We start from the raw sequence: 98,191 nt of genomic DNA on the forward strand, positions 1-98,191 counted from the left end.
CAGGTTGGGGGTCCTCCCGCATTTAACCAACAAAACCCATCACCTGAGACATCACACACCCCGCGACCCACCCCCACCACCGGCACACCCCCGGGACGTGAGCGAGGAGCGCGCCGGCACTGCAGGACGTGCGGGAGCACCGCAGCGATCCCTGTCAGACGTGCGAGAGCGTCGGAATGGGAACAAGGCCCGCAGACTGCCCGGATACCGGCCTGGCCGTGCCACCAGGGGTTGGCAAGTCCGGCAGCACGGACGGCGACGGACTGCGGTGAAAACGGCACTGATGGAGGGGCGTCCGCTCTCGGCGCAATTTGACCGCGATCGGCGTCGAATCCAGTGATTTTCCCCAAAAAACGCCGAAAACACGCGGAATTTGCCACCTCGGCGGCGCCAAGCTGGTAAGTTTTCGAACAGTGGTTTGTACGCATGCCGTGTGCAGGCTCCAGAAATCATGACCGTCCAGGAGGACATAAATGGCTAAGAACCGTAGTGAACTTGTTGCAGAGGTAGCGGGCAAGGCCGGCACCAGCCAGGCAGCAGTCAACTCCGTGCTCGACGCACTGTTCGAGGTCTTCGAGACCTCTGTCGCCGCGGGCGAGAAGATCACCATCCCGGGCTGGCTCGCAGTCGAGCGTACCGACCGTGCAGCTCGCACCGGCCGCAACCCGCAGACCGGCGAGACCATCCAGATTGCCGCTGGCCACAGCGTCAAGCTGACCGCCGGCTCCAAGCTGAAGGCTGCAGTCGCCAAGAAGAAGTAGTCTTCTTCTTGCGCTTGAAAGGAGCGGCAACCCTCGGGTTGCCGCTCCTTTTGCGTCCGCACCCGGTTCGCCAGATTTGTTTAGCCGGTTCAGCCGTTCGAGGGGTCGGGACCGATTCGCTGAGCCGGGCGGCGTAGCGGACAATGGAAGGGTGCCTTCCGCAGTAAATCCCACTCCCACAACCGCAGCGCCCGTCCCCGGGGACGCGCGCGGCCCCGGCCAAGGCTCCGACGGGATTTCCCGGCCGTGGCTGATTGCCGGCCTCGCCGCGTTGTTCGTGGGCCTGGCCGCGGCACTCATCTTCTCCGGCGCTGCAGCCGCACGCGAAGTCTCTGATCCCGGGGCACTGGTGCGCTGGGGTCTGCCGGTGAGCAAAGCAATCCACAACGTCGCCGTGGCCACCGTGATCGGTGGCCTGATCTTCGCCGTCGGCATTCTCCCGCGGGACAGGACCGGCTCCCGGTCCAAGCAACGGGACGCCCCGGAACATCCGGCCTTCACCCGGGCACTGGCCGTGGCCGCGGCCGCAGGCGCCGTCTGGACGCTCTCCGCGATCGCCGTGCTGGTCCTGGGCTATGCCGACATTGCAGGGCAGGGCATTTCCGGGGATCCGGAATTCACGCGGTCCCTCGTGTACTTCATGACGGATATCGAAACGGGACGCGCCTGGCTGACCGTGGTGATCATCGCCGCCGTCGTTACTACCGTCCTGTTCGGGGTGCGCTCCCGCGGCGGGCTGGCACTGACGCTGATCCTGTCCTTGATCGGGTTGGTCCCGGCCGCCCTGATCGGACACTCGTCGAGCTCCAGCGACCATGAGGGTGCCATCAACTCGCTCGGCCTGCACCTGGTAGGCGTATCTGCCTGGGTGGGGGGCATCATCATGCTGGCGCTCCTCTCCGGCGTGCTGGGCGGCGCAGGTGCCGGCGGCCGCAACAAGGGCGCGTCGGCGGGGACACCAGACATCACCGAGCCGACACTCCGCCGGTTCTCATCACTCGCAGGTTTCGCTTTCGCCCTGGTCTTTGCCTCAGGCGTGATCAATGCCAGCATCCGCCTCACCACGTGGAGCGACCTCTTCGGCTCGGCCTACGGACAACTGATCCTCGCCAAGACGGCAGCGGTCCTGGTGCTGGGCGGTATCGGGCTCATGCACCGCCGCTGGGTCATCCCGCAGCTGGGCAACCGCGCAATGGGCCGGTCCGCCCGCCGGGTGCTGTGGCAGCTCGTGATCGTGGAACTGATCATCATGGGGGCGACGTCGGGGATTGCCGTGGCGCTGGGGCGGTCTGCCCCGCCACAGCCCACCACCTTTGCCCCCGATGCGTCGCCGGCCTTCCTTCTCTCCGGCTACGAACTGCCGCCGGAGCTGACACCGGAACGGTGGCTGACGGAATGGCGGCCGGACTGGCTCTGGATCGCCGTCGTGGTCTTTGCCCTCGTCGCCTACGTCCTCGGTGTCTGGAAGATCCTGCGACGGGGCGACTCGTGGCCCTGGTTCCGGACGGTCAACTGGGCGGTCGGACTCGTAGTCCTCACGTACGTGACCTCGGGTCCGCCCTCGGTCTACGGCCGCGTACTCTTCTCCGCCCACATGGTGGACCACATGGCCCTGACCATGGTGGCCCCTATCTTCCTGGTTCTCGGCGCTCCCATGACACTGGCGCTCCGGGCGCTGACGCCGCGGCGCGACAGCTCCCGCGGACCGCGTGAGTGGCTGCTGATCATCATTCACTCCAAGTTCTCGCAGCTGGTGACCCACCCGCTGTTCGCGGCGGCCAACTTCGCCGGCTCGATCGTGCTCTTCTATTACTCGGACGCGTTCGGTTACGCGATGCGGGACCACGTGGGCCACGAACTCATGAACCTGCACTTCGCCCTCACCGGCTACATCTTTGTGCTCACCATGATCGGCACCGACCCGCTGCCGCGCCGCGCCCCATACCCCATGCGCCTACTGCTCCTGTTGGCCACCATGGGCTTCCACGCGTTCTTCGGAGTCGCCATCATGGGCGGCACCGGGCTGCTGGCCGCAGACTACTTCGGCAACCTCGGCCGCCCGTGGGGGCCCTCCGCGCTGCTGGACCAGCAAATGGGCGGTGCGGTGGCCTGGGGCATCGGCGAAGTGCCCACGCTTCTCGTTGCGATCGGCGTCGCCATCATGTGGTCCCGTTCCGACGCCCGCGAGTCCAAACGCACCGACCGTGCGGCGGACAGGAATAACGACGCCGATCTCACCGCTTACAACGACATGTTTGCCAAGCTGGCAGAACGCGATGCCAAGCTCGCCGAACGCAATTCAAAGCTGGAAGGACGCTGATGACCGACACCGTACGCACCCACCTCCGGGTCCGGGCCTCCGAACTCGTGGGCCGTAACTGGCTCAACACCGGCGGCAAGTCCCTGGACCTCGAATCCCTGCGCGGCAAGATCGTCCTGCTGGACTTCTGGACGTTCTGCTGCATTAACTGCCTGCACGTCCTGGACGAACTCCGCCCGCTCGAGCAGCAGTACTCCGACGTCCTCGTGACCGTGGGCGTGCATTCGCCCAAGTTCGAGCACGAGGCTGACCCCGTGGCGCTGGCGGCCGCCGTCGAACGCTACGAGATCCGTCACCCGGTCCTTGACGACCCGGAGCTGGAGACCTGGAAGGCCTACACGGCCCGCGCCTGGCCGACTCTGGTGGTCATCGACCCCGAGGGCTACATCGTGGCGCACCTCTCCGGCGAGGGCCACGCCGACGGCCTCGCCGTGCTGATCCCCGAGCTGATCGCCGAGCACGAGGCCAAAGGCACGCTGCACCGCGGCTCCGGCCCCTACGTGGCGCCGGAGCCGACGTCGGGAACGCTTCGCTTCCCCGGTAAGGCCCTGTACCTCCCGGCCGGCCGAGGCGTCGGAAGCGCCACGGAAGCCGGCTCCTGGCTCGTCACCGACACCGGGCACCACCGCCTCGTGGAGCTCTCCACCGACTTCCAGACCGTCCTGGCAACCTACGGTTCCGGCGAAAAAGGCCACACTGACGGTACGGCCGCCGCGGCCCGGTTCAATGAACCGCAGGGCCTCGTGCTGCTGCCCGCGGAGGTCGCCGCGGAGACCGGCTACGACGTCGTGATTGCCGACTCCGTGAACCACCGGCTCCGAGGGCTGTCCCTGGCGGACGGAACCGTCCGGACCCTGGCCGGCAACGGCGTGCAGCGGCTCCTGGAGACGGGTCCTGCCCGCGTGGACGAGGAAGGCGCCGCCTACGGTGCCCGGCTGGAGCCGGATCCGCTTGCGGTGTCCCTGAGCTCCCCGTGGGATGTGGTCTGGTCCGCCAAACTCCAAGCCGTGGTGGTGGCGATGGCCGGCGTGCACCAGATCTTCAGCTTCGAGCCGACGTCCGGTGCCGTGAAGATCATCGCCGGCAACGGCCTCGAGGGGCTCCTCGACGGCCCGGCAGCCGAAGCCTGGTTCGCCCAGTCCTCCGGCCTCGCCGAGGACGCCGACGGCAACATCTGGGTGGCCGACTCGGAGACTTCTGCCTTGCGCAAACTGGTGATTGACGACGCCGGCAGCATCATCGTCGAGTCCGCCGTCGGCAAGGGCCTGTTCGATTTCGGCTTCCGCGACGGCCCTGCCCCAGAGGCACGGCTGCAGCACCCCCTGGGCGTGACGGTGCTTCCGGACGGCTCCGTAGCGATCGCCGACACCTACAACGGCGCCGTCCGCCGCTTCGACCCCGCGACGGGGACCGTCTCCACGCTGGCCCGCGGGCTGTCCGAGCCCTCGGACGTCATTGTGGACCACACCCAGGTGGCCGGGACCGAGCCGTTGCTGGTGGTGGTCGAGGCCAACAAGCACCAGCTGGTCTACGTGCCCATCCCGAAGGAAGCGCAGCAGGTGGATGAGGGTGCGGCACAGACCCACCGGCCCAAGAGCCCTGTGGCGCCCGGGCTGCTTGAACTCGCAGTCCGCTTCACGGCGCCCACCGGGCAAAAGCTGGATGACCGCTGGGGCGATCCCACCCAGCTGAAGATCTCGTCCACGCCGCCCGAACTGCTGGTCTCCGGCGGCGGGACCTCCGTGGGCCTGCAGCGCACCCTGGAGCTGTCCTCTGACGTTCCCGAGGGCGTCCTGCACATCACCGCCCGCGCGGCGGCGTGCGATGGCCCCGAAGACGCCGACGGCGAGATCCCGGACCACGCGGCCTGCCACCTGTACCAGCAGGACTGGGGCATCCCGGTGCTCCTGCAGGCCGACGGCGACACCGAGCTGGTCCTGGACCTGCGCGGAATGGACTGAGCCGGCGAGTCTGTGCCCTGAGTCGATTGCGCCGCTGAGCCGAGCCTGAAAAGGCTGCTGTCCGTGACCTGCCGTCACGGACAGCAGCCTTTTGGCTTAATCCCGGCCGGGCGGCCCCGGATTCCGGGAGTTCTGAATCCTGGACCGGGCAAGAACCTGCTTGGTGTGACACGAGACTATCCACACCCGTTCCGGGAGTCCCTGATCATGGTCGAGTCTGCCGTCGGGAGGGGCGACACGACGTTGGATTTCTTAGGCGGCGGCTTCCCGGGACGCGCAATGGCCGGGCCCGGGGTGTCCTCACACGGGCATGACGGGAGGGGCCGCCCGGCGGGCCCGCACCTGTGGTTCTAGTAGTTGAGCTGCGGCGTGATCTTCACGGTGTCGCCGTCGATATCCAGACGGGTCGTGAAGCTGAAATCATGGACGGTGTTGATGTCGGTCACGGCGCCGGTGAACAGATCCACCTGGCGGGCTTTGATCCGGGCCTTGCCGTCCAGGGGTGCCACCACCCAGCGGCCGCCAAACGGCTCGATGCTGACGGTGGGGTAGTCCGTGATGCTCCAGTCAATGGTCCCGTCAAGCACGCGGTTGTTGGTGGCGTGGTAGAACGGGCAGTCGGGTTGCAGCTTCTGCTGTTTGTCGGCCTCGTCGGCGCAGGAATCCAGGAACTCCTTGACCTTGCCGCTCACGGCGGCCTTCAGGGCGTCTGTTGCCTCGGTCAGCAGATTCAGCGGAGCCGGGTGCGAGTCCCCCGCGGTCACGGTGGCCCGGGTGGGCGAGGCGGAGAAGTACTGGCCGTTCAGGGCGGCCTCGTACTCGCCAGGGTAGAAGACGGCGAAGGAGTTGCGGCCGTTGGGCATGTTCACCGGTACACCATTCAGGGTGGCCTCGCTGGAGTTGACTACGGTCACGTCCAGGACGGGCAGCGCCGCGGGCACGAAGGACCATTTGTGGAAGAACAACCACTCGGTGCCGGACCGCTCCAGCAGGAACTCGGTCCGCGACTGGCTGCCGTCGATGGTGTAGTTGACAGGCACCATGACCTGGTCCGCGCCGCGCTCTTCAGCGTCGCCGACCTTGACGTCGGAGAGACGTGCGGCTGCGGTCTGCAGGGCGGATCCGTCGAGCATTGCAGGATTGCTTTGCGGCACGGAGGCGTGCAACAGGCCTAGCGCCTTTTCGCCTTCGCCCTTTTGCAGGGCACTGAGATACTCCCGGACGGGCTGCTGGGGACCGGCAATGGAGTTGTTCACCAGATTGATCGTCACGATGGCTCCGGCCACGGCAAGCATCAGTCCCAGCAGCCACACTGCTGCGATTTTGACCAACGCCTGACTCATTTGCACGATTCTTACGTTACCTGCACGCCGCAGGAAACCCGGTGTCACGGTCCGCGTCTGTGACGCGGAGCATTGCCGCCCGCGGCCCGGACACCGTGGCCCAGGTTCGCCGGCGCCGGGATCCTAGCGGCGGCGGCGTTTCGAGGACGTGCCGAAGACTCCGCGGAGCAGCTCCCGGCCAAGCTGGGTCCCCAGCGAGCGGGCCATGCTCTTGAGGCCTCCGCCCAAAGCCCCCGCAAGGTCATCGCCGATGCCGCCGCCGATGCCACCGCCACCTGTCGGCTGTGCCTGCCGGGGCGCCTGACGCTCGGGCGCGTCCCTGTATTCGGGCTGCTTCGGCCGCTCCGCGGGCCGGCTGCTGGGCCGGCCAAGGATTTCTTCTTCGATCCGGCGGGCCTCGGCGTCGATGGCCGTTGGATCCAGGGCGGCGCCGGGAGCTGCGCCGCCGTCGCCAGCGCCGCTCTGCCCCCTGCCGCGTGAGCCGCCCGGATGCGCGGCGCCGGCCGCCGGCCCGGTGGGGGCAGCGCCTGTGTAGTCGCCGCCCTCGGCGGTGATTTTCTCGTAGGCGGAGATGTTGTCGACGGCGGTGCCGTACTTGGGCAGGAGGGCGGAGCCGGCCACGGTGCTGGAGATCAGGGCGTCGGTGCTGGGGCCCATCACGGATTCCGGGGCGCGCAGCCGGGTGAGTGCCACGGGGGTCGGGGCGCCCTTCTCATTCAAGACCGTGATGACGGCCTCGCCGATGCCGGCCGTGGTGAGGGTCTCTGCGAGGTCGTAGTCGCTGGTCGGGAAGGTGGAGACGGTGGCCTTGAGGGCCTTGGCGTCCTCCGGGGTATAGGCGCGCAGGGCGTGTTGCACCCGGTTTGCCAGCTGGCCCAGGACATCCGCCGGGACATCCTTGGGAGTCTGCGTCACGAAGAAGATGCCGACGCCCTTGGACCGGATGAGCCGGACGGTGGTGGTAATTGCGTCAAGGAAAGCCTTCGAGGCGCCGTTGAACAGCAGGTGGGCCTCATCTAGGAAGAACACGAGCTTGGGCTTGTCGAGATCCCCGGCTTCCGGCAGGTCTTCAAAGAGGTCTGCGAGCAGCCACATCAGGAACGTTGAGAACAGCATGGGCTTGGTCTGCAGCGTGGGAAGCTCCAGGCAGCTTACGACGCCGCGGCCGTCCGGCGCAGTACGCAGCAGTTCGGCGGTGTCGAACTCGGGTTCGCCAAAGAACTTCTCCATGCCCTGCGCCTCGAGGGTGATTAGTTCTCGCAGGATCACGCCCGCGGTGGCCTTGGAGAGACCGCCCAGTTCCTCGAGCTCGTCCTTGCCCTCGGCGGAGGTTAGGAACTGGATTACGGCGCGCAGGTCCTTGAGGTCGATCAGCTCGAGGTTGTTCTTGTCCGCGAAGTGGAACACGAGCTGCAGGCTGGATTCCTGGGTCTCGTTCAGGTCCATCACACGGGAGAGCAGGATGGGGCCGAAGGAAGTGACTGTGGCGCGGACCGGTATGCCCTGGCCGTCGCCGCCGAGGGCCAGGAATTCCACCGGGAAAGTCTTGCCGGACCACGGCTGTCCGATGCTCTCGGTGCGGGCCAGGAGCTTGTCGCTGCCCGTGGCGGCGGTGGCCAAGCCGGAGAGGTCGCCCTTGATGTCGGCCAGAAACACCGGCACGCCCGCAGTGGAGAGCTGTTCGGCCATCATGTGCAGCGTGACGGTCTTGCCTGTGCCGGTTGCTCCGGCCACCAGGCCGTGCCGGTTCATCATGGCAAGCGGCAGCCGGACGGGAGCGTCCTTGTGGAGTTCGCCGTCGACGATTGCCGCTCCGAGCTCGATGGTCGGGCCCTCCAGGGTGTAGCCCTGGACGATCGTGGCGACTTTATCAGCAGTGGATTTGATGGCCATGCGGTTAGCTTAGCCGGGTCCGGGGTTCCCGGACCCGGCTAGGGCTGGCCTATTCGGCGAGGGCCTTAAGGACTTCCTTGGCCACGTCCTCGCTGGACTGCGGGTTCTGTCCGGTGATGAGGTTTCCGTCCCGCACGACGTGGGACGTCCACGCCGCACCGTTCTCGACGATCGCGCCTTTCTCCTTCAGCGCGTCCTCCACGAACCACGGTGTGTTGGGGCCGGTGCCGCCGCCCAACTCCTCCTCGTTGGTGAAGACGGTGAGGCGGCGGCCCGCGAAAGTGAACGAGCCGTCGTCGTCCGTGGCGCTCAGCAGCCCGGCAGGGCCGTGGCAGAAGGGCGCGATGATTTTGGCTGCCGCGTTGGCGCCGGTGAGAATCCTGCCGAGGTCGGCGTCCTGGTAGAGGTCGGCCATGGGGCCGTGGCCCCCCGGCATGACGACGGCGTCGTAGCCGTCGACGTCGACGTCGGCCAGCACCAGCGGCGCGGACAGCTCTGCGTCGATCGAATCCAGGTACGTCCGGAAGCTGTCCGCGCGGTCCTGGCCGCCGGCGGACTCGGCCGCGAGGCTGACCTCGTCCACGGTGGGCTTCCGGCCGCCCGGGGTGGCGATGTGCACGGTGTGCCCGGCGTCGAGGAGGGTCTGGTGCGAGACGACGAGTTCCTCGGCCCAGTAGCCGGTGGGGTGTTCGCTGCCGTCGCGCATGGTGAGGGAATTTGCGGCCGAGACGACCATCAGGATGTTAGCCATGGTGTTGTTCCTGTTCTGCCGGCAGGGCCGGCGGGTAGCGGAGGGGTTTAGCGGGCCGCGTGGAGTTCGGCGTAGGTGGCATCGTCAAGCACGACGCCGGCGGCGGCGAGGTTCTCTTCGAGATGCTGAAGGGAGCCGGTGCCCGGGATGGGCATCATGACGGGGGAGCGGCGCAGCAGCCACGCCAGAGCCACCTGGGAGGTGGTGGCGCCGAGCCGTTTGGCGGCCTCGTCCAGCGGTCCGCCCGGCCGGGCGAGCTCCCCGGCGGAAATCGGCGCCCACGGAATGAAGCCGATGCCGTTCGCCTCCGCGTAGTCGAGGACGTCCTCGGAGCTGCGGTCGGTGAGGTTGTAGCGGTTCTGCACCGTGGAAACGGTGAAGTACTTCCCGGCTTCCTCCAGCTCCTCCACGCTGACCTGGGACAGGCCGAGGGCTTTGACCTTGCCTTCCTTCTGTAGATCGCGCAGCACCGTGAACTGCTCTTCGCGGTCCACCTTGGGGTCGATCCGGTGCAGCTGCAGGAGGTCCAGGGAGTCGATCTTGAGCTTGCGCAGGCTCAGTTCCGTCTGCTGGCGCAGGTATTCGGGCCGGCCGACCGGTACCCAGGCGTTGGGTCCGGTGCGGGTGAATCCGACCTTGGTGGCGATCGTGAGGCCGTCCCGGTAGGGGTGCAGCGCCTCGGCGAGGATTTCCTCGCTGATGTTGGGGCCGTAGGAATCGGCGGTGTCAATGAAGTCGACGCCGAGCTCCACGGCGCGGCGCACGACGGCGATCGCGGCAGCACGGTCTGCCGGCTCGCCCCAGACGCCGTCACCAACAATGCGCATGGCGCCGAAGCCCAACCGGTGGACAGTTCCCAGGTCCTTTAAGTCGATCGTGGCGGATAGTTCCGGATGCTGTGGATTGTCATGGCTCATAGGGTAGGGAACATCCTCAGTCTGCTGACTATTCCATCGGGCAATTCTTTCGGGCCCGCCGGCCGGGCGCTGCGGGGCCGGCAGGAGGGGCGCATTGGCGGGCATTGCGACCCGTGCCGAATTACGCCACCGATTTGAAATTTTGCCTTAGACTGTGGCATGCCCAAATCGCTCCCTCGCATCGTACTGGCCTTTGTAGTGACGCTCGGCCTTGTCCTCCTGGGTGGAGGACCGGCCTCGGCCGCCACCGCCAGCTCCCCGGGACCGGGCATCGACGTCTCCTGGCCGCAATGCGGCACCACTTTGCCAAAACAGCCCGCCTTCGCGATCGTTGGCGTCAACCACGGCCTGGCGAACAACACGAACCCGTGCCTGGCGAGCCAACTGGCTTGGGCGAAGACGGCAAAAGCCCCCGCGACGACAGCGCAGCCGAGGGTGGCGCTGTACGTTAATACCGCCAACCCGGGCCGGCAGGGGTCCTGGTGGCCGACGTCGAACACCTACAACGGTGTAAAGGTCACCAACCCCTACGGCAGCTGCGCCGCGGGGACGTTCAAAGCCTGCTCCTACATGTACGGGTGGGCGAAAGCCTCGGACGACGCCAAACGCCGCGGTGTCAGCAACCCGCAGTCCTACCTCTGGTGGCTGGATGTGGAAGCGGAAAACACCTGGCAGACCGACAAAGCGGCCAACGTGGCTGTCCTGGAGGGCATGACTGCGTATTTCAAGAGGATCGGCGCCCGCGTGGGCCTCTACTCGACCGGCTACCAGTGGGGACAGATCGCCGGAACCGTGAAGTCGACCAGCCCGCTGGCAGGATTGCCCAGCTGGCTTGCAGGTGCGGGATCGGCCGCCAAGGCGAAGGCGAACTGCACCCTTCCCGGGTTGACCCCAGGCAGCCGCGTCTCGATGACGCAGTACATCTCCGGAGGCCTTGACTACAACTATTCGTGCGGCTGATCCGACCGCTGAAATATCCGGGGGGCCGCCGTCGTTGACCCCAGTGTGCCCGCGCCGGAAACCTGGCGCCGCCCGGACCGTGGCTCCCAACCATGGTCCGAACACTGCTCCGCTACGAAAGGCCGGCTTTTTCCGTGACTGTTCCGCTTTCCATCCTTGACCTCGCAACCATCGGCCCGGGCCAGACGGCGGCCGAGAGCTTCGCCGGAAGCGTGGCCATGGCACAGCTCGCCGAGGACCGGGGCTACCGGCGGATCTGGTACGCCGAGCACCACAACATGTCCTCGATCGCGTCCTCCGCCACGAGCGTGCTGATCGCGCACGTTGCGGCCCATACCTCCAGCATCCGGCTCGGCGCCGGCGGCGTGATGCTGCCCAACCACTCGCCGCTGACTATCGCGGAACAGTTCGGCACGCTCGAAACCCTGCACCCGGGCAGGATCGACCTCGGGCTGGGCCGGGCGCCGGGCAGCGACCAGAACACCCTGCGAGCCCTGCGTCGCGACCCGATGTCGGCAGACAGCTTCCCGCAAGACGTCCTGGAACTCCAGGGCTACTTGACCGGCCCCACCCGCATCCCGGGCGTCGAGGCCACCCCGGGCAAGGGCACCAACGTGCCGCTGTACATCCTGGGCTCCTCCTTGTTCGGGGCCAGGCTGGCCGCGCAGCTGGGCCTGCCGTACGCCTTCGCCTCGCACTTCGCGCCTGCCGCGCTGCAGGACGCGGTGGCGACCTACCGCCGCGAATTCCGGCCCTCCGCGCAGCTGGACACCCCGCACGTGATCGCCGGCGTGAACGTCATTGCCGCGGACTCGGCCTCCGAAGCCCAGGCGATGTTCCAGGCCACCAAGCGGGCCAGGGTTTCCCTGTTCTTCGGCAACGGGCGTGTGTTCAGCGACGACGAGGCGGACATGATCCTGGACTCGCCGCAGGGCCAGCACATGGCGCAGATGATGAAGTACTCCGCTGTTGGCACCCCAGATGCCGTCCTCACCTACCTCGAGGAATTCACGGACCACGCCGACGCCGACGAACTGATCGTGGCGCATCAGAGTACCGGCACCGAAGCCCGGCTGCGTTCCGTGGAACTTCTGGCCGACGCTGCCCGGCTCGTGCGGGCCTAACGGCCGGTCTTTCCTAGGGCCTCGCGGAGCCGGGCGGCGGCCGTTTCCGGCGGGATGTCCGCGATGAACGCGCCCATCGCCGCCTCCGAACCCGCCAGGTACTTGAGCTTGGTTTCCTCCCGGCGCGGGGAGGTCAGCTGCAGCATGAGCCGGATGTCGTCCCGGTGGGCGTGGACGGGGGCCTGGTGCCACGCCGAAATATACGGGGTGGGGGTGTCGTACAGGGCGTCGACGCCGCGCAGCAACCGGCCGTAGAGCCGGGAAAACTCATCGCGTTCCTCGTCCGTGGTGGCGGCGAGGTCCGGGACGTGCCGGTGCGGGAGCATGTGCACCTCCAGCGGCCAGCGCGCGGCAAACGGAACGAACGCCGTCCAGTGGTCGCCCTGGAGCAGCACCCGCTCGGATTTCTGTTCGAAGCTGAGGATGTCCTCGAACAGCGGGCCGCCGTAGTCCTCGATCGTGCGGATCAGCTGGGCCGTGCGGGGCGTGATGTACGGGTAGGCGTAGATCTGCCCGTGCGGGTGGTGCAGCGTCACCCCGATCGCCTCCCCGCGGTTCTCGAACGGAAAAACCTGTTCGACGCCGGGCAGCGCCGACAGCGCCGCCGTCCGGTCCGCCCACGCCTCCACCACCGTGCGCATCCGGGACAAGGGCAGCCCCGCGAGGGAACCGGTGTGTTCGGGGGAGAAGCACACCACTTCGCACCGGCCCACGGACTGCCGGCTGCGGCCCAGCCCCACCCGGGCGAGGTCCGCCAGGCCCTCCGGTGCGGCGGCGCCCGCCAGCTCGGGTCCGAAGGACGGGGATTTGTTTTCGAACACGGCAACGTCGTAAAGGCTCGGAATTTCCGAGGGATTCTCCGGCGAAGCCGGGGCCAGCGGGTCCAGGTGCGAGGGCGGCAGCACCACACGGTTCTGCCGGGCGGCCGCGATTGAAATCCACTCGCCGGTCAGGACGTCCTGGCGCATGGTGGCCGTGGGCGGCCGGACCGCTGGCTCGCGGAGATCGTCCCCCCGCTCCGGCGGCAGGACGGTGTCGGCGTCATCGAAATAGACGATGTCCCGGCCGTCGGAGAGCTTGTAGGCGCGTTTCGTAATCCGGCCCATGCTAGGAGCCCCTCACGGGGTGGCCGCCCGTAGCCGCGGGTCCGCCGGATGGTTCGGAGGCCGGTTCAGCAGCGGTGACGCGGCGGACGGACAGGAGCAGCCCGTGCTCGGGGTTCAGGACGGGCATCGGCAGGCCGGACTCCGCCAGGAAACGGCCGGTCGCCTCGACGCCGCCCCCGAGCCACCCCGGCGGCACCGCCTGCAGGAACGCCCGGCCATCGTCGGCCGCCGGGTAGACCGCGTCCACCCGGTACCCGGCGTCCGGCAGCAGCCCCGGCAGGCAGACCCTCCCGGGGACTTCGGCGAACGACGTCGCCACGGACACCAGCGCGTAGAGGGCCTCGCCGCCGTCATGGGACACGACGCCGTGGAGCCGGAGGGACGGATCCGGTTCGTCGGCCCGCACCATGCGCCCGCTGTGCAGCAGGGGACGGTACTTCTTGAACAGTGCGATCGCCGTGGCAAGCTCGGTGCGCTCGGAATCGGCGAGGTGCCGGACATCCCATTCGAGGCCGAAGTGGCCAAACATGGCCGTGATGGCCCGGAAGGAGAGGTCGTGCGTCCGGGCGGTGGTGTGGCTTGTGGTAGGCCCGATGTGCGATCCGACGAGCTCCGGCGGCACCACCATGCCGGTCCACCGCTGGATCGTCTGCCGTTCCAGGGCATCGTTGCAGTCCGAGCCCCAAATCCGGTCGGTGCGTTCGAGAATGCCGAGATCCACACGGGCGCCGCCGGAGGAACAGCTTTCGATCTCCACGCCCGGGTGGGCTTTGCGGAGCTCGTCGAGGAGGCGGTACACGGCCTGTGTCTGGGCATGCACCGAGGGGCGGCCGGCATGGCCCATTTCGGCCAGGTCCCGGTTCTGGTCCCATTTGAGGTAGCTGATCCGGTACTCGCTCAACAGGGCATCGAGCCGGTCGAAGATGTACTGCCAGGCCTCCGGATTGACGAGATCCAGCACCTGCTGGTGCCGCCAGCGCTCCGGAAGCCGGCCGGCCGGGCCGCCGGGAACGGGCTGGCCGCCCCCTGCCGCCGGGCTGCCGCCGGCGGCCCGCGGAGCCGGTCCGGCGATCCAGTCCGGGTGGGCCCGGGCCAGATCCGAGTCCTCGTTGACCATTTCGGGTTCGACCCAGAGCCCGAATTCCATGCCGTGGCCGGTGACCGCATCGATCAGCGGGCTCAGCCCCTCGGGCCAGAGGTCCTCGTCGACGTACCAGTCGCCGAGGCCCGCCGTGTCGTTGCGCCGGCCGCGGAACCAGCCGTCGTCGAGAACGTAGCGTTCCACACCCAGCCGGGCGGCGGATTCGGCGAGGTCGAGCAACACCGGCATCCGGTGGTCGAAATACACCGCTTCCCAGACGTTGAGCACCACGGGCCGGGCTTTGCCGGACCGCACGCCGGGGTGGTGCGGGCGCCCGCGGAACCAGGCGTAGAAGGCATCGCTGATGCCGTCCAGCCCGGCGGCGGAGTACGCCGCGAACAACCACGGGGTCTCGTAGCTGGCGTTTGCCGCCAAGGTGATCTCGCCCCCGCCGAGCAGCTCCGAAGCGCCGATAACGGTCCGGCCGTCCGCTGAGGCATCAACGAAGCTCTCGTGGTTGCCGCTCCAGCCCAGATGCACGGCCCAGACCTGCCCGTGGCGGTTGCCGAAGCAGGCGCTCCCGGCGGCCAGCAGGAGCGAGGCATCATGTCCCGTCCGGCCGTGCCGGCCCGAGCGGACCCACGTTCCCTGGCGCAGCGGCAGGCGCTGGGGGTGGGACTCGCGGCACCAGCGGCCGGTCAGGTCCAGGATCTCGGTGGCGGCGCGGCCCAGCGGCAGCACGGCAGCGAGTTCGTCGAGGCTGTAGGGATCCGCGCCGTCGTTGTGGAGCCGGTGGCGGAGCTGCAGCAGGCCGCCGTCGTTAATCCTCACTTCCGTGCGGACGGTGACACCCGCATCCGTGTCTGCCTGGGTGATGACGGCGGAGCACCCGTCCCCTTCCGCCCGTTCGACGGCGACAACCCGCAGGCAGGCTGAGAACGCCTGGCCGTTCCGGTGGCCCCGGAGGCCGGGACGCCCACGCCAGCCGGAGGACGCCTGCGGGATGAGCCCCAGCGTAACCGGGATGTCGAGGGCGGAGTGCGGCACGGCGTCGCCGAGCAGTGACAGGTCCGGCAGGGCCGGGCCGAGGTCGGCGCCAAAGTGGAGCATGGCGGGCTCGCCCGTGCTGAAGTCGACGAGCAGGGACGTTCCGGAACGGCGCAGGTAGAGCGGTTCCACATGCGGGACGCCCAAGGGGGAACGGGTCTCGGGGACAAGAGTCAGGTCCGGATTGTTCACGGTAGCTCCAGGCGTAGTGGTTTGGGGATGGGCGGGGCCGTGCCGGTCAGCCTGAGGCGGCGCTCTGGGCAATCGTTGTCGGCGCCAGGCGGAGCCGGCCGACGCGCTCGCCGAGGATCCGTCGGGCCTCACTGCCCAGGAGGTCGTCGCTGATGAGTTCGTCAGCGTCTTCGAGGGCGGCGATGGTGCTGATGCCCAGGGTGCCCCACTTCGTGTGGTCGGCCAGCACCACCACCCGGCGGGCCGCGGCGACGAAGGCGCGGTCCGTTTCGGCTTCCAGCACGTTCGGAGTGGTGAACCCGGCGTCGGCATCCACCCCGTGGACGCCGAGGAACAGTACGTCCAGGTGCAGCTGTTTGAGCGAGGAGGTGGCCAGCGGCCCGACGAGGGCATCGGAGGGGGTGCGCTCGCCGCCGGTGAGGATCACGGTGGACGGGGAGGAACTTTGGTGGAAGACGTCTGCGATCCGCACCGAGTTGGTGACCACCGTGATCCGGGGCCCGGCGGACAGCAACTGCGCCAGCGCCCAGGTGGTGGTGCCGGCGCTGAGCCCCACCGCCGTGCCCTCGCGCACCTGGGCGGCTGCTTCCTGCGCAATCGCCATCTTTTCGTCTTTGAGCTGGGTTACCTTCAGCTCGAAGCCCGGCTCGTGGGTGCTGGCCCCGCCCGGCAGCTTCGCCCCGCCGTGGATCTTCTCCACCGCGCCCGCCGCGTCGAGGGCCTCGATGTCCCGCCGCACGGTCATCAGGGAGACGCCGAGCATCTTGGCGAGGTCCGCGACACGGACGATCCGTTCACGCTGGACCTCCGCGAGGATGGCGGAATGGCGGGCTGCGGCTAACATGTGGAGTCCTTACGGGCGTGAGTGGTTTGACTGGATTGATTGGCTGGCGGACGTGCCGACCAGTTGGGCGGCACGTGAACGGACGACGGCGACACTTCCGGCGGCGAGGCCGAGCCCGCCGTCGAGCTCGGTGCCGGTGAGCACATCAACGCCCTCCAGCGGGAGCCGGACGTCGTGCGCCCCGTGGTTGATGCAGAACGTCCAGTCGGTCCCGTCCTTGCTGCGCCGGGCAACTTCGACGTCGGCCGGCAGGTCCGTAACGAGCGGCTGCACCCCGGCATCGGCGCAGACGACGGTGAGCAGTTCGCCCAGGCCCTCCGGCGCGAGCGTGGTGGCGACATAGTAGGCGCGGCCGCTTCCGGCGCGGTTGCGGGTCACGGCCGGCGAACCTGCGGCCGGTCCCTCATCCACGGCAGCGAGGACCTCGGCTGTGGTGGCCCGTCCCAGTTCGTTCCAGCAGCTGCCTGCGCCGAAGCCGCTGAGCCGGACGCTTTCCCCGGCGCGCAGCGGGAAGAACTCCTCCATGTGCACGCCGAGCAGGCCGCTGAACGCGCCCGGGTAGCTGCCAAGCCTGATGTGGTCATTTTCGTCCACGATACCGGAGAAATACGTCACCACGAGGTGGCCGCCGGCGCGCACGTACGCGTCCAGGTTCGCCGCCCCGGCATCGCTGATGAGGTACTGCATCGGCGCGACGACGAGCCGGTAGCCGGAGAGGTCGTCGGTGCTTTGGCGGAAGTCGGTGGGGATGCCGGCCCGGTAGAAGGCATCATGCCAGCGCCGGGTTTCGGCGATGTTGGAGGCGTCGACGCTCGGATGCGAGTCCAGCTCCGAGGCCCAACGGGCGTCGGTGTCGTGGAGGATGGCGACGTCCACGCGGCCGGATGCTCCCGTGACCACCGAGCCGCTGACTTCGGCCAGGCTGCGCAGCGTCTGGCCCAGCTGGACCACTTCGCGCCAGATCTTGGTGTCTGTGCCGGCGTGCGGCAGCAGCCCGGAATGGAACTTCTCGGCTCCGGCACGCGAGGCCCTCCACTGGAAGAAGAGCGCGCCGTCGGCGCCCCGGGCAACGTGCTGCAGGGAGTTGCGCAGCATCTCGCCGGGGGCTTTGGCGATGTTGCGGGGCTGCCAGTTGACGGCCGACGTCGAATGCTCCATGAGCAGCCACGGCTTGCCCTTGGCCCAGCCGCGGGTGAGATCCGCAGTGGCCGCCAGCTCCTGGAAGTTCCGCAGATCTTCGGCGATGAGATAGTGGTCGTTGGAGACCACATCCATCTCCTCGGACCAGCGCCAGTAGTCCACCGGCTGGTGCAGGCCCATGTTGAAGCCCATGAAGTTGGTGGTCACGGGATGGCCCGAGTGCGAGCGGATGATCGCTGCCTCGGCCTTGTAGCATTCGAGCAGTTCGTCGGAGGAGTAGCGGGCGAAGTCCAGCTGCTGGGTCGGGTTGACCCAGGTCCCGGAGGTCCGCGGCGGCAGGATCTCGTCCCAGGCCGAATAGCGCTGGGACCAGAACGCGGTGCCCCACGCGGCGTTGAGCGCGTCGAGGCTGCCGTAGCGGTGTTCGAGCCAGCGCCGGAAACCGGCGGCGGCGCCGTCGGAGAAGTCCGGCTGGTTGTGGCAGCCGTATTCGTTGTGGACGTGCCACATGACGACGGCGGGATGGTCCTTGTAGCGGAAGGCGATCTGCTCGGTCAGCGCCGCGGCGGCCCGGCGGTATTCGGGGCTTGAGGCGGCGAAGGCCTGCCGGGAACCGTAACTGTGCCGCACGCCGTCGGCCGTTACCGGCAGCGACTGGGGGTACTTGTGGCTGAACCAGGGCGGCGGGGACGCCGTGGCGTTCGCCAGGTCCACGCGGATCCCGTTGGCGTGCAGCAGGTCCAGGACCCGGTCCAGCCAGCCGAACTCGTAGACGCCCTCGGACGGTTCCAAGAGGGACCAGCTGAAAATGCCGACGCTGACCAGGTTGACGCCGGCCTCTCGCATCAGCCGGACGTCCTCGTCCCAGGTCTCCTCGGGCCACTGCTCCGGGTTGTAGTCGCCGCCGAAGGCCAGCATCGGGGAACCCTCGGAGCCGAGGCGGGCGGTGATGTAGTCCATGGCTGAGTTATTGGGGGTGGTGTCGTTGACGGTGTTGTCCACTTTTATCCTTTGCTGGAGCCGAGGGTCAGGCCCGCCACGAAATGGCGCTGCAGGAGCAGATAGATGACCAGGGCCGGAACCGCCGTGATCATGGCGCCGGCGGCGATCAGGTTGTAGTTGGAAAGGAACTGGCCTTGAAGGTTGTTGATCGCGGTGGTGACCGGAAGGCGGTCGCCGCTTTGGATGAACAGCAGGGGCCAGAAGAAGTCGTTGTAAATGAAGATCACTTCGAGGGTGCCCATGGCGGCCAGGGCCGGCCGGCACAGCGGCAGGATGATGTCCCAGTACTGGCGCCAGACGCCGGCACCGTCGACAAGGGCCGCCTCGGTGAGTTCGGGGGAGAGGGCCTTCATGTAGTTCGAGAGCACGAAGGTCACGAAGCCGATCTGGAAGGCGGTGTCCACGGCGATCACGCTGATGTAGGTGTTGAGCAGGTTTCCGGAGTCGCTGATGGCGTACGGCAGCTCGAAGTGCTTGAACATTTCAAAGAGCGGGGCCGCGAGCACCTGCGGGGGCAGCAGGTTTCCGGCGGTGAACATGATCAGCAGGGTGATGTTGAACTTCCAGCTCACGCGGCTGACGGCGAACGCCATCATGGAGGCGAAGAACAGGATCAGGAACACGGACGGGACGGTAATGAGCACCGAGTTCCAGAACAGCTGGCCAAAGCCGCCCTGGGTCCAGGCCTGGGTGAAGTTGTCGAAGTTGAAGGCGCCGCCGGTGCTGAAGTAGCCGTATTTGTCCGTGTCCGCCTTGGGGCGCAGAGCCGTGAAGATGGCCCAGCCCAGGGGCACCAGCCAGATCGCGGCCATGACGATGAGGAAGACGTGCGTGCCGTAGTGCCGTTTGCCCTGTTTGTTGTTGGCCGGGCGGCCGGGCCGGGGGCCGGTGCTGCCAGCGCCGGAGCTGCGGGGCCCGGCATCGGCCGGGGTGCCTGCCGCAGCGGCATCGGTTGGATGGGCGATGCTCATGCCTCTTTGTCCTTTCCGAACGCGCGGGACAGGTAGAAGGTGATGGGGATCAGGGAGATGACGAGCAGGATGACGGCCAGCGCGGAGCCGATGCCGATCACCTGTCCCTCGCCCACCAGGTTCTGGATGACGAGGGCACTGATGAGTTCCAGGCCGTTGGTGCCGCGGTTGATCACGTAGACGATGTCGAAGGCCCGGAGGGATTCGATGACGGTGATGACGATGATGATGACGTTGACCGGGCGCATGGCCGGGAAGATCACCTGGAAGAAAGTCTGGACCGAGTTGGCACCGTCAATCTGGGCCGCTTCGCGCAGGGTGGGGTCAACTCCCTTGAGCCCGGCCAAGTACAGGATCATGACGTAGCCGGCGTGCCGCCACGTGGCGGCAAAGAGGGCCGCCCAGATGTTGACGCTGGAATCCCCGAACCAGTCGACGGCCTGGGGCGTGCCTGCCGTGCCGAGGACGAAGTTCAAGAGGCCGCTGTCACGGTTGTAGAACAGCTGCCAGATAATCCCGATCAGGGCCAGGGACAGCATCACCGGGGCGAAGAAGATGCTCTGGTAGATCCTGGTGCCGCGGATGTTCTGGTCCAGCAGCACGGCCAGCAGCAGCCCCAGCGGTGTGGCGACGAAGGCCAGGAACGCCAGCCACAGCACGTTGTGCTGCATGGCGGGCCAAAACGGCGGGTAGTCCTGGGCGATGAACTGGTAGTTCTCGGCCCCGGCGGGTTTGATGTCGGTCAGCTCCAGCCCGTTCCAGCGGGTGAAAGACAGCCCGACCGACATGAGGGTGGGGATCCAGACCAGGACGAGCTGGATGAGCGTGGGGATGCCCACCATCAGGCCGAGCACCAGTTTGTCGCGGCGGGACAGCCGCCGAACCCGCCGCGCGGGGGCAACTGCTTTGCGCCCCCGCGCCGACGGATTGGTAGAGACACTCATGGAGATTCCTTGCTTTGATAACTGCTGGGGAAAAGGCGCGCAGGAAATGCGTGTCGGGACACGCCGCTACTGGGCGGCGTACAGGGACTTGGCCTGGGCTTCCAGGTTCTTGACGTCGACCGTGCCGTCCTTGATGAAGGTCTGCAGGGCCGGGATCATCACGTTGTTGGCCATGGCGGGCAGGGCATCACGGTCGAAGAACTGGCTGATGTTCTTGGCGCCGCTGATGGCATCGGCCAGTTTCTTGTTGAGCGGCGTGAACTTCGAGGTGTCCGCGCCCTTGGCGGTGGCAATGTTGGACGAGTCCACCGAGGCGTACACATCCTGGCCTTCCGGGGTGCCTACGTAGGCCAGGAAGTCCTTGGCGGCCTGGTTCTGGCCGCCCTTCTTGGAGAGGAGGAGTCCGTCGATGGGCGCCTCGATGGAATCCCGGCCCTCCACCGCGATCTCGGGGAACGGGAAGAAGTCGATGTCGTCGGCGATTGCCTTGTCCGTGTACTGCTGGGTGAGGAAGGACCCGAGGAGGTACATGCCCGACTTCTTGTCCGCGAGGGACTTAGCGGAGTCCTGCCACGTCATGCCGAGGGAGTTCGGGTTCTGGAACGGCAGCAGGGCCTTCCATGTGTCGAAGACGTCGCTGACTTTCTTCTGGTCCCAGCTTTCCTTGTGAGCGGTCAGGTCCATGTGGAACTGGTAGCCGTTCAGGCGCATGTTCAGGTAGTCGAATGTGCCCATGGCGGGCCAGCCGTCCTTGTCCGCAAACTCGATCGGGATCAGGCCGTCGCCCTTCATCTTGGTGGCCAGAGTCTTCAGTTCGTCGAACGTCGTGGGGACGGTGTAGCCCTTTTCCGTCCACAGGCTCTTGCGGTAGAAGAAGCCCCACGGGTAGTTGTAGTTCGGGATCAGGTACATCTTGCCGTCGGCGCCGGTCGACGCCTTCTTCAGGGCATCCGAGAAGTTTCCACCGACCTTCTCCCAGACGTCATCGATCGGGGCGAGCAGTCCCTTGCCGGCGTAGTACTGCATGCGGTAGCCGGCGAACCAGGTGAAAGCATCGTCCGGGCTGCCCTGGAGGTAGGTGTTGATCTTGTTCTGGAAGTCGTTGTGCGCCACAACATTGGTGGTGATCTTGATGCCGGATTTCTTCTCGAAAGCGTCCGTCACGGCCTTGTAGGCTGCCTTGGGGACCTCATCCGAGGAACCCGAACCGAACGTGGCGGTGTTGGCGCCGCTGCTGGCAGGAGCGCTGCCGCCCGTGCAGGCCGTGAGCAGGGGAATGCCTGCCATGGCCACTGCTCCGGCACCGAAGGTCTTCAGCAGCGTCCGCCGGTCCCACCCGCCTTGGCTGGAAGCCCGGAGCAGTGCGTCCTCATGCATGGTCATAATTTCTCCTTTGAAATAACGCGGGTGACGTGAAGCAGCTCACATAATTAGATATCATAATCGCACAATAAGGAACGTCAAGTGGCAAAAAAGAACATTTCGGTTCAGTCGGCCGCGGCCAGGGCCGTAACCGCCGCGGCTGGCGGTCCGCTCCGTTGACTTAGTGCTGGCGCGCTCTTAGCGTTAAGCCCCTCAGGGTGCCGATGCGGTCCGCCGACGGCGGTGGCACTCTGATCCGCGGATACATGGCGAAAACCTAGGTGCACCCATGAAGATCAAGCCCACGGCCGCCGCCACCCTGGTCATCCTGCTGTTCCTGGCTGGACTGCTCGGCGATGCATCCGCGCCGGCGTCGGCCGCTGGGGTCACGTACTACGTGAGCGCGGACGGCAGCGACACGAGCAACGGAACATCACCCGCATCCGCCTGGCAGACCCTCGACAAGGTCAACGGCGCCGCGCTGCAGCCTGGAGATTCCGTCAGCTTCCGGCGCGGAGACGTCTTCTCCGGAGGCCTTGTGGTCAGCCGGAGCGGCACAGGGCGGCTCCGGATCACCCTGAACGCCTTCGGCGACGGGGAGCCGCCCGTCATCACGGGTGGACTGACGGGCACCTGCGTCCGGCTGGACGGCAGTTTCATTGCCGTGGACGGCCTGCGGGCGGACTCGTGCGGATACGCGGGATTCAGCGTCTATGGCGACCACAGTTCCGTGCGGAACTCCGCCGCGGCAAACAACGCCGCCGGAATCAAGGTGAGCGACGGCTCCGACTTCGGCAGCTACACCAACAACACACTTACCGATAACAACATCATGAACGTCAATACGCCGGGGACAGGCTGTGGCACCGCGACGGCGCTGAACTGCAGCGACGACTCCGGCGCCTTCGGCTTCCTCATCAACGGCAGCGATAACGAGTTCTCCGGCAACACCGTCTCCGGGTCCACCGCGTTGTCCTACGACTTTGGCCATGATGGCAGCGCATTTGAGATCTTCAACGGCAACCGGAACAGAATTCACCACAATGTGGCGGTTGATAATAACGTCTTCTCCGAAATTGGGCGAGGAGGGGACGGAGCCGCGGACAACAACACGTACAGCTACAACCTCATCAGGTCCACCTGCGTCCCCGATTGCGGCCAGGCCATGGGGCTGATCGCGCGCGGCACGACGTCGTCCTTCGGCCCGACCAACGGCACCACGTTCGAACACAACACCGTGTGGCTGGACGGTCCGGATTCCCAGGCTGTGGTCTGCCACGCCTCGTGCCCCACCTCCACCGTCATCCGGGCCAATATCCTCGTGGCGGTCCGCAACTCGCTGTGGATGGATAATTCGGGATGGACCGAGGAGCAGAACGTCCTCAACGGCCCCACCAACATCGTCCCAAGCGCGACATCCACCACCGATCCTGCCGGCTTTGTGAATCCCCCCGCCGATCTCCACCTCACCGGAGCGAGCCCGGCGATCGACCGCGCGGGCGAGAGTCCGTTTCCCATGGACCTGGACGGGCGGCCGACCACCCAAAGTGCCGGCTGCCAGGGCGGCGGAGCGGCCGACGCCGGAGCGTACGAGTACAAGCCGGCCAACTGCTGAGCGCCTGCGCAACCGGGGCGGGTTCTCCGACGGCGGCGTCAGGGTGACCCTGCCAAAGGTCCGCTCGCGGGCCCTGTCCATCGGCCAGCCGTGCCAAAGGACATGTCCATTGGCACGTTTTGCGCCGAGGGGGACATACCCGGCCGCTCATTCCGCCGTGGGGCATGTCCATTCGTGGGCAGGTTTGTTGAAGGACATGCTCATTGTTGGACGCGATCAGCGGGCGTAATGGCATTCTGTCCACTGATCGTGACAGCGGCGGGGCATGTCCGTCCGCTGGCCGCGCAGCGCGCGTGCGATCTGCAGTGTGCGCCGCTGGCTGCGGCGGGTGTTGCACGCCCTGTGCCCGTGGCCCGGGCGTGTCCCGGCTCTTGCAGACGTTACACACTTGCAACAGCCGGGACACCACGGCGAAATCGGCCCGGGATGATACTTGGAATATGCCCCCCCGGGGGCAATCTCATGCAGGCATTGGGGACTACTAGAAGGACCGCGCCGATGCCCACTCCGCTGAACCAGTCGCTCGCTGACTCCGCACTACTGACCAAATCGCTCCCGCTGGGCCTGCTCCGGGCCTTTGTGCAGACTGACGCCGCCGACGACGGGCTGACCCCGCAATTACTGGCCGAGCTCAAGATCCTGGCCCGCACTCCCGGGTTGCTCGTGGCATGCAACTACGGGGGAACGCTCTGTACCGCGGAGGGCATCTCGACCGAGACCCTGCCGCTGGGCAGCGCGGCGATTGCGCTGCGGGCGCTGGCCGCCCTCCCGAATACCCATGCCGCCGTCGTCTCGGGGCGCTCCCTGCGCGATCTGGCCGCCGTCTCACGGCTACCCGCAGAGGTGCATCTGGTGGGCTCACACGGTGCCGAGTTCGACATGGGCTACGCCCACAGCCTCTCGCTGGCCACCGAGTCCGTGCTCCAGCAGACCCACCAGGCGCTCGCCGAAACGGTCGGGGCCTACCGGGGCATCACCATTGAACGCAAGCCGGTCGCCGTCTCCGTCCACACCCGGTCCGCGGCGCCGGACATCGTTGCCCTGGCTACCCGGCAGGCGTCGGACATTGCCCAGGCGCACGGGCTGCACTTCATCGTGGACGGCTCGGTGCTGGACCTTTCCGTCGTCGAACCGTCCAAGGCCACCGCCTTGGAGCACCTGCGCTCCGTGCTCGGTGTCAGTGCCGCACTCTACGCCGGCGACGCCTCCAGCGACGAGCTGGCCATGGCGACGCTGCGCGGGCCGGACATGGCGCTGCGCGTGGGGGAGGGGCCAACCGTGGCGGCCCACCGGCTCCGGGACCCGGAGTCGTTCGCCCGCGTCCTGGCGATACTGTTCGAGCTGCGGCGGGCGTGGCTTTTCGGCGAGGACGCCGTTGGCCTGGAACGGCATTCGATGATCGGGAACGGATCCTCCACCGCGCTGATCACGCCGGACGCGAAAATCTGCTGGATGAGCCACCCGCTGCCGGACTCAGGGTCGCTGTTCGCCCACCTCCTCGGCGGGGATGCGGCCGGACACTTCTCCGTGGAACCGGTGAAGTCCTCGCAGGTCCTGGGCCAGCGCTACGTGGACAGCACCATGATCGTCGAAACCCGCTGGGCCGACGTCACCGTGACGGACTACCTGGAACCGGCGCCGGCGGGCATCACCAGCCTGGTCCGGGTGCTTTCGGGCACCGGCACGGCCCGGATCGTGTTCGCCCCGCGGCCGGACTACGCGAATGCGCCGTTCAGCATGGAGGCGCGCGGGACGGAGCTGCACGTGGTGGGAACTGCGGATCCGATCATCCTGCGGGCGCCCGGCGTGAGCTTTTCCATCACGTCGGACGGCCGGCACGCCACCGCCACGGGCGACGTCGACCTGCGGGACGGCCCTGTGGTCCTCAACCTGCGCTGCGGCGATACCGAACCGCAGCCTGCGGTGGTCGAAGACGAGACGGAGCGGCGCTCCGCCGTCGCGCATCATTCCCGGCGCTGGGTCCATGAGCTGCAGATGCCGGGCGTGAAGCCGTCGCTGGTCCGCCGGTCCGCGCTGGTGCTGCGCGCCCTGGTTCACGAGCCCACCGGCGCGGTGCTGGCCGCGCCCACCACCTCGCTGCCGGAGGGAATCGGCGGAACCCGGAACTGGGACTACCGGTACTGCTGGCTGCGGGACGGGTCCATGACCGTCAACGCCCTCGTGGACCTCGGCTCCACGGCGGAGGCCGAGGGCTTCCTGGCCTGGCTGGGCCGGATCCTGGACCACGCCCCGGGCCCGGAATGGCTCCATCCGCTGTACTCGGTGACGGGGGCGCCGCTGTCCACCGAGGCCATCATCGAGAGCCTGCCAGGCTACGCGGGATCACGCCCGGTCCGGATCGGCAATGCGGCCGACCACCAGGTGCAGCTGGACGTGTTTGGCCCGATTGCCGAGCTGATCGACGCCCTCAGCGCCCGCCAGGGTGTGCTCTCCGACGACCACTGGGAGCTGATGGTTCAGATGGCCGCGGCCGTGCTGGCCCGCTGGCATGAAGCGGACCACGGCATCTGGGAGGCCAGACGGGCGCCGCGGCACCATGTCTACACGAAGGTCATGTGCTGGGTGGCACTGGACCGGGCACTGCGCACGGCCGCCCGGCACGGCCGGGAACCGCTGCCGGCCTGGGAGTCCACGGCGGCGACCATCCGCGAGGAGGTCCTCCGCGAAGGCTGGGACGAGTCGGCGTCCTCCTACACCGTGGCGTACGACAGTCCCGACCTGGACGCAGCCGTGCTGCACATCGGGCTCTCCGGCCTGCTGGACGTCAACGACCCCCGCTTCCTGGCCACGGTCACGGCGGTGGAGCGGGAACTGCGGGTGGGTCCCACCGTGTTCCGCTACAGGTACGACGACGGCCTGCCGGGCCTGGAGGGCGGCTTCCACATCTGCACGACGTGGCTGATCGAGGCCTATATCGCCGTGGGCCGGATCGAGGAGGCCTGGGACCTCTTCGACCAGCTGGTCAACCTCTTCGGGCCCACGGGGCTGCTGCCGGAGGAGTACGATCCCGGCACGGAAACCCACCTGGGCAACCATCCCCAGGCGTACTCGCACCTGGGCTTCATCCGCTGCGCCCGGCTCCTGGATGAACACCAGAAGAACTGATCAGCAGCCCAGGTCCTGACCGGAGTTACTCGCAGCCGACGCCGTCACCGTCGCGGTCCAGCTTGCTGCTGTACCCCGGCTGGCCGACGTGGATGGGTGCCGCACCGGCGGCGCGGACCGCGGTGCAGTTCGCGTAGTACACGCCGGCCGCCGGTGCTGGCGCGGGCGCGGGTGCTGGTGCGGGGGCCATCTGGACCTGCGCCGGGACCGGCTGAGGCGCCGGCTGCTGTGCCGGCTGCTGTGCTGGGGCCGGGGCGGCCTGCGCGGGAGCGGTGGCCGGCTGGTTGGTGGGCGCTAGGGCATTCGGGCAGTCGGACAGGACCCGCGCCATGGCATCGTGCTCGGCCTGAGTCACCCAGAGGCCGTAGCTGGACTTCACCGAAATTTGGCGGGCGACGTAATCGCAGCGGTAGGACTTGTTCGGCGGGAGCCAAGTGGCGGCGTCGCCGTCGCTCTTGCTTTGGTTGGCGGGGCCGTCCACCGCCAGCAGGTTCAGGGGATCATTGGCGAAGGAGAGCCGCTGCCCGGGGCTGAGTTGCTGCGCGCCCTTCTGCCAGGCGTCGCTGAGGGCCACGACGTGGTCGATCTGGACCGCGGTGCTGGTGGCGTTGCCGCGCAGGAAGTTGATGGCGGCGGCCGTGTAGGGGTCGTTCAGGACGCCTGAGAGGACCACGCAGTCCCGCGTTCCGGGCTTGAGCGCGACGGATTTGAGGTCGCGGCGGAGCACATCATTGCGGGTATCGCAGCCGTTGTGGTCGACGTCGGACCACGCCGGGCCGAACTGGTCACGGGAATAGCCCGTTTTCGGCGCACGGCCCTTGACGGGGAGCGTCGCCAGCACCGCGAGGGCCTTGCTGGCGAATGCGGGCTGCTGGTGCGGGGCGTCGACGCCGGGGGCATCGACTCCGGGGGGCGTGTCGGGATCCAGCGGTGTGCTGTCCGCGCCGGCCGTCGCGGTGGCGGAGGCCGCCGCGGTGCCGGGGCCGACGACGCCGGTCCCGGCCGCCGGGGTTAGTGTCCCGGGGCCGGCGCACGCCGACGTCGCCACGAGCAGCAGGCCCGCCACGCCGCGGGCAATCCAGTCGACAGCGCCGATCTTCCGCCCGCCTGTGGCCTGTGCCCGGCGGTCAGTTGCGGGACCGCTGCTGGCCGGGACGCTGAGTGTTCGGGTGCTGCCTGGTGTGACGCTGCCTGATTGGACGCTGTGCAATTCTTCCCCACTTCATGCTGTTGCCCCGGGTATCCGCGGGGCTGTTCAAGACCCCTCCCAGCCTACCGGCGCACAGGGCAACGCGGGGTCACATCGCGCCCATGCTGGGGCCCGGGATGGGCGCGAAGGATCCCCGCGTTGCTTCGTGCAGGGCCGGACAGAACGTCGATTCGCCCCCGCGGGAGTCAGCGCACCCGTGCCCGGGATGCCGAGAAGATGGCCGGCGCGCCGCCGTCGCCGGTGGCGAGGTCGGCCAGGATCCGGCCGACGGCCGTAGTGAACTTGAACCCGTGGCCGGAGAAGCCGGCGCCAATGACCACCGGGCCGATCCTGTCCAGGACAAAGTTCTCATCCACAGTGGTCGTGTAGGTGCAGCTGACGTCGGTGAGGGCGTCGGCGTCGACCCCGGGCAGCCACTCCCGGGCGTACCGTTGCAGGGCCGCCCGCTGTTCGGGCTCCGCCGTGAAGGACCGGTTGTCCGGGTCCACCACGGGGCCCGCCCCGTGCCAGCCGGCCTTGATGCCCTCGCCCGGCGTGTGCATGCCGTAAACCGGCGAACGCCAGTACCGGTAGGCATCCCCGTGTCCAGGCATGTGGTTGAACCCCGGCCACTGGGCGTCGGGGTCCGTGATGGCGAAATGCGCGGGCTGCTCCTGGGTGACGGTCAGCCGGGGCACGGGGGCCACACCGGCGAGCAGCTTGGTGGTCCAGCCGCCGGCGGTGACCACGGCCTGCCGCGCGGAAAGCACCTCCGTCACGCCGCCGGACTCGAGCGTGAGCCGGACGCCGTCGTCGAGCACTTTCAGCTCCAGGACCTTCACGTGATGGCGGATCTCGGCGCCGTGGCCGGCGGCGAGGCGCTGCATCGCCGGCAATGCGGCGTCCGGGTTCAGCTGGCCGCCGTCCGCCATGTGCAGGACACGCTGGTCGAACCGGATGCCCCGCCAGCGCTCTGCGGCTTCCTCGACGGCGAGGAACTCCGCGCGGAGCCCGGCGGCGAGCAGGGCGCTCCGGATCTCGGGCAGCCGCGGATCGGTGCCGTGGTTCACGACGCCGGTCAGGGCCAGCAGTCGCTCGCCGCTGTCCGCTTCGAGCTCGTTCCACAGCCGCACGGACTCGGCCAGCATGGCGACGTAGTCGGGATCCGCGTAGCCGGGGTTGAAGTTCCGGGTGGTGCCGTGGGAGGCGCCGTTGCGGTGGCCGGGCCCGAACTGCTCCAGCAAGGTCACGTCCCGGCCGCGCCGGGCCAGCGCCCAGGCGGTGGCGGAGCCCATCGCGCCGCCGCCGATGACGACCGTGTCCAGGGTTGTATTCAAGGGTCCTCCTCGGGGATTGGTGCCGGGCCGCCAAAGCGGGTCAGGCCAGCAGCAGGGCCACGCCGATCATGGCCGGCACAGCTACTACGGTAGTGATCAGCACCGTGTCTTTGGCTACTGTGACGCCGGTGCCGTACCGGCTGGCCGCGACAAACACGTTTTGTGCCGTGGGCAGGGCTGCCGTGACGACGGCGGCGAACAATGCCTGCTCCTGCATGCCGAGGGCAAAGCGGGCAAACAGGTAGGCCACCAGGGGGTGGACAACGAGCTTGAAGAAGCTCGCCAGCAGGGTGTCCAGCCGGCGCCCGGTGGCCGGATGCAGGGGCCGGGATCCGTTCAGGCTCATGCCGAACGCGATCAGCATGGCAGGGATGGCGGCCCCGCCGATCAGGTGGATGGGCTCCATGACCAGTGCCGGCACCTGCCAGCCGGTCCCGGCCACCACGAGGCCCAGCGCGGACCCCACGATCATCGGGTTCCGCAGGATCATGAGCAGGAATGTCAGCGGCGTGGTGCGGTGCGAGCTGGTGGTGGCATCCAGCGCCATGAGGAACATGGGAGTGAAAAAGGCCAGCTGGAAGATGAGCAGGGGCGCCACGTAGCTCGCGTCTCCGAGCACGAAGACGGCGATGGGAATGCCGAGGTTGGCGGAGTTGGCAAGGGACGCGCTCATGGAGGAGATGAGGGCTTCCGGGGCCGGGCGTTTGAGCGCGAAGCGCACAATGCCAAAGAACAGCACCGCCGTCGTCAGGGCTCCAACGGCAGTCACGAGCAGCGGCGCGGCAAAGACGTCATGCAGTTTCGCCTTGCTGAGCGTCTCGAAGAGCAGGGCCGGGCTCGCGACAAAGAAGGTCAGGGCGCTGAGGACGGAGCGGGCGTTCTCGCCCAGGATGTTGCGCCGGCCCACGAACATGCCGACCAGGATGATGGACCAGACGACGAAGAAGCCTGCCAGAACCCCTAGCACGCGGACCTCCGTGGCGGGGCGGAAGGGCGGCGGGCGAAGGTCACCGTTCCAGAGTAATCAGCTTTATTCGGCGGACCGCCCTATTACGCCCGGAGGCGGCGATTCTTAGTTCAGCGCTGCGTTGTTCAGCGAGTGGGGCGGGCGCAGGAGGCCCGGCGTCATGCCCTCCGCGGGGTCGTTGCCGATCTGGACAATCTTGTTGTCCTGATCCACGTGGACCACCTTGGGGTTGTACGCCTTTGCCTCGTCCGTGGTCATCTGCGCGTAAGTGATGAGGATGACGATGTCGTTCTCGTGCATCAGGTGGGCGGCGGCGCCGTTGATGCCGATCACTCCAGACCCGCGTTCGCCGGCAATCGTGTAGGTCTCGAGCCGGGCGCCGTTGGTGACGTCGACGATCGCCACGAGCTCACCGGGGAGGATGTCGGCGGCCTCCAGCAGATCCAGGTCCACGGTGACGGAACCGACATAGTGAAGGTCCGCGTGCGTGACCGTCGCGCGGTGGATCTTGGATTTGAACATTGTGCGATTCATAACGTCACCAGTCTAACGCGGGGCCGACGCCGGCGCTGTGGCCCACTGCACACCCCTCCGGTCAGCCGGGCCGGTCCGCGGGGGCCGGGCCCAGCGTGCCGGCGGCCGCCGCCGGAACGATGGATGCCGCCGTCGCCGCCAGGATTTCCCGGGCGGCGAGCAGGGCCGGCCGTTTGGCGCTGGAGCGCCGCACCGAGGTGAACACCGTGCGGTGCGGATTCCCGGGCAGGTCCAGGAGCTGCGCGCTGGTGCCGCGGCCGGTCCACACGAGGTCCGGCATCAGGGCCACCGCATTTCCGGATTCGATCAGCCGGATCTGGGCCTGCAGGTCGGCGGTTTCGAAGCGGACATCGGGCTCAAATCCGGCGCTCCGGCACGCCTGCTCGGCCCAGTGCCGGGAGGCCGCCCCGCGGGGTTCCATCACCCAGGGCAGCCCCGCGGTATCCGCCAGCGTCCTGATGGCGGTGCGCCCCGGCGAGGAGGGCGGAACGGCCAGCCGGATGGCGTCCCTGGTCAGGGCCACGCGGTCCAGTTCGGCGTAGTGCGGGGCGGCGTGGCCCGGATACTGTTCGGCGATCACGAGGTCGAAGTCGCGAGCCCACGTCTCGTGGAGGGCCGTCTCCGGTTCCCGCTGGGTCATCTCTACCCTGACCTCCGGGTAGCTGGAGGTCATCCGGGTCAGGGTGCCCGGCATGAGGGCCAGTGCGGCGGACTGGAACACGGCGATCCGCACGGTGCCGGTGACCGTGGTCAGGGACGCTGCCAGGTCCGCCTCGGCCTGCTCCAGGGTCTCCAGAAGCTGGGACGTATGGGCTACGAGGACTTCGGCTTGGGGGGTTAGCTGCACCCGGCGGCCGGTTTTCCGGAGGAGTTCCACCCCGGCCTCCTTCTCAAGGAGTGCCAGTTGCTGGGAAACTGACGATGGGCTGTACTGGAGCGCTTCGGCCACTTCGGCCAGTGTGCCCCGGATCTTCAGTTCGCGCAGCAGTCGCAAACGCCGGACGTCGAGCATCGGTAATCCTTTGGTAATTCTAATGGTTATTACTTAAGAGAATTCACTTTATCTAATGCAATCGGGCTTGCATACTGTTGTCGCTCGGTTACCCCCATCACAGGGTGGATTGATGGGCATCACACCTAAATTAGGAGGCCCTGGTGGCTACACAAGATTTGGCGCGGTCGATCATGCGGCGCAAGCCCATCGACGACATTGAAGAAGAAAACAAGCACAGCGGATTGCACAGGAGCCTGGGGCTCTGGCAGCTGACGGCCATCGGCGTCGGCGGTATTATCGGCGTCGGCATCTTCTCGCTGGCGGGCCTTGTGGCGCATGGCAGTGCGAGCGAGCCCGGCGTCGGCCCGGCGGTGCTCGTCTCGTTCCTGATCGCGGGACTGGCATCCGCTGCCGCGGCACTGTCCTACGCCGAGTTCGCCGGCATGATCCCGCGGGCCGGCTCGGCATATACGTACGGCTACGTTGCCCTCGGCGAGGTAATCGGCTGGTTCATCGGGTGGGACCTGCTGCTGGAGTACATCGCGATCGTGGCCGTGGTGGCCATCGGCATCTCGGGCTACTTCGATGCCTTCCTGTCCGGCATCGGCATCCATATGCCCGCCTGGATGACAGCGACGCCGGATGAGGGAACGGGCGGCATTATCAACCTTCCCGCCATCCTCGTCTGCCTGCTGGTGACCTGGATCCTCTCCCGCGGCACGAAGACCTTTGGGCGCTTCGAGCTGATAGCCGTAGCCATCAAGGTGGTACTGATCCTGTTCATCATCGGCCTGGGCATCTTCTACATCAACACCAAAAACTACGACCCCTTCATGCCCAGCGGTTTCGGGCCCGTGGTGGCTGGCTCCGCGACCGTGTTCTTCGCCGTGTTCGGCTACGACGCCATGAGCACCGCGGCGGAGGAGGCGACGGACGGCAAGAAGCACATGCCGAAGGCGATCATCTACTCGCTGATCATCGCCATGCTGCTCTACGTCGCCGCCACCCTGGTGCTCACCGGAATGCAGCACTACACGGAGATCGACCCCAAGGCCGGCTTCGCCTCCGCCTTCAACAGCGTCGGACTGCCGGTGATCGCAACGATCATCTCCGTGTTCGCGGTCCTGTCCATCCTGACCGTAATGCTGACCTTCCTACTCGGCGTCACCCGCGTCTGGTTCTCGATGAGCCGCGACGGCCTCCTGCCGGGCTGGTTCGCCAAGACGGACCGGCACGGCACGCCGCAGCGCGTGACCTGGATCGCCGGCGCCGCCTCCGCCATCCTGGCCGGCATCCTCCCGATCAAGGCCGTGGCGGACTTGACCAACATCGGTATTCTGGCCGCGTTCGTCGTCGTCTGCACCTCGGTGATCGTGTTCCGCTACAGGAAGCCCGAGGCCCCGCGGACCTTCCGCCTGCCGCTGATGCCCGTCGTTCCCGCGTTCGGCGTGTTCGCCTCGCTGTTCCTGATGTTCCAGCTGCACTGGGAGACCTGGCTGCGGTTCGGCGTCTGGCTCGTGGTCGGCCTGATCATCTACTTCACGTACGGCCGCAAGAACTCGCTAATGAACCCGGACAGCCCGCGGCACGAAGAAATCGTGGAGATGCACCGCCCTCTGGCATAACTACCCCACCTCCCCGTTGCGCTATCACTTATGGCTCCCATCCACAGGTCTTGGGGACCACAAGTGATAGCGCAACGTGGTTGAAAGTTCGGTTTTTCTAACTGGTATTGCTCAGAAAACATCGCTTTATCTTATGAAAATACGGTCGCATACTGATTCATAAGAGGTCCACATCTTGAGAAAGAACGAGTTTCAGCCATGACCAACATCTCCACTGAGTCCGGCGCGACCACCGGCAGCGCCGCGGGCAATGAAGCCGCGCACGCCGCGGTTTCGGAAGGCTCGACGGTCCTTGAAGCCGCAGCCCTGGCCGAGGACACCATCGCGCTGGTGCGCCACTGGCTCACCGAAGCCGCCACGGTTCCCGTCGACGCCTCGGCCGAGCAGCTCGCCGGAGTCCTGAAAGACCCGAACGGCCTGGACTTCACGGTCGGATTCGTCGACGGCGTCGTCCGTCCGGAAGACCTGCAGGTTGCCGCCCGCAACCTCGCCGCCCTGGCCCCCAAGGTCCCGGCGTTCCTGCCCTGGTACATGCGCAGCGCCGTCCGCCTCGGCGGCACCATGGCCCCGGTCCTGCCTCAGGTGGTCATCCCGGTGGCCCGCCGCGTGCTCCGTGAAATGGTCGGCCACCTCATCGTCGACGCCACTGACGCCAAGCTCGGTCCGGCCATCGCCAAGATCCGCAGGGACGGCATCAAGCTCAACGTCAACCTCCTCGGCGAAGCGGTCCTAGGCGAACACGAGGCTTCCCGCCGGCTCGAGGGCACCCATGCCCTGCTGTCCCGCCCGGACGTCGACTACGTCTCCATCAAGGTCTCCTCCACGGTGGCCCCGCACTCCGCGTGGGCGTTCGATGAGGCCGTGGAGCACGTCGTGGAGAAGCTGACCCCGCTCTTCACCCGCGCGGCGTCGTTTGCCGCCGGCGGACAGAAGGCCAAGTTCATCAACCTGGACATGGAGGAATACAAGGACCTGGACATGACCATCGCGGTCTTCACCCGGATCCTGGACAAGCCCGAGTTCAAGAACCTCGAGGCCGGCATCGTGCTCCAGGCGTACCTGCCCGACGCCGTCGCCGCCATGATCCGCCTGCAGGACTGGGCCGCGGCCCGCCGCGCCCAGGGTGGCGCCGCGATCAAGGTCCGCGTCGTCAAGGGCGCCAACCTGCCGATGGAGCAGGTGGAAGCCTCCCTGCACGACTGGCCGCTCGCCACCTGGAACACCAAGCAGGATTCGGACACCAACTACAAGCGCGTCATCAACTACTCGCTGCACCCCGACCGGATCCAAAACGTCCGGATCGGCGTCGCCGGCCACAACCTCTTCGATATCGCCTTCGCCTGGCTGCTGGCCAAGCAGCGCGGCGTGGAATCCGGTATCGAATTCGAGATGCTGCTTGGCATGGCCCAGGGCCAGGCTGAAGCCGTCAAGAAGGACGTCGGCTCCCTCCTGCTCTACACCCCGGTGGTCCACCCGGCCGAGTTCGACGTCGCGATCGCTTACCTGATCCGCCGCCTCGAAGAGGGCGCCAGCCAGGACAACTTCATGTCCGCCGTCTTCGAGCTCAGCGAGAACGAAACGCTGTTCGAGCGTGAGAAGCAGCGCTTCCTCGCCTCCCTCGCCAAGCTCGACGACGAGGTTCCGCCGCCGAACCGCCGGCAGAACCGAGCCCTCCCGGCCGCGCCGCTGCCGCACGATGCGTTCGAGAACACCCCTGACACCGATCCCTCGCTGCCCGCCAACCGCGACTGGGGCCGTGCCATCCTGGGCCGCGTGGCGAGCTCCACGCTGGGCAACGCCGCCGTCGAGGCCGCCACGATCAACGACGAGGCCACCCTGAACGCGGTCATCGCCACCGCCGTCGAAAAGGGCAAGGCCTGGGGCGCACTCTCCGGCGCCGAGCGCGCCGAAATCCTGCACCGGGCCGGCGACGTCCTCGAGGCCCGCCGCGCCGACCTCCTCGAGGTCATGGCATCCGAGACCGGCAAGACGATCGATCAGGGCGACCCCGAGGTCAGCGAGGCCGTCGACTTCGCGCACTACTACGCCGAATCGGCCCGCAAGCTCGACGACGTCGACGGCGCCACCTTCGTCCCGTCCAAGCTCACCGTCGTGACCCCGCCGTGGAATTTCCCGGTCGCCATCCCGGCCGGCTCCACCCTGGCCGCCCTCGCCGCTGGCTCCGCCGTCGTGATCAAGCCCGCCAAGCAGGCCCGCCGCAGCGGTGCCGTGATGATCGAGGCTCTCTGGGAGGCCGGTGTCCCGCGGGACGTCCTGACCATGGTGCAGCTGGGTGAGCGGGAACTCGGCCAGCAGTTGGTCTCCCACCCGGCCGTGGACCGCGTCATCCTGACCGGCGGCTACGAGACCGCCGAGCTGTTCCGGTCCTTCCGCAAGGACCTGCCGCTCCTGGCCGAGACCAGCGGCAAGAACGCCATCATCGTCACCCCGAGCGCGGACCTGGACCTTGCGGCCAAGGACGTGGCCTACTCCGCGTTCGGCCACGCCGGCCAGAAGTGCTCCGCCGCCTCGCTCGTGATCCTGGTCGGTTCCGTTGCCACGTCGAAGCGGTTCCACAACCAGCTGATCGACGCCGTCACCTCGCTGAAGGTCGGATACCCGGAGGACCCGGCGACCCAGATGGGTCCGATCATCGAGCCCGCCAGCGGCAAGCTCCTCAACGCGCTGACCACCCTCGGCGAGGGTGAAACCTGGGCCGTGGAACCGCGGAAGCTGGATGCCACCGGCAAACTCTGGAGCCCCGGCGTGCGCTCGGGCGTCCGGCGCGGATCCTACTTCCACCTCACCGAATTCTTCGGTCCCGTCCTGGGCGTCATGACGGCGGAGACCCTGGAGGAGGCCATCGCGATCCAGAACCAGATCGACTACGGCCTCACCGCGGGCCTGCACTCGCTCAACAGCGAGGAGCTCGGCCTCTGGCTGGACACCATCCAGGCCGGAAACCTCTACGTCAACCGCGGCATCACCGGAGCGATCGTCCAGCGCCAGCCGTTCGGCGGCTGGAAGAAATCCGCCGTCGGCGCCGGCACCAAGGCCGGCGGCCCGAACTACCTCGTCGGCCTCGGCGAATGGGCCAGCAAGCCCAGCACCGCCGCCGTCACCCCGGCCGCTGCCCCCGCCCACACGGGAGTACGCCGGATCGAAGACGCGGCCAAAGGCTTCCTGACAGCCGACGAGATCGCGCCGCTGCAGCGCGCCCTGGCTTCCGATGCCCGGGCCTGGGCCGAGGAATTCGGCACCGCCAAGGACGTGTCGGGCCTGAGCGCCGAACGCAACGTCTTCCGCTACCGCGCCCTGCCCGTCACGGTCCGCCTCGCCGAAGGCGAACCGCTCGCCGGCCTCGTCCGGACCGTGGCCGCCGGTGTCCTCGCCGGGTCCGCCCTCACAGTCTCGACCGCCGTCGAACTGCCCGCCCAGCTGAGCGCCGTCCTGTCCGGCCTCGGCATCGCCGTCACCGTGGAGAACGACGCCGACTGGCTGGCTTCCGCCGGCACGCTCGCCGCGGCAGGCAAGCTGTCCGGCGCCCGGATCCGGCTGATCGGCGGAAACGCCAAGGCACTGGCCGAGGCCACCGGCGGCCGCCCGGACCTGGCGGTCTACTTCCACCCGGTCACCGAAGCCGGACGCGTGGAAATGCTGCCGTTCCTGCACGAGCAGGCCATCAGCATCACAGCGCACCGATTCGGCACCCCGAACCACATCTCGGATGCCCTGATTTAGCCCGAGCGTGCCAGAACTCTAGGCCGGGCGTGCTAAAACGCCGTCGCCGCCGTGCAGCACCGTTGGGTGCGGCGCGGCGGCGATGGCGTTAAGCGCGGAGCCGCCTAGCCGAAGTACCAGCCTGGCGGCACCCACGAGGCCGGGACCGCGTGGGCCGAGAAGTCATCGCAGCCGGAGCAGAAGTAGGTGACCTCGCCGAGCTTGCTGACGGAGCCGTCCCGGCGGTGCGCGGCCGGGATGAAGGTCTCCAGGTAGATGAATTCGTCCGTGCCGCAGCGTTCGCAGAACGGGCTGGCAACAAAATCGGACTCCGCCAAGGTGGCCGGGCGAATTCCCCCGCGGCCCAGGCTGGAGTACTGGGTGGTAGCGGGGTGCTGAATCGTGGCGCCGTGACGCATCGGGGACGTTGCCGGTCGGGCGGACGTAGTCGCGTGGGCGGCGGCCGGTGCGGACAGACGGGGGTGGTTTATGGCTGGCATCATTGTCGGCCTATCCCGAACGCTCTGGCGCCAGCCACAGGGCATCAGCGACGGACAGCGTTCGTTTTTTCGAATCGTTGTCGTGGGCCTCTGCTTGACCTCGGACGATTAATCTTGAGTAGTGTCAGGATAGATGAAGTACCTGCACCGTTCAATGGTCAAGTAAGTACTCCTCGCTACCTGCGTGGTCTGTCAGGTAAGTACGCTGCCCACGTGTGCCGCAGACTAGATCCCGTGGAGTCGATGCCATGGACGGGCCGGCGGGCCGCCCGCGCCTTAGGCCGGGCGCTTCAAAGTCCGGCCCACGATCGCCTGGGTGAGCGCATCGATCACTTCGGTATTGGCCAGGGGATTGCGGATGAGGGTGAAATCGACGTCGCCCACGGGCGGCAGATCGAAGCGGCGGGTAATGATCTTCAGATCCTCCGGGACCAGCGAGAAGGGCATCACGGCCACCCCGATGCCGGCCCGGACGGCGGCCAGCACGCCGCTGATCTGCCGAGTGGTGCAGGTGATCCGCCAGGTCCGGCCGGTGGCCTCAAGGGCGTCGATCGCGAGCTTCCGGCTCAGGCTGGGGGAGGGGTACGCGATCAGCGGCACCGGATCGGCCGGATCCAGCACGGTCTGTTCCAGCCCCACCCAGGCAAAAGCGTCCTGCTGGACCACGGTCCCGTCCTTGGCCCCCGCCACCCATTTCACAAAGACCAGATCCAGTTGCCCCGCGTTGAGGCGCTTGTAGAGCTGGTCGCTCTGGCCCACCGTGAGCTCGAGGTTGATCTGCGGATAGATCTGGCGGAACTCCCGGAGAATGCGGGGCAGCCCGGTGATGGCGAGGTCGTCGGCTGTGCCGAAGCGCAGGCGCCCGCGCATGGCCGATCCGGAGAAATACCGGGCGGCGGCGTCGTGCGCGGCGAGGATGCTCCGGGCAAACCCGGCCATGGCATCGCCGTTGTCCGTCAGCCGCACGTCGCGGGTGTCCCGGGCGATCAGCACGCGCTTGGCGGACGCCTCCAGCTTGCGGACGTGCTGGCTGACGGTGGGCTGCGCCAGGCCGAGGCGTTCCGCGGCCTTCGTGAAACTCAGGGTTTCGGCCACGGCCAGGAAGGAGCGGAGCTGGGCGGGTTCGAACATGTTGGTCTCCCGGATCGGGCGGCTCGGGGCGTGCATTGCGAACGATGTATTGCGTTTTGTAATGCTAGTTATGCGCTGAATAGGCTTCCATAATCTCTTGGGGCCAGCCTAGCGTTAAGTCCATCCCGCTCGCCCGCTCTTTTGAGGACTTTGCCGTGGCACCCTCTCCGCCGCTCGAGGCTAACGCAGCCGCCCTGCCAGACACCATCACCCAACCGATCGCCGTCGTCAACGAGCGCCTGCCGTGGCGCCACACGTTCATCTCCCTGAACGTCCGTAATTTCCGCATCTTCGCGATCGGCCATTTCATCGCCGTGATCGCGCTCTGGATGCAGCGGATCGCCCAGGACTGGCTGGTGCTCCAGCTCTCCGGGTCAGTCACCGCCGTCGGGATCACTGTGGCCCTGCAGTTCCTGCCGTCCCTGTTCCTCGGCCCCTGGGCCGGCATGATGGCGGACCGCTTCGCGAAGCGGAAGATCCTCATGCTGTGCCAGTCCGTCGCCGCGCTGTTGGCGGCAACGCTCGCCGTGCTGGCCCTCAGCCAGCAGATCGAGGTCGCGCACGTGTATGGGATCGCGCTGGTCCTGGGCCTCGTGACCGTGCTGGACCAGCCGGCGCGTCAGGTGTTCGTCAACGAACTCGTGGGTCCCCGCTACCTGCGCAACGCAATCAGCGTGAATTCCACGATCTTCCAGCTCGGCGGACTGATCGGTCCTGCCATCGCCGGGATCCTGCTGACCGCCGTCGGTGCGGGCTGGGCCTTTGCCGCCAACGCCGTGGCCTGCTGCTTCACCGTGTCCATGCTGCTGAGCCTGCGGACGGACCAGCTGCATGTCAGCAGCCCCGTCGCCAAGCGGCGGGGCATGCTGAGGGAAGGGCTGAACTATGCGCTGAGCAAGCCCACCATCTACTGGCCTTGGCTGATGGCCGGGTTCATCGCGGTGTTCGCGATGAGCCTGCCGGTGCTGCTGGCCGCGTTTGCCGACCACGTGTACGACGCCGGTGCCGGCGGCTATGGCCTGCTCAACACCCTCGTGGCACTCGGGGCGCTGGCCGGGGCCATCACCTCGGCCCGGCGGCGCGAACTGCGGCTGCGCTCAGTAGTCCTGGGCGCCGGAATGTACGGCCTCATGTTGTGCCTGGCATCCCTGGCGCCGTCGATGCCCTGGTTCGGTGCGGCGATGGTGCTGGCCGGGTTCTGGTGCCTCATGTTCCTTACCGCCGCGAACCAGCTGGTCCAGGTCAGCGCCAACCTGGCAATCCGCGGGCGCGTCATGAGCCTGTACATCATGGTGCTGATCGGCGGGCAGGCGATCGGCGGCCCGATGATCGGCTGGCTCGCCGAACACGCGAACCCGCACACGGCTGTCCTCATCTCCGGAGGGGTGCCGGTGCTCGCCGCGGCAAGCGTCGCCGTCGTCCTGGCACGGCGGGGGCAGCTCATGCTCAAGGTGGATCTGAAGGACCGGCGCCGGCTGCTGCGGATCGTCCCGAGCCAGGGCCGGCGGCAGGCAGCCGCCGCGTCCTAGCTTTCCGCGCCGATACCGGACAGCCGCGGCGTGGATCCACGCCGCGGCTGTCTTTTTTCGCAGCGGAAAGCACGGAACCGTGCCGAAACCCGGGTCGAGCCGCCGGCGGTACTAACCGGCCAGCGGCAGGTGCGGGTGGTCCGGTTCCCGCTGCTGGAACTGCAGCACGTCCGGGTTCTGGACGACGCCGCCGCGGATTTCGATCGCACGGCGGATGGTCTCGTTCGCGTTCCAGGCTTCGGGGCCGGCAATCACGGTCTCCAGGAACGGCAGGAGCGCCTCGCTGATCTCCCAGCTGGAGGAATCCCAGAGGTAGGACGGGCTGTGGTCCACGGCGTAGTAGTCGATGTGGTCCCCGACCTTGAACATCGGCTTGGCGAACGTGGTGGTTTTCGCCCAGCTGAAGCCCATGCCCTCGTCGCAGGACACATCCACGATCAGGCTCCCGGGCCGGAAAGCGGCCAGGTCCTCCGTGCGCAGGTAGGTCAGGGGCGCGTTGGGGTCCTGCAGGGTGCAGTTGACCACGATGTCGCTCTCGGCGAGGAATGGTGCCAACGGCACGCGCCCGCGCTCGGTGATGACCTCGCTGAGGTACGGCGCTTCGCTGTCGTGGTCGAACTGCGCGATCCGGACCGAGTGGATGGGCGAGCCCACCGCGGCAACACCGCGGTTGGTCAGCACCTGCACGTCATGGACGCCGTGGGCGTTCAAGGCGGTTACCGCGCCGCGGGCCGTTGCGCCGAAGCCGATCACGACGGCGCTCAGCCGGCGGCCGTAGTCCCCGGTGGACCCGGTCAGCGCCAGGGAATGCAGCACGGAGCAGTAGCCGGCGAGCTCGTTGTTCTTGTGGAAGACGTGCAGGCCGAAGCCGCCGTCGCTGGCCCAGTGGTTCATGGCCTCGAAGGCGATGAGCGTGAGTTTCTTGTCGATTGCCAGCTGGGTGATGGCCCGGTCCTGGACGCAGTGCGGCCAGCCCCAAAGGACCTGACCGTCGCGGAGTTCGGCAAGGTCTTCGGGCTGAGGCTTGGGCAAGAGGACGACGTCGGCGTCCGCCAGCAGCTGCTGCCGCGGCGCTATGCGCCCCACGAGGGGCGCGAGGTGCTCGTCCGACACGCCGAAGCGCTCGCCGTAGCCTTCCTCGAGGATCAGCTGCTCCCGGATCTCCGGCGCGATGCGGTCCAGGTGCAGGGGATGGATGGGGAGGCGTCGCTCGTCCGGCTTTCGGGTGCTGGCGAGGATGCCGAGGGTGAGGCGGTTCGGGGACCCGGTCACTTCTTTTTGGGGCTCGCCGTCTTGGCAGCGGTCACTTTGTCGAGGGAGCTGGCCGGCGCTGATGCGGCCCTCTTGTCAGCGCGCTTTTCCTTGATGGATTTGCCGGATTTCTTGGATGCTGCTTGACGGGGGGACTTGTCAGCCATGATTGCTCCTGTAGCGGAACCGAAGAGGTTCCTGACTTCTGACGATACAGGTAGGAACCTAATGGCAGGCCGGAGCGGGGCGGCGTAGCGCCGGAGGCGGAGGGGAGGATTGGAGCGGCTGACGGGAATCGAACCCGCGTATCAAGCTTGGGAAGCTAGCGCTCTACCATTGAGCTACAGCCGCAGTGGGACTGTCCAAAGTGCTGGACTTCTGCCCCGGTGAAACAACGAGATTTACATTACCCCAGTCTGGCGGCGAGGTTGAACACGCCACGTCCGCGCGTTGGCGGATAGGCGGCCGGATCGCCGTCCGCCACGTCTCATAACTCTTCGGACACTCTTGGGCGAAAGCCCGTCACAGGACCCGGTGCGGTGGCCGGTGCTGTCTATCCTGAAATGGTTAGCTGCAGTTCCGGGGAAGCGGGCTACGCCCAATAACCGTCCGCCGAGCAAGGATTTCCGTGGCATTTGCAGAGTACGACGTCGTTATCCGCCGCGATGCCATGAGCGTCTATAACTACCTCATGGACCCTGGCCACCTGCCGCTGTGGCGGGACGGGGTCCGGAGCGTAGAGCTGCTTTCCGGTGCGGCCGGCGCCAAAGGCGCCGTGTACCGGCAGACCATCGCCGGACCGGGCGGACGCCCTGTGGCCGCGGATTTCGAAATCGTCGAGGCGCGGCCGGGCGCGGAAATCCAGTACCAGGTCATCGCCGGGCCGGCCCGGCCGCACGGCGGCTACTACCTGAGCACGGAGGGACCCGGCACACGCGTCCGCTTCGCCCTGAACTGCGAGCCCAAGGGATTCCTGGCCCGGCTGACCAACCCGTTGCGCCGTCGGATGAAGGCTGAGGTCGGCCAGCTCGACCGGCTCAAGTCCATCCTGGAACATATGCCCGCCGCGGAATAGACGGGCCGGGGAAGTAACACTCGGCGTCCGTGCCGGTCCGTGAAGCCGGGTCGGGCGCTGTGCGGTATTTTTGAACCTGTGCTGATCTCTGACCGCGACATTCGAACCGAAATCGACTCCCAGCGGATTGTCCTTGAACCGTTCGACCCGGCGATGGTCCAGCCGTCCTCGGTGGACGTCAGGATCGACAAGTTCTTCCGGCTGTTCGACAACCACAAGTACGCCCACATTGATCCGGCCGAGGAGCAGCCCGAGCTGACCCGCCTGGTGGAGGTGGAATCCGGCGAGCCGTTCATCCTGCACCCGGGCGAGTTCGTCCTGGGCTCCACCTACGAGACCGTGACGCTGCCGGATGACATTGCGGCCCGACTCGAGGGAAAGTCCTCGCTCGGCCGGCTCGGTCTCCTCACGCACTCGACGGCGGGATTCATCGACCCCGGGTTCTCCGGCCACGTCACGCTGGAGCTGTCCAACATGGCCACGCTCCCCATTAAGCTGTGGCCCGGCATGAAGATTGGCCAGCTGTGCTTCTTCCGGCTTTCCTCGGCCGCCGAGCACCCCTACGGTTCGGGGGAGTACGGCAACCGCTACCAGGGCCAGCGCGGCCCGACAGCCAGCCGCAGCCACCTGAATTTCCACCGCACCGACATTTAGGGCCGTTTCCGGCGCAGTCTCAGGCTTACGCTTGCCCCGATGTCCGGACAGCCGGGCGCCGGACCGGGCGGCGCAGCAGCCGGACGACTGGTTCCACGAAACGGGCGGCCAGCGGCCCCGCGATCGCCATGATCAGAACATAGGCCGTGGCGAGGGCCGCCAGATCCGCGGGCACGACACCCGAGGCAACGGCGAGGCCGGCGATGACAATGGAGAACTCGCCGCGCGCGATCAGCGCGGCCCCCGCGCGGAAGCGGCCGGGAATTCCGATGCCGGCCCGTTTGGCCGCCCAGAATCCGGTGATCATCTTGGTGGCTGCCGTCACCAGGGCCAGCAGCAGCGCCCAGCCCAGGACGGGCGGGATGGACCGTGGGTCCGTGTTGAGGCCAAAGACAACAAAGAAGATCGCCGCGAAAAGGTCCCGGAGCGGCTCCAGGATGCGGGTGGCGCTGTGGGCCGTGGCGCCGGAAATCGCGATGCCGAGCATGAACGCGCCTACCGCCGCGGAGACCTGCATGGCGGCTGCGAGCCCCGCCACCAGCAGCGCAGCACCGAGCAGATTGAGCAGGAAGACCTCGGAGTTCTCACTGTGCACGGCTTTGGACACGTGGTGGCCGTGCCGGAGGGCCACTACCAGGACCAGGGTGACGACGGCGAGGGAGATGCCCACGGTCTGCAGGCCCATCAGGAAACTGACTCCGGCCAGAGTGGCGGTCAGGATCGGGAGGTACACGGCCATGGCGAGGTCCTCGAACACCAGGATGGCGAGGACCACCGGGGTTTCCCTGTTGCCGATCCGGCCAAGATCGGTGATGACTTTCGCCGCGATCCCGGACGATGAAATGTACGTCACCCCGCCCATCACCATGGCTCCCACGACGCCCCATCCCAGTATCAGGGCGAGCCCTGCGCCGGGCAGGAAATTGAGCAGAAGGTCCAGGACGCCGGCCTGCCAGGACCGCCGCAGCCCGGTGACGAGCTCGGCCGCCGTATATTCCAGACCGAGCATAAGCAGCAGGAGGATGACGCCGATCTCGCCGGAAAGATGGGCGAACTCGTGCATCCCTTCGAGCTTGACGAGGCCTCCGGCGCCGAAGAACAGACCGCCCACCAGGTAGAGCGGAATAGGGGACATGCCGATCCGCCCGGCCAGTCTGGCCAGCAGGCCGAGACAGAAGACGACAGCCCCCAGCTCGATCAGGGTCAGCGCGAGCGGATCCATCCCGCTTATCCGTTGCGAAGAATGCTGGCCGCCGTGTCCAGGCCTTCTTGCGTTCCGACTGCGACGAGGAGGTCGCCGGGGTGGAGGACGACGTCGGGCCCCGGCGAGGGGAGGACCTCGCCCTCGCGCATGATGGCCACGATTGAGACCCCGCTGCGGGTCCGGATGCAGGCCTTTCCCATCGGCTGGTTGTGGAAGGGGGATTCGGCACTGATTGAGAACTGGCGCGTCACGATGCCCGGGACTTCCCGGTGGGCTTCCGAGAGCTGCATGGCGAGGCGCTGGCCACCCAGGAGGTTGCCCAGGGCGGCGGCCTCGTCCGCCGTCAGCGGAATGGAGGCCTGGCAGGTATCAGGATCGTCCCAGGTCGAAACGATGAGTTCCGTTTGGCCTTCACGGTATTCGACCACGCCGATCCGGCGTCCCGAGGCAGTCATGAAGTCCTTGCGCCGGCCGAGGCCGGGGAGGTCCGTCTCATCCACGTTCATATCTTCAGCCTAGTGCGCGAACCGGAAATTCGGACGCCTCAGGCCGCGGGGACGACCGCGATTTCGGTTCTGTCCGGGGCCTTGACCGGCAGGAGGACGAGCAGGCCCGCAAGCAGCACCACCATGATGCCCAGGATGCCCCAACGCTGGGCCTCGCCGGTGGCCGCGAGGGGGGTGGCGACGGTGATGCACAGGGTAAAAAGGGCCGGAGCAATGAAACTCACAGCCCGGCCTGTGGTGGCGTAGAGCCCGAAGAGCTCGCCGGATTCCCCGTGCGGGGCGAGCCGGGCGAGGTACGCGCGGGAGGACGACTGGGCCGGTCCCACGAAGAGGCACAGGAAGAGACCGAAGATCCAGAAGGTGGTGGTGCCGGCCCAGGCCAGGCCGAGGAATTCGTAGCTTCCGTTGCCGAGCACCAGGATGGCGGTGCCCGCGAGCAGCAGTCCGGCCAGGGACGCGATAATCACGGCCTTCGGCCCGATCCTGTCATCCAGGAAGCCACCGAAAACGGCCCCGACGGCCGCCACGACATTTCCGAAGATCGCGAAGAAGATGACGTCCTTGAGCTCGAAGCCAAAGGTTCCGGCCGCGATCACGCCGCCGAAGGTGAACACGGCGGCCAGACCGTCCCGGAAGATGGCGCTTGCGAGGAGGAAGTAGATGGTGTGCGGGCTGGTCCGGTAGATCGCCTTGATGCGCCGGACCAGCAGGCCGTAGGAGGCGAAGAAGCCCAGCCGCGCGCCCCGTCCGGCGCGCGGCAACTCCGGCACGGCGAAGAGCACGGGCAGGGCGAAAATGAAGAACCACAGGGCCGAAAACACTGCCACAAGCCGGATGTTGAGACTGTCCGCGGTGGAGGCGCCAATCCAGTCGAAGCTGGGCTGGACAAAGAGTTGGAGCACAATCAGCAGCGCCACAATGCCGCCGAGGTACCCCATGCCCCAGCCGAAGCCGCTGACCTTGCCGATGTTCCGCGGGGTGGAAATCTGCGCGAGCATGGCGTTGTAGTTGACGCCCGCGAATTCGAAGAAGACATTGCCCAGCGCAATCAGCGTGACGCCGAGGAGCAGGAATTCCGGCCGCGGGAAGACGAAGAAACACAGCCCGGTCAGGACCGCGACGGCGGCCGTGTTGACCCCCAGCCACAGCTTGCGCCGGCCCCCGGTGTCCGAGCGCTGCCCGGTGACGGGGGCCAGCAGGGCGATGGCCACGCCGGCAACGGCCAGCGCGGCGCCCAGGACCGCCGAGGCTTGGTCCTCGCCGCCGAAGGCCCTGGAGGTCAGGTAGACGGTGAAAACGAAGGTTGTCATGACGGCATTGAAGGCTGCCGAGCCCCAGTCCCACGACGCCCACGCGAGGATCCGACCCTTGTGCGAGACGGGACTTCCCGCTTCCAGTTCCGACGACGGTCGCATGGCCTCGGGGGCGGCGGCAGTGTTCATAGCCAGAATCGTAGCCGCCCAGGACGCCCGCGGCCTGTCCCCCGCGGGAGTCCCTGGCGGCTTTTGCTACGAATTATTCAGTGGCCGGCGTCCCTGCCAAAAGAATTTGTACACGCTTGGTAAACTGTCCGCACCGAACCTAACAAATGAACCGCCTGCTCTAACTTGCTGACAATCGAATTTCTGACGTTGCGGAGACACCAGTGATCACAGTCCTTGCCGTGCACTTTGCGGTGGCTGTCGTGGCCCCGCTGCTGTTCCGAAAGTTCGGCAGGAATTCGTTCTATGCCCTGGCCGCGGTTCCCGCGGCCTCCTTCATCTGGCTGCTCCTGCAGCACGATGCCGTTTATTCAGGGGCAGTCAATTCAGACAGCGCGATCGCCGAGGCGATCCCCTGGGTTCCCGCCCTCCAGCTGGAACTCGCGTTCCGGATGGACGCGCTGGCCTGGGTCATGTCCCTGCTGGTTCTTGGGGTCGGCGCGCTGGTGCTGGTCTACTGCGCCCGGTACTTCAAGAACAAGGACGACTACCTCGGCGGGTTCGGGGCCCAACTTCTGGCCTTCGCCGGTGCCATGTTCGGCCTCGTCACCGCTGATGACCTCCTGCTGATGTTCATCTTCTGGGAACTGACCACGGTGCTGTCCTACCTGCTGATCGGCTACGCTCGGACCAGGCTGTCCGCACGGCGCTCGGCGCTGCAGGCCCTCATGGTGACCACGGCCGGCGGACTGGCCATGCTAGTGGGGCTCATCATCCTGGGTTCGACGGCCGGAACCTACCGGATCCAGGCCATTCTGGACATGGCCCCCGCGCTCGTCACCGGCCCCGCGGCAGGCGCCGTGAGCGCCGCCGTCGTCCTGATCCTGATCGGTGCGATCACCAAATCCGCCCTGGTTCCGTTCCACTTCTGGCTCCCCGGAGCGATGGCCGCCCCCACGCCCGTGAGCGCCTACCTGCACGCCGCGGCCATGGTGAAGGCGGGGATCTACCTGGTGGCCCGGCTCGCCCCCGGGTTCGCCGGGATCCCGCCGTGGCTGCCGATCGTGCTGGGCCTGGGCCTGGCGACCATGCTGGTCGGCGGCTACCGGGCCCTCCGGCAAACCGATATCAAACTCATCCTCGCCTACGGCACCGTGAGCCAGCTGGGCTTCCTGACCATGGTGGTGGGCCTCGGCACTCCCGAGGCGGCGCTCGCCGGACTCGCCCTGCTCTTGGCGCACGGATTGTTCAAGGCCACGCTGTTCCTGGTGGTGGGCATCATCGACCACCAAGCGGGGACACGGGACATCCGCAAGCTCTCCGGCGTCTACGGCTCGGCCCGGGCACTGGCGGTCGTAGCGGCGATCGGTGCGGCCTCGATGGCGGGCGTCCCCCCGCTGGCCGGCTACGTCGCCAAGGAATCGGTGTTCGAGGCCTTCATCCAATACAGCTCGGAGTCCGGGACCGGGCCCTGGCTGCTGGGAGGCGTGGTCCTCGGCTCCGTCCTGACCTTCGCCTACAGCGCCCGCTTCATGTGGGGCGCCTTCGCCGTCAAGCCCGGCGTGGAGCCCACGGCATTCAAACCGATCAAACCCGCATTCCTGGCCGCACCGGCAATCCTGAGCCTCCTCACGATCCTGTACGGCCTGTGGCCCGCCGCCGTCGACGGCTGGATCCAGCCCTATGCGGAACTCTTTGTGGACGGCTCCGGCTCCTCGCCCGGCCACCTGGCGCTGTGGCACGGCGTCACCCCGGCCCTGGGGCTGACCGCGGTGACGTTCGCCCTGGGCCTGGCCATGTTCTACGGCCGCAACGCCGTGGCCCGGCTGCAGGCCTTCGTGCCGGGCTGGATCGACGCCGACCGCGCGTACCAGCAGACGATCGGCGCGCTGGACGACACCGCCGTCTGGGTCACCGGCCGGACCCAGCGAGGCTCGCTGTTCTTCTACCTCTCCGTCATCCTGACCGTGGCGTTCGTCCTGCCGCTGACGGCGCTGCTCGTGGCCAACAAGCCGCTCCCGCCCGGACTCTATGTCATCGATCCGGGCTCGCCGCTGCAGCTGGTGGCCGGTGCGGGAGTCGTGATCGGCGCGCTCGCCGCGGTCCGCGCCAACAAGCGGTTCCTGGCCGTCCTGATGGTGTCCGTCACCGGCTACGGCATTGCCCTGATGTTCGCGCTGCAGGGCGCCCCTGACCTCGCGCTGACCCAGATGCTGGTCGAAACGATCATTCTGGTGGCGTTCGTGCTGGCCATGCGGAGCCTCCCCGCGGGGCTGCGGGACCGCACCGGCGGGAAATACCGGGTCATCCGCGTGGTGATCGGCCTGGCGTTCGGCGCCACCATGATCTTCGTGGCCATCTATGCCCTCGGCGCCCGCGTGGCCGAACCGGTCTCCCTGCAGTTCCCGCAGCTGGCCTACGAGGGCGGCGGCGGCCTCAACGTCGTCAACGTGACCCTCGTGGATATCCGCGCCTGGGACACCTTTGGCGAGATCTCCGTCCTGGCCCTGGCCGCCACCGGCGTGGCCAGCCTCATCTTCGTCCGAGGCCGCGGCGACCGCATCCGGACGGCCGCCACAGTCGCGGAAGGGACCGTCGGCCGGTTGACCGGGGCCCGGGGCAGCACCCGGGACGATGCCGCCCTGGCCATGAACCGTCGGTTCGCTGCAGCCACCCGGGACGCCTGGCTGGTGGCCGGCCGGACTCTGGCCCCCGAACGCCGCTCGATCATCTTCGAGGTGGTCACCCGCCTGATCTTCCACTCCATGATCGTGTTCTCCATCTATCTGCTGCTCGCCGGCCACAACCTGCCCGGCGGCGGCTTCGCCGGCGGCCTCACAGCCGGACTCGCCCTGACCATCCGCTACCTCGCCGGCGGCCGCTTCGAACTGCGCGAAGCCACGCCGGTCGGCGCCGGTACCCTGCTGGGAATCGGCCTGGCCACCGCCGCGGCCGCCGGAATGACGCCGCTGCTGCTGGGCGGACAGGTGTTCCAGAGCGCCATCGTCGAACTGTGGCTGCCCGTGTTCGGCGACATCAAGTTCGTCACCTCGACCATCTTCGACATCGGCGTGTACGTCGTCGTGGTCGGCCTGGCCCTGGACGTGCTGCGCAGCCTGGGGGCCGAAATCGACGAGCACTTCGAGGAACAGCCCGAGCCATCCGACGAAGGGCCATCCGACGAAGGGCCGTCCGACGATGGGCCGTCCGATGACGATGAGGGCGGTCTCCCGGCTGAAACAGCCGACGCGGAAACGACAGCCAGGGGGAAAGCATGAGCGTCAATCTGACCCTGCTGACGGTCATGGGGGCCCTGTACGCCTGCGGCATCTACCTCATCCTTGAACGCAGCCTCACCCGGGTCCTGCTGGGCCTCATGCTGCTGGCCAACGCCACCAACCTCCTGATCCTCGCCACCGGCGGGTACGCCGGACTGGCGCCGATCTTCGACAAGACCACCCCCGCCGGGGACTACAGCGACCCCCTCCCGCAGGCCCTGATCCTGACCTCGATCGTGATCTCCTTCGCCGTCACGGCGTTCATGCTGGGTATCATCTACCGGACCTGGGTCCTGGCCCGCCAGGATGAAATCCAGGACGACGCCGAGGACCGCCGCGTCGCGGAAACCCCGAGCTTTGACGCCGAGGACGATTCCGTGATTCCGGTCGAGACCTCGGAGTTTCCGCTGGCGATGATCGGCTCCGACGGCGCCGGGCTGGTGGACACCCCTGTCGGTGGAGGTCCGGGTCCCGGATCCGGCTCCAGCCAGGGAAGCGGTGCGGCCGCGGTCATGTCCGGCGACCGCCCGGTGCGGGCCGAACAGGCCGCCTCCGAAGAACAGCCCGGCTCCCTGAATGTTGACCCCAGACCGGAAGGAGGCGGACAGTGAACATCGCCAGCTTTGCCCCGCTCGCCGTCGTACTCCCCATCCTGGGCGCCGCCCTGACGTTTCTGCTGATCCGCCACTCCCGGGCCCAGCGGGCTGTCAGCATCGCCATCCTGACCGTGACCCTGCTGCTGGAATGCTGGCTGCTGGCCTCCGTTTGGGAGGGCGGGACGGCCGCGGTGAATATCGGCGGGTGGATGCCGCCCTGGGGGATCGTGCTGGTGGTGGACCAGTTCTCCTCGCTCATGCTCGTGGTGTCCTCGGCCGTGAGCCTTGCAGTGCTGATCTACGCAACCGGACAGGGCATGGCCGACGGCGACCGCGACGCGCCGGTCTCGATCTTCCACCCGACCTACCTGATCCTCGTCGCCGGGGTGTCCAACGCCTTCCTCTCCGGAGACCTCTTCAACCTCTACGTCGGCTTTGAGATCCTGCTGACCGCCAGCTACGTGCTCATCACCCTCGGCGGCACGGGACCGCGCATCCGGGCCGGCGTGACCTACGTGGTGGTCTCCGTGGTGTCTTCGGTGCTGTTCCTGATCGCGATCGCCATGATCTACGGGGCCACCGGAACCATCAACATGGCGGACCTCGCCATCAAGCTCGGGGACCTGGACCAGGGCACCCGGACGCTGCTGCACGTCATGCTCCTGGTGGCCTTCGGCATCAAAGCCGCCGTCTTCCCCCTGTCTTTCTGGCTCCCCGACTCCTATCCCACCGCGCCGGCCCCCGTCACCGCGGTGTTTGCCGGGCTGCTGACCAAGGTGGGTGTCTACGCCATGGTCCGCACGGAGACGCTGCTCTTCCCGGGGGATGCACTCAACGCCCCGCTCATGGTCGCGGCGCTGCTGACCATGGTGGTGGGAATCCTCGGCGCCCTGGCCCAAAGCGACATCAAGCGACTCCTGTCCTTCACCCTCGTCAGCCACATCGGCTACATGGTGTTCGGCCTGGCCATGTCCACGGTGGCCGGGTTGGGCGCCGCGGTGTTCTACGTGGCCCACCACATCACCATCCAGACCAGCCTGTTCCTGGTGACCGGCCTGATTGAACGCCGGGGCGGCAGCTCGTCCATGGACCGCGTCGCCGGGCTGGCCAAGCTCTCCCCGGTCCTGGGCGTGCTGTTCTTCATTCCGGCCATGAACTTGGCCGGCATCCCGCCGTTCTCGGGCTTCCTGGGCAAACTGGGGCTCCTGCAAGCGGGCATCGAACTCGGGACGCCGCTGGCCTACGCACTGGTGATCGGGGGAGTGCTGACCAGTCTGTTGACCCTGCTGGCGATCGCCAGGGTCTGGAACCGGGCGTTCTGGCGCAAGCCCGAGGACGCGGAACACCCCGATCCGGTGCTCCTGGCCGCACCGGAGGATTCCGCGACCGGAGACCGGGCCGGCCGGACCAACGTGACCCTCCTGCCGCGCACCATGGTGGGCTCCACCCTGGGCCTGGTGCTCTTTGGCGTGGCCCTGACCGTCTTTGCCGGGCCGTTGTTCAAGGTCGCGGACCAGTCCGCCCACGAGATGCTGGACAGGTCCGCCTACATCCACGCCGTGCTTGGCGAGGACGCCCCGGTCCCGCCGGTGCCGTCGGCGGTCCGGCCCGGCCAGCAGCAGGGCGGCGGGAAATGAACCGGAAAAGGATCTCCCTGCGCCAGGAACTGCCGCTGCTGGTGTGGCTCGTGTTTGTCTGGGGTGCCCTGTGGCAGAACTTCAGCCCCGGCAACCTCCTCTTCGGCGCCCTCATCGCCGTGGTCGTGGCGCGGGTTTTCTACCTGCCCCCGGTGGAACTCGGCGGCCGCTTCAATGTGCTCCGCGCCGTCCCCTTCGCCGTCGTCTTCCTCGGAAAAGTCGTCGCGGCCAGCTTCCAGGTCCTCTACCTCGCCGTGGTCCGCGGCCCGGACGTGGTCAGCGCAATCGTCGCCGTGCCGCTGCGGAGCCATTCGGACCTCCTGGTGACGGCCACCGGGCACGTGATCTCGCTGATTCCCGGATCACTCGTGGTGGAGGTGGACAGGTCCACGTCCACCCTCTACATTCACGGCATCAACGTCCGCAACGCCCAGGACGCGGCCAAGCTGCGCAAGGAAGTCCGCGACACCGAGGCCGGGCTGATCAGGATCATGGGGACCAAAGAGGAACTGTCCGCACTTGCCCAGGAGGCCGCCGCATGATGCAGATCGTCCTGACGGTGACAGCCGTCGTACTTTCCCTGGCCGCCGCGGGGGCGATCATCCGGATCGCGCGGGGCCCGTCGCTGCTGGACCGGGTGCTGGCCGCCGACGTGCTCCTGGCCATCTTCGGTGCGGCCCTGTGCATCGACATGGCCGCTAACCGGCACCTGAACAACCTGATGCTGCTGGTGGCTATTTCCCTCATCGGGTTCGTCGGCTCGGTCACCGTGGCCAGGTTCGTGGCCGACCGGAGGGAGAACGTCCGTGAATCCTGAAACAGTGATCGACGCCGTCTCTGCCGTGTTTATGGTGGTCGGCGCCCTGATGTCCCTCGGCGCGGCCGTCGGACTGCTGCGGTTCCCGGACCTCATGAGCAGGATGCACGCCGCCACCAAACCGCAGGTCCTGGGGCTCTTCCTGCTCCTGGCCGCCCTTGGCCTGCAGATGCGCACCTGGTGGGTGTGGCCCGTCCTGGTGGTGGCGTGGCTCTTCCAACTGCTGACCGTCCCAGTTTCAGCCCACATGGTGGGGCGGGCCGGCTACCGCACCAAGCACCTGCACCCGGAACTGCTGAGCGCCGACGAACTTGAGGCCGTTGTTCAGAAGGCCGCCCGGCAGGCGGCTGCCCGCCATGGAACGGACGACGACGCCAATCGTTGAGGGTGGACCGATACGAAAATAGTGGCGGCCGCGCGGCTGCTTGCGTGCCAGAATCCTCACATGACCAAGGAACGCAGTGAACTGAAGAGCATCGGATACGAGATCTTCATCGGTATCCTTTCGATCCTGTCGATCGTGAATCTCTTGCTCTTGTATGCCGTGCAGGAGAAGTCCCTCGACACCGTACTCACCGTGATGAACTCCGTTTTCAGCGCGATCTTCGTCGCCGACTTCCTTTACCGGATCTTCACCGCGCCATCGGCGGGCGCCTATTTCTTCAAGCACTTCGGCTGGGCCGACCTCTTGGCGAGCGTGCCTGTGGCGCAATTCAAGATCCTGCGCATCTTCCGGCTGATCCGGGTGTACCGCCTGCTCCGCGATGTCGGCATCCGCACGATCGGCCGCGCGCTGAGCAAAGATCGGGCTGGCAGTTCCCTGTACATACTGCTGCTCATGGGCATATTGGTGCTGGAATTCGGAAGCCTCTCGGTGCTCCGCGTCGAGCAGGGCGCCCCGGGGGCCAATATCAGGACCGCTTCGGACGCCCTCTGGTACACGATCGTCACGATCTCGACAGTCGGATACGGAGACCAATATCCGGTCACGGATGCGGGCCGTATTATCGGGGCAGGCATCATTGTCATCGGTGTCGGCATCTTCGGTACGTTCACCGGTTACCTTGCCAACTTCTTCCTGTCGCCCAAGAAGAAGGAACCCGCGCCGCCCGTTGAGTCGGCCGACACGGGTACGGTCGAAGGACTCCGCCTGCGCCTCGAAGAGTCCGAAGCCAAGCTCACCGAGATCAGGAAGCTGCTCGTCGAGCCAAGCTAGTCAACGTCCTTGAAACGCCCTCGTTAGACGACGTCCTGGGTCTTGGCGAAGCGGGTGATCGCGCGCTGGGTGCCGCGGTTGGCGAGCACCTGGATGACGGTGCTGACCGCGGCCGAGATCAGCGCGAACGCCAATGCGTGGTGCAGCGTGGTGGGGACGTCGTCGTTGTCCGTGGGCGGCTTGCTGCCCGTGGACTTCTCCCAGACGGTGTCAACGAGCTTGGCACCGGCGTAACCGGCCAGGAGGCTGACGCCGGTGCCGAGCAGCTTGATGAAGAGGTTCATTCTTCGTAACTCCTTAGGGGAGGAAACAGGGCTGCCCCTAGCCTAGCGTTCCTTGCCCGGGCATCCGGACAGGGCCAACGCCCCTGTATTGCCTCGCCCGCCGGACGTACTTTTGAGCATGGAACAGCCCCGGACCCGCCCGCTCGGCCATGCCCGGGGCGCCGCGGCGGACAGTCAGAGCTGGCGGCAACTCTACTTCTGGGCCGGAATCTCCGCCGTCGCGTTCGTGGCGTTGTTGATCGTGGCAGTGGTTCTGGACGCCATTGCCCCGCCACCGATCCACGGCGGTGCCGAAACCCTCGAGTTCATCGCCGGGCACAAGGCGGCCTACGTCGCCGAACAACTCCTGTGGACCGTGCCCAACATTCTTCCGGTTCTGGTATTCGTGACCCTCTTCGTGGCACTCGCCCCGCTGAACAAGAGCCTGGCCCTCATGGCCACGGTGATCGGCGCCCTGCCGTGGGCGCTGTTCCTGGCCGTTCCGGTCACGAGCCGCGGATCGATGATCCTGGTCAATCTCAGTGACAGCTACGCGAACGCGATCGGCACCGCCGGGGCCGATGCCCGGCTCCGCTATGCCGCCGCGGCGGAGGCGCTGATCGCCGAGAACAACACGCCTGCCGCCGTCGGCGTCCTGTCCGCGCTCGGCATCCTGCTGATGTCGCTGACCATGCTCAAGGGCGTGCTGCCCCGTGCGGTGGCCTGGCTCGGGGTGGCCGCGGGCGCGGTTGGCGTGGTGGCGGAGGTACTCCGTTTCGCCGTTCCGGAGGTCTACCTGGTGTACGGCATCCTGATGTGGGCCTGGTTCACGGCGGTGGGGATTGCGCTGATCCGGCTGTCCCGGAGGACGCCGCGCGCGGACGGCGCCGCCGCCTAAGCTCCCGGCGTGAGGACCGTCCGTAAAGCCTCGACCACGAGGTCGTGGTCTGCCTTCTGCGGCAGCCCGGAGACAGTCACGACGGCTACGGCACCGGTGCCGCGCACGTAGATGGGGAACGCTCCGCCGTGGGCGGCGAACTCCATCTGATCGAACCAGGCGTTGTCCTCGATCCTTCCGCCGGCAGCGCGGGCCCGGAGGCCCACCAGCAGGGACGGGACCTCGTAGCGCTGGGCCGTGCGCTTCTTGGCGTTGATCCAGCGTTCGTTGTCCGGAGTGGCGCCGTCCAGCGCCGCGTGGAAGAGCACCTGCTCGCCCTTGGTGATGTCGACGGCGATGGGCAGCGAGCGTTGCCTGCCCAGTTCGACCAGGAGCAGCCCGAGGTCCAGGGCATCGTCCTTGCTGAACGATGCGAACTGGAGCGCATCCATTTCGGCCAGCACGCCGCCAATGAGCGCCGCCAGGGAACCGTGCGGTTGCGGCTCGCTCGAGTCCGGGTCGTACTCGGAGGAGGGATCTGGCGTGGCCGGTGTGTGCGTCAAAATGGTCCAGCTTTCCGTGGGCGACAAGGCCGCCCGCTCGCGGGTCCGGGGGCCGACACGTCGACTCTACCAAGCGGCTCTTCCCGGCCGCGGGGAGCGCCTGGGGCAGGCCGCGGATTGTGACAGCACTCCACTGATAACCCGGGCCGTTCGGGTGTAAACTGAGCCAGCCCACAAGGGCGAAATAATTACGACAGGGGAGCGCCGCCGTCGGGCATCGCCGGAATAGTCCGGGGAAACCAGTGGTGGGCGCTGAGAGTGCGGACAGCCGCAGACCCTCGAACCTGATCCGGTTAGTACCGGCGCAAGGGAGTCGAGTTCTCAGGGTGCGCGGAGGGCGGCGGAAGCCGAGGCCGGCCGGAGCACCCTCCCCTCCTGTTCCTCAGGAGGACGACATGACAGATATTTCAGCACAGCATGGTTCCAGCAGCCGTTCATCGGCCCGGCGCACCTACAACTGGCGTGTGGTGGACATTGTGGTTGCCGCCTTGATCGCCGTCGCCGGGGGCGTCATCTTCTGGGCCTGGGATCAGGGCGCGAACCTGATTTCCACCCCGGTCAACGCGATCTACCCGCCGCTCAGCGGACTCTACGCCGGCGGATGGATGATCCCGGCAGTGCTCGGCATGCTCATCATCCGCAAGCCTGGGGCAGCCCTCTTCTGCGAGACGGTGGCGGCCACGGGCGAGCTGATCATGGGCTCGCAGTACGGCACCACGGTCCTGATCTCCGGAGTGCTGCAGGGCCTCGGCGCGGAACTGGTGTTCGCGGCCTTCCTCTACAAGAAGTTCAACCTCCCGGTGTCCCTCCTGGCCGGAGCCGGCGCGGGCCTCTTCTGCGGCCTGAACGACTCCTTCCTGCCGTGGGGCTGGAACATTGCCTACGAAGCCGGCGACAAGCTCGCCTACATCGTCTTCACCACCATCTCCGGCGCCGTGATTGCCGGCGGACTGTCCTGGCTCGCCACCCGCGGCCTGGCCAAGACCGGCGTGCTGGGCTCCTTTGCCTCCCGCAAGGCCGCCACGGAGCCTGTCTTCTCCTGAACCACGTTCCTGCACCCACTCCGGAACGGCCCTCTTGGAATTGCACAGGCGACTCATGACATCTTCACCAGGCGTACGCCCGGCCGCCGTCACAGCCCGCGGCTGGGGCTGGCGGCACGCCGGAAGGCTCCGGCCTGCGGTCAGCGGACTTGACCTGGACATCCGGCCGGGGGAGCGCGTGCTCCTGCTGGGCCCGTCCGGCGCCGGCAAATCGACGCTGCTCCACGCCCTAGCGGGTGTGCTCGGGGACAGCACGGCGGGGGAAGCCGGCGACGCCGAAGAATCCGACGAGTCCGGCAGCCTGCTGATCGATGGCGCTGTGCCCCGGGCGCAGCGCGGCCGCGCCGGGCTCGTGCAGCAGGACCCGGAAACCCAGGTGGTGCTATCGCGCCTCGGCGACGACGTCGCCTTCGGCGCCGAAAACCTCTCTGTCCCGGCCGGGGAGATCTGGCCGCGGGTCCGCGAGGCGCTCGACGACGTCGGGCTGGGCTGGCTGCCGCTGGACCACCCGACGTCGGCGCTGTCCGGCGGCCAAAAGCAGCGCCTGGCGCTCGCCGGGATCCTCGCGATGCGGCCGGGGTTGCTGCTGCTCGACGAGCCCACCGCCAACCTGGATCCCGCCGGCGTCCTGGAAGTCCGCGATGCCGTTGGCCGCTGCCTGGACAAGACCGGCGCCACCCTGGTGGTGGTGGAGCACCGTGTGGCTGTCTGGAAGGACCTCGTGGACCGGATCGTGGTGCTGCAGCCCGGGTCCGCCACGGACTCCGCGGTCCTGATTGACGGGCCGCCGGACCAGGTCCTGGCCGAGGCGCGGGACATGCTCATCGGTGCGGGCGTCTGGGTGCCCGGCTACGTGCCCGCAACACGTACCCGGACCGCCCCGGCCTCCGGGCAGCTCCTGCTCTCATCGGACGCCCTCGCGGTCTCCCGCGAGCGGCCGCGGCGGGCTGGACTGCGCCAGGGTTTCCGCACGATTGCGCCGCGCCCCGTGCAATCCGGGGTCATGGCCCGGGTCCGCGCCGGAGAGGCCTTGACCATCACCGGGCAGAACGGTTCGGGCAAGTCGACCCTGGCACTGACGCTCGCCGGCCTCCTGCGCCCCGTGGCGGGGACGGTCTCCGCCACGACGGAACTCAGTGGTTGCGCCAATGGTCGCGTAGGCGATGGCGCCGGGACCGACCCGTACCGGTGGAAAGCCCAGCAGCTGATCGCCAGGATCGGGACCGTGTTCCAGGAACCCGAGCACCAGTTTGTCACCGGCAGGGTCCACGATGAACTCATGTTCGGGCCCCGCCACCTCGGCTACGGCGAGGACCGTGTGGACGAGCTCCTGGAGCGGCTGCGGCTGACGGAGCTCGTGGACGCCAACCCCTACACGCTCTCGGGCGGCGAGAAACGGCGCCTCTCGGTGGCCACCGTGCTGGCGGCGCACCCGCAGGTACTGGTCCTGGACGAGCCCACGTTCGGCCAGGACGCCAACACCTGGGCCGAGCTTGCCTCGTTCCTCTCTGAACTTCTCGATGCCGGCACCGCCGTCGTCTCCGTGACGCACGACGCCGAATTCAGCGCCGTCCTTGGCGGCACCGAACTGCGCCTCCACGGCCGGGACGCCGCCGGGTCGGGGGCCGTCAACGCCGCCGGCCCGGACCGGGACCTGCCGGAGGCGGCCGCATCATGAGGGACGAACTGAGCGTCCGCGGCAACCATGCGCTGCTGACCCGCGCCAACCCGCTCGCGAAGTTCACGGCGGTCACCATGGTCACCCTGGTGCTGGCTCTGTCCATCGACTGGGTCTCTGCCTCGGTGGCGCTGGCCTTCGAACTGATGCTTCTGCCGCTGGCCGGGCTGACCGTTGCCCTGCTGTGGCAGCGCGGCTGGCCGCTGATCCTCGCGGCGGCGCTCGGCGGCTGGAGCACCGCCATCCTGGCGCCCGACGCCGGAGCCGTCCTGTTCGACGCCGGGATCTGGTCCATCAGCGCCGGCTCCCTGCAGCTCGGGATCGGTTTCATGCTCCGCGGGCTCGCGATCGCCCTGCCTGCGGTGCTGCTGATGAGCTGCACCGACCCCACGGACCTGGCCGACGCCCTGGCCCAGAACGCGAAACTGCCGCACCGGTTTGTCCTGGGCACCTTGGCCGCCATGCGGCTCGTGGGAATCATGGCCGAGCAATGGCAGACCATCGGGATGGCCCGGCGCGCCCGCGGCGTGGGCTCAAGCGGCAACCCCTACCAGCGCTTCCGCGCCACCATGGGCCAAAGCTTCGGCTTGCTGGTCCAGGCGATCCGGAGCGCGTCCCGGCTCGCGGTGACCATGGAGGCCCGCGGGTTCGGCGGCGCGGCGCGGACCTGGGCCAGGCCGTCCACGTTCAGCGGACTCGACGCCTGGGTGCTTTTGGGCGGGCTGGGCATTGCGGCAGCCGCCGTCGCGGCAGCCCTCGGCGCGGGCACCTGGAACCTCGTCTTCCTCACCCGCCAGTAGCCGCGGCAGCGTCCGGCGCGCCTGCGCGCTGCCGCTTGTCACAGCGCCGCCGCGCCGGTTATCGCATGATGCGGGTAGGCGTGTGAGATTGGCGCCATTCCGGCGGCAAATACCGGGTGCGGTAGATCATGCGTGATATTTTCGGGACATGACTCAACAGACTGCTGAACATGTCGGCCTCCTGCTCCGCGAGGCCCGCGGGGACAAGGGCTGGACGCAGGGACAACTCGCGGCCGAGCTCGGCACCAGCCAGAGCGCCATCGCCCGGATGGAGCAGGGCAAGCAGAACCTGAGCCTGAAGATGATCCAGCGGCTGGAGACTATCGTCGGGCACAGCATCGTCAAAGTGGGCCGGCCCCAGATGACCCACCTCCGGGTCGAGGGCGGTCGCACGCTTTCCGGCGCGGTGGACGTCAACAGCAGCAAGAACGCCGGCGTCGCCCTTTTGTGCGCCAGCCTCATCAACCGCGGCACCACCACCCTGCGCCGGCTGGCCCGGATCGAGGAAGTCAACCGGATCGTCGAGGTGCTGACCAGCATCGGCGTCGAATGCACCTGGCTCAACGCGAACGACCTCCAGATCCGCCGCCCCGCTGTCCTGGACCTCGCATCCATGGATGTGGAGGCGGCCCGCCGGACCCGCAGCGTCATCATGCTCCTGGGCCCGCTGCTGGACGAGGCCGACACCTACCGGCTGCCCTACGCCGGCGGCTGTGACCTCGGCACCCGCACCGTGCAGCCGCACATGCAGGCGCTAAGCCAGTTCGGGCTCAGCGTGGACGCGAAGTCCGGGTTCTACGCGGTCCAGGCACCGCCGTCGGACAGCCACGACCGCTCCTTCGTGCTCAGCGAACGCGGTGACACCGTCACCGAGAACGCCATCATGGCCGCCGCGCACCGCCGCGGCACCACCATCATCCGCAACGCCAGCCCCAACTACATGGTGCAGGACCTCTGCTTCTACCTGCAGATGCTCGGGGTGGAGATCGACGGCGTCGGCACCACCACGTTGAAGATCACCGGCCGCCCGTCGATCGACGTCGACATCGAATACTTCCCCTCCGAGGACCCGATCGAGGCGATGAGCCTCATCACCGCCGGCATCGTGACGAACTCGGAAGTCACCATCCGCCGCGTCCCGATCGAGTTCATGGAAATCGAGCTGGCGACCCTGGAACAGATGGGCCAGCGGCTCGAAGTGTCCGGGGAGTACTTTGCCCGCAACGGCCGCACCCGCCTGGTGGACGTCACCACCAAGCCTTCGGAACTGCGGGCGCCGGAAGACAAGATCCACCCCATGCCCTTCCCGGGCCTGAACATCGACAACCTGCCCTTCTTCGCCGTGATCGCGGCCAACGCCCACGGCCAGACGATGATCCACGACTGGGTCTACGAGAACCGGGCCATCTACCTGACCGAGCTGAACAAGCTGGGCGCCCAGGTGCAGCTGCTCGACCCGCACCGGATCTACGTCAACGGGCCCACCAAGTGGCGTGCCGCCGAGGTGGGCTGCCCGCCGGCCCTGCGCCCCGCGGCCTGCCTGCTGCTGGCCATGCTCGCGGCTCGCGGCGTCTCGGAACTGCGGAACATCTACGTCATTGAGCGCGGCTACGAAGATCTGGCCGAACGGCTCAACACCATTGGCGCGAAGATCGAGTATTTCCAAGACTGATCCCAAGCAACGCGAGGTCTGATCGCGCCCGTCCGCAGGGGGATGGGCGCGAAGTGACCCGGCGTTGACGTAGGGCGTGTCGGCGGTTCCTGACGCACAATAGATTTATGCGCACCTTCGGCGTGGAGGAAGAACTGCTGATAGTCGACCCGGAATCGGGCCGGCTGCTTGCCCTCGCCGACCTCATGCTGGCCAGCCTGCTCCCGCCGAAGCAGGACGCCGCCCAGGTTCTCCCGGGGCAGCAACCGGTCCACGAGGGCGGCGCCGACTTCAGCTACGAGCTCAAGCTCGAACAGATTGAGACCCAGACCCGGCCGTGCCTGGACTATAGGGAACTTCTTCGGCAGCTCAGGCAGGGCCGGGCCTTGGCAGACCAGGCCGCCCGCGTGCACGGCGGCCGAGTCGCGGCCTTGGCCACCTCGCCCCAAGGCGCCGCCACGCACCTCACCCAGAATCAGCGGTACATGACCATGCAGGAACGCTTCGGGCTCACGGTCCGGAACCAGCTGACCTGCGGCCTCCACGTCCACACCTTTGTGGAATCGCCGGAGGAGGGCGTGGCCGTGATGGACCGGATCCGCGACAAGCTTGCCGTCCTGATCGCCCTCAGCGCGAATTCCCCGTACTGGAACGGCGCAGAGACAGGGTTCGAAAGCTACCGCACCCAGGCCTGGAACCGCTGGCCGGGCTCGGGCCCCACGATGATCTTCGGCAGCCTGCCCGTCTACCGGCGGCTGGTGACCCGGCTGGTGGAAAGCAATGTCCTGATGGATGAAGGGATGATCTATTTCGATGCCCGGCTGGCCCGGCTGCATCCCACCGTGGAGGTCAGGGTCGCCGATGTCTGCCTGCGGGCCGAGGATGCGGCGCTGATCGCCGTGCTGGTGCGCGCCCTCGTGGAATCGGCGTCGCGGGAATGGAACGACGGCGTCGAGCCCGCCCCGGTACCCACGTTACTGCTGCGGATGGCCGCATGGCAGGCCAGCAACTGCGGACTGCGCGGGCAGCTCCTGGACTTTGGAACTTTCACCCCTGCCCCGGCCGCCGACGTCGTCCGGGCACTCGTGGACTTCGTTGCCCCGGTCCTTGAGGAACAGGGCGAGCTGGACCTGGTGCGCGCGGGCGTCGAGCGGATCCTGGCGGAGGGCACGGGCTCGCAGCTGCAGCGGGAGCCGTTCCGCGCCGGCGGGCTGGCCGCCGTCGTCGAACGGGCCGTCGAAGTGACGACGCAAGGGGACGCCGGCGGAGAGCCAGCCGGGCACGAGCCATCCCTGGGCCGGGTGCGCCGGGGCTAGACCTGCTTGAGCGCCTGGCCGAGGTCGCGGATCAGGTCCTCGACGTCCTCCAGGCCGACTGAAAGCCGCACCACGCCGTCGCTGAGCCCGATTGCCGCGCGGCCTTCCGGGCCCATGGCGCGGTGCGTCGTGGTGGCCGGGTGCGTGATGAGGGACTTCGAATCACCGAGGTTGTTGGAGATATCGATGATCCGCAGCGCATCCAGGAGCGCGAAGGCGGCCTCCTTGGCGGTGCGGCCCGGGGACGGCGAGAGTTCCAGCGTGAGCACGGTGCCGCCGGCCTTCATCTGCTTCGCCGCGAGATCGTACTGCGGGTGGGAGGGCAGCAGCGGGTACTTGACCCAGCTGACCGCGGGCTGCTGCTCAAGCCAGCCGGCCAGCCGCAGGGCGGAGGCGGAGGAATGGTTGACGCGCAGGGCCATGGTCTCCAGGCCCTTGGTCAGGACCCAGGCGTTGAACGCGGAGAGCGAGGGGCCGGTGTGCCGCATGAGCTGCTTGACGGGCCCGTCGATGAATTCCTTGGTCCCCAGGATTGCCCCGCCGAGCACGCGTCCCTGTCCATCGATGTGCTTGGTGCCGGAGTAGACGATCACGTCGGCCCCGAGGTCTCCGCAGCGCTGCAGCAGCGGGGTGGCGAAGACGTTGTCGACCACCACCGTGGCGCCGGCCGCGTGTGCCAGTTCGCTCACGGCGGCGATGTCCACGATCTCCTGCATCGGGTTCGACGGCGATTCGAAGAAGACCGCCGTCGTCGGCTCGGACAGCGCAGACTTCCACTGCTCGAGGTCCGGACCGTCCACGAAGACTGTCTCGACGCCCCAGCGCGGCAGGATCTCGTTGAGGATCACAAAGCACGAGCCAAACAGCGAGCGGGCGGCGACCACCCGGTCGCCGGCCCCCAGCAGCGCGCCGAGGGCGGTGAAGACGGCGGACATGCCGGACGCCGTCGCAAAGCATGCCTCGGTGCCCTCGAGCAACCGCAGCCGCTCCTGGAAGGTTGCGACGGACGGGTTGCCGTAGCGGGAGTAGACGAAGCGCTCGTCCTCCCCGGTGAAGGCGCGCTCGGCGGCGGCCGCGGACTCGTAGACGAATCCTGAGTTGAGGAAGATCGGCTCGGCGGTTTCCTGGAAGCCTGTACGGTCAAGGCCTCCGCGGACGGCCTGGGTGTCGGCCGCCCATTCGGCGGCGTCGGGATTGAAAGTCACTTAAATCTTTCCGAGGTTGGTGGGCAGGCCGCGGTTCTTCCAGCCGTTGACGGTGCGTTCGCCAAAGCGGTCGGTCTCGCCTTCGAAGCCCTCAAGGACGTTGTAGGAGGTGTAGCCGGCCTGCGTCGCGGTCGTCGCTGCGGCGATCGACCGGGCGCCGGAGCGGCACAGGAATACGAGCTCGACGGCGGTGTCCTCGGGCGCCTGGCGCTGGAGCTGTTCCACGAAGTGCGGGTTGGGCACCCCGCCGGCGAGGGTCCACTGGATGAAGAGAGGATCGTTGTCCGTGGCCTTCGTATCCGGGATGCCGATGTGGGCCCATTCGGCCTCGGTCCGGACGTCCACCAGGATGGCGCCGGCCTCCAGCTTGGCCCACGCCTCGTGCGGGCTGAGGTCTCCGGCGTAGCTCATGCGTGGCCCTCGAAGGCGTCTTCGGCACCAAACTCGTCACTGTCGAGTTCATCCACGGCGTTGGCCACGGCGGCGTCTGCGCTCGCAATTGCGGCCGGCAGGACCAGGGCCTGCGCCACGATCACCGTGCTGCCGTTGAAGGTGGCGGCGGGGCTTCCGTGCAGGACATAGCCCTCGGCCAGGGCGGCCGACACGCGCTCACAGAAGGCGCGGTCGTCGGCGCCGGTGAACAGGCGGTAGGCCAGTTTGTCCTCGCCGGCGGGAGCTGCGGCGGGGGCTGTGCCGGGGGCGGCTGCTGTACCGGGTACAGCGGGTATGGATGTGTCGGGCACGACGGATCTCCTCTTTCACGCTTGCAGCTCGAATGGTCGATATGCCGAGTATTCACCTGAGGCACCCCGCCGCGAAAGGGAGGGTTGCCGACCGGCCAGTCAGGGCTTGGCACCGGTTCTCATTACTCCCCAAAAACGTAACACTTACGACGCCGGCCCGCACCGCCGCCGTCGTCATGTTCCGTAACCGGACCGCGTTTCCGCGGGGTGACACACGCGGCGGACTGAGAAATCAGAGTTGCGGGGTGAGAACCGGGTGCGGCGCCAAGGCGAGTAGTAGCGGGCTCCAGTTTCGGGTACTGCCCACTCGTGTCCGCCGGGAGTTTGCGCAGTCTACTGAGGGGATCGGACTGACACGTCGGCCCGTCCCACGTTTTCTGTGGATCAAGTTATCTCTGCGTGCAGTTGTCTGTCCCTCAATTTTTGTCTGAATCGGTGGCCCGAACCGCCGGAGCCGCAGCCGCGGCCCTGCGGGTGACGGCGGAATGGAGCAACCGTGGGCCCGCGCATACTGGTTACTGGCATTGCAGGCGCCGCCGGCCGGGCCGTCGCGGCCCAGCTAGCAGCCCGCGGCATCCCGTGCCTCGGCTCCGACGCCCGCGACGTCACCCGGCAGGGCGAGGACGCCACCACCGCAGCGGCAGTCAGGCTCCTGCCGGCGACGGACCCGGACATGGTCCTGGACCTGCGCCGGCTGGTGGACCGGGAAGCCATCAACGTCATCATTCCGACCCTCACCGTGGAACTCCCGGTCCTGGCTGCGGCCCGCGCCGGATTCGGCCGGGACGTGCGGATCATCGTCGGCGACCCTGCCGCGGTGGCCCTCGCCAACGACCACCTGTTCACCGCATGGGCGTTGCAGGCAGCCGGCATTCCCGTCCCGCGTTTCGGGGTTCCGGGCGACCTCGCCGCCGCGCCGGCGTCCCTGGCCGACCTCAACGGTCCCGTCGTCGTCAAGCCGCGAACTTTCAAAGGCACCCACGCCGTCCACCTGCTGGCCGGGACCGGCTCCGTCAGCTGGAAGAACCTGCCGGCCGGGCAGCTGGTCCAGGAGTTCATCCCGGGCGCCGACTACGTGGCCCTGGTGTTCGGCACGCCGCCCCGCAACGCGATGGCGCCGGTGGCCGTGGTCCTTGAGAAGACAAGAACTCCGTACGGTCGGGCCGGCAGCGACGAAGTCAGCCGCAGGGTGCCGGCGGCCGAGGCCAACGATGTGCGGAAGCTGGGCCTGGCCGCCGTCCGCACGCTCGGGCTGACCGGCCCGGTCCAGGTCCAGATCCGCCGCCGCGCGGACGGAACCCCCGTGGTGCTGGGCGTCTGCCCGACACTCGGGGCGAACAGCACGTGGGCGCCCGAACTGCTCGACGCCGTCCTGGCAACGTTCATGCTCCCGGCATTCAACCCGGCGTCCTTCCGGCGATGCCCGGCGATTCCCGCCGATGCCCTGGGGTGAGGCGCCGGTGCCGGTCGGCCCGGCACAGGAACTCGTCCTGGTGTTCATCGGATTGCCCGTCCTGGCGGCGGCGGTGATGGCGGCTGTTGTTCTGGCGCTGGCCGTCTCTTTTGAGGTGCGGTCCGCGCGGTGTCGGCGCCGCCACGCGCCTACTCTCTGGCAGCAGTGGCCCACCGTGTCCATCATTGTGGCGGCGCACAATGGGGGCGGGCTTCTGGCGGACTGCATCCGGTCAGTCCAGGGGAGCCGGTATGAGCGGTACGAGCTGATCCTGGTGGATGCCGGCTCCACGGACGACACCCCGGAGCTCATGGCGGGGTTCGCCGCCGAGGACGGACGGATTGTGTTTGCGGGAAGGTCACCCGCCGCGGCGGCGGGATACGGGGCGGCACTGAACCTGGGCGTGGGCCGTGCCGCGGGGGAGGTGCTCATGTTCCTTCCCGCGGACGCCGTCCTCACCCGGCGGACCGTGGACCGGATGCTGCAAGCCTTCGACGTCGGGAGTGGCGGTCCCGACGGAGTCGGCGCCGTGTGGGGCGGCGAACGGACCCTCACTGCCGGTCCTGCCGCGCGGATCGTAGACCTGATAGGCCGCGGCTGCGGCGGGATGGCCCGGCGGGCGCAAGCGGCCTCCGGTTTCCTGCCCGTCTTCGCGGCAGGTATGGGCGCGGTGCGGCGTGACGTCCTGACGGAGATCGGCGGCTTCAGGGAGGACACTGGTGCCGCGCAGCTTGAGTTGGGCTGGCGGGTGCGAAGCGCAGGCTACCGGGTGGGATTCGCCCCGCGGGCCGTTATCACGGGCCAACACCCGGTGCGCGTCGGTGAGCTGTGGAGGCGGCGGGTGGCGCGCGAACGGTCGCTGCTTCAGTGCCTGGGGATCCACAAGTCAGCCGTTGGTGACCTCCGTCGGCGTCCGATGGGCGACTGCCTGGCGGCCATCACGGTTGCCGCCATCATCCTGCCAGCGGTCCGGACCGCCGGCGTGCTCGCGCTGGCCTGCCTCGCTCCGGCGAACCTCCTGTCCGGAGCCCGTCCCGGAGCCGAACCGCTTCCGGACATCTGGGCACAACCGGAGGCCTGGGGGCTCGGCGGCGCAGTCGTCCTGGTGGTGTTATGCGCCGGGGCTCTCGCACTTGCCGTCGACGGCCCGATCAGCAACCTGCGTCACTTGTGGGCACTTCCGGCGCTGCCGCTCTATGCGGTGTTCTCGGGGTTCGCCGTGCTGGCTGCCATCGGTGCGGAGTTCCGTGCCGCCGGCTATTCGATCGTGGCGAAGAGGGCGTTGAGCTCGGCCGTGAGCTGCCGGCGCAGTTCCGGGGTGCCGATTTCCTGGCCGTCGATGTGGTTTACCGGCGCCAGGAGCCGGATGCTGGAGATCAACCAGACGGCGTCGGCGTCCAGCAGGTCCTTGGGCTCCAACGGGCCGTAGCCCAGCTCCCAGCCGGCAGCCTTGGCGGCCGTGAACAGGGCGCCCTGCGAGGTGCCCGGGAGGATGCCGCTGTCCAGCTGCGGGGTGATGAGCCGCCGGATCGTGCGAACGCCGCCGGCGCCGTCGTCCGTCGTTTCCAGGTGCGCCAACAGAACTGTCGACGTCGGTCCCTCCAGGACCCGGCCGTCCGCGGATGTGAAGATGACATCGTCCGCGCCGTGCTCGTGGGCGTAGCGCAGCGCCGCCATGTTCACGGCGTAGGAGAGGGTCTTGGCGCCGAGCAGCAGCCAGGGCGCGCGCTCGCCGACTTCGCTGTCGTAGCCGCGGTCCAGCAGGATGACGTCGATTCCGGTCTCGCGCTGCCGGCGGCCCGCCGCCCCGGGGGCGGACGCCTGGACCCAGCAGGTGGGGGCGGCGGCGCCTTCCGGCCCGCGGGTGACCAGCAGCTTCACCACTACTTCGTCATCGTCCGTGCCGCCGGCTGCGGTCACGGCAGGATCCTGGCGCCGGTACTCGCCGATGGCGGTCTCCACCGCGCGCCTCCAGGCGTCCTCGGCGGGGATATCCAACTCCAGCAGGCGGGCAGAGCCGGCCAGCCGGGTCAGGTGCGCCTGGATCTTGCGGGGCCGGCCGCCCACGGCCAGCAGTGATTCGAAAACGCCATCGCCGCGGGTGGCGCCCAGGTCCGTGGCCATCAGTTGCGGCTTCGATGCGTCAGCAACGCGGCCGCCCTCGAACGCCGGATCGAGGAAGACCAGCACGGTCGCGGGCGCGGGCATAGTGGCAGGAGAGGTCATGGCTACAGCTTAGTCTCGGTAGTCCCGGGATAGGATTTGCTCGTTGCCCGTTCCGGAACTGTTCCGCGGGCCTGAAGCTTGAGGGGTTCGCCTGTGCTGTGGCCATTTCCGCTGGCGGAGACTTTACCGTCCTGGGCGGTCCTGATCCTGACCCTGGTCGACTTCGCCATCCGGGTGCTGGCCCTGGGCATCATCCCCGGGAACCGGCGGCCCACCACCGCGATGGCGTGGCTCCTGGGCATCTTCATTGTGCCCACTCTGGGCCTGGCCTTGTTCCTGCTGTTCGGCAACTTCCGGCTTTCCCGCCGCCGCCGTGCCCAGCAGGAGGCCGTCAACACCCGGGTCCGGGCGGGGACATCGGCGCTGCAGGCCGTCGAAAGCCGCTACAGCGGACCCGAATGGGTGGCGTCCGCCTCTGAACTGAACAAGACGCTGGGATCGCTGCCGATGGTGGACGGCAACAGCGTGGAGCTGCTGCCCGGCTACCCCGATTCCATCAAGGCGATGACGGAGGCGGTCCGCGGCGCCAAATCCTTTGTCAATGCCGAGTTCTACATCATGAGTTCGGACCACGTCACGGACGATCTGTTGACCGCGATGGAGGAGGCGGCGGAGCGCGGTGTCGAGGTTCGCGTCCTGTTCGACCACCTAGGCACACTCCGTATCAAGGGTTACCGCAAGCTGAAGGACCGGCTCAAGGCCAGCAAGATCCGCTGGCGGCCCATGCTGCCGCTCAGCCCGGTGCACGGCCAGTGGCGCCGGCCGGATCTTCGCAACCACCGCAAGATCATGGTGATCGACGGCGAGATCGCCTTCACCGGATCCCAGAACCTGATCGAGCCGTCCTACAACAATCCCAAGCACCGCAAGGTGGGCCGCGAATGGGTGGAGCTCATGGCCTGCCTGCGCGGGCCGATTGTCACCACCCTGAATGTGGTTTTCGCGACGGACTGGCTCAGCGAAACCGACGAATCCCTCGAAGCACAGTTGGCGCACCAGCCGGAGTCCCACCCCGGAAACATCACGGCACAGGTGGTTCCCAGCGGCCCCGGGTTCATCACCGAGAACAACCTGCGACTCTTCAATACCCTCATCTACTCAGCTCAGCACAAGATCTCCCTCTGCAGCCCGTACTTCGTCCCGGACGACTCGTTGCTCTATGCGGTGACGACGGCGGCGCAGCGCGGCGTCGAGGTGGAACTCTTCGTCTCGGAAAAGGGTGACCAGTTCTTGGTCCACCACGCGCAGCAGTCCTACTATGAGGCGCTGCTCGAGGCAGGGGTACGGATATTCCTCTACAAGGCGCCGTATGTACTGCACGCCAAGCACTTCACGATCGACAACGAGGTTGCCGTGCTGGGTTCCAGCAACATGGACATGCGCTCCTTCTCGCTGAACCTCGAGGTCTCCGTGATGCTCCTTGGCGAGGACATCGTCCAGCGGATCCGTGCGGTCGAGGACACCTACCGCAGCATTTCGCACGAACTCGTGCTGGACGACTGGATCAAACGGCCCATGAAGGTCAAGTACGTGGACAACGTGGCGAGGCTGACGGCAACGCTGCAATAGCGCCGGCGTTGCTGGAACTGCTGTGTGGTGCCGTCAGCGTCCAGGGACGTCAGATCTGGCGGAACTCAGCTTCGGGGAAACTCGGTCCTCGCAGAACTCAGCTTCGGGGAAACTCGGTGCCGAGCGCCGAGAGGACCCCGAATGCTTTGGTCCGGATTTCCTCGTATTCCTCCTGCGGGGACGAATCTGCGGTGACGGCACCGCCGACGCCGAGACTCAGTTCCGCCGTTCCGTCGCCGAGGGCCCGGACCACCAGGGTCCGGATCGCCACGGCGAGGTCGGCGGCCCCGTTTAGGGAGAAATAGCCGATCGCCCCGGAGTACACGCCGCGCGGGGCGGCCTCCAGCCGGTCCAGGATGGCCATGGTGCTGACTTTCGGGGCGCCGGTCATCGAACCGGCAGGGAAGCAGGCGGCGACAGCCTCGGCCCGCGGCATTCCGGGCCGGAGCTGAGCGTCGATGGTGCTCACCATCTGGTGCACCGTGGCGTAGCTTTCGATCGCGCACAGCCGGCTGACGGCCACCGAACCCGGGACGGCGAAATGGCTCAAGTCATTGCGCAGCAGGTCCACGATCATGATGTTTTCCGCGCGGTCCTTCGCCGAGGTCTCCAGTTCCTGCCGCAGGGCCGCGTCCGCACCCGGGTCCGCATCCCGGCCGCGCGTCCCCTTGATCGGCTCGGCCCGCATCCTGCCGTCCGCGGCAATCTGCAGGAAACGCTCCGGAGATGTGCTCGCCACGGCGAGGCCGTCGAACCGCAGATAGCTGGCGAAGGGAGCCGGGTTACGGCGCCGCAGCTCCAGATAGGTCTGCCACGGATCCAGGCCGTCCGGGCCTACGCGGTGCGGGACCGCGGATGTGGCCGCGGTGAGCGCGGTGGTCAGGCAGACCTCGTAGGTATTGCCTTCCGCGATCTCCCGCTGGGCCTCGGCGACCTTGGCCTTGTAGCCGGCTTCCGCGTCTCGGGCCGTGAACTGCGGCGAGGCGAGCTGAGGCGCGGTCGAACGAAGTGCCGCGGATCCACTGGAGCCGGACACTCTGGAACCGGGCGCCGCTGCGGCGGCCACAGCCCCGCGGGCGGTCCTCAGCCAGTCGTCGGCGTCGGGCGTGTCCAGGGCCAGCAGCCAGGCCGTGCCCTCGGCATGGTCCAGGACTACGGCGCGGCCGGCGAAGATCAGGCAGGCGTCCGGGGTGGGGGACGCGACGTCGGTGCCGCCGGTTTCGCGCTTGAGTTCGTAGCCCAGGTACCCGAGCCAGCCCAAGGTGAACCCGCACGGATAGTCTTCGGGGGCGCGGAGCGCCCGGCGACCCCAGACGCCGTCGAGCCAGCGGAAGAACGGGCCGTCGGTGGTCGCCGTGGCCTGGCCCGCGCTGACGCGGGTCAGGCCGGAACTGTGCCGGACCGCCTGGCCGAAGCGGCCGCCGTCGTCGGCCAGGATGCTGAAGCGGCTCCGTTCCGCAGCCTCCGGGGCGAGGCCCGCCGGATCCAGCGAGGAGTCGAGCCACACGGCGTTGGCTGAGCCGCCGAAGAGCGCATCGAACAGTTGCGCGGCGTCGGGCTCGGTGTCGATCCGTTCAGCCCGCAACTGCAGGGCGCGTCGGATGGCGAGTTCGGGCAGCAGCGCGGGCGCGACGGCCGGAAGGTATTGAAAGGCCTGCAGGACGTCGTCGGGGGCGGCGCCGTCCGCACGGTTCAGCACGTGCACATCGGCGCGGGCCGGGACGTCGTCAGCCGCCAGCCACTGATCTTCCTGGGCTGCCCACTGGTCCCAGAACGGTTCATAGGTCTCGCCGTCCCGGGCCAGCGCGCGGGCCCGGCGGTCGGAGTCGGAAGAATCGGCCCAGATCACCGCGTCCAGCAGCGGGCGCGCCGCTGCGGCGCCGGCGCCGACGCCCTCCACCAGGACAATTTCGGCCGGGCGCGTGGTGCGGACTTCGCCGTCGTAGTGCCGCTCCCAGTCCCAGCTGACCCACTCCGCGGCCTCCCCGTGACGCAAGGGCGACAGCACTGTGGTGACGTAACGTTCAATGCCGGCCGCCAGCCCGTTCCAGCCGGGGTAGATGTCCTCCAGGTGGAAGAGCGAGACTTTGTGGTGTTCCCGGAGGCGCGCCGCCAGCTCGATGGCCAGGGTGGTCTTGCCGGAGCCGGACCGCCCGTCGATTGCGATGATGACGGGTGCGGGGCTCATGAAATAGAGCGTACCCGCTGCTGTGCATTGGGTTGATCACTGCCGTGATGGTGCCCGTCCCGGCGCTGAAGCTCGGTGCGGACGTGCTCCACGATCCCCGGAACGGAGGCCCGGATGAGGTTCCAGGTGGTGTCGAAGTCGGTGTGGCCGCCGTACCACGGGTCCTCGATGCCCTGCTCCAGCGGGTCCTTGTCCGCCACCGCGGGGTCAAAGCTGCGCAGCATGCGGATTTTGGCCAGGGACTCGCGGTCCGGTGCCGCCTGCCGGAGCCAGCCGTAGTGGTCGACGTCGAGGGCCAGGATCAGCTCGCGGCTGACGAACCATTCAGGGCGCCATTCGCGCGCCACGTGGCGGTCCGAGGCTATGTTCTGGGAGGTGAGTTTGCGCGCGGCCCGGGGATCGATGGGCCGGCCGGCCTCATACGCGGTGGTTCCTGCCGAATCGACCACCGCCCGGGTGAGGCGCTCGGCACGGAATGCCTCCGCCAGCATGAGCTCTGCCATCGGGGACCGGCAGATGTTTCCGGTGCATACCGCGATGATCCGGTACTGGCTCGGCATTGAGGTCATAGCTAAGCATGAACGATCCCGGCCCTCTTGGCTAGCAGAGGCCCTCGTCGTGTTACAGAAATTGTCAATTACCTATCGGCTTCTGTCATGCTCCCGTCCTTCGGAAGCTGTCCTCAGGATCGTACGTGCCCGCTGCTCCGCCAGCAGCGAAAAACAACGGGGGACGGGGGACTGGCCGGTCACCTGAGCCGCCTCCGGTCACGGAATCCTCAGCAAAGGACACAAGAACCCATGAGGGTGCGGTCGAAGAGACCTAAATGCGGGTGCCTTCGGAGTTTTGGCGTGCTGTCACGAAGGGACCGAGCAGCGTGCTGAGGTGGGAGTGGACTTGTTCCAGCGTTTGCCCGGATTCGAGCATGCGGGTGCCGGCGTGGACGACGGAGTTGATCATCTCTGCCAGCGACTCGGGGTCCGGAACCCCGAGTTCTGTGAGCGTCTCGATGAGCGGTTCCTGAAGCTGGCGATGCATGCGGGTGGCTTGCTCGTCGAGTTCGGCCCCCGGGGCCAGCGCGGCCAGCGCCGAACCCACGGCGTGGGCTCCTTCGGCGACAAGGTCCACGTTGGCTGTGGCGTAGGCCAGTATGCGGTCGGCTTTGGTGGGGGCATCGGCCATGGCGCCGGTGACGCGCTCGGTCCAGCGCGGAAAGATGTCGCGGACCAGCGCCTGGAGGAGGTCCTGGCGGGAGCCGAAGTACTGGTAGACACTGGGACGTGAGAGTCCGGCCCGCAAGGCCACGTCGGCCATGGTGGGCGCTTCGGAGGTTTCTTGTAGGAGTTCGTGGGCAGCGTCCAGTAGTGCGCGTTCTTGTGCGGCGCGGTGTTCCGCGACGGTGGCGGCACTGATTCTGGGCATTGCGGGGATCCTTTGACGCTGGCTGACGTACGCATCAAGAGTACGGCGCGAGACGGCGGCGTGCTGAGCGGGTCGCCGTCTCGCGCCCGGGGTCGGGTGTGTTAGCGGACCGGGGCCGGGGCCCCTAAGCGGCCGTCCACCATTTCGACGATGCGGTCGCAGTACCCGAGGACGTCGTGGTCGTGGGTGACCATGACGGTTGCGACGCCGTGCTCGTGGCTTTGACGTGCGAGGAGTTCCACGACTTCGCGGCTGCGCGCCCGGTCCAGGGACGCGGTCGGTTCGTCCACGAGAAGGAGTTTCGCCCCGGAGACGAGTGCCCGTGCGATGCCGACGCGCTGGCGTTCGCCGCCGGAGAGCTGGCCGGGACGGTTGGTCGCACGGTGGGCCATGCCGACGGATTCCAGTAGGGGAACCGGGTCGAAGGTCTTCGGGCCGCCCGCGAGCCGGTTGACCAGGCGGAGCTGGTCCGCCGCGGTCAGTGCGGGGATGAGGTTGCCGGACTGGAAGACGAAGCCAATATTGGACAGCCGGAACGCAGCGCGTTTGCCCTGGCTCAGTTGGGAAAGGTCCTGGCCGTTGACCGTGACCGTTCCGGAATCCGGGGATGCCAGGGCGCCGGCGACGGCGAGGAGTGAAGACTTGCCGGAACCGGACGGCCCGACGATGGCGAGGAACTCGCCTGGGGCAACATCGAGGCTGACGTCATCGAGGGCTGTCACCCGGGTGTCGCCGTCGCCGAGTTCCATCACCGCGTGGCGGATGGACAGGCCGGCGGCCTGCGGTGCGTCGGCACGGCTTGCCCCGGCTGCGGGAAAGGTGGAGCTGGTCATCGCTGTCCTCCGAGGGCGTTGAGCGGGTCGATCCGGGAAATGCGCACCACGGCCACGGTGGCACCGATCAGGCCCAGCCCGATGGTGAGAGCCGTGGCGATGGCGATCGGTGCGGCCTCGAGAGCGAACGGCATAGCGTCCGGCATGGCGGCGCCGAGTCCCAGGCCGGCGGCCACGCCCAGCGCGGTGAATCCCACTAACAGGATGGCGGCCTGGGCCAGTCCATCCCGCAGCAGGTACCCCGTTGAGGCTCCGATGGCCCGCAGGACCGAAATTTCGTGCTTGCGCTGGATCGTCCACACGGTGAAGAACGCGCCGACCACCAGAGCGCAGATCGCGTAGAGGAAGACCTGGATCATGCTCAGGGTCATGGTCTCGGCCTCATAGCCGGGAGATGCGTTGAAGGCGGCGGACAGGGATTTGCTGGTCGTTCCGGCGGCAGTGTCGCCGGCGGCAAGGTCCAGCTTGGCGCCGGGCTTGGCCTGGACGGCAACAACGCTGGCGGTATCAAAGGACACTGCGGACAAGCGCTCGGCGCTCGGGGCTCCGGCGGCGGCCTGGCCGGAGGTGATCAGCTGCCAGGTTTTCAGGGGCAGGTAGGCCACCTCGACGTGTCCGAACGTGGCCTGCCCATCGGTGAAGCCAACAACTCTAAGTTTCGTGCCGATCCGGTCCAGCGTCACGACCGTGCCGAGGTCGATGCCTTCAGCCTTCGCGGTCGAGGACACGACAATGCCGTCAGGATCTCCGAGGCCGGTGCCTGCGGAGCGGGACGGTTCCAGGAAGGATCCAGGCTCGATGCCGAAGAGCGTGAGGTCAATCTGCTTGCCGGAATCGGTCGTGGCATTGGCCATACCGACGCCCATCTTCTCAGCGGCGGCCACGCCCTCGACGCCGCGCCAGGCGCTGAGCTGCTGGTCATCGATCACGGAGCGGGAGAAGGCGTTGTCGGTCTTGGTGCCCTGGTCGAAGGCGATAGTGGTCACGGGCATCGACTTGAGGCCTGACACGCCATCGTTGACGAGGCCCGAGGAAAGGCCGGAGAGCATCACCATCAGTACGGCGATGAGTGCAATGACACCGCCCATCAGGCTGAAGCGGCCACGCGCGAAGATCAATTCGCGGAGTGCAAGGAACATTGGCAGTCCTAGGTTGGGGGCGGAAAGTATGAAGTTGCTGACACGATGTCGGCATCTTTCCGACAGCTTGTCAGGAAAATGCATCTGTTTCAAATCTGGGACCCGGTCGCGTGGCGCGACAACGCGGTTACGGTGCGGACCCACATCCAACGAGGTAAATGGTTTAGCGGCCAACTCGACAATGCGAAGGTCAAGCTTCTGAAAGGTAGGGCAGCAGCAGTGCGGAGGGCTCCACCTGTCCGCCAGTGGGCACAACCCGGACAACGCGGCTTAGGCGGCTGTCGCTACCCGGTCAGCGCTGCAGGCACAGCAGGGGATTGTCCCCGCCCCGGGTATGGCGTACGTGGTCCCATGCCAGAAGGCATCCGGGACGCCGGAGCGGCACACCAATATCCGTTGACAACATCATTGAGATTCCGTCGGGTTTAGCTCCCCGGCTGGTGCCACGCCGAGTCCGAGGTGCAGGAGGAGCGCGTCGAGGATCGGCAGTTGGCCCTTCACCAGCCGGTCCCTGGCTTGTTCTTCCGTGGCCCATTCGGCGTGGTCGATCTCGGGGAAGCTGCGGAGGGCGCCGGATCCCTTGGGCCACTCCAGGGTGAAGGTGTTGCTCACGATGCGGTCGGGCTGAAAGTCCGATTCGGCCGCGTAGACCGTGATGACCTTGCCGGAAGGCTGCCGGAAGTCGCCGAGCCGGTGGTAGTCGGCCGGGGGTGCAGGGGTGCCTATTTCCTCCGCGAACTCCCGGTGCGCGGCCTCCAGCGGGTCCTCGCCGGCGGGGTATTCGCCCTTGGGGACGGACCAGGCGCGGGCGTCCTTGCCGGCCCAGAACGGTCCGCCCATGTGGGCGATCCAGACCTCCAGCGGGGAAGCGCTGCCGGGTCCGGGCGTGCTGCCCAGCCGGTAGAGCAGAATGCCGGCGCTCCGAACGGTCATGGCTCCTCCTGTCCCAACGCTATCTCAACCGGCATAGTCAAAGCGCGTGGCGGGCTGTGGCCTCCCCCCGAAGGCTGGGTCAATCAGGCGGGCCGGCCCCGGTGGAGGAAGAACTACGCGGCCGGGGCCCGGTCCTCAGAGGTAATGGTGGTGGTCCTGAACCGGCGCGGCATTCCGGGACCGCCAGCGCCCGGCCTCAGCTGATCCTGCGACGGTAGATGGCGATCGCGAAGGCGTAGGCGACAACGAGAATGCCGACGAGCCAGGCGAGGGCGATCCAGATGTCGCTGCCACTGGGTTCCTGGGCGAGCAAGGCTCGGATGGTGTTCACGATGGAGGTCACCGGCTGGTTCTCGGCGAACCAGGCGACCGGGCCGGGCATCGAGTCGGTGGGTACGAACGCCGAGCTGATGAACGGCAGAAAGATCAGCGGGTAGCTGAACGCGCTCGCGCCGTCGACGCTCTTCGCGGACAGCCCTGCGATGACGGCGATCCAGGTCAGTGCGAGGGTGAACAGGATCAGGATGCCAGCGACGGCGAGCCAGTTGGCCACGGAGGCGCCGGTCCGAAACCCCATGATCAGCGCGACGCCGATGACGATCGCGACCGCGACAAGGTTGGCTGCCAGGGATGTGAGCACGTGCGCCCAGAGCACGCTTGACCTCGCGATCGGCATGGACTGAAAGCGTTCGAAGATACCGCCCTGCATATCGAGGAACAACCGGTAGGCGGTGTACGCGACGCCGGACGCGATCGTGATGAGCAGGATGCCGGGGAGCATGTAGTTGACGTACGACTCGCCGGATCCGGTGTTAATCGCGCCGCCGAATACGTACACGAACAGCAGCATCAGCGCGATCGGGGTGACGGCGGTGGTCATGATGGTGTCCGGGCTGCGGAGGATGTGGCGCAGCGAGCGGCCGGTCAGGACGCCGGTGTCGCCAAGGACGCGGGTGGTCATCGGGGTGTCTTTCGTGCCGGGACCGGGTCGTTGGTGCGATCGTCGTCGGTGCGGTCGCCGCCGGTGGCGCCGACGAGGGCGAGGAAGACGTCCTCGAGGGAGGGCTGCTTCTCGACGTACTCGACCGTGGCGGGCGGGAGGAGTTGCTTGAGTTCGCTGAGGGTCCCGTTCTGGATGATCCTGCCTTCATGCAGGATCGCGATGCGGTCGGCGAGCTTTTCGGCCTCGTCGAGGTACTGCGTGGTGAGCAGTACCGTCGTGCCCTGACCGGCAAGTTGCTTGACGGTCTGCCACACCTCGATGCGTGCCTGGGGGTCGAGCCCGGTCGTCGGTTCGTCGAGGAAGACGACCGGCGGGTTCCCGATCAGGCTCATCGCAATGTCGAGTCGGCGTCGCATGCCGCCGGAGTATGTCGACGCCTTGCGGTGTCCTGCTTCGGTAAGTGCGAAGCGGTCGAGCAGTGTGTCAGCGATCGCACCCGGGTTTGTCAGATGACGCAACTTGGCGATCAGCACGAGGTTTTCCCGACCGGTGAGCACTTCATCGACCGCGGCGAACTGGCCGGTCAGGCTGATCGACTCGCGCACGTCGCCGGGCTTCGCGGCGACGTCGAAGCCGTGAACCGTCGCGGTGCCGGCGTCGGCGTTCAGCAGCGTTGACAGGATCCGCACCAGCGTGGTCTTGCCCGCACCGTTCGAACCGAGCAACGCGAAGATGCTCCCCGCACTCACGGTGAAGTCGACGCCCCGCAGAACGTGCAGGTCCTTGAATGATTTCTCGATGCCCTGCACCCGGATCGCGGGTTCGAGGGCCTGCCCGGTGGTCATATCCGGTTCTCCGTTCCCGGTGCGTTCACACGCCGTCGGCGGCGGCCTGATCGATGGCGTCGGTCAGGCGCTTGCGCTCCTTGTTGATCCACTGGCCGTCGGAGTAGTTCTGGATGAAGGTGTCTGCGAACTCCACCGGGTCATCCCCGACGATGTCGCGGATGGGGGTGCCGTCGACGGCGGCCCGCTCGATCAGGTCTGCGAGGTCCTCGAGCATCTGCATGAGCACATCGCCCTTGACGATGGACCCGGCGTACATGAAGTAGCGCTCGAGTCCGTCGATTGCGGTTCGATAGCTGGCGGGGAGTTGTTCTTTTCGATCCTTGTACCGGCGCCAGCGCTTCTTGTCCTCGAATGATCCCGTGATCTTTTCGATCCATCCTGCGGCCATGGTTACTCCCCTTCGCTTTGTGGGTGTTCTATGTCGTGGTGGAGCTGTTCGATCCGCATTTGGAGGAAGCTCCAAGTCCTCCAGAACTCTTCGAGGTACTCGCCGCCCAGTGCGTTGAGGGAATAGACCTTGCGCGGCGGCCCTTTCTCGGACGGGACCTTCGCCACGTCCACGAAGCCGCGCTGCTCGATCCTGACCAGCAGCGCATAGACGGTGCCCTCGACGATGTCGGAGAAGCCCTGCTCGCGCAGCCGCGCCGTGATCTCGTAGCCGTATGCCGGCTGCGCGGCCAGGATCGCGAGGACGATGCCCTCGAGCGTGCCCTTGAGCATTTCGGTCATCTGCTTGCCCATGGAACCCTCCCCACAGCTACTCGGTGATACTGACTACCACTAGATAGTAACACTCAATAGCGACCTGACAAGGGGCGGCAGGGGGTGGATTCAGCGCATCCGATTGCGGTTTCCGGCGCCCGGGCGAATGGGCGTGCTCCGTGCGGGGCGGATCAGGCCGCCGGCCCCCACAAAGCCTTGCGCAGCAGCCCCTTGAGGGCCGCGATCTCGGTGTCGCTGAGGCCGGCCAGGGCTGCGGATTCCGCCTCCCGCGCCGCAGCCTCGGCTTGCCGGAAGACCGCCGCGCCTTCCACGGTCGCGGAGACGATTTTGGCGCGCCGGTCCTGTTTTCCGGGCGCGCGGATCACCAGGCCGCGCTTCTCCAGCTCATCAATCAACGCGACGATCTGGCTGGGATCCAGGCTGAGGAATTCGGCCATCTCCCGCTGGGTGGGCTCCAGCTCGCTGGTGGCCAGGGCCAGCACCGAATAGGAGCGCTCCTTGAGGCCGAATCCGGCCAGCGCACGGTTGTTCAGGACCGAGCCCGCGGCATGCAGTTTGGCCAGGAGGAAGCCCGCATCCCGGCTGATGGTTGCCGCCATGAGCTTCTCTGCCGGGACGGTGCCCGGCGCGTCGTCAACTTCTGTCGGCATGCCAACTCCAATGGTCCAAAAAATAAATCATTGACTTTTTCAACTATCCATATTTACATGGATGCAGACCAGCATCCCACGCCGCAGGGTCGGATGCACGCGGCAGCTAGCAAAGGAGCGGCAATGAGCCTGTCAGGAAAAGTAGCAATCGTCACCGGAAGCGGACGGGGCCTCGGCCTGGCCTACGCCCGGGAGTTGGCCCGCCAGGGCGCCGCCGTCGTTATCAATGATGTCGACGCTGCGGTGGCTGCCGAAGCGGTCCGGGTTATTGAGTCCGACGGCGGCCGGGCCGCCGCCGTCGTTGCCCCGGTGGGCAGTTCCGAGGTGGCCAAACAGCTCGTGCAGGCAGCCGTTACGGAGTTCGGCCGGCTGGACATCCTGGTCACCAACGCCGGCATCCTGCGGGACAAGAGCCTGCTGAAGATGACGGACGAGGACTTCGACGCCGTGATCAACGTCCACCTCAAGGGCACCTTCACCTCCGCCCGGGAAGCCTTCGGCTACTTCAAGGAGAACGGCATTGCCGGCCGCATCATCACCATCGGTTCACCGACCGGCCAGCGCGGCAACTTCGGCCAGACCAACTACGCCGCCGCCAAGGCCGGCATCGTGGGCATGGTCCGCACGTGGGCCCTGGAAATGAAGAAAGCCGGCGTCACGGCCAACGCCGTCATCCCCGTGGCCGCCACCGCCATGACCAAAACCGTCCCGTACTTCCAGAAGGCCGTCGAGGCCGACGAGCGCGGCGAGGCCATGCCGGCGTTCTTCCGCCACGACCTCGGGTTCGGCACGGCCGACGACGTCGCCGGCCTCGTGGCGTTCCTCGCCTCCGACGCGGCCGCGGGAATCACCGGCCAGGCGATCGGCGCCGGCGGCGACCGGCTGCAGCTCTGGACCCACCCCGAGGCCGCCGCCACCGAATACCGCGAGGGCGGCTGGGGCTACCAGGATCTCGTGGAAAACTTCGGGAAGCTCTTCGGCGACAAGCTGCAGAGCGTCGGCGAAGAGTTCCTGCCGCTGCCGGAGGAACTGCAGCCAGCAACGGCTCAGCCCGAGCCCGCTGCGCCGGCGAAGGTCGGCTAGCCATGTCCGCGCAGCGCTATGAACTGGGCATCGACGCCGCCTCGCTGGATGCGATCGACATGCACGTCCATCTCGAAGTGGACGGCCATGGCCACGAATCCCTGCCGCCGGCACTCACGGAAGCCTCCGCCAAGTACTTCAAGGCCGAGGACCGGACCCCGTCGCTGGACCGGATCGCCGAGGTCTACCGCGAACTGAACATGGCCGCCGTCGTCTTCACCGTCGACGCCCGGACCCAGCTCAAGCACGAGCCCAACAGCATCCCGGAGCTTATTGCAGGGGCGGCACGGAACAACGACGTCCTGATCCCGTTCGGCAGCGTGGACCCGCGCACCGGCGCCGAGGCCATCCAGGGCGCCAAGCACCAGGCAATCGACCTCGGCGCGCGCGGGTTCAAGTTCCACCCGAGCCTGCAGGGCTTCGACCCCTCCAACGAGCAGTTCTACCCGCTCTGGGAAACCCTGCAGGAACTGCGCCTCCCCGCGATCTTCCACACGGGCCAGAACGGCATGGGCGCCGGGCTCCCCGGCGGGTACGGCATCAAGCTGGCCTACTCCAACCCGCTCCTGCTCGACGCCGTGGCCGCGGACTTCCCGGAACTGCAGATCATCATGGCCCACCCCTCGGTGCCATGGCAGGACGAGGCCAACTCGATCGCCACGCACAAGTCCAACGTGTTCATCGACCTCTCCGGCTGGTCCCCGAAGTACTTCCCGGAGTCCCTGGTCCGGATGGCCAACTCGGTCCTGCAAGACAAGGTCCTGTTCGGCACGGACTTCCCGCTGATCACGCCGCAGAAATGGCTGGGCGCCTTCGCCGACCTTCCGCTCAAGGACGAGGTGCGGCCCAAGATCCTCAAGGACAACGCCGTCCGCCTGCTCGGGCTGGGAGGCTGAGATGTCAGTGACGACCGAAAACCAGACCAGGCTCTACGGCGTCTGCGACTACTACGATGCCGAGTCCCTCCTCACCGCGGACGAGCGCCGCGTGCTCGGCAGGCTGCGGGCCTTCCTCGATGAGAAGGCGAAGCCGCTGCTGGCCGACTACTGGGAACGCGGCGAGTTTCCGGACCAGCTGGCGCGGCCGCTTATCGAACTGGACCTCATGGAACCCGCCGAGCTCACGACCGACAGACCCGCCCGGGGGATCTACCAGGGTTTCCGGATCTTCGAACTCGCCCGGACGGACGCCTCGCTGGCCACCTTTTACACCGCCCAGGCCGGGTTGTTCCGGACCGCCATCAGGGTCGGCGCCTCCGCGGAACAGCAGGCCGAGTGGATGCCCAAGGTCATCGACTTCTCGCTCAAGGGCGTCTTCTCGCTGACCGAGCCGGAATCCGGCTCGGACATCGCCGGCGGTCTAGCGACCACCGCCCGCCGGGAGACCGGTCCGGACGGCGACACCTGGGTCCTGGACGGCGCCAAGCGCTGGATCGGCGGCGCCGCCACGGCCGACGTTCTGGCGGTGTTCGCCCGCGACACGGCCGACGGGCAGGTCAAGGCCTTCCTCGTGGACCGCGACGCGGCCGGCGTGACCCTGGAGAAGATCCACCGCAAGACGGCGCTGCGGATGATGCAGAATGCCCACATCACGCTCGACGCCGTGCGGGTTCCCGAGGCCAGGCGGCTGCACAACGTGAACTCCTTCAAGGACGTGGCCGCGATGCTGCGGGCCATGCGCTCGGACGTCGCGTGGATCGCCACGGGCATCCAGGCCGGAGCCTTCGAAGCCGCGCTCGGATACGTCACCCAGCGGCAGCAGTTCGGCCGTCCGGTGGGCTCCTTCCAGCTGGTCCAGGAAAAGCTCGCCCGGATGCTCGGCAACCTCACGTCCTCGCTCTCCCTGGTGGTCCGGCTGACCGAACAGCAGGACAAGGGCATCTACCGCGACCAGGACTCCGCCCTGGCCAAGATGCAGACGTCCCTGCTGATGCGCGAGACCGTGGCGCTCGCCCGCGAAGTGGTGGGCGGCAACGGCATCACGCTGGACACCGACGTCGCCAGGTTCCATGCCGACGCCGAGGCCGTCTACTCCTACGAAGGCACCCACGAAATCAACGCCCTGATCGTCGGCCGCGCCCTCACCGGCGAAAGCGCCTTTACACGCTGACCGCGCCGCCTTCATCCATCAACCCATCCCCATCAGCACAGGAGCCAAAGATGCCCAACCTCGTCGTCGACTTCGACAAACTGCTCACCCTCGCCGGCACCGACCTCGGTGTCACCGACTACCGCGAAATCACCCAGGAACAGGTCAACAAGTTCGCCGATGCCACCGGTGATGACCAGTGGATCCACGTGGATCCGGACCGCGCCAAGGACGGCCCCTTCGGCGCCCCGATCGCCCACGGCTTCCTCACCCTCTCGCTTATCATCCCGTTCTGGGGCGAGCTGTTCGACGTCGAGGGCGTCACCACCAAGGTCAACTACGGACTCGACAAGGTCCGGTTCACCTCCCCGGTCAAGGTGGGCTCGCGCATCCGCATGCGGGCCACCATCGCCGAGGTCACCGAAGTCAAGGGGGGCGCCCAGATCAAGGTCGCCAACACGATCGAGATCGAAGGCCAGGAACGCCCCGCCGTCGTCGCGGAGTTCCTCGCCCGCTTCTACAAGTAAGCCGCTACGGGCGCCACACCACTCTCCGTCCCATTCCTCTGCACCCCATTCCTCTGCACTTAAAGGAACAACGATGTCCCAAATTTCGCAGTTGCAGGCCCTGGACGCGGGTACGCGTCGCCGTGAAGCACGGACCGTTATCGCCTCCAGCTATCTCGGCAGCACCATTGAGTATTACGACTTCCTGCTCTACGCCACGGCCGCCGCCGTGGTCTTCCCGAAGGTGTTCTTCACCGGCATGGACGAGTGGGTGGGGGTGGTGGCCGCCTACGGCACCTTCGCCGCAGGCTACGTGGCGCGGCCCCTCGGCGGCATCATCTTCGGCCACTTCGGCGACCGGCTGGGCCGCAAAAACATGCTGATCATCTCGATGCTGGTCATGGGCATCGCCTCCACCCTGATCGGGCTGGTGCCCGGCGCCGCGGTGGCCGGAGCCTGGGGCGCCGTGATGCTCGTGTTCCTCCGCGTCTGCCAGGGCATTGCCGTGGGCGGGGAGTGGGGCGGCGCCGCGCTCATGGCGCTTGAGCACTCGGAGTCGGGCAAGCGCGGCTTCGCGGCCTCGTTCGTCAACGCCGGCGCCCCCACCGGCGCGGTCCTGGGCACCCTTGTCATGGGTGCCTTCGCGGCCCTGCCCAATGACCAGTTCCTGGCCTGGGGATGGCGCGTGCCGTTCCTGCTGTCCTTCGTCCTGCTGGGCGTCGGCATGTTTGTCCGGCTCAAGGTCACCGAAAGCCCAATTTTCAAGGCGGCACTGGAGCAGGAGCAGGCCGAACGGGCAAAGGCCGAGACGGCGCCGGGCACAGTCCCGGGCGGTGCGCCGGTGCGCCGCGAGATTCCGCTCCTGCAGGTCCTGCGCCGGCCCAAGACGCTGATCTTCACCATGCTGGCCGGCGCCGCGGGGTTCGCACTCCAAGTGGTGCTGGCGACGTTCTCCGTGACCTATGCCGTGTCCAAGGGCGCGGACCGGCAGGGCGTGCTCTATGCCTTTGCCGCAGCTTCCTTCGTGTCCATCGCGTTCGTGATCATGGGCGGCCGGCTCTCCGACAAGCTGGGCCGGCGGCCCGTGATGATCGGCGGCCTGGTGCTCTTCATCCTCTACCTCACGCCGATGTTCCAGCTCCTGTCCTCGAACAACATCGGGCTGATCTTCGTGGCCTTCGCAATCGGCCTCATGATCCACTCCACCCTGTTCGGCCCGCTCGCGGCCTTCGTGTCCGAGCAGTTCGGCACCACCTCGCGCTACACCGGCGCCTCGCTGGGCTACCAGCTCGCCACCCTCCTCGGGGCCGGATTCACGCCGGGCATCGTGGCGCAGATATTCAAGGATTCCGGCCAGAACACCGCCGCCGTGGTCTGGTACCTGGCCATCATGTCCGTCGTGTCGATCGTCTTCATCCTGCTGACCCGCGAGCCGAAGAACAACGATCTGCAGACTGTCCGGTCCTAACCCGGTCCCCGCGTACTACCGTCTAACTAGAAAGGATTTGCCGTGGAGAATTTTGGCATCGGCTCGTGGCTGCAACGGCGCCGCCCGAAGTCGGGCACCAAGACCGCCGTCATCACCGGGGACAGGGAGCTCAGCTACGTCGAACTCGCGGACCGGTCCGCCCGGCTCGCCAACGCCCTCCGGGACCGCGGCGTGGCCAAGGGCGACCGCGTGGCCTACCTCGGCGAAAACGATCCCTCCTTCCTGGAGACTCTGTTCGCCGCCGGCCTGGCCGGGGCGGTCTTCGTCCCGCTGAACACCCGGCTCGCGCCGCCCGAAATCCAGTTCCAGCTCCGGGACAGCGGCGCCGTCCTGCTGGTCCACTCGGCGGCGCTCGCGGAACTCGCGGAACGCGGCTCGGCGGGAACCGCGGTGGGCGGGCGGATCGTCGTCGACGATTCAGCGGTGCCCGGCACGACAGTTCCCGGGAAGACAGGGCCCGACGGCGGAACCGTCGTGGAAGCCTTTGAGGCCGTGATCGCGTCCGGCGCGGCGCTGCCGCCGGACGAGCCCGTGGGTCTCGAGGACGCCGCCATGATCCTCTACACCTCCGGAACCACCGGAAACCCCAAGGGTGCGCTCCTGACGCACGGCAACATCACGTGGAACTGCGTCAATGTGCTGGTCGACTTCGACTTTGCCTCCACGGATGTGGCCCTCATGATCTCCCCGATGTTCCACGTCGCCTCCCTCGATATGGGCGTCCTGCCCACGCTCCTCAAGGGCGGCACGGTGGTCCTGGAAGCCAAATTCGATCCCCGCCGGACGCTGGAGCTGATCGAGCGGCACCGCGCGACGACCATCAGCGGGGTGCCCACCACGTATCAGATGCTGTGCGAGCACCCGGACTGGGACACCACGGACCTCAGCTCGCTGAACAAACTGACGTGTGGCGGGTCCGCTGTGCCCCTGCGGGTCCTGGAAGCCTACGAACGGCGGGGGCTGCGCTTCTCCAACGGCTACGGCATGACCGAGACGGCGCCGGGCGCCACCACGTTGCCGGCGGCCAGGTCCCGGGACAAGGCGGGGTCCTCGGGCCTGCCGCATTTCTTCACCGAGGTCCGGGTGTCCGATCCTCTGGATCCGGGGGCCGGCCCGGCCGCGCCCGGAACAGTGGGGGAGATCCAGATCAAGGGTCCCAACGTCATCCACCAGTACTGGAACCGACCCGGGGCCTCCGCGGATTCCTACACCGCCGACGGCTGGTTCAAGTCCGGCGACATGGGCTACAAGGACCCTGACGGCTTCGTGTTCATCTCCGACCGGCTCAAGGACATGATCATCTCCGGCGGGGAGAACATCTACCCGGCCGAGGTGGAGCAGGCGATCGCCGAGCTGGACGCCGTCGGAAGCGTCGCGGTGATCGGCGTGCCGGACGAGAAGTGGGGCGAGGTGCCGCGGGCCGTAGTGCTGCTGCGGGAGGGCGCACGGCTCACGGAAGAGCAGCTGCGCTCGCATCTGGAGGGCAGGCTCGCGCGGTACAAAATCCCCAAGTCGGTGGTGTTCGTGGCGGAAATGCCGAGGACGGCGAGCGGCAAAATCCGGAAGGCCGATCTGCGGAAACTGACGCCCGGCCACGTTTGACAGAGAGCAGGGCTCCCGGCGGACAGCACGAAGCCGGAGGCTGCGGTGACGCAGCCTCCGGCTTTCCTTGTGCCCGGCGAGGCCGGCGGCCGCTAATCGCCGCGGTCCATTAGTCGACAGTGAAGATGCTGATGACCACCTGGCCGGGCTGCCGGACGCCCGTCCCGAGCGTAAGGCGCGTGTTCAGCCAGTCCAGGGCGGGGGAGGCGGTGGTGAGCCGCGGCCAGCAGCGGAAGTAGATCAGGGACGGGTCGACGGCGACGCCGGAGTTCAGCAGTTCGATGTCCCGGGCCGAGCCGTGCCGGAGGGCCGTGTTGTGCACGAAGATCCGGTGGCCGTCGTCGGTTTCCAGCACGTACCGGGCGTCGAGTTCCGTCAGGGTGGGGCCGCGGAGGAACTGGTAGTCGGCGCCGCCGGGCAGGACGCGCCCGTTGAGGGAAGGCCCTCGGACGGTTCCGCCGGTGATAGGAACCATTCGGCGGTGGCCCTCCGGCGTGGGCCCGACCTCCACCGGCTCCCCGACGCTCACGGACACCTCCGTCAGGAAGGAAAGTCCGGGAGGGAAGGGCAGTCCCGGCGGTGCCGGAGGAGGGGCCGTCACAGGATGCCGGCCGTCAACCGGCTCGGGTGGCCCTCGCCGAACAGAACGGACTGCCGGGCAACGATTGTCTCGGCGGAGTCGTAGGCGAGCTTGCCCGTGTTGAGGTTCCGGTCCCAGCGCGGATGGCAGCTGGACGTGATCTGCACGCGGAGCCGCTCGCCGGGCGCAAAGGTGTACGCCGTCTGCCAGAGACTGACAGTGTATTCATACGGCTTACCGGGTGCGATCGGGGAGGGCTCGTGGCCGGGCTCCCAGAGCCCGTTGCCTGCGTAGCTGTCCCGCCAGGACGCACGGATGATCCCATCGGCCAGGCCCAGGGACGTGCCGTCCGGGGTGACCCGGCAGAGGCGCACCACGAAATCGGTGTCGACGGCGGAGGACGCGGCGAAGAAGGTGGCGCTGACCTCGCCGAAGATGGTCACGGGTGCGTCGAACGGCGCCGTCGTGAAGGTCAGGACGTCGTCGCGCGCCTCGACGGCCTGCTGGTGCGCCGGCCCTGCCGGGACGGAGCCGTGGATCATGGTGGCCCCGCCCGCCGTCGGGACGGGGTCGAGGGGATCGTAGGCGTAGCTTTCCTGCCCGGCGGCGCCCGGCACATCCCCGAGGGACCCGCCGGCGCCCAGGAACCACGAGCGCTGCCGGGACGGGGCCGGAAGTTCCTCGAAGCCGTACCACCGGTTTTCCCCCATGACGTACAGCAGGACCGGCGGCACCTGGCGCAGCCCGTCGGGATCGCCCTTGAGGACGGCATCGAACCAGGCCGTCTGGAGTCCGGACAGATCGCCGAGGCCGTTCATCACGCCGGCGGCCGCGTTGAGCCCGAAGCTGACTTCCGGGTAGACCCCGGAGAAGTTGGTGTGGGTCCACGGGCCGATGATGAGCCGCGGCGCGGCCGCGGGATTGGCGCGGCTGTGCTCGAGCTGCATCCGGTACTGCGCGAGCGTGCTCGGGGCAAAGATGTCGAACCAGCCGCCGATGTGCAGGGTGGGCATGTCCACCGGCGCGGCCGACGCGGCGTCCCACACGCGCGTGAAGCCGCTCCCCGGGGTTTCTCCGGCCGAGGGCAGGACGTGGCGCCTCATGAAGGTGCCGAGCCTTGGGGACAGGTCCCGGAGCGGCAGTGTGCCGAAGGCCGTGGCGTCGGAAAACGAGCGGTCGAGGTCCAGCCACGATTCCATTTCCTTGGCCCGGAGCTCGGGGTCATCGGGGAAGTCCCGGAGCAGCTCATTGGCGGCGATGGAGGCATGGCCCCACGTGAGGCGGCTGCCGAGCTCGAACGCGCCGCCGCGGTAGAGGGAGCCGTTGTTTGCGTTGGCTCCTGCGGAGATGCCGGGGGCCAACGCGGCCAGCCCGGCGGGCCGGCGCGAGGCCGCGCGCCACTGGGTTTCGGCGAAGTATGACCGCCCCCACATGCCCACCACGCCGTTGGAGTACGGCAGCCGCGCTGCCCACTCGACTGTGTTGGCGCCGTCGGACGCCTCGTTGACGGAGGGGTCGAACGTTCCGCCGGAACCGAAGCGCCCGCGGCAGTCCTGCAGGATCACCACGTAGCCCGCGGCGGCGACCGTCGCCGGGTTCAGGTAGGCGGAATTGACGGCAAGGTCCCTGCCGTACGGCGTCCTGGTCAGCAGGACCGGGCAGGGTTCCCCGTCCGCGGGTCGGTACACGGTGGAGCGCAGGATGGTGCCGTCGGGCAGCGGTGTCTCGACGTCATGGTCAATAAGCACGGGGCGGGGTGTCACGGAAGGGTCCTAACGTGGAACGGAGATGCGGATAGACATGCCGGGAGGGGCCGGGGCGCGGTGCACGCGTCCCGGCCCCTTCGGGTGAGTGGCGGGTGAGTGGCGGGTTTTAGGCAGAGGTGCCGGCCGATGCCTTGGCGCCGAGGGCCTCGGTGGGCACCTGGTAGGTTTCCTTGACCCAGATCGCGGTGACGGCCGCGGAGACCAGGCAGCAGGCTGCCGTGAAGGCCGCCACCGGGACCCAGCCGACGGGGCCGGGCTGGACAATGGCGGCCGCAATTGCCGGGGCGAAGCCGGTGACGACGAGTCCCAGCTGCGAGGCCGTGGCGGCGCCCGTGTAGCGGATCCGGGTGGGGAACATTTCGGCCGTCATGGCCGGTCCCAGCGGGTTGACCATTCCGTAGCCCACGGTCATGAAGAGGATGCCGCTGGCGAAGATCAGCGGTACGACCGCGGTGCTGATGGACCAGAAGTAGGCGAAGGCGGCCACGGCACAGATGATGTTGCCGGTGATGAAGACCGGCTTGCGGCCGATCCGGTCGGCCAGAATACCGGCGTAGGGCTGGGCGATGATGCCCAGGGCGGCCGTGGCAATGGTGACCCCGAGCATGGCGGCGGAGGGGACGCCGAATTTTCCGGTCGCATACGCCAGTCCGAAGGCCGCGAAGACCGAGGACACCACGCTCCAGAGCCCGAAGAAGATGACTTTGACGATGGTGCGCCAGTGATCGCGCAGGACCACCTTGAGGGGCAGTTCCTGGCTGGCGCCTTCCTCCTTCGCGGCTTCGAAGACCTCGGATTCGGGCAGCCGCAGGCGGATGTAGAGGCCGACGGCGACCACCAGGATGCTGGCGAGGAACGGCAGCCGCCATCCCCAGCTGAGCAGGTCTTCCTGCGGGAGGAGAGACACTGCGAGGAAGGCCAGGGAGGCGAGCATGATCCCGGCCACGGCGCCGGTGTTGACCCAGCTGCTGTAGAAGGCCCGCTTGTTGCTGGGCGCATGCTCCATGGTCATAGTGACAGCGCCGACGGACTCTCCGGCCGCGGAGGCGCCCTGAAGTGCGCGCAGAACCACCAGGAGGACTGGGGCGGCGGCGCCGATGGCGGCCGCCGGCGGCAGGCAGCCGATGAGGAAGGTGGCCACGCCCATGACGACGAGCGTCAGGACCAGCATCTGGCGCCGACCGAGGCGGTCGCCAAAGTGGCCGATCACGCTGGCCGCGAGGGGCCGGACGACGTAGCCGATGCCGATGGTGGCCATGGACAGGATGGTGCCGAGGGCGGGATCGATGCCGGGGAAGAAGATCTTGTTGAAGATCAGGGCCGACGCCGAACCGTAGATGAAGAAGTCGTAGTACTCCAGGGTGCTGCCGATGAAGCTGGCGGCGGCGGCACGGCGGGCATGGGTGGTTCCCTCGCGGGAATCGGGGGCCTGTTCCGCGGGCGGCGTCAACGGCGACGGCGGAACGATGGGACCAGCGGTCATTGCGGATCTCCTAGATGGGCAGGCAAATAGCACCTGAAACGGTGAGGCTGGGAAAGATCTGTGGCTCGCATGCTGAGCAGGGCGGCGGGGTCGGCTGTGGCCTCCGTCACCCTGAAAGCAATGTTATGCACTTGGTTCTACGTCCGTCAATCTAAGTGCAAAATAAGAATGACAGTGGATGCGGCTGGCATGATGGAGGCGTGATGAGCGAGCGGCCGGCCTCCGTGCCCGGCATGGACCCGGACCTGGCCATCGACTTTCCGCGGCCGTTGAAGGGGCCGTCCACCCAGCACCAGTTGGTCACCCTGCTAGTCGATTACTGGTTCACCAGCGAGGAATGGCTGCCGTCCCGGCTTATCGCCGCACTGGCCGCCGGCCTCGGGATCACGGGCTCGGCGACGGCGACGGCGCTAAGCCGCCTGGCGTCCCGCGGGGTGCTGGAACAGTCGAGTGCCGGGCGGACCTCGCGCTACCGCATCACCCAGGGCGCACGGAACCGGCTGCGCCAAGGTTTCGCGCAGGTCTCCGCCTTCGGCGAGGAGTCCCGCCACTGGGACGGCAACTGGACCGTCATCGCGTTTTCCATTCCGGAGACGTCGCGGGATGTCCGCGAAATGTTCCGCTCACGCTTGCGTTGGCGCGGATTCGCACCGCTGTTCGGGGCGCTGTGGGTCTCGCCGCGCGACCACTCCGAGGAGCTCGAAAACACCTGCATGGGCTATGGCGTGGACGACTACGTCATCTTCCGCACGGCGGAATCCAGCCTCCGCGGCAAACGGCTCGTCGAGGCCTGGTCGCCGCAGGAGTTCAAGGAACAGTACCGTCCGTTTACCGAGAAATTCACGCCTTGGGCGGAGCGCCTCGACGCCGGTACGGTCAGCCCGGCGGAGGCCTTCAGGGTCAGGACCGAGCTGATGGACGCGTGGCGGGCCTTCCCGTGGAGTGACCCTGACCTTCCCGCCGAACTTCTGCCGGAAGCCTGGCCCCGGACTGAGGCCCGGGACCTGCTGGTGCTCCTCTACGACGGGCTCGCGGACGCTGCCACCGCCTACATTGAGGAAGTCGTGGCCCGGGAAGCGCCCGAACTGGCGGGCACCGCGCGGGCGCTGTCGGTGGCTTCGGGGCTCTAAGCCCGTCCGCGGTGACGGTGTCTAGTGGATCGAGGCCAGCAGGACGCCGACGCCGACGAAGAGCACCCCGAACGTCCGGTTCAGGACTTTCTGTCCGCGGGCGTCATGGGTGAAGCGCTGGAAGGACCTGGCCGCCGCCGCGAAGAAGAACCACATGACCAGGATGTCGATCACGATCACGGTGGCGGACAGGACCGCGTACTGCGGCAGCAGCGGCTGCTCCGGCCGGATGAACTGGGGCATGAAGGCCAGGAAGAACACCACGGCCTTGGGGTTGAGCAGGTTGACCCAGAGGCCGCGGCGGAACATGGAGAAGGCCGGCTCATTGCGCAGGGCTGCGGCCTTCTCCTGATCCAGATCCGGTTTGTGCAGGAACTGACGGATGCCCAGATAGACCAGGTAGGCGGCGCCGGCGTAGCGGATCACGTTGAAGGCGAGCGGCGAGCTCGCCACAAGCACTCCGACGCCGAGGGCCACGATCAGGATATGCACCACGAGGGCGGCCTGCTGGCCCAGGATGCCCCAGATGGAACGGCGGAACCCTGAGTTCAGGGAGTTGCTCATGGTGTTGATGGCGCCCGCGCCGGGAGTAAAGCTGATCAGGACGCCGGCGCCGGCCAGGGCCAGCCAAAGGGAGGGTTGCACCAGCCAAGTTTACGGTCCCGGCCGTGACCGGCCGGAACGGACGACGCAGCCGGCCCCGCTAGTTGGCCGGCCCCATTGGCCGGACTGCTTGTCCGCCCCGATGTCCAGCGGGAAGTCAGTCCCCGCGGACACCGTAGCTGAGGATCATGTTTCCTTTGCTGGTCTCCTGAGACTGCTGCAGCACCAGCCGGGTGAGGGGGTCGCCGTCGTTGAAGAGCCGCCGCCCGCTGCCCGCGACCACGGGATGGACGATCAGCATCAAGGTGTCGAGCAACCCGGCGAACAGCAGCTGGCGGACCAGCGAAATGCTGCTAAAGACCCCTATTTCACCGCCGTCGCTGTTCTTCAGGCCCGCCACAAAGTCCTCCAGCTGACCTTCGATGAGCCGCGAGTTTTGCCACTCAAGCTCGCCGGTCAGGGTCCGGGAGGCCACAAATTTGGGCAACTTGTTGATGAAGCCGCCAAAGTCGGCGTCGCTTTCGGCGTTCGGCCAGTAGCTCGCCCACTGCTGGTAACCGACGCGGCCCAGGAGCCCGGTGTCGATCCGGCCCATCATCTCGCTCATCCCGGCGCCCAACTCCGCGTCGAAACTGTCGAATTGCCACAGGAACGGGTCTTCAACCACCCCGTCCACGGAACAGAAAAGGCCGGCCGTCACTTTGCGCATGGGTTCTCCTTACCGATGTGTGTTTCAGTGCACCCTATCCGCAGATCAGGGAGCAGGGAATGGCTGTCAGCAACCTCGTTCGCGACTGCTCCGGACAACGGCGGTGCCGCCGCCCGGAGCAGCGCTTGCCTGCGGTGAGGTGCTGGCTGGCGGGACCGTCCCGTCAGAACCGCCAGCGCGTCGCCCGCCAGGGGTTAGCCGTTGGAAGTGGAGCCGCCCGTGGCGGCATCGTCCGCATCCCCGTCATTTGGGCCTCCATGGCCGCCGGCGCCGGGGCCACCCTGGCCTTGGTCCTGGGTCTCGGTCACGGTGAAGTTCGCATCCAGCAGGACGGTGGCGCGGCTGCCGTCCGCCTTCGTGATGTGGGCTTCGTAGGTGGCGCCGTCGGCGTCGGTCTCCATCCGTTCGATCGTCGCATTTGGCTGGGCAGCCTTCACCGCCGCCTCGACCTTCGTGGCGGTGTCACCGGTGAGGACCTCCTCCGTCTTGCCGTTGGCCTGGTGCGGGCCGCCTTGGCCTCCCGTGCCGCCGGGCATGCCGTAGCCGCTGTTGCCGTCAGGGGCCGCGGTGCTCGACGAGGAGGACGTGCCGGTGCCGTCGTCGGCCACTGCGGGGATGGCCGCCGCGCCGATGGCGCCGCCGCCGATCACCGCGGCAAGCATGATGCCGGCCGTCGTCTTGTTGATCTGTGCCATGGTGAAACTCCTTTGCTGGGGCCCGGGCATCCGGGCCGGCCGGGGATCCGGCCTGTCCCCAGCCTCTGCGTGGCAGGTATGGCCGCACTTTGGCGGCGCTGTGCCCGTGCTGTGAGTGCAGGTCGCGGACGCGCTACCGAATGTGCATGGTGTCAGAGCACTTGACTGAAGCCCGTGTCTCGCACGAGCCCGCGGGGTAGCCGCCGCGGCGGCTGGCCATGATGATCGCGAGGGCTGCCGCCGTCGGGATCGCAGCTGCGAACGGCACGAACCGGGCACCGGCGGTGCTGAGGGCCAGAGCGCCGTACCCGGCGCCGACGGCGATGCCCAGTTGAATGGTGACCACCGTCAGGCCGTTGGCCGCATCCTTGTGTTCTCCACCGGCCCGGAGGATCGCTGCCTGGTTGTAGATGCCGATGGCCCCAAACGCGGCTCCCCATACGGTCAGCAGTACGAGTTCGCCCACCCACGTGCCGCCCAGTACGGGCAACAGGGCGAAGGCGCCCGCGAGCAAGGCCACCGCGGACAGCAAGGAGCGCCGTGGATGGGAATCCGCCGTCAGTCCCGCGATCCAGATTCCCACGAGGCCTGCGCCCCCCACCACGGAGAGGGAAATGCCCGTGAAGCTATCCGGTAGCCCGGAGGTCTGGAGGAACGGGGCGATGTACGTAAAGAGCGTGAAGTGCCCAAGGAGCAGGAGCGGCCAGGCCGTGGCCACGGCGATCACGCCTGGCAACTTCAGTGCTCCGCGGAGGGACGGTGCTGCATTGCTGCCCCCGTCCGGAGCAGCGGGGAGCATCCAGACGGCCAGCAAGGCCAAGACACCTCCGACTCCTGCCAGGATAAGGAAGGAGGCACGCCACGTCAGCACCGAGCCCATGAGCGTGCCGATCGGAGCACCGACAGCCAGGGCGATGCTGGTGCCGCTGAAAACTATCGCCATTGCTTTCCCGACCGCGTGCGCTGGAACGATCCGCGCCACGTACGGAGCCATGCCGGACCACAGCATCCCGTGGGCCACTCCGCCGAGAAGTCTTGCGCCGATGGCCAGGCCCAAGCCGGGGCTGGAGGCCAGCAGCACGTTGCTGACCGCGAAAGCAACCACTGTCGCGATCAACAACGTTTTGCGGCGGATCCGTCCGCCCAGAAGCCTCGACAGGGGAATTGCTGTGAAGACGATGACAGCCGCGTAGGCGGCTGTCAGGGATCCTACGGCCGATTCCTCTACCCCCAGGTCGCGGCTGATCTGCGGCAGCAGCCCGGACGGCAGGAGTTCAGTCGTGACGGCGGTGAAACCCGCTGCGGCCAGAATCAGAAGACCTCCCCACGGCAACCTCGGTGCAGGAGACGATCCCTCAGACACGGCGGGTATCGAACCTGGCTGCGTCGGCGGGGACTGCGGTGATGCGGCAGGCGCGGGTGTTTCGGCGACGAAAGAGTCTGGCGTCAAGGGGTTTCCTCATAGGTCGTGTCCGGCAGGGTGCGGCCGACGGGGGTTAGGCGTCGTCGCGGGCAAGGTTCTTGGAGAGCTCACGGTGGGCATCGGCCTGGGCGAGCAGCTCCTTGGCCCGGGCCTCGAAGACCCCGACGGCGTCGGCACCGGCGGCAAACCGGAGCGGCGGCTCGTCCAGTTCGGCGAGATGGGTCAGGGCGTCGGCGAGCTTGGCCGGGTCGCCGCCCTGCTGTCCGTCCATGCCCTTCCATGCGGTGACCGTCTGCTCGGTCCTTTCGGCGTAGTCCTCGATGGCAGATACGGCATAGCTGGTGGATTCCGGACTGAGCAGCTCCGTGCGGAAGAACCCCGGCTCCACGAGCATGGTGCGGATGCCGAACGGGGCGACTTCGGGAGCCAGCGACTCCGCCCAGCCCTCGAGACCGAACTTCGCCGCCGCGTAGGCAGTCAGGAACTCTCCGCCTGTGATTCCGGCGGTCGAGGAAATGGTGATGAGCAGCCCCGAATGCCGGGCCCGCATGACGGGCAAGACAGCGCGGGTGACGTTCATAGGCCCGAACATGGTGGTTTCGACCTGTGCCCGGAAGTCCTCCGGGGTGATTTCCTCGAAGAACCCGGCGTAGAAATTGCCGGCGTTGTTGACCAAAACGTCGATCTGGCCAAACCGGTCCACGGCAGCCTGCACGGCCGCTTCGGCAGCTGCAGGGTCGGTGACATCGAGCTTTACCGTCAGCAGGTCCTGGTTCTCGCCGACGGCGTGCGTGACCTTTTCTGGGTTGCGGCCGGTCGCGACCACCGCGTGGCCGGCGGCCAGGGCCGCCTTGGCGATGTCGGTTCCCATGCCGCGGCCGGCGCCGGTGATGAACCAGACTTTCTTGGCGGGCACGTTTTCCTTCTCTCCGGTCATGTAGTCCTGCTCAGTCATGTGATCGTTCTGTCTTTCTTGGGTTGGCTGTTTCTGGCTGCGCGTGGGATCGCATCCCAGGGACGGTGGATCCGCCGGCAGGATCGCCGGCAGCAGCTGTATCGGGAGGCGTTGCCGCCCAGCTGGCGAGGAACGCCAGCGCGTGTTCGGACGCGGAGCCTGGCTCCGCCGTAAAGGTGAAGAGGGTCTGTCCTTCATCGCCGGGTAGGTGCAAAGTCTCGTACTGCAGGGACAAATCTCCGGCGACCGGGTGATGGAAGCGTTTGGTCCCTGTGGTGTGGATTCGCACGTCGTGTCCGGCCCAGAGCGCGGCGAACAGATTACTGCGTGTGGTTAGTCCCCCCACCAGCTCGTTCAGAGCCCGGTCGTGCGGGTTCCGCCCTGTTTCCAGGCGGAGCATCGCGACCGTAGTGGCCGCGATCGCTCGCCAATCGGGGTAGAAGTCACCTGCGTTCGGATCGAGGAAAAGGTACCGCGCCTGGTTCGGCAGCGGGCCCGGAGTGCCCGGCCCCGACCGCGCGGCGGAGTTGAACACCTCCGCATACAACGCACGGCCCAGCACGTTGGCGGCCAGCACGTCCGAACGGCCGTTCTGCACGAGCGCAACTACGCCGGTCATGGCATCCAGGAGACGCACCACCCCGGGACGGACCCGTTGTTGCGGTGGCCGGCGTGGCGCCCGACGAGCCGGGGTGTTGGCCGTCCGAGCCAGGTCCATCAGGTGCGTCCGCTCGGCCTCGTCCAGCTGAAGGGCAGCGGCCACGGCCTCGAGCACCGCGCTGGAGACGCCGCGCAGGCTGCCGCGCTCCAGCCGCGTGTAGTAGTCCGTGCTCACCCCGGCGAGCTGCGCCACTTCCTCACGCCGCAGACCCGGCACCCGGCGCAGCTCCCCGTAGCTGGGGATCGCGGCCTGCTCCGGGCTGATCTTCGCGCGGCGCGAAATCAGGAACTCACGGATTTCGTCTCTGTCCACACCCAACACGCTACGCAGCCCGGGCGGCCGGTGGCAGTGTCTATCAGACACCCCCAAACTGCTGCCGCGTCAGATTCGGAGTGGGAGCGGCTCGGGCGCGGCGGCCACCCCGGACGGGAAAACCCAGGCCTTCCACCACTAGCCGGGAGTCCGGACCAAGGGACCCGCGCCTCAGGCCCGGGCGATGACCTCGCCGTTGGGAATCAGGAACCAGCCGTCCTCAGTGGAGCCCCACCGGTGCCACCCGGCGGAAATCCGGGCCAGGTCAGCCTCGCTGGCAAAGCCGTACTCGAGCGCCTGGTCGGCAAAGGACGAATGCAGCACCCGCTCACCCCACACCCGTGCCTGCCACCGCCGCTGCTGCCCGGTGGCGTAGAGCCAGTTGCTGCTCGACGGCGCCACGTCGGTGAACCCGGCGGCCTGTGCCCAGGACACGAGCCGGCGGCCGGCATCGGGTTCGGCGCCGTTACGGCGCGCGATCCGCTGATACAAGTCCATCCAGTCGTCGAGTTCGGCGATGGCCGGGTACCAGCTCATGCCGTGGAAATCGGCGTCGCGCACCGCCACAATGCCGCCGGCTTTGGCCACCCGGCGCATCTCGCGGAGGGCCGCGACGGGGTCCGTGAGGTGCTGCAGGACCTGATGAGCGTGGACGACGTCGAACGACTCGTCCGGGAAATCGAGGTCGTAGACGTTGCCGGTGGCGAAGTCGACGTTGTCCACACCGCGCTCGGCGGCGAGGGCCGCTGCCTGGGCGATGATGTCGGGGGAACGGTCCAGGCCCGCGACCCTGCCCGGTGCCACCATCTCCGCGAAGTCGCAGGTGATGCTGCCCGGCCCGCAGCCGACGTCCAGGACGGAGACCCCGGGTGTGAGATGCGGGATCACGAACGCGGCCGAGTTCTCCGCCGTGCGGGAGGCGTGGGCGCGGACCACCGACTCGTGGTGGCCGTGCGTGTACACATCGTCAGGCTGCTGCGCACTCATAATGGAACGCTACCCTCCCGGGATCGGAAATGGGTGGACCCACCCAACTAGCTCGCAGCAGGGGCCGTTATGAGCCCTCAAAACGGCCCCTGCTGCGAGCTAGTTGGGGGAGGAGTGGAAATGAGCAACAGCAATAAGGGACTGGGCCTGTTCCGGGCCACTGGGATCTACGTCGGGGCGATCCTCGGTTCGGGTGCCCTGGTGCTCCCGGCCATGGCGGCCGACGTGGCCGGCCCGGCATCACGGGTCCCCGTAGGCCTTGGTAGCCCTTGACACGGTGAGATGTCTAACCGAGGCGAGGCGTAGGAGCCGCAAATCGTGCCGGCTCCTACGCCCTAAATCGCACCTACCGGCGGGAGAACTGACCTTCATATAGGCCGGCCGGATCGATCTTGGACCGTCAAACGACTGCTGCTGTGGCGGCGGAGGTCTTCGCGGTGGTGGTGTAGCCGGTCTTGGTTCCGGTGACGGTGATGGTGAGGGTCTTGCCGGTATCGGCCGCGGCGACCTTGTAGGTCGCGGCGGTCGCGCCGAGGATGGCGACGCCGTTGGCTTTCCACTGGTACGTCAGGGTCACCGGTGCCGGTCCCCAGGTTCCGGGGACTGCGGTCAGGGTGGAGCCGACCTTGGCGGTGCCCGTGATGGTCGGCACCGGCGCCGTCAGGGAGCCTTTCGCGACTATTGCTGTGGCGGTGGAGGTTTTCGCGGCGGTGGTGTAGCCGGTCTTGGTTCCGGTGACGGTGACGGTGAGGGTCTTGCCGGCGTCGGCCGCGGCGGGCTTGTAGGTCGCGGCGGTCGCGCCGATGATGGCGACGCCGTTGGCTTTCCACTGATACGACAGGGTCACCGGTGACGGTCCCCAGGTCCCCGGGACCGCGGTCAGGGTCGAGCCGACCTTGGCCGTGCCCGTGATGGTCGGCACCGGCGCCGTCAGGGAACCTTTCGCGACTACTGCTGTGGCAGCGGAGGTCTTGGTAATGGAGGGGTACCCGGCCTTGCTGGCCGTTACTTTCAGAGTGATGGTCTTGCCGTAGTCGGCGGCAAGCAACGCGTAGGTTTTCCCTGTTGCCCCGGTGATGGCCGTTCCGGAGCGGAACCACTGGAAACCCAGTACATCTGGCGTCGGCGACCAAGTTCCAGTGACCGCTGTCAGGGTCCGCCCCACTTGGGGAGTCCCGGAGATGCTTGGTACGGCCGTTGTGGACCAAATCCAACCCGCGTTGAGGGTGTAGGTCTTGCCCCAGCTTGCCCAGCTGTTGTAGCCGTCGATTCTGATGTAGGCGCGGCCAACAGGGAGGCTGATTTGTTGGCTGGCGAGCCAGGTGCCGTCAGCGGCGGAGCCGTCGAGGTTGAAGCTGTAGAGGTTGGTGCCGTTGGCGTTGTAGATGTTGAGCGTGTAGGTGGAACCGGTT

At 67.5% G+C, this 98,191-nt stretch carries 85 protein-coding genes, 1 tRNA gene, 2 pseudogenes and 2 riboswitches; of the genes and pseudogenes, 36 read left to right on the forward strand and 52 right to left on the reverse strand.

From position 1 onward, the window contains the following. Positions 1-473 precede the first annotated feature (473 nt). From ABD243_RS00005 to ABD243_RS00015, 3 genes are all read left to right on the forward strand, one after another. Positions 474-761 (forward strand): HU family DNA-binding protein, encoded by a 288-nt coding sequence (locus ABD243_RS00005; protein WP_011776355.1) that lies wholly within the window; start codon positions 474-476, stop codon positions 759-761. Between the two features lie 151 nt (positions 762-912). Then, on the forward strand, positions 913-3,081 hold the full coding sequence (locus ABD243_RS00010; RefSeq protein ID WP_425547088.1) for a bifunctional copper resistance protein CopD/cytochrome c oxidase assembly protein: 2,169 nt from the start codon (positions 913-915) through the stop codon (positions 3,079-3,081). Continuing rightward, the gene (locus ABD243_RS00015; protein WP_344360612.1) at positions 3,081-5,042 is read left to right on the forward strand and encodes an NHL domain-containing thioredoxin family protein; all 1,962 of its coding nucleotides are present in this window, start codon (positions 3,081-3,083) and stop codon (positions 5,040-5,042) included. Before ABD243_RS00010 ends, ABD243_RS00015 begins: the two co-directional genes overlap by 1 nt. Positions 5,043-5,392: 350 nt before the next feature. Here the strand turns inward: ABD243_RS00015 and ABD243_RS00020 are convergent, their stop codons facing one another. The 4 genes from ABD243_RS00020 to ABD243_RS00035 all read right to left on the reverse strand — a co-directional run bounded on the left by ABD243_RS00020 (position 5,393) and on the right by ABD243_RS00035 (position 9,946). After that, positions 5,393-6,385 carry a hypothetical protein gene (locus ABD243_RS00020; RefSeq protein WP_344360615.1) on the reverse strand — a complete coding sequence of 331 codons (993 nt, stop codon included), beginning with the start codon at positions 6,383-6,385 and terminating at the stop codon, positions 5,393-5,395. Between the two features lie 123 nt (positions 6,386-6,508). After that, the gene (locus ABD243_RS00025) at positions 6,509-8,278 is read right to left on the reverse strand and encodes a helicase HerA-like domain-containing protein (RefSeq protein WP_344360617.1); all 1,770 of its coding nucleotides are present in this window, start codon (positions 8,276-8,278) and stop codon (positions 6,509-6,511) included. Between the two features lie 49 nt (positions 8,279-8,327). Beyond that, the gene (locus ABD243_RS00030; RefSeq protein ID WP_344360620.1) at positions 8,328-9,029 is read right to left on the reverse strand and encodes a type 1 glutamine amidotransferase domain-containing protein; all 702 of its coding nucleotides are present in this window, start codon (positions 9,027-9,029) and stop codon (positions 8,328-8,330) included. A gap of 47 nt (positions 9,030-9,076) precedes the next feature. Further along, a complete protein-coding gene (locus ABD243_RS00035; RefSeq protein ID WP_344360622.1) occupies positions 9,077-9,946 on the reverse strand; it encodes an aldo/keto reductase in 870 nt (289 codons plus the stop codon). Between the two features lie 159 nt (positions 9,947-10,105). On the opposite strand from ABD243_RS00035, the gene ABD243_RS00040 reads away from it, so the two are divergent. Further along, positions 10,106-10,906 carry a glycoside hydrolase family 25 domain-containing protein gene (locus ABD243_RS00040; RefSeq protein ID WP_344360625.1) on the forward strand — a complete coding sequence of 267 codons (801 nt, stop codon included), beginning with the start codon at positions 10,106-10,108 and terminating at the stop codon, positions 10,904-10,906. A 134-nt stretch (positions 10,907-11,040) separates the two neighbouring features. Further along, a complete protein-coding gene (locus tag ABD243_RS00045; protein WP_344360628.1) occupies positions 11,041-12,030 on the forward strand; it encodes an LLM class flavin-dependent oxidoreductase in 990 nt (329 codons plus the stop codon). Here the strand turns inward: ABD243_RS00045 and galT are convergent. From galT to ABD243_RS00080, 7 genes are all read right to left on the reverse strand, one after another. Beyond that, positions 12,027-13,136 (reverse strand): galactose-1-phosphate uridylyltransferase, encoded by a 1,110-nt coding sequence (gene galT, locus ABD243_RS00050; protein ID WP_344360631.1) that lies wholly within the window; start codon positions 13,134-13,136, stop codon positions 12,027-12,029. The two genes, ABD243_RS00045 and galT, sit on opposite strands and share 4 nt — an antisense overlap. Before the next feature lies 1 nt (position 13,137). Next, entirely contained in the window at positions 13,138-15,396 is a 2,259-nt protein-coding gene (locus ABD243_RS00055) for an alpha-galactosidase (RefSeq protein WP_344360800.1), read from the reverse strand. Positions 15,397-15,502: 106 nt separating this feature from the next. Continuing rightward, complete coding sequence (locus ABD243_RS00060) at positions 15,503-16,300, reverse strand: DeoR/GlpR family DNA-binding transcription regulator (RefSeq protein ID WP_344360634.1); 798 nt, start codon at positions 16,298-16,300, stop codon at positions 15,503-15,505. Between the two features lie 9 nt (positions 16,301-16,309). Further along, positions 16,310-18,400, reverse strand: a complete 2,091-nt coding sequence (locus tag ABD243_RS00065) for a beta-galactosidase (protein ID WP_425547090.1) — start codon at positions 18,398-18,400, stop codon at positions 16,310-16,312. A 44-nt stretch (positions 18,401-18,444) separates the two neighbouring features. Next, positions 18,445-19,413, reverse strand: a complete 969-nt coding sequence (locus ABD243_RS00070) for a carbohydrate ABC transporter permease (RefSeq protein ID WP_344360640.1) — start codon at positions 19,411-19,413, stop codon at positions 18,445-18,447. Continuing rightward, positions 19,410-20,357, reverse strand: a complete 948-nt coding sequence (locus ABD243_RS00075; RefSeq protein WP_116767912.1) for a carbohydrate ABC transporter permease — start codon at positions 20,355-20,357, stop codon at positions 19,410-19,412. Before ABD243_RS00075 ends, ABD243_RS00070 begins: the two co-directional genes overlap by 4 nt. A 66-nt stretch (positions 20,358-20,423) precedes the next feature. Further along, a complete protein-coding gene (locus ABD243_RS00080; RefSeq protein WP_344360647.1) occupies positions 20,424-21,740 on the reverse strand; it encodes an ABC transporter substrate-binding protein in 1,317 nt (438 codons plus the stop codon). 268 nt (positions 21,741-22,008) lie between these two features. Between ABD243_RS00080 and ABD243_RS00085 the strand changes: the two genes are divergently transcribed. Then, on the forward strand, positions 22,009-23,334 hold the full coding sequence (locus ABD243_RS00085) for a right-handed parallel beta-helix repeat-containing protein (RefSeq protein WP_344360650.1): 1,326 nt from the start codon (positions 22,009-22,011) through the stop codon (positions 23,332-23,334). 498 nt (positions 23,335-23,832) lie between these two features. Then, positions 23,833-26,460 (forward strand): trehalase-like domain-containing protein, encoded by a 2,628-nt coding sequence (locus tag ABD243_RS00090; protein ID WP_344360652.1) that lies wholly within the window; start codon positions 23,833-23,835, stop codon positions 26,458-26,460. Between the two features lie 25 nt (positions 26,461-26,485). Here ABD243_RS00090 and ABD243_RS00095 read toward each other — a convergent pair whose 3' ends face one another. From ABD243_RS00095 to ABD243_RS00115, 5 genes are all read right to left on the reverse strand, one after another. Next, on the reverse strand, positions 26,486-27,670 hold the full coding sequence (locus tag ABD243_RS00095; protein WP_344360655.1) for a GmrSD restriction endonuclease domain-containing protein: 1,185 nt from the start codon (positions 27,668-27,670) through the stop codon (positions 26,486-26,488). A 185-nt stretch (positions 27,671-27,855) separates the two neighbouring features. Next, on the reverse strand, positions 27,856-28,986 hold the full coding sequence (locus tag ABD243_RS00100) for an FAD-dependent oxidoreductase (RefSeq protein ID WP_344360658.1): 1,131 nt from the start codon (positions 28,984-28,986) through the stop codon (positions 27,856-27,858). A 40-nt stretch (positions 28,987-29,026) separates the two neighbouring features. Continuing rightward, the gene (locus ABD243_RS00105) at positions 29,027-29,953 is read right to left on the reverse strand and encodes an AEC family transporter (protein WP_344360661.1); all 927 of its coding nucleotides are present in this window, start codon (positions 29,951-29,953) and stop codon (positions 29,027-29,029) included. Positions 29,954-30,058: 105 nt separating this feature from the next. Beyond that, on the reverse strand, positions 30,059-30,487 hold the full coding sequence (gene panD, locus ABD243_RS00110) for an aspartate 1-decarboxylase (RefSeq protein ID WP_202615903.1): 429 nt from the start codon (positions 30,485-30,487) through the stop codon (positions 30,059-30,061). Positions 30,488-30,548: 61 nt separating this feature from the next. Then, positions 30,549-31,499, reverse strand: coding sequence for a LysR family transcriptional regulator (locus ABD243_RS00115; protein WP_116767905.1), 951 nt, complete (start codon positions 31,497-31,499; stop codon positions 30,549-30,551). A 173-nt stretch (positions 31,500-31,672) separates the two neighbouring features. On the opposite strand from ABD243_RS00115, the gene ABD243_RS00120 reads away from it, so the two are divergent. Together ABD243_RS00120 and ABD243_RS00125 are read left to right on the forward strand one after the other, a co-directional pair. After that, on the forward strand, positions 31,673-33,106 hold the full coding sequence (locus ABD243_RS00120) for an amino acid permease (RefSeq protein WP_202615904.1): 1,434 nt from the start codon (positions 31,673-31,675) through the stop codon (positions 33,104-33,106). A 198-nt stretch (positions 33,107-33,304) separates the two neighbouring features. Further along, the gene (locus ABD243_RS00125) at positions 33,305-36,847 is read left to right on the forward strand and encodes a bifunctional proline dehydrogenase/L-glutamate gamma-semialdehyde dehydrogenase (RefSeq protein ID WP_344360668.1); all 3,543 of its coding nucleotides are present in this window, start codon (positions 33,305-33,307) and stop codon (positions 36,845-36,847) included. A gap of 104 nt (positions 36,848-36,951) precedes the next feature. Here the strand turns inward: ABD243_RS00125 and ABD243_RS00130 are convergent, their stop codons facing one another. Beyond that, positions 36,952-37,329: a hypothetical protein gene (locus tag ABD243_RS00130; protein ID WP_237563498.1), complete on the reverse strand. Its 378-nt coding sequence runs from the start codon at positions 37,327-37,329 to the stop codon at positions 36,952-36,954. Positions 37,330-37,602: 273 nt separating this feature from the next. Further along, complete coding sequence (locus tag ABD243_RS00135; RefSeq protein ID WP_344360673.1) at positions 37,603-38,457, reverse strand: LysR substrate-binding domain-containing protein; 855 nt, start codon at positions 38,455-38,457, stop codon at positions 37,603-37,605. A 155-nt stretch (positions 38,458-38,612) separates the two neighbouring features. Between ABD243_RS00135 and ABD243_RS00140 the strand changes: the two genes are divergently transcribed. Continuing rightward, positions 38,613-39,986 carry an MFS transporter gene (locus ABD243_RS00140; RefSeq protein WP_344360676.1) on the forward strand — a complete coding sequence of 458 codons (1,374 nt, stop codon included), beginning with the start codon at positions 38,613-38,615 and terminating at the stop codon, positions 39,984-39,986. A 111-nt stretch (positions 39,987-40,097) separates the two neighbouring features. Here ABD243_RS00140 and ABD243_RS00145 read toward each other — a convergent pair whose 3' ends face one another. The 3 genes from ABD243_RS00145 to ABD243_RS00155 all read right to left on the reverse strand — a co-directional run bounded on the left by ABD243_RS00145 (position 40,098) and on the right by ABD243_RS00155 (position 41,588). Beyond that, complete coding sequence (locus ABD243_RS00145; RefSeq protein ID WP_344360678.1) at positions 40,098-41,258, reverse strand: N(5)-(carboxyethyl)ornithine synthase; 1,161 nt, start codon at positions 41,256-41,258, stop codon at positions 40,098-40,100. Then, positions 41,255-41,404 (reverse strand): hypothetical protein, encoded by a 150-nt coding sequence (locus ABD243_RS00150; protein ID WP_018774018.1) that lies wholly within the window; start codon positions 41,402-41,404, stop codon positions 41,255-41,257. Before ABD243_RS00150 ends, ABD243_RS00145 begins: the two co-directional genes overlap by 4 nt. A 110-nt stretch (positions 41,405-41,514) precedes the next feature. Beyond that, positions 41,515-41,588, reverse strand: a tRNA-Gly gene (locus tag ABD243_RS00155). A gap of 277 nt (positions 41,589-41,865) precedes the next feature. On the opposite strand from ABD243_RS00155, the gene ABD243_RS00160 reads away from it, so the two are divergent. Then, positions 41,866-42,312, forward strand: a complete 447-nt coding sequence (locus ABD243_RS00160; RefSeq protein ID WP_344360681.1) for an SRPBCC family protein — start codon at positions 41,866-41,868, stop codon at positions 42,310-42,312. Between the two features lie 78 nt (positions 42,313-42,390). Continuing rightward, positions 42,391-42,966: a dCTP deaminase gene (gene dcd / locus ABD243_RS00165; RefSeq protein WP_091254534.1), complete on the forward strand. Its 576-nt coding sequence runs from the start codon at positions 42,391-42,393 to the stop codon at positions 42,964-42,966. Positions 42,967-42,991: 25 nt separating this feature from the next. Here dcd and ABD243_RS00170 read toward each other — a convergent pair whose 3' ends face one another. Genes ABD243_RS00170 through ABD243_RS00180 form a run of 3 tightly spaced genes read right to left on the reverse strand, consistent with a single transcriptional unit; the run spans position 42,992 to position 46,118 of the window. Continuing rightward, complete coding sequence (locus ABD243_RS00170) at positions 42,992-44,188, reverse strand: cation:proton antiporter (protein WP_116767897.1); 1,197 nt, start codon at positions 44,186-44,188, stop codon at positions 42,992-42,994. A gap of 5 nt (positions 44,189-44,193) precedes the next feature. Then, entirely contained in the window at positions 44,194-44,676 is a 483-nt protein-coding gene (locus tag ABD243_RS00175) for a cation:proton antiporter regulatory subunit (protein ID WP_091254529.1), read from the reverse strand. Positions 44,677-44,714: 38 nt separating this feature from the next. Continuing rightward, positions 44,715-46,118, reverse strand: coding sequence for an MFS transporter (locus ABD243_RS00180; protein ID WP_344360689.1), 1,404 nt, complete (start codon positions 46,116-46,118; stop codon positions 44,715-44,717). Between the two features lie 203 nt (positions 46,119-46,321). Here ABD243_RS00180 and ABD243_RS00185 point away from each other — a divergent pair, with 203 nt between their 5' ends. Genes ABD243_RS00185 through ABD243_RS00215 form a run of 7 tightly spaced genes read left to right on the forward strand, consistent with a single transcriptional unit; the run spans position 46,322 to position 53,641 of the window. Continuing rightward, positions 46,322-49,375 carry a Na+/H+ antiporter subunit A gene (locus ABD243_RS00185; protein WP_344360692.1) on the forward strand — a complete coding sequence of 1,018 codons (3,054 nt, stop codon included), beginning with the start codon at positions 46,322-46,324 and terminating at the stop codon, positions 49,373-49,375. Continuing rightward, complete coding sequence (locus ABD243_RS00190; RefSeq protein ID WP_344360695.1) at positions 49,372-49,986, forward strand: Na(+)/H(+) antiporter subunit C; 615 nt, start codon at positions 49,372-49,374, stop codon at positions 49,984-49,986. The genes ABD243_RS00185 and ABD243_RS00190 overlap by 4 nt, the downstream gene beginning before the upstream one ends. After that, the gene (locus tag ABD243_RS00195) at positions 49,983-51,608 is read left to right on the forward strand and encodes a Na+/H+ antiporter subunit D (RefSeq protein WP_344360698.1); all 1,626 of its coding nucleotides are present in this window, start codon (positions 49,983-49,985) and stop codon (positions 51,606-51,608) included. Before ABD243_RS00190 ends, ABD243_RS00195 begins: the two co-directional genes overlap by 4 nt. After that, a complete protein-coding gene (locus ABD243_RS00200; RefSeq protein ID WP_116767892.1) occupies positions 51,605-52,150 on the forward strand; it encodes a Na+/H+ antiporter subunit E in 546 nt (181 codons plus the stop codon). The genes ABD243_RS00195 and ABD243_RS00200 overlap by 4 nt, the downstream gene beginning before the upstream one ends. Next, on the forward strand, positions 52,147-52,425 hold the full coding sequence (locus tag ABD243_RS00205) for an MrpF/PhaF family protein (protein WP_116767891.1): 279 nt from the start codon (positions 52,147-52,149) through the stop codon (positions 52,423-52,425). Before ABD243_RS00200 ends, ABD243_RS00205 begins: the two co-directional genes overlap by 4 nt. Next, the gene (gene mnhG, locus ABD243_RS00210) at positions 52,415-52,810 is read left to right on the forward strand and encodes a monovalent cation/H(+) antiporter subunit G (RefSeq protein WP_344360701.1); all 396 of its coding nucleotides are present in this window, start codon (positions 52,415-52,417) and stop codon (positions 52,808-52,810) included. Before ABD243_RS00205 ends, mnhG begins: the two co-directional genes overlap by 11 nt. Before the next feature lie 60 nt (positions 52,811-52,870). After that, positions 52,871-53,641 carry an ion transporter gene (locus tag ABD243_RS00215; protein WP_344360704.1) on the forward strand — a complete coding sequence of 257 codons (771 nt, stop codon included), beginning with the start codon at positions 52,871-52,873 and terminating at the stop codon, positions 53,639-53,641. Positions 53,642-53,664: 23 nt separating this feature from the next. On the opposite strand, the gene ABD243_RS00220 is transcribed toward ABD243_RS00215, so the two are convergent. After that, the gene (locus ABD243_RS00220; RefSeq protein ID WP_344360707.1) at positions 53,665-53,925 is read right to left on the reverse strand and encodes a DUF4235 domain-containing protein; all 261 of its coding nucleotides are present in this window, start codon (positions 53,923-53,925) and stop codon (positions 53,665-53,667) included. A 118-nt stretch (positions 53,926-54,043) separates the two neighbouring features. On the opposite strand from ABD243_RS00220, the gene ABD243_RS00225 reads away from it, so the two are divergent. After that, positions 54,044-54,802 carry a DUF4386 family protein gene (locus ABD243_RS00225; RefSeq protein WP_344360709.1) on the forward strand — a complete coding sequence of 253 codons (759 nt, stop codon included), beginning with the start codon at positions 54,044-54,046 and terminating at the stop codon, positions 54,800-54,802. Here the strand turns inward: ABD243_RS00225 and ABD243_RS00230 are convergent. Beyond that, complete coding sequence (locus ABD243_RS00230; RefSeq protein WP_344360711.1) at positions 54,799-55,344, reverse strand: heme-degrading domain-containing protein; 546 nt, start codon at positions 55,342-55,344, stop codon at positions 54,799-54,801. The genes ABD243_RS00225 and ABD243_RS00230 overlap by 4 nt on opposite strands. A 185-nt stretch (positions 55,345-55,529) precedes the next feature. Beyond that, a riboswitch (TPP riboswitch) is annotated at positions 55,530-55,673 on the forward strand. Positions 55,674-55,739: 66 nt separating this feature from the next. Between ABD243_RS00230 and ABD243_RS00235 the strand changes: the two genes are divergently transcribed. From ABD243_RS00235 to ABD243_RS00255, 5 genes are all read left to right on the forward strand, one after another. Continuing rightward, the gene (locus tag ABD243_RS00235) at positions 55,740-56,387 is read left to right on the forward strand and encodes an ECF transporter S component (protein ID WP_091254502.1); all 648 of its coding nucleotides are present in this window, start codon (positions 55,740-55,742) and stop codon (positions 56,385-56,387) included. Between the two features lie 55 nt (positions 56,388-56,442). After that, positions 56,443-58,065 (forward strand): ABC transporter ATP-binding protein, encoded by a 1,623-nt coding sequence (locus tag ABD243_RS00240; protein ID WP_344360716.1) that lies wholly within the window; start codon positions 56,443-56,445, stop codon positions 58,063-58,065. After that, on the forward strand, positions 58,062-58,865 hold the full coding sequence (locus tag ABD243_RS00245; RefSeq protein ID WP_116767883.1) for an energy-coupling factor transporter transmembrane component T family protein: 804 nt from the start codon (positions 58,062-58,064) through the stop codon (positions 58,863-58,865). Before ABD243_RS00240 ends, ABD243_RS00245 begins: the two co-directional genes overlap by 4 nt. Before the next feature lie 148 nt (positions 58,866-59,013). Beyond that, on the forward strand, positions 59,014-60,537 hold the full coding sequence (locus ABD243_RS00250) for a UDP-N-acetylglucosamine 1-carboxyvinyltransferase (protein WP_091254494.1): 1,524 nt from the start codon (positions 59,014-59,016) through the stop codon (positions 60,535-60,537). A 107-nt stretch (positions 60,538-60,644) separates the two neighbouring features. After that, positions 60,645-61,832 (forward strand): glutamate--cysteine ligase 2, encoded by a 1,188-nt coding sequence (locus tag ABD243_RS00255; protein ID WP_344360720.1) that lies wholly within the window; start codon positions 60,645-60,647, stop codon positions 61,830-61,832. Here the strand turns inward: ABD243_RS00255 and ABD243_RS00260 are convergent. Genes ABD243_RS00260 through ABD243_RS00270 form a run of 3 tightly spaced genes read right to left on the reverse strand, consistent with a single transcriptional unit; the run spans position 61,829 to position 63,693 of the window. After that, complete coding sequence (locus ABD243_RS00260; RefSeq protein WP_344360723.1) at positions 61,829-63,037, reverse strand: O-succinylhomoserine sulfhydrylase; 1,209 nt, start codon at positions 63,035-63,037, stop codon at positions 61,829-61,831. The two genes, ABD243_RS00255 and ABD243_RS00260, sit on opposite strands and share 4 nt — an antisense overlap. Beyond that, a complete protein-coding gene (locus tag ABD243_RS00265; protein WP_344360725.1) occupies positions 63,038-63,448 on the reverse strand; it encodes a rhodanese-like domain-containing protein in 411 nt (136 codons plus the stop codon). Further along, a complete protein-coding gene (locus tag ABD243_RS00270; RefSeq protein WP_237563499.1) occupies positions 63,445-63,693 on the reverse strand; it encodes a DUF1737 domain-containing protein in 249 nt (82 codons plus the stop codon). The genes ABD243_RS00265 and ABD243_RS00270 overlap by 4 nt, the downstream gene beginning before the upstream one ends. Before the next feature lie 99 nt (positions 63,694-63,792). Beyond that, positions 63,793-63,907: riboswitch (SAM riboswitch) on the reverse strand. 369 nt (positions 63,908-64,276) lie between these two features. On the opposite strand from ABD243_RS00270, the gene ABD243_RS00275 reads away from it, so the two are divergent. Together ABD243_RS00275 and ABD243_RS00280 are read left to right on the forward strand one after the other, a co-directional pair. Then, positions 64,277-65,233 carry an ATP-grasp domain-containing protein gene (locus tag ABD243_RS00275; RefSeq protein WP_344360727.1) on the forward strand — a complete coding sequence of 319 codons (957 nt, stop codon included), beginning with the start codon at positions 64,277-64,279 and terminating at the stop codon, positions 65,231-65,233. 76 nt (positions 65,234-65,309) lie between these two features. Then, a pseudogene (locus ABD243_RS00280) lies at positions 65,310-66,062 on the forward strand (glycosyltransferase family 2 protein); the annotation flags it as partial. A gap of 428 nt (positions 66,063-66,490) precedes the next feature. Here ABD243_RS00280 and ABD243_RS00285 read toward each other — a convergent pair. Next, entirely contained in the window at positions 66,491-67,459 is a 969-nt protein-coding gene (locus ABD243_RS00285) for an aminodeoxychorismate lyase (protein ID WP_344360729.1), read from the reverse strand. A 93-nt stretch (positions 67,460-67,552) separates the two neighbouring features. On the opposite strand from ABD243_RS00285, the gene cls reads away from it, so the two are divergent. Next, positions 67,553-69,028, forward strand: coding sequence for a cardiolipin synthase (gene cls, locus ABD243_RS00290; RefSeq protein ID WP_425547089.1), 1,476 nt, complete (start codon positions 67,553-67,555; stop codon positions 69,026-69,028). A 97-nt stretch (positions 69,029-69,125) separates the two neighbouring features. Here the strand turns inward: cls and pabB are convergent, their stop codons facing one another. From pabB to ABD243_RS00345, 11 genes are all read right to left on the reverse strand, one after another. Continuing rightward, on the reverse strand, positions 69,126-71,216 hold the full coding sequence (pabB, locus tag ABD243_RS00295; RefSeq protein WP_344360732.1) for an aminodeoxychorismate synthase component I: 2,091 nt from the start codon (positions 71,214-71,216) through the stop codon (positions 69,126-69,128). After that, positions 71,213-71,785, reverse strand: a complete 573-nt coding sequence (locus ABD243_RS00300; protein ID WP_344360735.1) for a low molecular weight protein-tyrosine-phosphatase — start codon at positions 71,783-71,785, stop codon at positions 71,213-71,215. Before ABD243_RS00300 ends, pabB begins: the two co-directional genes overlap by 4 nt. 253 nt (positions 71,786-72,038) lie before the next feature. After that, entirely contained in the window at positions 72,039-72,638 is a 600-nt protein-coding gene (locus ABD243_RS00305; RefSeq protein ID WP_344360738.1) for a TetR/AcrR family transcriptional regulator, read from the reverse strand. 101 nt (positions 72,639-72,739) lie between these two features. Further along, positions 72,740-73,471, reverse strand: coding sequence for an ABC transporter ATP-binding protein (locus ABD243_RS00310; protein WP_344360740.1), 732 nt, complete (start codon positions 73,469-73,471; stop codon positions 72,740-72,742). After that, positions 73,468-74,610 (reverse strand): ABC transporter permease, encoded by a 1,143-nt coding sequence (locus ABD243_RS00315; RefSeq protein WP_344360743.1) that lies wholly within the window; start codon positions 74,608-74,610, stop codon positions 73,468-73,470. The genes ABD243_RS00310 and ABD243_RS00315 overlap by 4 nt, the downstream gene beginning before the upstream one ends. 405 nt (positions 74,611-75,015) lie before the next feature. Continuing rightward, the gene (locus tag ABD243_RS00320; protein ID WP_344360746.1) at positions 75,016-75,543 is read right to left on the reverse strand and encodes an NUDIX hydrolase; all 528 of its coding nucleotides are present in this window, start codon (positions 75,541-75,543) and stop codon (positions 75,016-75,018) included. 196 nt (positions 75,544-75,739) lie between these two features. Further along, complete coding sequence (locus ABD243_RS00325; protein ID WP_116767870.1) at positions 75,740-76,504, reverse strand: ABC transporter permease; 765 nt, start codon at positions 76,502-76,504, stop codon at positions 75,740-75,742. Beyond that, positions 76,501-77,331, reverse strand: a complete 831-nt coding sequence (locus ABD243_RS00330; RefSeq protein ID WP_344360750.1) for an ABC transporter ATP-binding protein — start codon at positions 77,329-77,331, stop codon at positions 76,501-76,503. Before ABD243_RS00330 ends, ABD243_RS00325 begins: the two co-directional genes overlap by 4 nt. 25 nt (positions 77,332-77,356) lie before the next feature. After that, a complete protein-coding gene (locus tag ABD243_RS00335; RefSeq protein ID WP_116767868.1) occupies positions 77,357-77,722 on the reverse strand; it encodes a DUF1048 domain-containing protein in 366 nt (121 codons plus the stop codon). A gap of 2 nt (positions 77,723-77,724) precedes the next feature. Next, positions 77,725-78,075: a PadR family transcriptional regulator gene (locus tag ABD243_RS00340; protein WP_344360754.1), complete on the reverse strand. Its 351-nt coding sequence runs from the start codon at positions 78,073-78,075 to the stop codon at positions 77,725-77,727. Between the two features lie 152 nt (positions 78,076-78,227). After that, a complete protein-coding gene (locus ABD243_RS00345; RefSeq protein ID WP_116767866.1) occupies positions 78,228-78,707 on the reverse strand; it encodes a MarR family winged helix-turn-helix transcriptional regulator in 480 nt (159 codons plus the stop codon). A gap of 123 nt (positions 78,708-78,830) precedes the next feature. Here ABD243_RS00345 and ABD243_RS00350 point away from each other — a divergent pair, with 123 nt between their 5' ends. The 6 genes from ABD243_RS00350 to ABD243_RS00375 all read left to right on the forward strand — a co-directional run bounded on the left by ABD243_RS00350 (position 78,831) and on the right by ABD243_RS00375 (position 85,475). After that, entirely contained in the window at positions 78,831-79,790 is a 960-nt protein-coding gene (locus ABD243_RS00350) for an SDR family NAD(P)-dependent oxidoreductase (protein WP_344360758.1), read from the forward strand. A gap of 2 nt (positions 79,791-79,792) precedes the next feature. Beyond that, positions 79,793-80,686, forward strand: a complete 894-nt coding sequence (locus ABD243_RS00355; protein WP_344360761.1) for an amidohydrolase family protein — start codon at positions 79,793-79,795, stop codon at positions 80,684-80,686. Position 80,687: 1 nt separating this feature from the next. Next, on the forward strand, positions 80,688-81,899 hold the full coding sequence (locus ABD243_RS00360; RefSeq protein WP_344360763.1) for an acyl-CoA dehydrogenase family protein: 1,212 nt from the start codon (positions 80,688-80,690) through the stop codon (positions 81,897-81,899). 50 nt (positions 81,900-81,949) lie between these two features. Continuing rightward, positions 81,950-82,405 carry a MaoC family dehydratase gene (locus tag ABD243_RS00365; protein WP_344360765.1) on the forward strand — a complete coding sequence of 152 codons (456 nt, stop codon included), beginning with the start codon at positions 81,950-81,952 and terminating at the stop codon, positions 82,403-82,405. Between the two features lie 73 nt (positions 82,406-82,478). After that, positions 82,479-83,852 (forward strand): MFS transporter, encoded by a 1,374-nt coding sequence (locus ABD243_RS00370; protein ID WP_344360767.1) that lies wholly within the window; start codon positions 82,479-82,481, stop codon positions 83,850-83,852. A 42-nt stretch (positions 83,853-83,894) separates the two neighbouring features. Further along, positions 83,895-85,475 carry an acyl-CoA synthetase gene (locus ABD243_RS00375; protein ID WP_344360769.1) on the forward strand — a complete coding sequence of 527 codons (1,581 nt, stop codon included), beginning with the start codon at positions 83,895-83,897 and terminating at the stop codon, positions 85,473-85,475. Positions 85,476-85,584: 109 nt separating this feature from the next. On the opposite strand, the gene ABD243_RS00380 is transcribed toward ABD243_RS00375, so the two are convergent. The 3 genes from ABD243_RS00380 to ABD243_RS00390 form a co-directional block, all read right to left on the reverse strand. After that, positions 85,585-86,076, reverse strand: a complete 492-nt coding sequence (locus ABD243_RS00380) for a DUF3237 domain-containing protein (protein WP_272914155.1) — start codon at positions 86,074-86,076, stop codon at positions 85,585-85,587. Then, positions 86,073-87,818: a CocE/NonD family hydrolase gene (locus tag ABD243_RS00385; protein WP_344360773.1), complete on the reverse strand. Its 1,746-nt coding sequence runs from the start codon at positions 87,816-87,818 to the stop codon at positions 86,073-86,075. The genes ABD243_RS00380 and ABD243_RS00385 overlap by 4 nt, the downstream gene beginning before the upstream one ends. A 109-nt stretch (positions 87,819-87,927) precedes the next feature. After that, on the reverse strand, positions 87,928-89,304 hold the full coding sequence (locus tag ABD243_RS00390) for an MFS transporter (protein ID WP_344360775.1): 1,377 nt from the start codon (positions 89,302-89,304) through the stop codon (positions 87,928-87,930). Between the two features lie 203 nt (positions 89,305-89,507). Between ABD243_RS00390 and ABD243_RS00395 the strand changes: the two genes are divergently transcribed. Continuing rightward, positions 89,508-90,434 (forward strand): PaaX family transcriptional regulator, encoded by a 927-nt coding sequence (locus ABD243_RS00395; RefSeq protein WP_344360777.1) that lies wholly within the window; start codon positions 89,508-89,510, stop codon positions 90,432-90,434. A 21-nt stretch (positions 90,435-90,455) separates the two neighbouring features. Here the strand turns inward: ABD243_RS00395 and ABD243_RS00400 are convergent, their stop codons facing one another. From ABD243_RS00400 to ABD243_RS00430, 7 genes are all read right to left on the reverse strand, one after another. Next, complete coding sequence (locus ABD243_RS00400; protein WP_116767857.1) at positions 90,456-91,079, reverse strand: LysE family transporter; 624 nt, start codon at positions 91,077-91,079, stop codon at positions 90,456-90,458. A gap of 115 nt (positions 91,080-91,194) precedes the next feature. Further along, positions 91,195-91,746 carry a dihydrofolate reductase family protein gene (locus ABD243_RS00405; protein ID WP_344360779.1) on the reverse strand — a complete coding sequence of 184 codons (552 nt, stop codon included), beginning with the start codon at positions 91,744-91,746 and terminating at the stop codon, positions 91,195-91,197. Positions 91,747-91,940: 194 nt separating this feature from the next. Next, on the reverse strand, positions 91,941-92,441 hold the full coding sequence (locus ABD243_RS00410; RefSeq protein ID WP_344360781.1) for a hypothetical protein: 501 nt from the start codon (positions 92,439-92,441) through the stop codon (positions 91,941-91,943). Between the two features lie 133 nt (positions 92,442-92,574). Next, positions 92,575-93,813, reverse strand: coding sequence for an MFS transporter (locus tag ABD243_RS00415; protein WP_425547091.1), 1,239 nt, complete (start codon positions 93,811-93,813; stop codon positions 92,575-92,577). Positions 93,814-93,937: 124 nt separating this feature from the next. Further along, positions 93,938-94,819 (reverse strand): SDR family oxidoreductase, encoded by an 882-nt coding sequence (locus ABD243_RS00420; RefSeq protein WP_344360787.1) that lies wholly within the window; start codon positions 94,817-94,819, stop codon positions 93,938-93,940. Further along, the gene (locus ABD243_RS00425) at positions 94,812-95,798 is read right to left on the reverse strand and encodes a helix-turn-helix domain-containing protein (protein WP_425547092.1); all 987 of its coding nucleotides are present in this window, start codon (positions 95,796-95,798) and stop codon (positions 94,812-94,814) included. The genes ABD243_RS00420 and ABD243_RS00425 overlap by 8 nt, the downstream gene beginning before the upstream one ends. A 165-nt stretch (positions 95,799-95,963) precedes the next feature. Next, entirely contained in the window at positions 95,964-96,779 is an 816-nt protein-coding gene (locus ABD243_RS00430) for a methyltransferase domain-containing protein (RefSeq protein WP_344360792.1), read from the reverse strand. Positions 96,780-96,899: 120 nt separating this feature from the next. Between ABD243_RS00430 and ABD243_RS00435 the strand changes: the two genes are divergently transcribed. Further along, positions 96,900-97,052, forward strand: a complete 153-nt coding sequence (locus ABD243_RS00435) for a hypothetical protein (RefSeq protein WP_344360795.1) — start codon at positions 96,900-96,902, stop codon at positions 97,050-97,052. A gap of 127 nt (positions 97,053-97,179) precedes the next feature. Here ABD243_RS00435 and ABD243_RS00440 read toward each other — a convergent pair. Beyond that, positions 97,180-98,191: pseudogene (locus ABD243_RS00440) on the reverse strand (hypothetical protein); the annotation flags it as partial.

The organism is Arthrobacter humicola, assembly GCF_039531445.1.
GTDB classification, from domain to species: domain Bacteria; phylum Actinomycetota; class Actinomycetes; order Actinomycetales; family Micrococcaceae; genus Arthrobacter; species Arthrobacter humicola.

Bases quoted from the DNA above. Each gene is read 5' to 3' on its own strand.
- ABD243_RS00215 (WP_344360704.1), top strand. From the start codon at position 52,871: ATGACCAAGGAACGCAGTGAACTGAAGAGCATCGGATACGAGATCTTC.
- ABD243_RS00240 (WP_344360716.1), top strand. From the start codon at position 56,443: ATGACATCTTCACCAGGCGTACGCCCGGCCGCCGTCACAGCCCGCGGC.
- galT (WP_344360631.1), bottom strand. From the start codon at position 13,136: ATGGGCCGGATTACGAAACGCGCCTACAAGCTCTCCGACGGCCGGGAC.
- ABD243_RS00360 (WP_344360763.1), top strand. From the start codon at position 80,688: ATGTCAGTGACGACCGAAAACCAGACCAGGCTCTACGGCGTCTGCGAC.
- ABD243_RS00245 (WP_116767883.1), top strand. From the start codon at position 58,062: ATGAGGGACGAACTGAGCGTCCGCGGCAACCATGCGCTGCTGACCCGC.
- ABD243_RS00080 (WP_344360647.1), bottom strand. From the start codon at position 21,740: ATGACCATGCATGAGGACGCACTGCTCCGGGCTTCCAGCCAAGGCGGG.
- ABD243_RS00315 (WP_344360743.1), bottom strand. From the start codon at position 74,610: ATGTTCCTTGCACTCCGCGAATTGATCTTCGCGCGTGGCCGCTTCAGC.
- ABD243_RS00300 (WP_344360735.1), bottom strand. From the start codon at position 71,785: ATGACCTCAATGCCGAGCCAGTACCGGATCATCGCGGTATGCACCGGA.
- ABD243_RS00085 (WP_344360650.1), top strand. From the start codon at position 22,009: ATGAAGATCAAGCCCACGGCCGCCGCCACCCTGGTCATCCTGCTGTTC.
- ABD243_RS00335 (WP_116767868.1), bottom strand. From the start codon at position 77,722: ATGGCCGCAGGATGGATCGAAAAGATCACGGGATCATTCGAGGACAAG.
- ABD243_RS00395 (WP_344360777.1), top strand. From the start codon at position 89,508: ATGAGCGAGCGGCCGGCCTCCGTGCCCGGCATGGACCCGGACCTGGCC.
- ABD243_RS00135 (WP_344360673.1), bottom strand. From the start codon at position 38,457: ATGTTCGAACCCGCCCAGCTCCGCTCCTTCCTGGCCGTGGCCGAAACC.
- ABD243_RS00075 (WP_116767912.1), bottom strand. From the start codon at position 20,357: ATGAGTGTCTCTACCAATCCGTCGGCGCGGGGGCGCAAAGCAGTTGCC.
- pabB (WP_344360732.1), bottom strand. From the start codon at position 71,216: ATGAGCCCCGCACCCGTCATCATCGCAATCGACGGGCGGTCCGGCTCC.
- ABD243_RS00225 (WP_344360709.1), top strand. From the start codon at position 54,044: ATGGAACAGCCCCGGACCCGCCCGCTCGGCCATGCCCGGGGCGCCGCG.
- ABD243_RS00365 (WP_344360765.1), top strand. From the start codon at position 81,950: ATGCCCAACCTCGTCGTCGACTTCGACAAACTGCTCACCCTCGCCGGC.
- ABD243_RS00060 (WP_344360634.1), bottom strand. From the start codon at position 16,300: ATGTTAGCCGCAGCCCGCCATTCCGCCATCCTCGCGGAGGTCCAGCGT.
- ABD243_RS00115 (WP_116767905.1), bottom strand. From the start codon at position 31,499: ATGCTCGACGTCCGGCGTTTGCGACTGCTGCGCGAACTGAAGATCCGG.
- ABD243_RS00390 (WP_344360775.1), bottom strand. From the start codon at position 89,304: ATGACCGCTGGTCCCATCGTTCCGCCGTCGCCGTTGACGCCGCCCGCG.
- ABD243_RS00190 (WP_344360695.1), top strand. From the start codon at position 49,372: ATGAGCGTCAATCTGACCCTGCTGACGGTCATGGGGGCCCTGTACGCC.
- ABD243_RS00340 (WP_344360754.1), bottom strand. From the start codon at position 78,075: ATGGGCAAGCAGATGACCGAAATGCTCAAGGGCACGCTCGAGGGCATC.
- ABD243_RS00205 (WP_116767891.1), top strand. From the start codon at position 52,147: ATGATGCAGATCGTCCTGACGGTGACAGCCGTCGTACTTTCCCTGGCC.
- ABD243_RS00405 (WP_344360779.1), bottom strand. From the start codon at position 91,746: ATGCGCAAAGTGACGGCCGGCCTTTTCTGTTCCGTGGACGGGGTGGTT.
- ABD243_RS00265 (WP_344360725.1), bottom strand. From the start codon at position 63,448: ATGAGCTACGCCGGAGACCTCAGCCCGCACGAGGCGTGGGCCAAGCTG.
- ABD243_RS00090 (WP_344360652.1), top strand. From the start codon at position 23,833: ATGCCCACTCCGCTGAACCAGTCGCTCGCTGACTCCGCACTACTGACC.
- ABD243_RS00305 (WP_344360738.1), bottom strand. From the start codon at position 72,638: ATGCCCAGAATCAGTGCCGCCACCGTCGCGGAACACCGCGCCGCACAA.
- ABD243_RS00200 (WP_116767892.1), top strand. From the start codon at position 51,605: ATGAACCGGAAAAGGATCTCCCTGCGCCAGGAACTGCCGCTGCTGGTG.
- ABD243_RS00310 (WP_344360740.1), bottom strand. From the start codon at position 73,471: ATGACCAGCTCCACCTTTCCCGCAGCCGGGGCAAGCCGTGCCGACGCA.
- ABD243_RS00175 (WP_091254529.1), bottom strand. From the start codon at position 44,676: ATGAACGTGGATGAGACGGACCTCCCCGGCCTCGGCCGGCGCAAGGAC.
- ABD243_RS00325 (WP_116767870.1), bottom strand. From the start codon at position 76,504: ATGACCACCCGCGTCCTTGGCGACACCGGCGTCCTGACCGGCCGCTCG.
- ABD243_RS00130 (WP_237563498.1), bottom strand. From the start codon at position 37,329: ATGATGCCAGCCATAAACCACCCCCGTCTGTCCGCACCGGCCGCCGCC.
- ABD243_RS00065 (WP_425547090.1), bottom strand. From the start codon at position 18,400: ATGGACTACATCACCGCCCGCCTCGGCTCCGAGGGTTCCCCGATGCTG.
- ABD243_RS00355 (WP_344360761.1), top strand. From the start codon at position 79,793: ATGTCCGCGCAGCGCTATGAACTGGGCATCGACGCCGCCTCGCTGGAT.
- ABD243_RS00330 (WP_344360750.1), bottom strand. From the start codon at position 77,331: ATGACCACCGGGCAGGCCCTCGAACCCGCGATCCGGGTGCAGGGCATC.
- ABD243_RS00320 (WP_344360746.1), bottom strand. From the start codon at position 75,543: ATGACCGTTCGGAGCGCCGGCATTCTGCTCTACCGGCTGGGCAGCACG.
- ABD243_RS00120 (WP_202615904.1), top strand. From the start codon at position 31,673: ATGCGGCGCAAGCCCATCGACGACATTGAAGAAGAAAACAAGCACAGC.
- ABD243_RS00180 (WP_344360689.1), bottom strand. From the start codon at position 46,118: ATGAACACTGCCGCCGCCCCCGAGGCCATGCGACCGTCGTCGGAACTG.
- ABD243_RS00410 (WP_344360781.1), bottom strand. From the start codon at position 92,441: ATGGCACAGATCAACAAGACGACGGCCGGCATCATGCTTGCCGCGGTG.
- ABD243_RS00255 (WP_344360720.1), top strand. From the start codon at position 60,645: ATGCGCACCTTCGGCGTGGAGGAAGAACTGCTGATAGTCGACCCGGAA.
- ABD243_RS00125 (WP_344360668.1), top strand. From the start codon at position 33,305: ATGACCAACATCTCCACTGAGTCCGGCGCGACCACCGGCAGCGCCGCG.
- ABD243_RS00005 (WP_011776355.1), top strand. From the start codon at position 474: ATGGCTAAGAACCGTAGTGAACTTGTTGCAGAGGTAGCGGGCAAGGCC.
- ABD243_RS00285 (WP_344360729.1), bottom strand. From the start codon at position 67,459: ATGACCTCTCCTGCCACTATGCCCGCGCCCGCGACCGTGCTGGTCTTC.
- ABD243_RS00250 (WP_091254494.1), top strand. From the start codon at position 59,014: ATGACTCAACAGACTGCTGAACATGTCGGCCTCCTGCTCCGCGAGGCC.
- ABD243_RS00150 (WP_018774018.1), bottom strand. From the start codon at position 41,404: ATGGCTGACAAGTCCCCCCGTCAAGCAGCATCCAAGAAATCCGGCAAA.
- ABD243_RS00420 (WP_344360787.1), bottom strand. From the start codon at position 94,819: ATGACTGAGCAGGACTACATGACCGGAGAGAAGGAAAACGTGCCCGCC.
- ABD243_RS00435 (WP_344360795.1), top strand. From the start codon at position 96,900: ATGAGCAACAGCAATAAGGGACTGGGCCTGTTCCGGGCCACTGGGATC.
- ABD243_RS00070 (WP_344360640.1), bottom strand. From the start codon at position 19,413: ATGAGCATCGCCCATCCAACCGATGCCGCTGCGGCAGGCACCCCGGCC.
- panD (WP_202615903.1), bottom strand. From the start codon at position 30,487: ATGAATCGCACAATGTTCAAATCCAAGATCCACCGCGCGACGGTCACG.
- ABD243_RS00220 (WP_344360707.1), bottom strand. From the start codon at position 53,925: ATGAACCTCTTCATCAAGCTGCTCGGCACCGGCGTCAGCCTCCTGGCC.
- ABD243_RS00345 (WP_116767866.1), bottom strand. From the start codon at position 78,707: ATGCCGACAGAAGTTGACGACGCGCCGGGCACCGTCCCGGCAGAGAAG.
- ABD243_RS00350 (WP_344360758.1), top strand. From the start codon at position 78,831: ATGAGCCTGTCAGGAAAAGTAGCAATCGTCACCGGAAGCGGACGGGGC.
- ABD243_RS00370 (WP_344360767.1), top strand. From the start codon at position 82,479: ATGTCCCAAATTTCGCAGTTGCAGGCCCTGGACGCGGGTACGCGTCGC.
- ABD243_RS00020 (WP_344360615.1), bottom strand. From the start codon at position 6,385: ATGAGTCAGGCGTTGGTCAAAATCGCAGCAGTGTGGCTGCTGGGACTG.
- ABD243_RS00035 (WP_344360622.1), bottom strand. From the start codon at position 9,946: ATGAGCCATGACAATCCACAGCATCCGGAACTATCCGCCACGATCGAC.
- ABD243_RS00015 (WP_344360612.1), top strand. From the start codon at position 3,081: ATGACCGACACCGTACGCACCCACCTCCGGGTCCGGGCCTCCGAACTC.
- ABD243_RS00030 (WP_344360620.1), bottom strand. From the start codon at position 9,029: ATGGCTAACATCCTGATGGTCGTCTCGGCCGCAAATTCCCTCACCATG.
- ABD243_RS00430 (WP_344360792.1), bottom strand. From the start codon at position 96,779: ATGAGTGCGCAGCAGCCTGACGATGTGTACACGCACGGCCACCACGAG.
- ABD243_RS00025 (WP_344360617.1), bottom strand. From the start codon at position 8,278: ATGGCCATCAAATCCACTGCTGATAAAGTCGCCACGATCGTCCAGGGC.
- ABD243_RS00235 (WP_091254502.1), top strand. From the start codon at position 55,740: ATGACAGATATTTCAGCACAGCATGGTTCCAGCAGCCGTTCATCGGCC.
- ABD243_RS00040 (WP_344360625.1), top strand. From the start codon at position 10,106: ATGCCCAAATCGCTCCCTCGCATCGTACTGGCCTTTGTAGTGACGCTC.
- ABD243_RS00170 (WP_116767897.1), bottom strand. From the start codon at position 44,188: ATGGATCCGCTCGCGCTGACCCTGATCGAGCTGGGGGCTGTCGTCTTC.